General features: G+C 34.0%; 126 protein-coding genes (2 of these 126 cut by a window edge). 66 read left to right on the forward strand and 60 right to left on the reverse strand.

Going from position 1 to position 115,343, the window contains the following annotated elements:
• From pdhA to HM984_RS05135, 4 genes are all read left to right on the forward strand, one after another.
• Positions 1 to 96, forward strand: partial view of a pyruvate dehydrogenase (acetyl-transferring) E1 component subunit alpha gene (gene pdhA, locus HM984_RS05120; RefSeq protein ID WP_179348375.1) — the 3' portion only. 906 nt of this gene lie to the left of the window's left edge; the window shows 96 of its 1,002 coding nt (coding positions 907-1,002); its start codon lies beyond the left edge, outside the window; the stop codon is at positions 94 to 96.
• Positions 97 to 99: 3 nt separating this feature from the next.
• Positions 100 to 1,725, forward strand: coding sequence for a pyruvate dehydrogenase complex dihydrolipoamide acetyltransferase (locus HM984_RS05125; RefSeq protein WP_179348376.1), 1,626 nt, complete (start codon positions 100 to 102; stop codon positions 1,723 to 1,725).
• Positions 1,726 to 1,836: 111 nt separating this feature from the next.
• A complete protein-coding gene (locus HM984_RS05130; protein WP_179348377.1) occupies positions 1,837 to 2,814 on the forward strand; it encodes a M28 family metallopeptidase in 978 nt (325 codons plus the stop codon).
• Positions 2,807 to 3,490, forward strand: coding sequence for an SDR family NAD(P)-dependent oxidoreductase (locus HM984_RS05135; protein ID WP_179348378.1), 684 nt, complete (start codon positions 2,807 to 2,809; stop codon positions 3,488 to 3,490). The genes HM984_RS05130 and HM984_RS05135 overlap by 8 nt, the downstream gene beginning before the upstream one ends.
• A 6-nt stretch (positions 3,491 to 3,496) precedes the next feature.
• On the opposite strand, the gene HM984_RS05140 is transcribed toward HM984_RS05135, so the two are convergent.
• Together HM984_RS05140 and HM984_RS05145 are read right to left on the reverse strand one after the other, a co-directional pair.
• On the reverse strand, positions 3,497 to 3,793 hold the full coding sequence (locus tag HM984_RS05140; RefSeq protein WP_115811167.1) for a chaperone modulator CbpM: 297 nt from the start codon (positions 3,791 to 3,793) through the stop codon (positions 3,497 to 3,499).
• A 2-nt stretch (positions 3,794 to 3,795) separates the two neighbouring features.
• Positions 3,796 to 4,695 (reverse strand): DnaJ C-terminal domain-containing protein, encoded by a 900-nt coding sequence (locus tag HM984_RS05145; protein WP_179348379.1) that lies wholly within the window; start codon positions 4,693 to 4,695, stop codon positions 3,796 to 3,798.
• Between the two features lie 218 nt (positions 4,696 to 4,913).
• Between HM984_RS05145 and HM984_RS05150 the strand changes: the two genes are divergently transcribed.
• The 4 genes from HM984_RS05150 to HM984_RS05165 all read left to right on the forward strand — a co-directional run bounded on the left by HM984_RS05150 (position 4,914) and on the right by HM984_RS05165 (position 12,264).
• A complete protein-coding gene (locus HM984_RS05150) occupies positions 4,914 to 8,954 on the forward strand; it encodes an FG-GAP-like repeat-containing protein (protein ID WP_179348380.1) in 4,041 nt (1,346 codons plus the stop codon).
• A gap of 173 nt (positions 8,955 to 9,127) precedes the next feature.
• Entirely contained in the window at positions 9,128 to 9,682 is a 555-nt protein-coding gene (locus tag HM984_RS05155; protein WP_371312101.1) for a SprT-like domain-containing protein, read from the forward strand.
• Positions 9,679 to 10,761, forward strand: coding sequence for a mannose-1-phosphate guanylyltransferase (locus HM984_RS05160; protein ID WP_179348381.1), 1,083 nt, complete (start codon positions 9,679 to 9,681; stop codon positions 10,759 to 10,761). Before HM984_RS05155 ends, HM984_RS05160 begins: the two co-directional genes overlap by 4 nt.
• A 3-nt stretch (positions 10,762 to 10,764) precedes the next feature.
• Positions 10,765 to 12,264 carry a DUF389 domain-containing protein gene (locus HM984_RS05165; protein WP_115811160.1) on the forward strand — a complete coding sequence of 500 codons (1,500 nt, stop codon included), beginning with the start codon at positions 10,765 to 10,767 and terminating at the stop codon, positions 12,262 to 12,264.
• 3 nt (positions 12,265 to 12,267) lie between these two features.
• Here the strand turns inward: HM984_RS05165 and HM984_RS05170 are convergent, their stop codons facing one another.
• Together HM984_RS05170 and HM984_RS05175 are read right to left on the reverse strand one after the other, a co-directional pair.
• Entirely contained in the window at positions 12,268 to 13,035 is a 768-nt protein-coding gene (locus tag HM984_RS05170) for an ABC transporter ATP-binding protein (protein ID WP_115811158.1), read from the reverse strand.
• Positions 13,036 to 13,037: 2 nt separating this feature from the next.
• On the reverse strand, positions 13,038 to 13,775 hold the full coding sequence (locus HM984_RS05175) for an MlaE family ABC transporter permease (RefSeq protein WP_040756813.1): 738 nt from the start codon (positions 13,773 to 13,775) through the stop codon (positions 13,038 to 13,040).
• A 111-nt stretch (positions 13,776 to 13,886) separates the two neighbouring features.
• Here HM984_RS05175 and pafA point away from each other — a divergent pair, with 111 nt between their 5' ends.
• The gene (gene pafA, locus HM984_RS05180) at positions 13,887 to 15,554 is read left to right on the forward strand and encodes an alkaline phosphatase PafA (RefSeq protein WP_179348382.1); all 1,668 of its coding nucleotides are present in this window, start codon (positions 13,887 to 13,889) and stop codon (positions 15,552 to 15,554) included.
• A 9-nt stretch (positions 15,555 to 15,563) separates the two neighbouring features.
• A complete protein-coding gene (locus HM984_RS05185; protein WP_179348383.1) occupies positions 15,564 to 16,370 on the forward strand; it encodes a DNA/RNA non-specific endonuclease in 807 nt (268 codons plus the stop codon).
• A 66-nt stretch (positions 16,371 to 16,436) separates the two neighbouring features.
• On the opposite strand, the gene HM984_RS05190 is transcribed toward HM984_RS05185, so the two are convergent.
• The 4 genes from HM984_RS05190 to gcvP form a co-directional block, all read right to left on the reverse strand.
• Entirely contained in the window at positions 16,437 to 17,288 is an 852-nt protein-coding gene (locus HM984_RS05190) for a glycosyltransferase family 2 protein (protein WP_179348385.1), read from the reverse strand.
• A 23-nt stretch (positions 17,289 to 17,311) separates the two neighbouring features.
• Positions 17,312 to 17,833, reverse strand: a complete 522-nt coding sequence (locus tag HM984_RS05195; RefSeq protein WP_179348386.1) for a methyltransferase domain-containing protein — start codon at positions 17,831 to 17,833, stop codon at positions 17,312 to 17,314.
• Positions 17,834 to 17,860: 27 nt separating this feature from the next.
• Positions 17,861 to 18,919, reverse strand: a complete 1,059-nt coding sequence (locus tag HM984_RS05200; RefSeq protein ID WP_179348387.1) for a 3-oxoacyl-ACP synthase III family protein — start codon at positions 18,917 to 18,919, stop codon at positions 17,861 to 17,863.
• Between the two features lie 172 nt (positions 18,920 to 19,091).
• On the reverse strand, positions 19,092 to 21,941 hold the full coding sequence (gene gcvP / locus HM984_RS05205; RefSeq protein ID WP_179348389.1) for an aminomethyl-transferring glycine dehydrogenase: 2,850 nt from the start codon (positions 21,939 to 21,941) through the stop codon (positions 19,092 to 19,094).
• A gap of 120 nt (positions 21,942 to 22,061) precedes the next feature.
• Here gcvP and HM984_RS05210 point away from each other — a divergent pair, with 120 nt between their 5' ends.
• Positions 22,062 to 22,898, forward strand: a complete 837-nt coding sequence (locus HM984_RS05210) for a UbiA prenyltransferase family protein (protein ID WP_179348390.1) — start codon at positions 22,062 to 22,064, stop codon at positions 22,896 to 22,898.
• On the opposite strand, the gene HM984_RS05215 is transcribed toward HM984_RS05210, so the two are convergent.
• The 9 genes from HM984_RS05215 to HM984_RS05255 form a co-directional block, all read right to left on the reverse strand.
• The gene (locus HM984_RS05215; RefSeq protein ID WP_115811142.1) at positions 22,875 to 23,138 is read right to left on the reverse strand and encodes a hypothetical protein; all 264 of its coding nucleotides are present in this window, start codon (positions 23,136 to 23,138) and stop codon (positions 22,875 to 22,877) included. The genes HM984_RS05210 and HM984_RS05215 overlap by 24 nt on opposite strands.
• Before the next feature lie 25 nt (positions 23,139 to 23,163).
• Positions 23,164 to 23,721 (reverse strand): sigma-70 family RNA polymerase sigma factor, encoded by a 558-nt coding sequence (locus HM984_RS05220; protein WP_179348392.1) that lies wholly within the window; start codon positions 23,719 to 23,721, stop codon positions 23,164 to 23,166.
• 91 nt (positions 23,722 to 23,812) lie between these two features.
• The gene (locus HM984_RS05225; RefSeq protein ID WP_179348393.1) at positions 23,813 to 24,697 is read right to left on the reverse strand and encodes a methyltransferase domain-containing protein; all 885 of its coding nucleotides are present in this window, start codon (positions 24,695 to 24,697) and stop codon (positions 23,813 to 23,815) included.
• A 19-nt stretch (positions 24,698 to 24,716) separates the two neighbouring features.
• The gene (locus HM984_RS05230; RefSeq protein ID WP_179348394.1) at positions 24,717 to 25,610 is read right to left on the reverse strand and encodes a fatty acid desaturase; all 894 of its coding nucleotides are present in this window, start codon (positions 25,608 to 25,610) and stop codon (positions 24,717 to 24,719) included.
• 153 nt (positions 25,611 to 25,763) lie between these two features.
• Positions 25,764 to 26,267, reverse strand: coding sequence for a GbsR/MarR family transcriptional regulator (locus HM984_RS05235; protein WP_115811132.1), 504 nt, complete (start codon positions 26,265 to 26,267; stop codon positions 25,764 to 25,766).
• 47 nt (positions 26,268 to 26,314) lie between these two features.
• Positions 26,315 to 27,112: a hypothetical protein gene (locus HM984_RS05240; protein WP_257018450.1), complete on the reverse strand. Its 798-nt coding sequence runs from the start codon at positions 27,110 to 27,112 to the stop codon at positions 26,315 to 26,317.
• A 12-nt stretch (positions 27,113 to 27,124) separates the two neighbouring features.
• Positions 27,125 to 29,155 (reverse strand): M3 family metallopeptidase, encoded by a 2,031-nt coding sequence (locus HM984_RS05245; protein ID WP_179348395.1) that lies wholly within the window; start codon positions 29,153 to 29,155, stop codon positions 27,125 to 27,127.
• A 166-nt stretch (positions 29,156 to 29,321) separates the two neighbouring features.
• On the reverse strand, positions 29,322 to 29,801 hold the full coding sequence (purE, locus tag HM984_RS05250) for a 5-(carboxyamino)imidazole ribonucleotide mutase (protein ID WP_179348396.1): 480 nt from the start codon (positions 29,799 to 29,801) through the stop codon (positions 29,322 to 29,324).
• Positions 29,802 to 29,804: 3 nt separating this feature from the next.
• Positions 29,805 to 30,959, reverse strand: a complete 1,155-nt coding sequence (locus HM984_RS05255) for a 5-(carboxyamino)imidazole ribonucleotide synthase (protein WP_179348398.1) — start codon at positions 30,957 to 30,959, stop codon at positions 29,805 to 29,807.
• A 155-nt stretch (positions 30,960 to 31,114) separates the two neighbouring features.
• Between HM984_RS05255 and HM984_RS05260 the strand changes: the two genes are divergently transcribed.
• The 5 genes from HM984_RS05260 to HM984_RS05280 are packed head-to-tail and all read left to right on the forward strand — an operon-like array spanning position 31,115 to position 34,964.
• Complete coding sequence (locus HM984_RS05260) at positions 31,115 to 32,224, forward strand: adenylate kinase (RefSeq protein ID WP_115811122.1); 1,110 nt, start codon at positions 31,115 to 31,117, stop codon at positions 32,222 to 32,224.
• Between the two features lie 50 nt (positions 32,225 to 32,274).
• Positions 32,275 to 32,637 carry a four helix bundle protein gene (locus tag HM984_RS05265; RefSeq protein WP_179348399.1) on the forward strand — a complete coding sequence of 121 codons (363 nt, stop codon included), beginning with the start codon at positions 32,275 to 32,277 and terminating at the stop codon, positions 32,635 to 32,637.
• 25 nt (positions 32,638 to 32,662) lie between these two features.
• Positions 32,663 to 33,658: a GTPase ObgE gene (gene obgE, locus HM984_RS05270; RefSeq protein ID WP_115811118.1), complete on the forward strand. Its 996-nt coding sequence runs from the start codon at positions 32,663 to 32,665 to the stop codon at positions 33,656 to 33,658.
• Between the two features lie 15 nt (positions 33,659 to 33,673).
• Complete coding sequence (locus tag HM984_RS05275) at positions 33,674 to 34,402, forward strand: ion transporter (RefSeq protein WP_115811116.1); 729 nt, start codon at positions 33,674 to 33,676, stop codon at positions 34,400 to 34,402.
• Between the two features lie 40 nt (positions 34,403 to 34,442).
• Positions 34,443 to 34,964, forward strand: coding sequence for a DUF4136 domain-containing protein (locus tag HM984_RS05280; RefSeq protein WP_115811114.1), 522 nt, complete (start codon positions 34,443 to 34,445; stop codon positions 34,962 to 34,964).
• A gap of 2 nt (positions 34,965 to 34,966) precedes the next feature.
• On the opposite strand, the gene HM984_RS05285 is transcribed toward HM984_RS05280, so the two are convergent.
• Together HM984_RS05285 and HM984_RS05290 are read right to left on the reverse strand one after the other, a co-directional pair.
• Positions 34,967 to 36,352 (reverse strand): T9SS type A sorting domain-containing protein, encoded by a 1,386-nt coding sequence (locus HM984_RS05285; protein WP_179348400.1) that lies wholly within the window; start codon positions 36,350 to 36,352, stop codon positions 34,967 to 34,969.
• A 2-nt stretch (positions 36,353 to 36,354) separates the two neighbouring features.
• Complete coding sequence (locus HM984_RS05290) at positions 36,355 to 36,843, reverse strand: hypothetical protein (protein WP_179348402.1); 489 nt, start codon at positions 36,841 to 36,843, stop codon at positions 36,355 to 36,357.
• A 182-nt stretch (positions 36,844 to 37,025) separates the two neighbouring features.
• On the opposite strand from HM984_RS05290, the gene HM984_RS05295 reads away from it, so the two are divergent.
• From HM984_RS05295 to HM984_RS05310, 4 genes are all read left to right on the forward strand, one after another.
• The gene (locus HM984_RS05295) at positions 37,026 to 37,751 is read left to right on the forward strand and encodes an SDR family oxidoreductase (protein ID WP_179348403.1); all 726 of its coding nucleotides are present in this window, start codon (positions 37,026 to 37,028) and stop codon (positions 37,749 to 37,751) included.
• Between the two features lie 382 nt (positions 37,752 to 38,133).
• Positions 38,134 to 38,646: a hypothetical protein gene (locus HM984_RS05300; RefSeq protein WP_179348404.1), complete on the forward strand. Its 513-nt coding sequence runs from the start codon at positions 38,134 to 38,136 to the stop codon at positions 38,644 to 38,646.
• A 54-nt stretch (positions 38,647 to 38,700) separates the two neighbouring features.
• Positions 38,701 to 39,765: a sensor histidine kinase gene (locus HM984_RS05305; protein WP_179348405.1), complete on the forward strand. Its 1,065-nt coding sequence runs from the start codon at positions 38,701 to 38,703 to the stop codon at positions 39,763 to 39,765.
• On the forward strand, positions 39,762 to 40,493 hold the full coding sequence (locus HM984_RS05310) for a LytR/AlgR family response regulator transcription factor (protein ID WP_179348406.1): 732 nt from the start codon (positions 39,762 to 39,764) through the stop codon (positions 40,491 to 40,493). The genes HM984_RS05305 and HM984_RS05310 overlap by 4 nt, the downstream gene beginning before the upstream one ends.
• Here the strand turns inward: HM984_RS05310 and HM984_RS05315 are convergent.
• Entirely contained in the window at positions 40,490 to 46,591 is a 6,102-nt protein-coding gene (locus HM984_RS05315) for an alpha-2-macroglobulin family protein (RefSeq protein WP_179348407.1), read from the reverse strand. The two genes, HM984_RS05310 and HM984_RS05315, sit on opposite strands and share 4 nt — an antisense overlap.
• Positions 46,592 to 46,830: 239 nt before the next feature.
• Between HM984_RS05315 and HM984_RS05320 the strand changes: the two genes are divergently transcribed.
• Positions 46,831 to 47,775: a tetratricopeptide repeat protein gene (locus HM984_RS05320; RefSeq protein WP_179348408.1), complete on the forward strand. Its 945-nt coding sequence runs from the start codon at positions 46,831 to 46,833 to the stop codon at positions 47,773 to 47,775.
• A 227-nt stretch (positions 47,776 to 48,002) separates the two neighbouring features.
• Complete coding sequence (locus HM984_RS05325) at positions 48,003 to 49,361, forward strand: UDP-N-acetylmuramate--L-alanine ligase (RefSeq protein WP_179348410.1); 1,359 nt, start codon at positions 48,003 to 48,005, stop codon at positions 49,359 to 49,361.
• Positions 49,362 to 49,493: 132 nt separating this feature from the next.
• Here HM984_RS05325 and HM984_RS05330 read toward each other — a convergent pair whose 3' ends face one another.
• From HM984_RS05330 to HM984_RS05420, 19 genes are all read right to left on the reverse strand, one after another.
• Positions 49,494 to 50,249, reverse strand: a complete 756-nt coding sequence (locus HM984_RS05330; RefSeq protein WP_218845020.1) for a haloacid dehalogenase type II — start codon at positions 50,247 to 50,249, stop codon at positions 49,494 to 49,496.
• Positions 50,250 to 50,343: 94 nt separating this feature from the next.
• Positions 50,344 to 51,000, reverse strand: a complete 657-nt coding sequence (locus tag HM984_RS05335; RefSeq protein ID WP_179348413.1) for a DsbA family oxidoreductase — start codon at positions 50,998 to 51,000, stop codon at positions 50,344 to 50,346.
• Positions 51,001 to 51,050: 50 nt separating this feature from the next.
• The gene (locus HM984_RS05340; RefSeq protein WP_179348414.1) at positions 51,051 to 51,722 is read right to left on the reverse strand and encodes a hypothetical protein; all 672 of its coding nucleotides are present in this window, start codon (positions 51,720 to 51,722) and stop codon (positions 51,051 to 51,053) included.
• A 19-nt stretch (positions 51,723 to 51,741) separates the two neighbouring features.
• Positions 51,742 to 52,068, reverse strand: coding sequence for an EthD family reductase (locus HM984_RS05345; protein ID WP_179348415.1), 327 nt, complete (start codon positions 52,066 to 52,068; stop codon positions 51,742 to 51,744).
• Between the two features lie 86 nt (positions 52,069 to 52,154).
• The gene (locus HM984_RS05350) at positions 52,155 to 52,718 is read right to left on the reverse strand and encodes a carboxymuconolactone decarboxylase family protein (RefSeq protein WP_092469443.1); all 564 of its coding nucleotides are present in this window, start codon (positions 52,716 to 52,718) and stop codon (positions 52,155 to 52,157) included.
• Positions 52,719 to 52,794: 76 nt separating this feature from the next.
• Positions 52,795 to 53,358, reverse strand: a complete 564-nt coding sequence (locus HM984_RS05355) for a TetR/AcrR family transcriptional regulator (protein WP_179348416.1) — start codon at positions 53,356 to 53,358, stop codon at positions 52,795 to 52,797.
• A gap of 148 nt (positions 53,359 to 53,506) precedes the next feature.
• Complete coding sequence (locus tag HM984_RS05360) at positions 53,507 to 53,812, reverse strand: immunity 53 family protein (RefSeq protein ID WP_179348418.1); 306 nt, start codon at positions 53,810 to 53,812, stop codon at positions 53,507 to 53,509.
• 145 nt (positions 53,813 to 53,957) lie between these two features.
• Positions 53,958 to 55,802: a PLP-dependent aminotransferase family protein gene (locus tag HM984_RS05365; RefSeq protein ID WP_179348419.1), complete on the reverse strand. Its 1,845-nt coding sequence runs from the start codon at positions 55,800 to 55,802 to the stop codon at positions 53,958 to 53,960.
• A gap of 148 nt (positions 55,803 to 55,950) precedes the next feature.
• On the reverse strand, positions 55,951 to 56,400 hold the full coding sequence (locus HM984_RS05370; protein ID WP_179348420.1) for a hypothetical protein: 450 nt from the start codon (positions 56,398 to 56,400) through the stop codon (positions 55,951 to 55,953).
• Entirely contained in the window at positions 56,400 to 56,876 is a 477-nt protein-coding gene (locus HM984_RS05375) for a helix-turn-helix domain-containing protein (RefSeq protein WP_179348422.1), read from the reverse strand. The genes HM984_RS05370 and HM984_RS05375 overlap by 1 nt, the downstream gene beginning before the upstream one ends.
• A 19-nt stretch (positions 56,877 to 56,895) precedes the next feature.
• Positions 56,896 to 57,447, reverse strand: a complete 552-nt coding sequence (locus tag HM984_RS05380; RefSeq protein WP_179348423.1) for a hypothetical protein — start codon at positions 57,445 to 57,447, stop codon at positions 56,896 to 56,898.
• Between the two features lie 280 nt (positions 57,448 to 57,727).
• Positions 57,728 to 58,171, reverse strand: a complete 444-nt coding sequence (locus HM984_RS05385; RefSeq protein WP_179348425.1) for a hypothetical protein — start codon at positions 58,169 to 58,171, stop codon at positions 57,728 to 57,730.
• Entirely contained in the window at positions 58,168 to 58,728 is a 561-nt protein-coding gene (locus HM984_RS05390) for a hypothetical protein (protein WP_179348426.1), read from the reverse strand. Before HM984_RS05390 ends, HM984_RS05385 begins: the two co-directional genes overlap by 4 nt.
• Before the next feature lie 178 nt (positions 58,729 to 58,906).
• On the reverse strand, positions 58,907 to 59,503 hold the full coding sequence (locus HM984_RS05395; RefSeq protein WP_179348427.1) for a mobile mystery protein B: 597 nt from the start codon (positions 59,501 to 59,503) through the stop codon (positions 58,907 to 58,909).
• Complete coding sequence (locus HM984_RS05400) at positions 59,494 to 59,955, reverse strand: mobile mystery protein A (RefSeq protein ID WP_179348429.1); 462 nt, start codon at positions 59,953 to 59,955, stop codon at positions 59,494 to 59,496. The genes HM984_RS05395 and HM984_RS05400 overlap by 10 nt, the downstream gene beginning before the upstream one ends.
• A 183-nt stretch (positions 59,956 to 60,138) precedes the next feature.
• Positions 60,139 to 62,340: a B12-binding domain-containing radical SAM protein gene (locus HM984_RS05405; protein ID WP_179348430.1), complete on the reverse strand. Its 2,202-nt coding sequence runs from the start codon at positions 62,338 to 62,340 to the stop codon at positions 60,139 to 60,141.
• 268 nt (positions 62,341 to 62,608) lie between these two features.
• Entirely contained in the window at positions 62,609 to 63,553 is a 945-nt protein-coding gene (locus HM984_RS05410) for a tRNA dihydrouridine synthase (RefSeq protein ID WP_179348431.1), read from the reverse strand.
• An 86-nt stretch (positions 63,554 to 63,639) separates the two neighbouring features.
• Complete coding sequence (locus HM984_RS05415) at positions 63,640 to 64,527, reverse strand: dienelactone hydrolase family protein (protein ID WP_179348432.1); 888 nt, start codon at positions 64,525 to 64,527, stop codon at positions 63,640 to 63,642.
• Positions 64,528 to 64,603: 76 nt separating this feature from the next.
• Positions 64,604 to 64,918 carry a hypothetical protein gene (locus tag HM984_RS05420; RefSeq protein ID WP_179348434.1) on the reverse strand — a complete coding sequence of 105 codons (315 nt, stop codon included), beginning with the start codon at positions 64,916 to 64,918 and terminating at the stop codon, positions 64,604 to 64,606.
• On the opposite strand from HM984_RS05420, the gene HM984_RS05425 reads away from it, so the two are divergent.
• Positions 64,919 to 65,707: a hypothetical protein gene (locus HM984_RS05425; protein ID WP_179348436.1), complete on the forward strand. Its 789-nt coding sequence runs from the start codon at positions 64,919 to 64,921 to the stop codon at positions 65,705 to 65,707.
• 90 nt (positions 65,708 to 65,797) lie between these two features.
• Here HM984_RS05425 and HM984_RS05430 read toward each other — a convergent pair whose 3' ends face one another.
• Entirely contained in the window at positions 65,798 to 65,959 is a 162-nt protein-coding gene (locus tag HM984_RS05430) for a hypothetical protein (RefSeq protein WP_179348437.1), read from the reverse strand.
• A gap of 11 nt (positions 65,960 to 65,970) precedes the next feature.
• Complete coding sequence (locus tag HM984_RS05435) at positions 65,971 to 66,561, reverse strand: FMN-binding negative transcriptional regulator (RefSeq protein WP_179348439.1); 591 nt, start codon at positions 66,559 to 66,561, stop codon at positions 65,971 to 65,973.
• A gap of 92 nt (positions 66,562 to 66,653) precedes the next feature.
• On the opposite strand from HM984_RS05435, the gene radC reads away from it, so the two are divergent.
• The 4 genes from radC (at position 66,654) to HM984_RS05455 (ending at position 70,231) form a co-directional block, all read left to right on the forward strand.
• Positions 66,654 to 67,355, forward strand: coding sequence for a RadC family protein (gene radC / locus HM984_RS05440; protein WP_115811064.1), 702 nt, complete (start codon positions 66,654 to 66,656; stop codon positions 67,353 to 67,355).
• 91 nt (positions 67,356 to 67,446) lie between these two features.
• Complete coding sequence (locus HM984_RS05445; protein ID WP_115811062.1) at positions 67,447 to 68,742, forward strand: polysaccharide deacetylase family protein; 1,296 nt, start codon at positions 67,447 to 67,449, stop codon at positions 68,740 to 68,742.
• A complete protein-coding gene (locus tag HM984_RS05450) occupies positions 68,739 to 69,425 on the forward strand; it encodes a YjjG family noncanonical pyrimidine nucleotidase (RefSeq protein ID WP_179348440.1) in 687 nt (228 codons plus the stop codon). The genes HM984_RS05445 and HM984_RS05450 overlap by 4 nt, the downstream gene beginning before the upstream one ends.
• An 11-nt stretch (positions 69,426 to 69,436) precedes the next feature.
• Entirely contained in the window at positions 69,437 to 70,231 is a 795-nt protein-coding gene (locus HM984_RS05455; RefSeq protein ID WP_179348441.1) for a hypothetical protein, read from the forward strand.
• Between the two features lie 25 nt (positions 70,232 to 70,256).
• On the opposite strand, the gene HM984_RS05460 is transcribed toward HM984_RS05455, so the two are convergent.
• A complete protein-coding gene (locus HM984_RS05460; protein ID WP_179348442.1) occupies positions 70,257 to 71,534 on the reverse strand; it encodes a replication-associated recombination protein A in 1,278 nt (425 codons plus the stop codon).
• 150 nt (positions 71,535 to 71,684) lie between these two features.
• Here HM984_RS05460 and HM984_RS05465 point away from each other — a divergent pair, with 150 nt between their 5' ends.
• A complete protein-coding gene (locus HM984_RS05465; protein WP_179348444.1) occupies positions 71,685 to 72,446 on the forward strand; it encodes a rhomboid family intramembrane serine protease in 762 nt (253 codons plus the stop codon).
• A 79-nt stretch (positions 72,447 to 72,525) separates the two neighbouring features.
• Here the strand turns inward: HM984_RS05465 and rlmB are convergent, their stop codons facing one another.
• The 6 genes from rlmB to HM984_RS05495 form a co-directional block, all read right to left on the reverse strand.
• On the reverse strand, positions 72,526 to 73,260 hold the full coding sequence (gene rlmB / locus HM984_RS05470) for a 23S rRNA (guanosine(2251)-2'-O)-methyltransferase RlmB (RefSeq protein ID WP_179348445.1): 735 nt from the start codon (positions 73,258 to 73,260) through the stop codon (positions 72,526 to 72,528).
• 72 nt (positions 73,261 to 73,332) lie between these two features.
• Positions 73,333 to 73,833, reverse strand: a complete 501-nt coding sequence (locus HM984_RS05475) for a lipid-binding protein (protein ID WP_179348447.1) — start codon at positions 73,831 to 73,833, stop codon at positions 73,333 to 73,335.
• 16 nt (positions 73,834 to 73,849) lie between these two features.
• Complete coding sequence (locus HM984_RS05480) at positions 73,850 to 74,608, reverse strand: BT_2262 family domain-containing protein (RefSeq protein ID WP_179348448.1); 759 nt, start codon at positions 74,606 to 74,608, stop codon at positions 73,850 to 73,852.
• Positions 74,609 to 74,623: 15 nt separating this feature from the next.
• Positions 74,624 to 76,084: a SusD/RagB family nutrient-binding outer membrane lipoprotein gene (locus HM984_RS05485; RefSeq protein ID WP_179348450.1), complete on the reverse strand. Its 1,461-nt coding sequence runs from the start codon at positions 76,082 to 76,084 to the stop codon at positions 74,624 to 74,626.
• A 10-nt stretch (positions 76,085 to 76,094) separates the two neighbouring features.
• On the reverse strand, positions 76,095 to 79,325 hold the full coding sequence (locus tag HM984_RS05490; protein WP_179348451.1) for a SusC/RagA family TonB-linked outer membrane protein: 3,231 nt from the start codon (positions 79,323 to 79,325) through the stop codon (positions 76,095 to 76,097).
• A 568-nt stretch (positions 79,326 to 79,893) separates the two neighbouring features.
• Entirely contained in the window at positions 79,894 to 81,420 is a 1,527-nt protein-coding gene (locus tag HM984_RS05495) for a POTRA domain-containing protein (protein WP_257018451.1), read from the reverse strand.
• A gap of 340 nt (positions 81,421 to 81,760) precedes the next feature.
• Between HM984_RS05495 and rpsL the strand changes: the two genes are divergently transcribed.
• The 34 genes from rpsL (at position 81,761) to eno (ending at position 102,120) form a co-directional block, all read left to right on the forward strand.
• A complete protein-coding gene (gene rpsL, locus HM984_RS05500; protein ID WP_019386263.1) occupies positions 81,761 to 82,135 on the forward strand; it encodes a 30S ribosomal protein S12 in 375 nt (124 codons plus the stop codon).
• A gap of 22 nt (positions 82,136 to 82,157) precedes the next feature.
• Positions 82,158 to 82,634, forward strand: coding sequence for a 30S ribosomal protein S7 (gene rpsG, locus HM984_RS05505; protein WP_020897658.1), 477 nt, complete (start codon positions 82,158 to 82,160; stop codon positions 82,632 to 82,634).
• A 3-nt stretch (positions 82,635 to 82,637) separates the two neighbouring features.
• Positions 82,638 to 84,764, forward strand: coding sequence for an elongation factor G (gene fusA, locus HM984_RS05510; RefSeq protein WP_115811044.1), 2,127 nt, complete (start codon positions 82,638 to 82,640; stop codon positions 84,762 to 84,764).
• Between the two features lie 11 nt (positions 84,765 to 84,775).
• Positions 84,776 to 85,081, forward strand: a complete 306-nt coding sequence (gene rpsJ, locus HM984_RS05515) for a 30S ribosomal protein S10 (protein ID WP_007650482.1) — start codon at positions 84,776 to 84,778, stop codon at positions 85,079 to 85,081.
• Between the two features lie 175 nt (positions 85,082 to 85,256).
• Complete coding sequence (gene rplC, locus HM984_RS05520) at positions 85,257 to 85,874, forward strand: 50S ribosomal protein L3 (RefSeq protein WP_115811042.1); 618 nt, start codon at positions 85,257 to 85,259, stop codon at positions 85,872 to 85,874.
• Positions 85,874 to 86,503, forward strand: a complete 630-nt coding sequence (rplD, locus tag HM984_RS05525; RefSeq protein ID WP_020897655.1) for a 50S ribosomal protein L4 — start codon at positions 85,874 to 85,876, stop codon at positions 86,501 to 86,503. Before rplC ends, rplD begins: the two co-directional genes overlap by 1 nt.
• Positions 86,504 to 86,508: 5 nt before the next feature.
• The gene (gene rplW, locus HM984_RS05530; RefSeq protein ID WP_020897654.1) at positions 86,509 to 86,799 is read left to right on the forward strand and encodes a 50S ribosomal protein L23; all 291 of its coding nucleotides are present in this window, start codon (positions 86,509 to 86,511) and stop codon (positions 86,797 to 86,799) included.
• A gap of 12 nt (positions 86,800 to 86,811) precedes the next feature.
• Entirely contained in the window at positions 86,812 to 87,639 is an 828-nt protein-coding gene (gene rplB, locus HM984_RS05535) for a 50S ribosomal protein L2 (RefSeq protein WP_115811040.1), read from the forward strand.
• Between the two features lie 10 nt (positions 87,640 to 87,649).
• On the forward strand, positions 87,650 to 87,928 hold the full coding sequence (gene rpsS / locus HM984_RS05540; protein WP_020897652.1) for a 30S ribosomal protein S19: 279 nt from the start codon (positions 87,650 to 87,652) through the stop codon (positions 87,926 to 87,928).
• 5 nt (positions 87,929 to 87,933) lie between these two features.
• On the forward strand, positions 87,934 to 88,341 hold the full coding sequence (gene rplV / locus HM984_RS05545; RefSeq protein ID WP_092446804.1) for a 50S ribosomal protein L22: 408 nt from the start codon (positions 87,934 to 87,936) through the stop codon (positions 88,339 to 88,341).
• Between the two features lie 9 nt (positions 88,342 to 88,350).
• Positions 88,351 to 89,070, forward strand: a complete 720-nt coding sequence (rpsC, locus tag HM984_RS05550; protein ID WP_020897650.1) for a 30S ribosomal protein S3 — start codon at positions 88,351 to 88,353, stop codon at positions 89,068 to 89,070.
• Between the two features lie 20 nt (positions 89,071 to 89,090).
• A complete protein-coding gene (gene rplP / locus HM984_RS05555) occupies positions 89,091 to 89,510 on the forward strand; it encodes a 50S ribosomal protein L16 (RefSeq protein WP_020897649.1) in 420 nt (139 codons plus the stop codon).
• A 12-nt stretch (positions 89,511 to 89,522) separates the two neighbouring features.
• Complete coding sequence (rpmC, locus tag HM984_RS05560; RefSeq protein WP_020897648.1) at positions 89,523 to 89,714, forward strand: 50S ribosomal protein L29; 192 nt, start codon at positions 89,523 to 89,525, stop codon at positions 89,712 to 89,714.
• Between the two features lie 17 nt (positions 89,715 to 89,731).
• Positions 89,732 to 89,989 carry a 30S ribosomal protein S17 gene (gene rpsQ / locus HM984_RS05565; protein WP_040756784.1) on the forward strand — a complete coding sequence of 86 codons (258 nt, stop codon included), beginning with the start codon at positions 89,732 to 89,734 and terminating at the stop codon, positions 89,987 to 89,989.
• 2 nt (positions 89,990 to 89,991) lie between these two features.
• Positions 89,992 to 90,360: a 50S ribosomal protein L14 gene (gene rplN / locus HM984_RS05570; protein ID WP_092469503.1), complete on the forward strand. Its 369-nt coding sequence runs from the start codon at positions 89,992 to 89,994 to the stop codon at positions 90,358 to 90,360.
• Positions 90,361 to 90,372: 12 nt separating this feature from the next.
• The gene (rplX, locus tag HM984_RS05575) at positions 90,373 to 90,684 is read left to right on the forward strand and encodes a 50S ribosomal protein L24 (RefSeq protein ID WP_020897645.1); all 312 of its coding nucleotides are present in this window, start codon (positions 90,373 to 90,375) and stop codon (positions 90,682 to 90,684) included.
• Positions 90,685 to 90,686: 2 nt separating this feature from the next.
• Positions 90,687 to 91,238, forward strand: a complete 552-nt coding sequence (gene rplE, locus HM984_RS05580) for a 50S ribosomal protein L5 (protein WP_020897644.1) — start codon at positions 90,687 to 90,689, stop codon at positions 91,236 to 91,238.
• Positions 91,239 to 91,240: 2 nt separating this feature from the next.
• Positions 91,241 to 91,510, forward strand: coding sequence for a 30S ribosomal protein S14 (gene rpsN, locus HM984_RS05585; protein ID WP_020897643.1), 270 nt, complete (start codon positions 91,241 to 91,243; stop codon positions 91,508 to 91,510).
• Positions 91,511 to 91,575: 65 nt separating this feature from the next.
• Positions 91,576 to 91,974 carry a 30S ribosomal protein S8 gene (gene rpsH / locus HM984_RS05590; RefSeq protein ID WP_115811038.1) on the forward strand — a complete coding sequence of 133 codons (399 nt, stop codon included), beginning with the start codon at positions 91,576 to 91,578 and terminating at the stop codon, positions 91,972 to 91,974.
• 12 nt (positions 91,975 to 91,986) lie between these two features.
• Positions 91,987 to 92,529 (forward strand): 50S ribosomal protein L6, encoded by a 543-nt coding sequence (gene rplF, locus HM984_RS05595; protein ID WP_115811036.1) that lies wholly within the window; start codon positions 91,987 to 91,989, stop codon positions 92,527 to 92,529.
• Between the two features lie 10 nt (positions 92,530 to 92,539).
• Positions 92,540 to 92,896: a 50S ribosomal protein L18 gene (gene rplR / locus HM984_RS05600; RefSeq protein WP_115811035.1), complete on the forward strand. Its 357-nt coding sequence runs from the start codon at positions 92,540 to 92,542 to the stop codon at positions 92,894 to 92,896.
• Positions 92,897 to 92,902: 6 nt separating this feature from the next.
• A complete protein-coding gene (gene rpsE / locus HM984_RS05605) occupies positions 92,903 to 93,427 on the forward strand; it encodes a 30S ribosomal protein S5 (RefSeq protein ID WP_020897639.1) in 525 nt (174 codons plus the stop codon).
• A 13-nt stretch (positions 93,428 to 93,440) separates the two neighbouring features.
• Entirely contained in the window at positions 93,441 to 93,620 is a 180-nt protein-coding gene (rpmD, locus tag HM984_RS05610; RefSeq protein WP_020897638.1) for a 50S ribosomal protein L30, read from the forward strand.
• A 15-nt stretch (positions 93,621 to 93,635) separates the two neighbouring features.
• Positions 93,636 to 94,088, forward strand: coding sequence for a 50S ribosomal protein L15 (gene rplO, locus HM984_RS05615; RefSeq protein ID WP_115811033.1), 453 nt, complete (start codon positions 93,636 to 93,638; stop codon positions 94,086 to 94,088).
• 9 nt (positions 94,089 to 94,097) lie between these two features.
• Positions 94,098 to 95,462: a preprotein translocase subunit SecY gene (gene secY / locus HM984_RS05620; RefSeq protein ID WP_115811031.1), complete on the forward strand. Its 1,365-nt coding sequence runs from the start codon at positions 94,098 to 94,100 to the stop codon at positions 95,460 to 95,462.
• Between the two features lie 9 nt (positions 95,463 to 95,471).
• Complete coding sequence (infA, locus tag HM984_RS05625) at positions 95,472 to 95,687, forward strand: translation initiation factor IF-1 (protein ID WP_007094967.1); 216 nt, start codon at positions 95,472 to 95,474, stop codon at positions 95,685 to 95,687.
• 4 nt (positions 95,688 to 95,691) lie between these two features.
• Positions 95,692 to 95,808, forward strand: a complete 117-nt coding sequence (ykgO, locus tag HM984_RS05630) for a type B 50S ribosomal protein L36 (protein WP_008269159.1) — start codon at positions 95,692 to 95,694, stop codon at positions 95,806 to 95,808.
• A 2-nt stretch (positions 95,809 to 95,810) separates the two neighbouring features.
• A complete protein-coding gene (rpsM, locus tag HM984_RS05635) occupies positions 95,811 to 96,185 on the forward strand; it encodes a 30S ribosomal protein S13 (RefSeq protein ID WP_115811029.1) in 375 nt (124 codons plus the stop codon).
• A 101-nt stretch (positions 96,186 to 96,286) separates the two neighbouring features.
• Positions 96,287 to 96,670 (forward strand): 30S ribosomal protein S11, encoded by a 384-nt coding sequence (gene rpsK, locus HM984_RS05640; RefSeq protein ID WP_020897634.1) that lies wholly within the window; start codon positions 96,287 to 96,289, stop codon positions 96,668 to 96,670.
• Between the two features lie 216 nt (positions 96,671 to 96,886).
• Positions 96,887 to 97,492: a 30S ribosomal protein S4 gene (gene rpsD / locus HM984_RS05645; RefSeq protein ID WP_115811292.1), complete on the forward strand. Its 606-nt coding sequence runs from the start codon at positions 96,887 to 96,889 to the stop codon at positions 97,490 to 97,492.
• A 94-nt stretch (positions 97,493 to 97,586) separates the two neighbouring features.
• Positions 97,587 to 98,579, forward strand: a complete 993-nt coding sequence (locus tag HM984_RS05650) for a DNA-directed RNA polymerase subunit alpha (RefSeq protein ID WP_020897632.1) — start codon at positions 97,587 to 97,589, stop codon at positions 98,577 to 98,579.
• Between the two features lie 116 nt (positions 98,580 to 98,695).
• A complete protein-coding gene (gene rplQ, locus HM984_RS05655; RefSeq protein ID WP_179348453.1) occupies positions 98,696 to 99,175 on the forward strand; it encodes a 50S ribosomal protein L17 in 480 nt (159 codons plus the stop codon).
• A 360-nt stretch (positions 99,176 to 99,535) separates the two neighbouring features.
• Complete coding sequence (gene carA, locus HM984_RS05660; protein ID WP_179348455.1) at positions 99,536 to 100,639, forward strand: glutamine-hydrolyzing carbamoyl-phosphate synthase small subunit; 1,104 nt, start codon at positions 99,536 to 99,538, stop codon at positions 100,637 to 100,639.
• 185 nt (positions 100,640 to 100,824) lie between these two features.
• Positions 100,825 to 102,120: a phosphopyruvate hydratase gene (eno, locus tag HM984_RS05665; protein ID WP_115811023.1), complete on the forward strand. Its 1,296-nt coding sequence runs from the start codon at positions 100,825 to 100,827 to the stop codon at positions 102,118 to 102,120.
• A gap of 439 nt (positions 102,121 to 102,559) precedes the next feature.
• Here eno and HM984_RS05670 read toward each other — a convergent pair whose 3' ends face one another.
• On the reverse strand, positions 102,560 to 103,318 hold the full coding sequence (locus HM984_RS05670) for a DUF481 domain-containing protein (RefSeq protein ID WP_179348456.1): 759 nt from the start codon (positions 103,316 to 103,318) through the stop codon (positions 102,560 to 102,562).
• Positions 103,319 to 103,492: 174 nt separating this feature from the next.
• Between HM984_RS05670 and HM984_RS05675 the strand changes: the two genes are divergently transcribed.
• Together HM984_RS05675 and HM984_RS05680 are read left to right on the forward strand one after the other, a co-directional pair.
• Complete coding sequence (locus HM984_RS05675) at positions 103,493 to 104,779, forward strand: citrate synthase (protein ID WP_115811019.1); 1,287 nt, start codon at positions 103,493 to 103,495, stop codon at positions 104,777 to 104,779.
• A 155-nt stretch (positions 104,780 to 104,934) separates the two neighbouring features.
• Positions 104,935 to 105,846: a dimethylarginine dimethylaminohydrolase family protein gene (locus HM984_RS05680; RefSeq protein WP_115811017.1), complete on the forward strand. Its 912-nt coding sequence runs from the start codon at positions 104,935 to 104,937 to the stop codon at positions 105,844 to 105,846.
• Positions 105,847 to 106,078: 232 nt separating this feature from the next.
• Here HM984_RS05680 and HM984_RS05685 read toward each other — a convergent pair whose 3' ends face one another.
• The 6 genes from HM984_RS05685 to rsfS all read right to left on the reverse strand — a co-directional run bounded on the left by HM984_RS05685 (position 106,079) and on the right by rsfS (position 110,923).
• Positions 106,079 to 106,345: an acyl-CoA-binding protein gene (locus HM984_RS05685; protein WP_115811015.1), complete on the reverse strand. Its 267-nt coding sequence runs from the start codon at positions 106,343 to 106,345 to the stop codon at positions 106,079 to 106,081.
• Positions 106,346 to 106,999: a phosphatidylserine decarboxylase family protein gene (locus HM984_RS05690; protein ID WP_179348458.1), complete on the reverse strand. Its 654-nt coding sequence runs from the start codon at positions 106,997 to 106,999 to the stop codon at positions 106,346 to 106,348. It abuts the gene before it with no gap.
• A 12-nt stretch (positions 107,000 to 107,011) separates the two neighbouring features.
• Complete coding sequence (locus tag HM984_RS05695; RefSeq protein ID WP_115811011.1) at positions 107,012 to 107,827, reverse strand: phosphatidate cytidylyltransferase; 816 nt, start codon at positions 107,825 to 107,827, stop codon at positions 107,012 to 107,014.
• The gene (locus tag HM984_RS05700; protein WP_115811009.1) at positions 107,827 to 108,435 is read right to left on the reverse strand and encodes an LUD domain-containing protein; all 609 of its coding nucleotides are present in this window, start codon (positions 108,433 to 108,435) and stop codon (positions 107,827 to 107,829) included. Before HM984_RS05700 ends, HM984_RS05695 begins: the two co-directional genes overlap by 1 nt.
• A gap of 110 nt (positions 108,436 to 108,545) precedes the next feature.
• Positions 108,546 to 110,534, reverse strand: coding sequence for an ATP-dependent zinc metalloprotease FtsH (gene ftsH / locus HM984_RS05705; RefSeq protein ID WP_179348460.1), 1,989 nt, complete (start codon positions 110,532 to 110,534; stop codon positions 108,546 to 108,548).
• A 17-nt stretch (positions 110,535 to 110,551) separates the two neighbouring features.
• Positions 110,552 to 110,923 carry a ribosome silencing factor gene (rsfS, locus tag HM984_RS05710; RefSeq protein WP_115811005.1) on the reverse strand — a complete coding sequence of 124 codons (372 nt, stop codon included), beginning with the start codon at positions 110,921 to 110,923 and terminating at the stop codon, positions 110,552 to 110,554.
• 94 nt (positions 110,924 to 111,017) lie between these two features.
• On the opposite strand from rsfS, the gene HM984_RS05715 reads away from it, so the two are divergent.
• Positions 111,018 to 111,749, forward strand: coding sequence for a biotin--[acetyl-CoA-carboxylase] ligase (locus tag HM984_RS05715; protein WP_179348461.1), 732 nt, complete (start codon positions 111,018 to 111,020; stop codon positions 111,747 to 111,749).
• Positions 111,750 to 111,763: 14 nt separating this feature from the next.
• Here HM984_RS05715 and HM984_RS05720 read toward each other — a convergent pair whose 3' ends face one another.
• A complete protein-coding gene (locus HM984_RS05720; RefSeq protein WP_179348462.1) occupies positions 111,764 to 112,159 on the reverse strand; it encodes an SRPBCC family protein in 396 nt (131 codons plus the stop codon).
• An 85-nt stretch (positions 112,160 to 112,244) separates the two neighbouring features.
• A complete protein-coding gene (pyrE, locus tag HM984_RS05725) occupies positions 112,245 to 112,889 on the reverse strand; it encodes an orotate phosphoribosyltransferase (protein ID WP_179348463.1) in 645 nt (214 codons plus the stop codon).
• 120 nt (positions 112,890 to 113,009) lie between these two features.
• Between pyrE and HM984_RS05730 the strand changes: the two genes are divergently transcribed.
• Positions 113,010 to 113,591 (forward strand): NUDIX hydrolase, encoded by a 582-nt coding sequence (locus HM984_RS05730; protein ID WP_115810997.1) that lies wholly within the window; start codon positions 113,010 to 113,012, stop codon positions 113,589 to 113,591.
• A 28-nt stretch (positions 113,592 to 113,619) separates the two neighbouring features.
• Here HM984_RS05730 and HM984_RS05735 read toward each other — a convergent pair whose 3' ends face one another.
• From HM984_RS05735 to HM984_RS05745, 3 genes are all read right to left on the reverse strand, one after another.
• Positions 113,620 to 114,498: a bile acid:sodium symporter family protein gene (locus HM984_RS05735; protein ID WP_179348464.1), complete on the reverse strand. Its 879-nt coding sequence runs from the start codon at positions 114,496 to 114,498 to the stop codon at positions 113,620 to 113,622.
• Between the two features lie 59 nt (positions 114,499 to 114,557).
• On the reverse strand, positions 114,558 to 115,253 hold the full coding sequence (locus HM984_RS05740) for an N-formylglutamate amidohydrolase (RefSeq protein ID WP_179348465.1): 696 nt from the start codon (positions 115,251 to 115,253) through the stop codon (positions 114,558 to 114,560).
• A gap of 82 nt (positions 115,254 to 115,335) precedes the next feature.
• Positions 115,336 to 115,343: the end of a glutamate-cysteine ligase family protein gene (locus HM984_RS05745; protein WP_179348466.1), read on the reverse strand. The gene runs 1,219 nt beyond the window's last position; only the last 8 of its 1,227 coding nucleotides appear in the window; the start codon falls outside the window, past its right edge; it ends in the stop codon at positions 115,336 to 115,338.

Raw genomic sequence — 115,343 nt, forward strand, 5'->3', positions numbered from 1 at the left:
TTCGCAGATGAATCTCCATATCCTGAAAAGAATGTGATGTACGATGTTGTATATGAACAAGAAGATTACCCATTTATAGACCACAAAATTAAGTAAACTATGGCTGAAGTAATAAATATGCCGCGTTTGAGCGACACCATGGAAGAAGGAACTGTTGCCTCTTGGTTAAAAAAGGTAGGTGACAAAGTTGAGGAAGGCGATATTTTGGCTGAAATCGAAACTGATAAAGCAACTATGGAGTTCGAGTCTTTTAACGAAGGAACGTTATTGCATATTGGTATTCAAGAAGGTGAAACTGCTAAAGTTGATACCCTTTTAGCTATTATCGGTGAAGAAGGTGAAGATATTTCTGGTTATTTAAACGGAGATGCAACATCAAACGATTCTGAAGAAAAGGAAAGTTCTGAATCGGAGGAAAAAGAAACTGAAACTGAAAGTTCTGATTCTAGTGAAGAACAAGAATTACCAGAAGGAGTTATTGTTGTTACCATGCCGCGTTTAAGTGATACCATGGAAGAAGGGACTGTGGCGACTTGGTTAAAGAAAGTTGGCGATGAGGTAGAAGAAGGTGACATTCTTGCTGAAATTGAAACAGATAAGGCCACAATGGAATTTGAATCGTTCCAATCTGGGAATTTATTACATATTGGTTTAGAAGAAGGTGAGTCTGCTAAAGTAGATTCATTATTAGCTATAATAGGCCCTAAAGGAACTGATGTTTCTGGGATTGCTAAAAACTTTAAAACTGAAGGCGCAGATGCTAAGAAAGAAGCACCTAAGGCTGAAGTTAAAAAAGAAGCACCAAAAGCTGAAACTAAAAAAGTTGAAGAAAAGAAAGAAGCTCCAAAAGCTTCAACTTCGACGTCAACTTCAGGACGTATTTTTGTATCTCCATTAGCCAAAAAAATGGCTGAGGAAAAAGGTGTTGATTTAAACCAAGTTAAAGGTTCTGGTGAAAACGGTAGAATTGTAAAGAAAGATATTGAAAACTTTACACCTGCTGCACAAGGAGCTTCTGTTGGTAAATTTGTTGCCACTGGTCAAGAAGATTTCGATGAAATACCAAATTCAAACATGCGTAAAGCGATTGCTAAAAATTTAGCAAAATCTAAATTTACGGCACCACATTATTATTTAAATGTGGAGTATGATATGGAAAACGCCATTGCATTTAGAAAGCAATATAATTCTATCCCAGATACTAAGATTTCTTACAACGATATGATTGTAAAGGCATGTGCTTTAGCTTTAAAGCAGCATCCTCAAGTAAATTCACAGTGGTTTGATGATAGAATGCAATTAAATAACCATGTTCATATTGGTGTCGCAGTTGCAGTGCCAGACGGTTTATTAGTACCAGTTGTTAAATTTGCAAACGAGCAAAGTTTAACTCAAATTGGTGGAGCTGTTAAAGAATTAGCAGGTAAAGCTAGAAATAAAAAGTTAGGACTAGATGAAATGGAAGGTAGTACGTTTACAATTTCTAACTTAGGAATGTTTGGTATCGATAGTTTTACATCAATTATCAATCAGCCTAATTCAGCAATCTTATCTGTTGGAAATATTGTTGAAAAACCAGTAGTTAAAAACGGACAAATTGTAGTTGGTAATACCATGCAACTTTGTTTAGCTTGTGACCATAGAACGGTTGATGGAGCTACAGGTGCGCAATTCCTTCAAACTTTGAAAGGCTATATTGAAAACCCATTAACAATGGTTGTATAATTTTATTACAGCACTCTGAATTCAATTTAGAGTATCTATATAATATAATCCTGATTTGATAAATTTCGAATCAGGATTTTTTTATCTTTAAACACAAATAAAAATCTAATGATGAAAAAAATACTTTCAGTAATCTCAATCGCTTTACTTTGCTCATGTGCTTTTAATGTAAAGGCACCAGATGGCAGACCAGGAAAAGATGGTGAAAATGCTAAACCTATTATCTCACAAGAAGCGATTAAAGCCAGTATGGAATATTTAACTTCTGACGAGTTAGGAGGAAGGGAAACAGGAAGTGAAGGCCTTGAAAAAGCAGCTGTGTTTATTGAAGAGTATCTAAAATCTAATGGTATTAAACCTTATTTTAAAACCTATCGTGATTCATTTAAAGTAAAAGATCTAGATGGTTATAATATTGTGGGTGTAGTGGAAGGCAATGATCCTAAACTTAAAAATGAATATGTAATTCTAGGTGGCCATTACGATCATATAGGAATAGGGAAAGTTGTAGAAGGAGATTCAATTGCTAATGGTGCCAATGACGATGCTTCTGGTACTATTGCAGCGATGGAATTTGGTGCCTATTTTGCCAAAACAAAAACCAATAAACGTAGTATTTTAATAACCTTATATGATGCAGAGGAAAAAGGTTTAAAAGGTTCTGCGCATTTAGCAAAACGTTTAAAAAATGAAGGCATAAATGCTTACACAATGATTAATTTTGAAATGATTGGGGTGCCGAGAGCTTCAACCGAAGCATTGGCTTATATGAGCGGTTACGAGCGCTCTAATTTTGCTGAAACTTTAAATGGATATGCAGGGGAGGAAGTTGTTGGATTTTTTGAAGGAGCAAAAAAGATGAGTTTATTTATGAGATCAGATAACTTTCCGTTCTTTAAAGAATTAAATATGCCTGCGCATGCCATTTCAACGTTCGACTTTACAAATTTTGACTATTATCATCATGTGTATGACGAAGCCGATAAAATGGATTATGTACACATGGCGAATTTTATGAATAAAATGATTCCTGCTTTAGAAGGCATGATGAATGCACCAACAAAAGAAGTGGTTTTAAACGATGAGTAAAAATATAATAATTACAGGAACAAGCAGAGGAATAGGTTTTGAATTGGTTCATTTATTAGCGGAGCAAGGTCATAATGTTTTAGCTTTATCTCGAAATGCAAAACCAATCTCTAATCTTCATTTTGATAATATTTCATCATTTGCATTTGATTTATGTAATGAAGATGATTACCAAAAAGTCGTAGATTTCGTTAAAAGTGAATGGAAACACGTGGATGTTCTAATCAATAATGCTGGTGCGATATTGAATAAACCTTTTGCAGAAACAACATTTAAGGACTTTGAAAAAGTATACCAAACCAACGTATTTGGTGTTTCAGAATTAACGAGAACAGTTCTTCCTTTTATGAAAAGTGGAGGACATGTGGTTACGATTAGTTCTATGGGAGGGATTCAAGGGAGTATGAAATTTCCAGGCTTATCAGCCTATAGTTCTAGTAAAGCGGCTGTTATTACTATGACCGAATTATTAGCGGAAGAATATAAAGAAACAGGCCCACAATTTAACGTGTTGGCATTGGGCGCCGTACAAACCGAAATGTTGGAAGAAGCATTTCCAGGATACAAAGCACCAACGACAGCTATAGAAATGGCAAGATATATTCAAGATTTTGCTTTAACCGGAAATAAATATTATAACGGAAAAGTATTGCAGGTTTCTAATTCTACACCTTAATAAAGTTTAACCGTCTTCAAACCGTTTAAGTTTATTCTGAGCCGTAATTAATTCAGATTTTAAATAATCAATTTTTTCTAAAAGATTAAATACAGCATCAATACCTTCATAGTTAAGTTGAAGGTCTTGGTGTAATCGAATCATTTTTTCTACATCTGCAATCTTATCTTGATGGATGCAATAGGTCTTTTCTACCGAAATAAACTCAATCAGGCCATACGCATTCAATCCCGTAAAAAAGGACATTTCAATTTGGTAATGCGTACATAGACTTGGTATGGGTATTAAATGTGTGTTTTGCATAACTATTGTAATTTTGCCAATTCTTCAAAAAGTTCTTTTTCCTTGTCAGATAGTTTTTTTGGTAATTCGATATTATACGTAATGACCAAGTCACCAAATTGTCCTTCTTTTTTATAAATGGGAAAGCCTTTACCCTTCAATTTTACTTGAGTCCCATTTTGGGTTAGCGGTTTTATAGTCAACTTTACCTTACTATCAAATGTTTCGATGATAACATCTCCTCCCAAAACGGATTTATATACATCAAGATTTACGGTTTTATAAAGGTTTGAGCCATCGCGTTTAAAATCAGTAGTGTTACTGATATTAAATTCAATAAGTAAATCACCATTAGGCCCACCATTTCTGCCTTCACCACCTTTACCTTTAATTTTTATAATTTGACCATTAGTAATTCCGGCAGGTATAGTTAAACGTATATTTTTTCCATTAACGGTCAACACACGTTTCTCTGAAGTATAAACGTCTTTAAGGTCTAATTGCAATTGGGCATTAAAATCTTGTCCTCTAAATTTAGTGTTACCAGGCCGGTTTCCAAATCCTCCTCCAAACATGGATTCGAAAAAATCAGAGTACTCGCCATCTCCGAAATCCTGTGAGCCAGATGAACGTTGGTAATGTTGTTGGGACTGGTGTTGCTGTTCTTGTTGTTTTTGGGCCTGGTCGTAAGCTTCTCCATGTTGCCAATTTTCACCGTATTTATCGTATTTTTTTCGATTTTCGTCGTTGCTTAATACTTCGTTAGCTTCATTAACTTTCTTAAATTGTAATTCAGCCTCTTTGTCATTAGGGTTTAAATCGGGATGATGTTTTCTCGCCAATTTTCGGTAGGCTTTTTTGATGTCACTCTTGGTTGCACTTTTATCTACCCCAAGTATTTTATAATAGTCAATAAATGCCATGATTTTAAATTCTGAATATAATTTTGGGTCTTAAATAACCTCTAACTAAGTTACTGAATTTTTAGGCTAATGTCAAGATATTTACTGCTAATCTCAATGTAATAAATGTGTTGGGAATTCATTGGTAATATCGCTGTAAAGCTTTCTGTCAGATGTTATTGTTTTAAAAGTTAACAGAATGTTAATGCTTATTTTTATATTTAGGAAAAATATACAGCATGATTAAAAAACTACGCAACCAAAATCTATCGTTTTTCATAGTTTTATTAATAACTTTTATTGTCCAAAATGGGAATGCTCAAGTATTTAATCGTGTTGAGAACACTGTGGGTTTGGGTACGCTTCGAGAAAATAATGGAGTAGCAGTTGCCGATTACGATGGCGATGGTGATTTAGATGTGTTTGTTGTTGCTAAGGCAAAGGATGATCCAGATAGCCTAAAAACATTAAGTCGCTTATTTCAAAATAATAATGACGGCACATTTACAGATGTTACAGACATAGCAGGCTTTATTAATTTAGTGACGCAAGATGAAGGAGGTAGTGAGTATTTTGGTTTAGATGGCATTAAAAATGGGGCGTTTTGGGGAGATATAAATAATGATGGTTATCCTGATTTATTTTTAACGAATTCTCTAAAAGTACAATTATGGAAAAATTTAGGTGACGGTACTTTTTCAAATATTACTGACAGTGCGGGCTTTCAGCCGACGAACCTTTGCCGTTATACCGGAGCAACTTGGTTTGATTATAATAACGATGGTTTTTTAGATATCTATATAAATGATTGGAATGGCTGTGGAAGTAATCAGCTTTATAAAAATAATGGTGATGATACCTTTACTGATGTCACCGTTTTAACAGGAGTTTTTACGAGTCTTGGGAGAGAGAGTTATATGGCATTACCTTTTGATTTTAATAATGATGGTTTTATGGATTTATTGGTTTCAAATGACCTTACAGAACCTAATTATGTATATATCAATAATGGTGGAGTTTCCTTTGAGGATCAAGCTGAGGAATTTGGATTGAATACGGTAGGAAATGATATGGGCATTACCATAGGTGACTATAATAATGACGGTAGCTTTGATTTTTTTATAACCAGTATAAATCAAAATTTCTTACTTCAAAATAATGGTGGTAATTCATTTACAGACGTCGCAAGTGATTTTCACGTTGATAATACTGGCTGGTCTTGGGGTGTTAAATTTTCAGATTTTGATTTAGATGGTGATGTAGATTTATATATAGCTAATGGTTACAATTTTGGCAATAGAACAGCAGAACCGAATTTTTATTATAAAAGTAGTTTTGCTGAAGGTTTAAATAAATTTGAGGATGTATCAGCTCAATTAGGCTTAAATGAAATAACCACTAGTGTTGAAGCTATTGAATGGGATTACGATAATGATGGTGATATTGATTTATTTGTTACTAATAGCGATAGGTCTTCATTTTTATACGAAAACAAAACATTAAATTTTGATACCACTGATTCTGATTTGCATTTTTTTAAAATTCAATTAGAAGGTACAATATCAAACCGTGATGCTATAGGTACCGAACTCACATTAACAACTGCAAATGGAACTTTAAAACGGTACTACGCTGGGGTTGGTTTTTTAAGTCAAAGTTTACAAGCTGTGCATTTTGGTCTAGGTGATGCTACCGCTATTACCGCTTTAGAAATTAAATGGCCGTCTGGTTCAATTGAGACTTTTAATAATTTAGATGTAGATATTACCATAAAAGCAACAGAAGGGCAAGGTTATGAGGAGTTAACGGTTGTACCGAGTATAAAAGTTTATGGGTGTACTGATCCTTTATCTTGTAGCTACGATACTAATGCAACATTAGATGATGGCTCTTGTAGTTATATTACTCCAAATACCATTGTAGGTAATTTGGCATCATCGTTTTTAAAAACAGAGATTTACAGTTATAGTATTGGGGCGGAATCTATAGCCAACTGGCAAGTTGTTGGAGGTGAAATTTTAAGTGGTCAGAGTACTGACACCATATCCGTAAAATGGCATATAGTAGAATCGGGGTCCATTTCAGTAACAGAATCTAACGAGAATTGTTCTAGTTTGGGGACGTCTGTTGAAGTGAGCTTAAATGCTGATAATCTTCCTGAAGACGTATCTATTGCAAGACTATGGAATGAGGCTTTACTCGAGGCGATAAGAAGAGATTATGCTAGGCCTACCATACACGCCCGAAATTTATTTCATTCGAGTGTGGCAATGTATGATGTTTGGGCAATTTATGATGATATCGCTGATCCTTATTTAATAGGAAATACAGTACATGGATTTAGTAGTACCTTGGAAGAATTTACTCCATCCGAAAACAGAGAAGAGTCCGAGCGGAAAGCAATTAGTTTTGCTATGTATCGTTTATTAACGCATCGTTTTCAAAATTCTCCCAATGTGGATATTACTCAAGCCAGATTTGATTTGTTAATGGATAACTTAGGTTATAATACACTATTTACATCGTTATTATATGAAGATGGCAATGCAGCAGCTTTAGGAAATTTTGTTGGTCAGACTTTAATAGATTATGGTTTACAAGACGGATCCAGAGAAGCCACAGGTTATGATAATGCCTATTATCAACCCGTAAATGCCCCTTATGCCTTAGATGTCTCTTTCCATCCATTAATAAACGACCCTAACAGATGGGAGCCACTAAGTTTAGAAACATTTATTGATCAAAGTGGAAATCTAGTAGAGGGTGATGTACCTCCTTTTTTAAGTCCAGAATGGGGAAATGTATCCGCATTTGCATTAACAGATGAGGGGATGACAAGTTACCAAAGGGATGGGAATACGTATAATGTGTACCACGACCCATCGCATCCGCCATATATCAGTACAACAGAAAACACATCAGAAAGTGATGCTTATAAATGGGGCTTTTCAATGGTCTCAGTTTGGCAATCACATTTAGATCCTAGCGATAATGTTATGTGGGATATTTCACCAAGTTCTATTGGTAATGTGGATATTAGTACATTTCCTATGGCCTATGAGGACTATCCAAGTTTTTATGATTTTACAGAAGGAGGATCAAATAGTAACGGACATGCTATTAATCCGTTTACAGGTAACCCATATGAACCAAATATTGTACCTCGTGGTGATTATACCAGGGTGTTAGCTGAATTTTGGGCAGATGGTCCAGATTCCGAAACACCACCGGGTCATTGGTTTTCTCTCTTAAATTATGTTAGTGATCATCACGATTTTGAAAAACGATTCCAAGGTGAAGGAGAAATTCTAGAACCGTTAGAATGGGATGTTAAATCATATTTTATACTCGGTGGAGGTATGCATGATGCAGCAATTTCTGCATGGAGTATTAAAGGGTGGTACGATTATATAAGGCCAATATCTGCGATACGTTACATGGCTGGACAAGGGCAAAGTACCAACCCTTCGTTATCTAATTATAGTGTTACTGGTATAGAACTCATCGATGGATATATTGAAGTAGTTGAATTAGGGGATCCATTAGCTGGGCTTTTTGAGGAGCATATTGGTAAAATAAAATTGTATACATGGAAAGGACACGACGCCATAAATAATGCAGAAACAGACCAAGCAGGAGTCGGATGGATATTAGCTGAAGATTGGTACCCATACCAAAGACCAACTTTTGTAACGCCACCATTTGCCGGTTTTGTATCTGGCCATTCTACTTATTCTAGAGCCGCTGCAGAATTAATGACTATGATGACAGGTGATCCGTTTTTTCCTGGAGGAATGGCGGAATTTGTAGCAAAAAAGAACAAGTTTTTAGTTTTTGAAGAGGGACCATCACAAGATATAGTGCTGCAGTGGGCAACCTATAGAGATGCTTCAGATCAAACCAGTTTAAGTCGTATGTGGGGAGGTATACATCCACCTGCCGACGATATTCCTGGCAGATTTGTTGGTCAGGTTGTAGCGGAAGACACTTTTAGTTTTGCAGTACCATATTTTGAAGGTGAAGAATTACACGTTGAAGAGTCGGCTTTGATATTCGGAGTGTACCCTAATCCAACAACAAACCGAGAAGTAAATATCTCAAATACGACAGCTAACGCAGTTATTGAGGTGTTTGATATGAGAGGACGAAAAATTGAAATACAAAATAGAAGTTATGATGCGCTTACCAACACAACAACTATAAGGTTAGTGTCTGCAGAAACAGGGTTGTATTTGTTGAAGATTAATGCAGATTCTAAAATGATTGTCGTTCGTAATTAAGCTATGCGATGTTGTAGTTTCATTGTTATTGCCAGTCGTGTTTCGTAATTTGTAATTACAGTTCTATGGTATTCATTTTGATTGGAAAACACCTAAAAAGTAATAATTTAACGCTTATTTTTGCAGCAATGCAGACACAGCTTTTAAATTTTGTTCCTACTGCGGCGCAACCGATGATTACAGAGCTTTTAGCTATTGATTCCTTAATCGTAAAAGTGAAAAATGAACGTAAAACGCGGCACGGAGATTATAGAGAACTACCCAATGGGAAACATCAGATTACAGTAAATTCAAATCTGAATAGCTATCGGTTCTTAATAACGCTTGTTCATGAGGTTGCCCATTTTGAAGCGTATACTAAGTATGGTAGATCGATTAAACCACATGGGAAAGAGTGGAAGCAAACGTTTCAACATTTAATGTTACCATTTTTAAGGCCAGAAATTTTTCCTTTAGAGATATTGCCGTTATTGGCTAAGCACTTTAAAAACCCAAAAGCGTCTAGCGATACAGATACGCAGCTCGCCTATGCCCTAAAACAATATGACGAAAATAGCGATAAGACCTATGTGTTTGAAGTGCCATTAGGAAAGGAGTTTAAGTTGTATAATGGAAGAATTTTTAAACAAGGAAAACAACGAAGAAAACGGTTTGAATGTCTAGAAGTTAAAACAGGTAAGTTATATTTGTTTAACCCTAATGCAGAAGTTGAATTATTAGAAGAATGAAGAATAAAAATTATTACGCCATTTTAATGGCAGGTGGAGTTGGATCAAGATTTTGGCCTGTAAGTACACAAGATTTTCCTAAGCAGTTTCACGATATGCTTGGTACAGGTGATACCTTAATACAAAAAACATTTCACCGCTTAGCACAGTTAATTCCAGAAGAAAACATTTTCATATTAACTAACGAACGCTATAACGATCTCGTTTTTGAACAATTACCAAACGTTACAAAACGACAAGTGGTTTTAGAGCCAGCCATGCGTAATACGGCTCCTTGTATATTATATGCAGCCTTAAAAATTCAGAAAGAAAATGAGGATGCTGTAATGATTGTGGCTCCAAGTGATCATTGGATTGAAGATGAGCAAGCGTTTTCTAATAACGTAAAAACAGCTTTTGAGTATTGCGAATCTAACGATGCACTAATGACTTTAGGGATTACTCCTACATTTCCTAATACCGGTTATGGTTATATTGAATATGATAAATCGGCAACAACTGAAATTAAACAAGTGAGCCAATTTAGAGAAAAGCCAGATTATGAAACGGCAAAGTCTTTTATAAGTCAAGGAAACTTCTTATGGAATGCTGGGATTTTTATGTGGAGTGCAAAATCGGTTATTTCGGCTTTTAAAAACAATCAACCAGAGTTGTTTCAATTGTTTGAAAGTGGTTATAGCGTATATAACACTGAGCACGAAGATGACTTTATTAAAGAAAATTATCAAAAAGCAGAAAATATTTCTGTCGATTACGCATTAATGGAAAAGAGTAGCAATGTCTATGTGATTCCTGCAACTTTCGATTGGAATGATCTGGGAACCTGGGGTAGTTTATATGATAAATTAGATAAAGATGACAATGATAATGCAGTGGTTAATGCCAAAACGTTATTAGAAGATGCTAGTGGGAATATGATTCGTTCTAAGGCGAATAAAATTGTTGTTGTCGATGGACTAAAAGATTACATAATTGTAGATAAAGACGAAGTTTTACTTATCTTTCCTAAGGCAAAAGAACAAGATATTAAAAAAGTACTTCAGAATGTGAAAGCCAATTTTGGAGAAGAATACGGGTAAACTATGAGTGACGAAAATAAATTCAATTTTTCTGAGGATGAGAATTCTCAGGTGACCAATGAGATGAACAAGGAAGCTGCAGTTGAAGAAAAAAAAGCTGCTGTAAAAAAAGACGCTCAAGGTTTATTTGCTAGTATAAAAACATTTTTAAGCGAACTGCTCGATTTTAGAGATGATACGGATAGAGATGCTACGATTACAGCCATAAAAGCAGATATTCCATTTAAAGGAGCTACAGCTTGGATTTTGGTCTGTTCAATTTTTGTGGCATCTATTGGTCTTAATGCAAACTCTACAGCTGTGGTGATTGGTGCCATGTTAATTTCACCATTAATGGGGCCGATTTTGGGGGTTGGACTTTCAATCGCTATCAACGATATTGATACTTTAAGAAAATCGCTTATCAATTTAGCCATTATGATTGTGCTAAGTTTATTAACCGCATTTTTATTCTTTTGGTTGTTTCCATTAAGTGCAGATACATCAGAACTCTTAGGTAGAACACGTCCTGATATACGAGATGTACTTATTGCCTTTTTTGGAGGTTTAGCGTTAATAATTGCACGAACTAAAAAAGGAACTATCGCTTCGGTTATTTTTGGTGTTGCTATTGCAACAGCCTTAATGCCACCTTTATGTACGGCTGGTTATGGCTTAGCAATAGGGAACTGGGAGTATTTTGGAGGAGCCATGTATTTATTTACGATAAATACCATTTTTATCGCCTTAGCAACATTTTTAGTATTAAAGTTGTTGCGTTTTCCAATGTTAAAGTATGCCAATTCCGCAAAGCGAAAACGAACTTCTCGATTTGCAATGCTAGTTGCTGTGGTCGTTATGCTTCCTGCAATTTGGACGTTTTTAACTGTATTACAAGAAAGTAAATACAAAAGAGATTTTGATAATTTTGTTAAAAGCGATATTGAAAACAATGACAACCTTTGGCTACAGCGAAAGGATGATGATTTAGATTCTGATAATAAAATAATCCGCTTGCATTTTAATGGTGATGTAAGTGATGAAATGGTCTCAGCTTTACAAAACGATATACATAAATACGAGAGCATTAAAGATTTTGAATTAATCATAAATGCCAATAAAACCAGAAGTGCAGACCGTTTAATGGAATCATTAGATAGAGCTTATGCAGAATCAGATCGAAAAGATAATGTCATTGATGGGCTGCAAAATCAAATTGAAGAATTACAAGCTAATATCTCTAAATTGAATAAGGTTATAGAGTCTAAAAGCACTACTCAAAACGGAGTATCGTTTAGTTCGCTCTCTCGCGATGCTAAAATTAAGTTTAGTGATTTAGAGTATTTTGGTTACGCTAAGATGTTGGAGTCAAAAGACTTTATTAATATAGATACTATTACAGTAGTTAATGTAAGATGGAAGGTTCAACTTTCAGATAGCTTGGTTTACACAAAGGAACGCGATTTGCAAAAGTGGTTAAAAAATGAATTAAAAGTAGATACCGTATTTATTAAGCGTAACTAAAAGTTATTCGCTTTCTTCAAGGTACATTTTACGTACTTTTCTAAATAGTTCAGACGAATAAACGAAGTTGGTTACAGCTTCGTTGTCGGTTCTAAATATTGTTTCACTAGAGCCTTCCCATTCTAATAAACCATTTTTTAGAAAAACGATTTTTTCTCCTATTTCCATAACGGAGTTCATATCATGTGTGTTAACCACGGTTGTGATATTAAACTCATCTGTGATTTCCTGAATTAAGTTATCAATAACTATGGCTGTTTTAGGATCTAAACCAGAGTTAGGTTCATCACAAAACAGATATTTTGGTCGGTTAACTATCGCTCGGGCAATGGCAACACGTTTTTGCATACCACCAGAAGCTTCACTTGGCATTTTTTTGTGAGCGTCATCTAGATTCACGCGTTTTAAAACCTCATTGACTCTATCTTCCATTTCACTTTTGCTCTGTTTTGTAAACATACGCAAAGGAAACATTACATTTTCAGCAATAGTCATGGAATCAAAAAGCGCACTCCCTTGAAAAACCATGCCCATTTCTGAACGTAAATTGGTTTTTTCATCTCTTGATAATTTACTGAAGTTTTTTCCTTCATAAGAAATGGATCCACTTTCGTATTCAAATAATCCAAGCAAGCATTTTAAAAATACGGTTTTACCAGAACCACTTTGGCCAATAACTAAGTTGGTCTTTCCTTTTTCAAAAGAAGTTGTTATTCCTTTTAAAATTTGGGTATCACCAAAGGATTTTTTTAAGTCTTTAACTTCTATCATAATTAGCCGAGTAATAAACTGGTTAGTAAAAAGTTGACAAGTATAATCATAACACTAGTCCAAACAAAAGAGGTTGTACTAGCCTTACCAACTTCTAAAGCTCCACCTTTCATAAAATACCCATAATACGATGGTATAGTTGCTAGTAAAAAAGCAAACACAAAAGTTTTAATAAAGGCATAAAAGAAATGGAATGGAATAAAATCCATCTGAACACCTTCTACATAGTCTTCCATAGTGCCGTAACCTCCATATACACAGGCCATAAGTCCACCTAGAATTCCTAAAAACATCGCAATAGAAATTACAAATGGATAAAGTGTTAAAGCTATAAATTTTGGAAAGACGAGATAGTTAATGGCATTTATTCCCATAACTTCTAAAGCATCAATTTGCTCTGTAACACGCATTGTTCCTATACTCGAGGTAATAAAAGAACCCACTTTACCAGCCATAATAATGGAGATAAAAGTTGGTGCAAATTCGAGAATGATGGATTGTCGTGTAGCAAAACCTACTAGAGATTTTGGCATTAATGGACTCGTCATATTCAACGAAGTTTGGATAGCCACAACGCCTCCAACAAAAAATGAAATAAAGGCAACAATGCCTAAAGAACCAATTATAAGATCATCAATATCTTTTAGAATTAAAGGTTTCATCACTGACCACTTAGTAGGTCTGCGAAAAATATCTTTAATCATTATAAAATAGGTGCCTATGTTATGTAGGTAAGTCATGTTATATTTTATTAATGCTAAAGTATAAAAAAGGATTAGTTATTAATGTTAATTTAAACTAAGATAATTTAAAAATTGTATTTTTGAAACTCACAATAATGTCATATTCAAATGAAAAATATCGTCTCTTTAATTGTTGTTTTATTTATGTTTTCCTCTTGTGGTGCGCAAAATACAACTACTGATACAAAAATAGAAACTTCAGTTTTAGAATCTAACGATAGGCCAAAGTTAGTCGTTGGTATTGTTGTAGATCAAATGCGTTATGATTACTTAACACGTTTTGAATCTAAATTTGGAGATGGTGGTTTTAATCGTATGATAAATGAAGGGTTTAACTGTAAAAACAATCATTTCAACTATGTGCCAACGTATACTGGTCCTGGTCATGCTTCTGTTTATACAGGGACCACACCGAAAATTCATGGTATAATTGGTAACAATTGGTACGATAAAGAAACAAAGGGAATGGTGTATTGCGCAGGTGATGACGATGCACAATCTGTAGGAACCGAAGATAAGGCAGGCAAAATGTCACCACACAGAATGCAAACTACAACTTTTGCAGATGAGAATAGGTTATTTACACAAGGCCAAGGTAAAACAATTGGGATTTCTTTAAAAGATAGAGGAGCAATTTTGCCTGCAGGTCATACGGCAAATGCAGCGTATTGGTTTCATGGAAGGGATGAAGGGCGTTGGATTTCAAGTTCTCATTACATGACTGAGTTACCAGAATGGGTATTGAACTTTAATGCTTCAACACATGCAGAATCTTATTTGAAAGAATGGAATACATTATATGATATTTCAACATATACAGAAAGTGGAGTTGATGAGAATACGTTTGAAGGTGGTTTTAAAGGTAAAGAAAAAGCAACATTTCCTTATGATTTAAAAGCATTAAGTAAAGACAATAGAGGTTACGATATTTTAAAAGCCACACCTTATGGTAATAGCTTAACAGCAGATTTTGCAATGGCTGCAATTGAAGCGGAAGGTTTAGGTCAAGACCAAATTACGGATGTTTTAGCGGTAAGCTTTTCAGCGACCGATTACGTGGGGCATAACTTCGGAGTGAACTCAAAGGAAGTTCAAGACACCTATTTGCGTTTAGATAAAGATTTGGAGCGTTTATTTGAGTATTTAGATACCACAGTTGGAAAAGGAGAATACACTGTTTTTTTAACAGCAGATCATGGGGCAATAGACGTGCCTTCTTATTTAAGTTCATTAAAAGTGCCTGCAGGTTATGTAAATAATAAGGATAGAAAGGCAATATTTAATGCCTTTTTAGAAGCGACTTATGGGACTGATTCTATTGTAGAGAATATCAGTAACGACCAAATATTTTTAGATAGAAATAAGGTTAAGGAGTTAGGATTAAAACTTAGCGATGTACAAGATGCTATTGCTATGGAACAATTAAGTTACCTTAATGTTTCTAAAGTTTATACAGGAACAACAATGGGCTCAACAGGTTTTTACGGTGGAATAGAAGATTTGTTGCAAAACGGCTTTAATCAAAAACGTTCAGGTGATGTAATATTGGTAAATGATACCTCTTTTATTTCTTATGGTAAAACAGGATCTACGCACGGTAGTGGTTTAAATTATGACACACATGTGCCATTGTTATTTTTCGGAAAAGGCATTAAGCATGGTGAAACGTTTAATAAAACCGTAATTCCGGATATTGCACCTACAATTTCTGCATTATTAGGGATTAGTTTTCCTAATGGCGCTACAGGGCAGCCTTTAGGATTTGTGATAGATTAATACCATATTTTGAAAAGAAAACCCATTTTTACAATCATTGCAGTAATTATAGTGATTGGCATATACAGCTATGATTATTTTTTAGAGTCTAACGCGAAAACCGAGATTGTAAATGAAGGTGCGACTTTAAAAGAAAGCACTAACGTGTATTATTTGCCAACAAGTACCACCAATCAAATTATACATCATAAAAACTATTCCTTATCATATAGTGAGCCTCACGAACAAGCAGAATGGGTGGCTTATGAGTTGAAAGCATCGCATATAAGTTCAACAAACCATAAAAGACCTTATTTTGAAATTGATAATACCGTAAGAACTGGTGCAGCGCATTGGCGTAATTATAAAAAATCGGGTTACGACAAAGGGCATTTATGTCCTGCTGGAGATAGACGATTTACCCAAGAGGCACATGATGAAACTTTTTTAACGAGTAATATTAGTCCACAAGAACATAAATTTAATGCTGGAGTGTGGAATCGCTTAGAACAAAAAGTACGTTATTGGGCAAAAAAGAATGATGGTGTTTTTGTAGTCACTGGAGGTATTCTTGAAAATGGACTAAAAGTGATTGGTGATGAAGATGTAGCAGTACCAAATCAATTTTATAAAGTCATTTTAGACAATACCAATGGAAAAATAAAAGTACTTGCGTTTTTAATGAATCATGAAGATTCAGATTTACCATTGTATAAATTTGTGGTTTCAGTTGATAAAGTTGAAGCCTTAACAGGAATTGATTTCTTCCCACAATTAGATGATGCGATTGAAAATAAATTAGAAGCATCAAGCAGTTATAAAAGCTGGAGTTTTTAGCCAATTCCTGCGAAGGCAGGAATCTCTAATTCAAAAAGCAATAACTTATTGGTAAAATTGAGATCTTTATTTTAGAAATTTCTCCTTTATGCCATCCCAGCGTAAATTTCGAATAAATTGACCTTCTTCATTAGAAACTAAAAATTCTAATTTATTAGTTTTAGCTCTAAAATAACCGGACATATAATCTTTAAAAAGTTTGAAGCTTCCTTTTTTTGAAGCCAATTTTAATGCAGAAATTAAGGTGATCCATAAGCCATAACGCATTTTGTACATGGCTTCACCCTGTAAATATTTGGAGGCTTTATTGTACGATTGTCCTGTGGGTTTTAAATGTTTTACATGGAGTGTTTCGTCAGTAAGAATTTCCCAGCCATTGTATTTAGCTAATAATTCATCTACCGTATCCCATCCCATAGAAGGTTTAAGTTGTCCTATTTGTTTAAAGCAATCTTTTTTATACGCTTTTAAAGCACCTCTAATATGATCTTTATTCGTTAGGTTTTCGAGAATCCATTTGTTTTGCTTTTCAATATAACAGAACCCCGAAGCCATTCCTAAATTTTTATTCGAATTGAAATGATTGGCTAACTGTTCTAAATAATTTTCAGGGAAAATTAAATCCGCATCAAACTTACAGATAATGTCGTAATCATCGTTAAGTGAGGCTAAGCCCTTATTAAAAGCACTAATAATTTTAGAACCAGGTAAATGTTTGTCCGACGATTTTGAATTTAATAAAGAGATCCAAGGATGTTTTGAAGAATAATCTTCTACAATACTTTGAGTGTTATCTGAAGAATGATCATTCACAACAACAACTTTCTTCGGCAACAACGTTTGCTTAACTAAAGAGTCTAAAGTTTTACCAATGTAATCTTCTTCGTTGTGAGCCGGAATGATAATATAAAAGTTCAAAATTGAAAGCTGTTTTTTCAAAGTTAAACTCTTTCTGCATATACAATGTAGTAACGCGGCGTAAACCGTCTTAAAATAGGTCTAATGCCTATTTTATTTACCGGATTGGTCCATTGTTGTCTGTCTTTAATGGTCCATCCTGTTTTTTCTAATAGCCAATCGAGTTGCCAATCTTCAAATTCATGGTAATGTCTATCTCGCATATCAGTTTTACTTCTGTAAGCAGGAGCAAACCATAATTTTAAAGGCACACTAATAACTAATTTATTGGCTTTAATAGATTTTAAAATCTCATAAGGTGATAATAAATGTTCAAAAATCTCAAACGCCGTTATAACGTCAGCAGAAGACGTTTCTATTGCCGATTGATTTTCATCCAAATCTTCTCCGGTTGTATTTTCAACAGAAAACCCTTCAGAAATCATAATTTCAGAAAAGGGATTCTTAACCCCTAAATCTAAAATAGATTCTGATGTGTTAATGTGTTTTTGTAAAAACTGAAGGGTAAGTTTAAAGCGTTTATTTGGATATGTTTTTTCGTACATAAATGGATTTTAAAGCAATCTTTTAGATCAATATTTATATACAATAGCATTTATGTTCATACCAGCACCAACACTAGCAAACATAATAATATCCCCTTTGTTAATCTCTTGATTTTTTACTTGGCCTTTTAGAATCATATCGAATAAAGTCGGTACAGTTGCCACACTAGAATTTCCTAATCTGTTAATCGTCATCGGCATAATACCTTCGGGCATTTCCATTTGGTGTAATTTGTAAAAACGCTTAACGATAGCTTCATCCATTTTTTCATTCGCCTGATGAATCAATATTTTTTTGACATCAGTAATTGAAACTCCACTATTGTCAAGACATGTTTTTAACGCTTTAGGAACGTTAGACAATGCAAATTCATAAATCTTACGACCATACATTTTAATGTAACGTCGCTTGGCTGTAACTTCAGGGTTATTGGTTTCTCCGAAGTAAATAAAATGGGCTTCGTCTAAAGCGTAAGTAGCAGATTCGTGCGCCAAAATACCTCCTTCTTCATCTGTTTCTTCTATGATGACAGCGCCTGCACCATCGCTATAAATCATAGAGTCTCTATCATGTTGATCTATAACTCTAGACAAGGTTTCTGAGCCAATTACTAAACAACGTTTGGCAATACCAGCAGCGATAAACGCTTTAGCTTGTATAACGCCTTCTATCCAACCAGGACAACCAAAAAGTAAATCGTACCCAACACATTTAGGGTTTTTAATTTGTAATAAATGCTTCACTCTAGATGCCATACTAGGTACGGTATCACTTTGTTCTGCATTATGTTTAACATCACCGTAATTATGTGCTACAATGATATAATCGATACTTTCTTTATCTATTTTTGCATCATCTATAGCCTTTTGAGCAGCAAAAAAAGCAATATCAGAATTTAAGAGATCATCCTCAATATAACGGCGTTCTTGTATACCTGTAATAGCCTTAAATTTTTCTACAATAATTTCATTTGGGCTATTGATAGAAGAACCATCAGCATTTAAAAACTGATGATTATAAAAATCCTCGTTTTTTTCAATAGTATTAGGAATATAACTCCCTGTACCTGTTATTTTAATTGCCATTGTTAATTGTTTTCATAGTTACGAAACTAACTAATAATATATACATTTTGTTATTTACAGTTCTAAAGCAAGAATTTTTAAAGAATTCATAATTATAGTCGTCTATAATTTATAAAAAGCAAAAAAAAGTATTCAATTTGAATACTTTTTTTTTAATATTTATCGATTAAAACTAAGCATCCATATAAGCTTCAATTGGAGCACAACTACATATTAAGTTACGATCTCCATAGGCATCATCGACACGCCTCACACTTGGCCAAAATTTATTATCTCTAACAAAATCTAATGGAAATGCTGCAGCTTCTCTGCTATATGGTAATGACCATTCATCAGCGGTAAGCATACCTAAGGTGTGTGGTGCATTTTTTAGCATATTATTAGATTCGTCCTTAGATGATGCATCAATTTCTTTTCGAATTGAAATCATAGCATCACAAAAACGATCCATTTCAGCTTTACTTTCGCTTTCAGTAGGTTCAATCATCATGGTTCCTGCAACGGGGAATGACACTGTTGGTGCATGAAAACCATAATCCATTAAACGTTTTGCAATGTCTGTAACTTCAATACCGTTGGCTTTAAAATCACGACAATCAATAATCATTTCGTGAGCAGCTCTTCCCTTTTCTCCAGAGTATAAAGTTGGGTAAGATCCGTTTAAACGTTCTTTAATATAGTTGGCATTTAAAATGGCAACTTCGGTTGCTTTTTTCAAACCTCTATAGCCTAACATTTTTATATAACCATAAGAAATAAGACATACTAAAGCAGATCCAAAAGGTGCTCCTGAAATTGCTGTAATAGCTTGATGGCCTCCCGTTTTTATGATTGGGTTTCCTGGTAAAAAGGGTACTAATTGTTTGGCTACACAAATTGGTCCAACTCCTGGTCCACCACCTCCATGAGGAATCGCAAAGGTTTTATGTAAATTTAAGTGACAAACATCGGCTCCGATATTTCCTGGATTGGTTAATCCAACTTGCGCATTCATGTTGGCACCATCCATATAAACTTGGCCTCCGTTATCGTGAATAATCTGTGTAATTTCTTTTATGGAAGCTTCATAAACACCATGTGTAGATGGATATGTGACCATAATTGCCGAAAGATTATCTTTATGTAATTCTGCTTTTTCTCTTAAGTCTTCAACATCGATGTTTCCGTTTTCTGATGCTTTAGTGACAACCACTTTCATGCCAGCCATAACAGCACTCGCAGGATTTGTACCGTGTGCAGACGAAGGTATTAAACAAATGTTTCTATGATGATCTCCACGAGATTCGTGATACGCTTTAATAACCATCAATCCGGCAAACTCACCTTGTGCACCAGAATTTGGCTGAAGCGATGTCGCTGCAAAACCAGTAATTTCTGATAACTGATTTTCTAATTCTTTAAGCATTAATTTGTAACCCGTAGCTTGTTCCGTTGGTACAAATGGATGCATGCTACCCCAACTTGGCCAGCTTAATGGTAACATTTCTGAAGCCGCATTTAATTTCATGGTACAAGACCCTAATGAAATCATAGAGTGGTTTAATGCTAAATCTTTACGTTCTAAACGTTTGATGTAGCGCATTAATTCCGTTTCAGAATGATACGTGTTAAAAACATCAAAAGTTAAAAAATCGGATTGACGTTTTAGATGTGCAGGAATCGTTTCGTTAGTTGAAATAGATTCTATTTTGTCTGTAGTATTTCCTGTTACGTTTTCAAAAATTGTAATAATATCATTTAAGTCTGAAACATTAGTGGTTTCGTTTAAAGCGATATTAATGGTATTGGTATCTGGATAATGAAAATTCACTTCATTTTTCTCAGCTTCGTATTTTACTTTAACAGCATCTGCTTTTATCTGAATCGTATCAAAGTAATGTGAGTTGACTTGTTCTAATCCTAAACGCTCTAAAGCATTTGCTAAAGTTGAAGCTGAATCTTTAACTTTATCAGCAATAAAAGTTAAGCCTTTTGGGCCATGGTAAACAGCATACATACCTGCCATCACCGCTAAAAGTACTTGAGCCGTACAGATATTTGATGTTGCCTTGTCGCGTTTAATATGTTGTTCTCTAGTTTGTAGTGCCATTCGCAAAGCTCTATTACCAGTAATGTCTTTTGTGACTCCAATAATACGACCTGGAACATCACGTTTGTAAGCGTCTTTTGTCGCAAAATAAGCGGCATGTGGACCTCCGTAACCCATTGGTATTCCGAAACGTTGCGTCGTACCAATAACAACATCTGCACCAAATTTACCTGGCGCTTCAAGCTTCACTAAGCTTAAAAGATCAGCTGCCACAGCAACTTTAATATTTTTAGCGTTTGCTTGTTCTATAAATGATTTAATATCTGTAATCTGACCGTTTTTGGCTGGATACTGAACTAAGGCTCCAAAATACTCGTCTGAAAGATTATATTCAGTTTCGTTACCAATGACTAATTCAATGCCTATAGGATTGGCTCTAGTTTCAAGTAAATCGATAGTTTGTGGTAAAACTAAATCTGAAACAAAGAATTTATTGACATTGGCTTTCTTTTGACCACGATCTCTAATCGCAAATAATAATGCCATAGCTTCCGCTGCAGCCGTACTTTCATCCAAAAGAGAGGCGTTCGCAATTTCCATTCCTGTTAAATCAATAATCATGGTTTGGAAATTCAATAAGGCTTCTAATCGACCTTGAGCAATTTCAGCTTGATACGGTGTATAAGCGGTATACCAACCTGGGTTTTCTAATACATTACGCTGTATTACTGCAGGTAAATTAGTTGGGTAATACCCTAAACCAATGTATGTTTTGTAAATTTTATTACGTTGTGATAGTTCATTGATATGGCTAAGATACTCTTGCTCACTCAACGCAGCATCTAGATTTAGATCGTTTTCTAAGCGAATGTTATCCGGAATAGTTTCCGTTATTAATTGTTCAATATTTTTAACACCTATAGTGTCTAACATGGCTTGTTGGTCATCTGAATTTGGGCCAATATGTCTGAGTGCAAAAGAAGTTGTATCCATTAATAAAAATAATTTATTTAGTTCTGCAAAAGTACGGATTTAGCCTAATTTTATAGTTAAGGAATACTAAAGTTTTTAACCGATGTTAGAGGTTATTAACACAATCCTTACTTTTGCGTTATGCAAGTTTTAAAACGCATCTTTAACTTTTATTTGAATAGTAGTATTCATGTTGCATTAGCCGCTTGTTCTTTAGCTTGGGTAACATTAATTGAGCTGGACTTAGGTTATGATAAATACCTGCTATCTTTTGTGTTTTTTGCAACAATAACGGGGTATAATTTTGTAAAATACTTTGGAGTGGTAAAGTTTCACCATCGCAGTTTGGCAAGTTGGTTAAAGGCCATACAAGTATTTTCTTTTATAGCTTTTTTGGCTATGTGCTATTATGTTTTGAAGCTTGAAACAGAAACCTTAATGGTCATTATAATTCTTGGGGTGATTACATTTTTTTATGCCATTCCTATTATGGTTCCAAAGCGCTATTTATTTGATGATCATAAGAATTTACGGCAAGTCAGTGGCTTAAAAGTATACCTCATTGCACTGATTTGGATGTTTACAACAGTGATTTTACCAATAGTGAATCATGACGTTTCAATTAATACGGATGTGATTATTACAAGTGTTCAACGATTTAGTTATGTTCTTGTATTAATGTTGCCATTTGAGATTAGAGATCTAAATTATGACAATTTGAAATTGGCTACAATCCCTCAAAAAATAGGCGTCAAAAAAACTAAAATTATAGGTGTTGTACTTTTAGGTGCTTTTTTAATATTAGAGTTTTTTAAAGATCAATTATTGGAGAAATCAATAATTGCAATCGTAGTTATTACGGTGATTACACTATTGCTTCTGCTTTTTTCAAACAAAAATCAATCAAACTATTTTAGTGCGTTTTGGGTAGAAGGTTTACCTATTATTTGGCTATTAATCTTGTTGTTGCTTCGCTAATTCTTTATCAAATTGTGATTGAAGCTTATTGAGTTCGTCAGTTTTGAGACACTGAACTTTTGATTTTTCTATGGTTTGGGATAGTTTAGTGTTATTGCTAGAATACTTCTTTGAAATATTACAATACATAAGACGTAGTCTTAGTTTGAATTGTTCCCAAGTAGAAGCCTCATCATATTGTGCTTTATCACAAATATGTTTTGCTTCATCACAGCTTATAAATAAAAAACTTTTTTTCATCTTTAATGTCCTTGTAAACGGAATATTATTTATACCAATTATCTTGCATGCATTCTGCTAATGCAGTTCGGGCTCTGTGTATAATTACCCATAGGTTAGACGCAGTAATATCTAAATCATTACAAATGGTTTCTGTATCATAACCTAAAATGGTTTTCATCTTAAAAACGTCAGCTTGTTTTTCTGGCAATTTTCCTAAACAATTGTAGATAGCATCGCCTAATTCTGAATTTACCAAAGTGTCTTCAGCAGTTTTAACAGTAGAATCTGCCACGCGTTCTTCTAGCCAATCACCTTCAGTATCAGTATCACTGTTATAAGTCATTCTAACTTCGGCTTTACCTTTGTTAGAGTTTATTTTACGATAATGATCTATGATTTTTCGCTTTAAGATTGAAATGAGCCACGTTCGTTCGCTAGCTTCGCCCTTAAAGTTTTTCATGGATTTAAGACCGGCTAAAAAAGTTTCAGATATTAAATCTTGAGCGATTTCTCTATCATTTACACGAGTAATCGTATAATTGAAGAGGTAATCTGAATATAATTTCACCCAATTATTTGGGTCTATTGTATGCTTAGGCATCGTTCAGTTTCATTGCTGGTTCAAAAATAGGTTAAAAATTCGAGAAATAATTTAGTAATAAACGTTAAACCTTATTAGCGTAAGATTTATATTAGCCATCATGTTTTGTTGCACTAATTATATAATATCCAAAACTTTTGATGTGTAGTCCTGTTAATAATGCGAAGAATGAACCCTTCAAATTATGCAGACTTTCTCTTTTAATAGGTTTAAAACTCAGTAGTTTTTTTAGAATAAATCCTGTAATCGCAAATGGGACATGTAATACAGAAGGGGCGACTCTATGTGAGGTGTCTTCAATTTTAATGTTGTTGAAACCTAAGTCTTGTAACTTTTGTTTTATAAAAGTATGAGTTTCTAGTTTTTCGAGGCTCCAATGGTTACACAAACGATTGTATGCGTAATCGGCTCCTTTGCAAAGTTCTGATTGTTCTTTTTTTAAGAAGGCATCAGCGATGACTAATTTCCCACCAGGTTTTAAAATTCGATAAGCTTCTTTTAATGAGTTTTCTCCATGTCCGGAATGGCAAAAGCTTTCTATCGCTACAGCCGAATCAAAGGAATTAGATTGAAATGAGGTGTTGTTGTAATTTTCTTTTAGAATAATACCATTTTTTCCTTGTAATAAATCATTGCCATGTTTCACCTGAAAATCAGAAAGTGTGACTCCATAAGTGATTAAATTTTGATGTTGTTTTAAGGCATAGCGCATTGTGCCGCCCATACCACAACCTAAATCGATGAGTCTATGTTTTTTATTGTTAATTTGAAGTCGTTTTATAACCTGAGCGTTCATTTGGTTAAGCATGCTGTCGCGTTTAAAAGGATTAGTTTTAAAGGGGGCGTAATATCCGAAATGCATGTTAAAATCTTGACTCCAAAATTCGTAATCTTCTGAGGCTTCATTATAGAAATCTATCATTTCTATTTTGTTTTTTTCAGAATAGCTGTCAATAGGTAGTGCTTGTGTGTTCATGATAGTTGAGATTATGAAATTAAATTCTAGGTAGTTTCCAGTTTAAGGTTTTGTGAAGTATGGCAGTTGACTTCAGATTCCCTCTTTGACTTTTTACATCTGTTATTATTTTGGCTTTAGATAATAGCCATATAATTGACCAGCCAAAATCTATTTCATACCATTTCATCGAGAATTTCGCAGAAGTGGGATGAGAGTGATGATTATTGTGAAACCCTTCTCCAAAAGAAATTAATCCTAAGATCACATCATTAAACCCGCTTTCGTCGGCATTTTGAATTGTATATCTTGAATAGCCGTATTTGTGCGAAGCATAACCAATATACCAATGCCCTAAAATAATTATTGATGTTCTTAAACATGTTGCTATTAGCATACTATTTATTCCAATAAAAATGGAAAGTATTAGCATGAAGATTATGTAGTGCAAATACCATGTTTTATTTAACCACCTCATCATCGGATCATTTAAATCTTCTTTAGGAATATGATATCTGTTGATGTTGTTTGGTTCAAATGATAAATGAAGATTCCACCAGTAATCTGTAGATAATGAATGGTTGTACTGAAAGTATTTTGGACAATCTTTTCTGTTTTGCCAGTAGTCCCTGTAATAGTGTTGCTTTAGCCAACTTATGGGACTGCCGAGACCAGTTAGAACAAATAGGTAAAGACTTAAGTTTTTGAAAAATTTAGAAGTCTTATAAGATTTATGAATAATACCTCTGTGCAAGCCAACAGAATGACCTATTCCAACCGTTAGAAATAATAATATAATGTTAAGTCCAATATCTTCGATAGTTATTTTAGAGAAGTCTATAAAAAATGTTGGTAGTATCATTAAATATAACCAAATGCATTTTTTCCATGAAAAAGTAATCTTTCCGACGTTTGTTTTGAGTTTATGATTCATGATAATTTAATTTTATAAGTGATACAAAAATGTAATAGGGGAAATGGCATTGTAATGATTAGCGATTTGTTAATATCATAAAAATATTTCATGTTTCTTTTGTTTTTAAACTTTCAGAAAAAATTGAAAGTTTATATTAAAAAAATATACGTCCTACTTCATCAGTTTTAAAACCGACTTCGTTAACCAATTTTGCTTTTGATTCACCATCTTATTCATTAAGATATCTAAATCTTGCGTTAATTGATTTAAAGCCTTGGTTTGTTTAATGAGTTCTTTTGTTTTTTCGGTGCCGTCATCTTTTATTGTAGATACGTCTTCAAGAACTTTAATCACAGGTCTAATTTCTCTTCGGCTACGCTCTTTTGCTACGATGCGTGCTAATTCTTGTACATCTTTTTCCGTCGTAAAAAACTCTTTGCGTTCACCAGAAACTAATACTTTGGTTACAATGCCCCAATCCATTAGTTGTCTTAAATTCATGCTCGTATTACCGCGCGAAATTTTAAGATCCTCCATAATGTCTTCCATAGACAGGGGGTGAGTTGAAATAAAAAGCAATGCTTGTATTTGAGCCATCGCTTTATTGATGCCCCAAAGCGAACCTAAACTTCCCCAAGTACTTATGAATTTTTCTTTTGCCTCTTGATATTCCATAATACAAATATATGATAATTTTTAAACTTTCAATAATTATTGAAAGTTTATTTGATTTGATAATGAATATGGTCATCGTGTCTAACGGCTTGGCATCCGGTAAATCGAATTTTTGACTGATGACTTAGGTCTAATGATTGTTTCAGATGTGGTTCAATAAATATCTTATGGGTTGAAGGTATAGAAAGCAATTGTTTAATTATAAGTGTAGTCTTAGCCTTGTCTAGTTTTAAGTCATGAATCGTTCCAAGTGTGAGATACTTCGTGAAATCATATTGCCAATAACCTTTTTCTAAACAAGATTTAGAGGTGTAATTTTTATCGGTATTTGCGTAAACACCATAACCAGAGATTGAAGGTTTTTTAGATGTTGAAATGCCATTGTGATTTAAATACATTAATGATAAATCTATCTTTTTACCATCATTATGACTTAAATGCGGCAATAAAGGAAAGCCATCAATAAATGGGAAATTACCATCTAGATAGGTGATTGTAATTCCTGAAGAAGATAAATCATGAGCAGAACTTTCCAACACATCTTTTAATTCTGAATTCACATAATTCCTAAAAGCTAAAGGATAAAACCAATTTCGAGGTTTTAAATTGTTGTCAAACCACGGTAATTTTTCTCTTCCAAAGTGAGCAGCAATTGGTGGAATTATAACAAGGTTGAATAGCAGGTAAAGTAAAGGGAAAACAATACGTTTTCCCTTTTTGATTTTATAAGAAATAATAACAGCAAGAAGCCAGATGAGACCTCCAATTTGCGTGATTGCTGTTAAAACTACAATGATTGCGATATGTCCTATAAGTTTTAATAAGCTCATAAACAGTGAACGCATAACCTTTACGTTTTATTTTAATAATCCTGCGCGTCTTAATAAGGCGTCAGGTTTTGGTTCTTGTCCTCTAAACTTTTTATATAAAGTCATAGGGTTGTCTGTGCCACCTTGTGATAATACAAAGGTTTTAAATTTATCTGCTACTATTTTATTAAAGATGCCTTCTTCTTTAAAATATTCAAAGGCATCTGCATCTAAAACTTCGGCCCATTTGTAACTGTAATAGCCAGAAGAATAGCCTCCTTGAAAAATATGCGAAAACGACGTGCTCATACAATTCTCTGCGACATCAGGATATAAACTTGTATCTCTAAAAGCTTCAACTTCATGAGACTTCACATTTGCAATATTTGAAGGATCAATACCATGCCACGACATATCTAACAACCCAAAACTTAATTGACGTAAGGTTTGCATGCCTTCGTGAAACGTTGCTGAAGCTTTTATTTTTTCAACCAGTTCCATTGGGATGACTTCGCCTGTTTCGTAATGTGTTGCAAATAACTCTAAAGCTTCTTTTTCGTAACACCAGTTTTCTAATACCTGACTTGGTAATTCAACAAAATCCCAATACACACTGGTTCCAGATATGCTAGGATACGTGGTGTTGGCTAACATACCGTGTAAGGCGTGACCAAATTCATGAAACAACGTTGTCACTTCATTAAACGTTAATAATGATGGTTTGCTTTTTGTTGGTTTAGTGAAATTACAAACGTTAGAAATGTGTGGTCTTTCGTTTTTACCATCTTTAATCATTTGAGGTTTGTAAGACGTCATCCATGCACCGTTACGTTTTCCTGCTCTTGGGAAAAAGTCAGCATAGAAGATGGATACTAATTCACCGTCTGCATCAGTAACTTTGTAAGTTAAAACGTCGTCGTGATATTTATCGATAGTATTAATTTCTTCAAATTGTAGTCCGAATAATTTTTCGGCAACCGTAAAAGCGCCATTGATCACATTTTCTAATTTGAAATACGGTTTTAATTGCTCGTCGTCTAAGTCGAATAGTTTTTGTTTCAACTTTTCAGCATAATAACCAGAATCCCATTTTTGAAGTTGGTCAATACCATCTAATTCTTTTGCGAAATCTTCCAATTCTTTAAATTCGTCCTTAGCAGCTGGTTTCGCTTTTTCTAATAATTCATTTAAAAACGAGGTTACTTTTTCTGGTGTTTCTGCCATGCGCTCCTCCAACACAAAGTGTGCATGTGTTTTATAGCCTAAAAGTTGAGCACGCTCAAAACGCAATTGTGCTATTTTGAGAACAATATTTTGATTGTCTAGCTCATCATTTTGAAATCCTTTTCTACCAAAAGCTTTAGACAATTCTTCTCTTAATGTTCTGTTATCGGCATAAGTCATAAACGGAATATAACTTGGGTAATCTAAAGTGATTAACCAACCGTCTTTGTCTTTGCTTTCTGCTAATTGTTTAGCGGCTTCTTTGGCTCCTTCTGGTAAGCCTGAAAGATCAGACTCATCCGTAAGATGCATTTCAAATTTATTTGTTTCTGCTAAAATATACTCTCCGAATTTTAATTTTAATTGACTCAATTCTTTGTCAATTGCACGAAGTTTTTCTTTTTTGTCTTCTGGTAAATTAGCACCATTTCGAGAAAACCCTTTATATTTTTTATCGAGAAGCGTGTTTTGTTCTGTAGTTAAATCTAAACTAGATTTTGAATCGTAAACTGCTTTTACACGTTTAAACAGGTCTTCATTCAACGTAATGTCATTACTGAAATCTGAAAGTAAAGGTGAAACCTCTTGTGCAATTTTCTGAATTTCGTCATTAGTTTCAGCAGAATTCAAATTGAAGAAAATACTAGACAAGCGATCTAATTCTTCTCCTGAATAATCTAAGGCTTCAATCGTGTTTTCAAAAGTTGGGGCTTCAGTGTTTGCTGTTATGGCATCAATTTCAGCTTTAGATTTTTTAATGCCTTCTTTAAAAGCAGGTAAATAATCTTCTGTTTTTATTTTTGAAAAAGGTGCTGTGTTATATGGTGTGTTGAATGTTTTATTAAGAACTGTCATTTGTTTTTAATTTTAGTATTAAATAATTGACTGTTTGAGTTTTAACGTATTTTGTGATACGTAAATACGAGATGTTTTGTATCTTAACTATAGTGCTTTTACAGATTTAAAATGTAAAAGTTAAGTTGATTAATAGCTAGAAGCCTTAACGAGAGTTGAGGCTTTTTTATAGGTCTTTTGCAGAGTCAATAACCTTTGCTTTCAAGCCTTCCTTATAGATTATTATCTTATCTAAAACACATTGGTCTGAACAACCTAAAATCTGAGCTGCTAAAATTCCAGCATTTTTTGCTCCATTAAGAGCAACTGTAGCTACAGGTACACCACCAGGCATTTGTAAAATTGATAGAACAGAATCCCAACCATCTATAGAATTACTGCTTTTTACAGGCACTCCAATAACTGGTAACGGAGACATAGAGGCTACCATTCCTGGTAAATGTGCAGCTCCACCTGCACCTGCAATAATCACTTTGATGCCTCTGTTGTGTGCGTTTTTACTAAATTCATATAACTTTTCAGGTGTTCTATGTGCCGAAACGATATCAACTTCAATTTCAATATCAAAACCGTTTAATATATCTATAGCGTCTTGCATTACTGGCATGTCGCTTTTGCTTCCCATTATTATGGCTACTTTACTCATTTTTTATTCGCTAATTACTTCGATTGTTTGTTTTACTTGTTCCGCTATTTTACGAGCCACAGAGATATCTTTATTTACGATAGTTACATGTCCCATTTTTCTAAAAGGTCTGGTTTGTTTTTTGCCGTAAATGTGCGGTGTTACTCCATCCATTGCAAGGATGTTTTCAATATTTTTATAAACCACATTACCAGTGTGATTTTCTGCACCAACAAGATTCACCATCACTCCTGCAACTTTACTTTCAGTATTTCCTAGTGGTAAACCTAAAATACATCTAATCTGTTGTTCAAATTGTGAGGTATAACTGGCTTCGATACTATAATGACCAGAATTGTGTGGTCTCGGTGCAACTTCGTTTACTATAATGTCGTCAGTTTCAGTCTGAAACATTTCAACAGCTAATAAACCAACATGTTTAAATTCTGCGGCTACTTTTAACGCAACAGATTCTGCTTTCTTTGCAATAGCATCAGGTATTCTAGCCGGACAAATTACATATTCAACTTGGTTAGCTTCAGGATGAAATTCCATTTCAACAACAGGATAGGTCTTAACATCTCCTTGTGCATTTCTTGCAACAATAACGGCTAATTCATTTTTAAAGGGAATCAATTTTTCAGTAATACATTCCACATTTGGTAAATCCGCTAAGTCAGAAATAGTTCTAACCACTTTTACACCCGTACCATCGTATCCAAATCGAGCGCTTTTCCATACAAAAGGATAGCTTAGGCCTCCATTATCTACAGCTTCATCAATTTCAGAGGTGTACGCAAATCTTGAGAAATCTGCTGTCGGAATATCGTGATCGCGATAAAATAATTTTTGAGTCGCTTTATTTTGAATGGTTCGTAATGTTTTAGACGATGGAAAAACTTTTACGCCTTGCTTTTCAAGTGTTTCTAAAGCATCAACATTAACGTTTTCTATTTCAAAAGTTAACACGTCAACGTTTTTTCCGAAGTTAATTACGGTGTCGTAATCTAATAAATCACCTATGGTAAATTCATCGCAAGCCAGTCGTGATGGTGCATCAGCACTAGGGTCTAACACACAAGTATAAATATCAAACTTACGTGTGTCGTATAACATCATTTTGCCAAGTTGGCCACCACCAAGAATTCCGAGTTTAAAATTTGAAGAAAAATAGTTCATATTTATTTTCCACGAAAGTGGAAACCGGTTAAAAGATTCAACTTAATTTATAGCAAAAATACGGTAAATATCATACATCCCTCTAAATTCCTAAATCAAAAATCCCTTAAAAAGCAATCAAATATGTATCTTTGCAACTCTAAAATAAAAAGAAAGTGATTAAGCTTCACGATTTATACTTCAAACCTTTTATATCTGAACAAGAAATAGATACCGCTGTCCAAAAAATGGTAGATGGTATTGCTGACGATTTGGGTGATGAAGTACCCGTGTTTATTGGGATTTTGAATGGTTCGTTTATGTTAGTGAGCGATTTTGTAAAAAAATATCCGAAACCTTGTGAAGTTACTTTTATAAAGTTGGCATCATACGAAGGGGTAAAGTCTACAGAAGATATTCAGCGCTTAATTGGTTTAACCCAAGACTTAACAGGTCGAACGGTTGTTATTTTAGAAGACATTATAGATTCAGGGAATACTTTGGAAGAAGTGCACCGTATTTTTGAAAATGAAAATGTAAAACAATTAATTATTGCAACCTTGTTTTATAAACCTGAAGCTTATAACAAAGATTTTAAACTTCATTACGTAGGTATGGAAATTCCTAATAAGTTCATCGTTGGTTATGGACTTGATTATAACGGATTAGGAAGAGATTTACCAGATGTATATCAACTAAAAACCACACAACACATGACAAACATAGTACTATTTGGCCCTCCAGGAGCAGGTAAGGGGACACAAGCTAATTTTCTAAAGGAAAAATACGATTTAATACACATCTCTACAGGTGATGTTTTTAGATTTAACATTAAAAACGAAACCGCTTTAGGAATGTTAGCAAAGTCTTTTATGGACAAAGGAGAATTAGTGCCAGATCAGGTTACTATTGATATGTTGAATAAAGAGGTAGAGAAAAATGCTGGAGCAAATGGTTTTATCTTTGATGGTTTTCCAAGAACGAATGCGCAAGCACAAGCATTAGATGCGTTAATGGAAGATAAAGATTCGCAAATCGATGCTATGGTCGCTTTAGAGGTTGATGATGAGGTTTTGGTACAGCGTTTACTTAAACGAGGAGAAACTAGTGGAAGAACTGATGATGCGGACGAAAGTATCATAAGAAATAGAATAAAACAATACTATACAAAAACGGCTATTTTAAAAGATTACTATACCGATCAAAACAAATATTTTGGTGTTGATGGTGTTGGTAGTGTTGAAGATATTACAGTACGTTTAAGTTCTGTGATTGATAAGCTGTAGATAGAGTAAACTGTTTAATTGTTTATTCGTTTAATTGAAACTAAATTATTATGTATCAACATTCTTTTGAGAAATTAAACGTTTGGCAAGATTCAATTGATTTAGTTGAGTTAATTTATAATACAGTGAAAACATTTCCGGATGACGAGAAATTTGGTATGTCGAGTCAGATGAAAAGGTGTTCAGTTTCAATTTCTTCAAATTTAGCAGAAGGGACTTCTAGGACAAGTAATAAGGATAAAGCTCGTTTTTCGACAATAGCATTTAGTTCAACAATGGAATTGCTTTGTCAAATAATTTTATGCCAAAGACTAGGTTTTATAAATAATAACGAGTATTCAATATTGAGAGAGAAAGTTTTAAAAATTTCTAATCAGATTAATGCTCTTAAGAAATATCAATTAAACACATAAACAATTAAACTTTTAAATCTATCTAATGACTGAAGGAAATTTTGTTGACTACGTAAAAATGCACGTATCTTCTGGGAACGGAGGAAAAGGTTCTGCGCATTTACATCGCGAAAAATATATAATGAAAGGTGGGCCAGATGGAGGAGATGGTGGTCGTGGAGGTCATGTTATTTTGCGTGGAAACTCTAATCTTTGGACGCTTATTCACTTAAAATTTAAAAGACATTTTAAAGCTGGTCATGGTTCGCATGGTAGCTCAGGGAGAAGTACAGGAGCCGATGGTGAAGATATTTATGTGGATGTGCCATTAGGAACTGTTGTTCGCGATTCTGAAACCGATACTATTTTATTTGAAATTACCGAAGAAGGTGAAGAAATTATTGTAGTAAAAGGAGGCATGGGTGGTCGAGGAAACTGGCATTTTAAAAATTCAGTAAATCAAACTCCACGTTATGCACAACCTGGTATTCCACTTGAAGAACTAGATATTACTTTAGAACTTAAAGTATTAGCAGATGTTGGGTTAGTTGGATTCCCAAATGCAGGAAAATCAACGTTACTTTCTGTATTAACATCAGCAAAACCTAAAATTGCAGATTATGAGTTTACGACTTTAAAACCGAATTTAGGTATTGTAGAATATCGCGATTTTCAGTCGTTTGTAATGGCAGATATTCCTGGTATTATAGAAGGAGCTGCTGAAGGAAAAGGCTTAGGCTATTACTTTTTAAGACATATTGAACGTAACTCTATTCTATTGTTTTTAATTCCGGCAGATGCTAAGGATATCGTAAAACAATATGAAATCTTAGAAGATGAATTAAGACGTTATAACCCTGAAATGTTAGATAAGGAACGCTTTGTAGTGGTTTCTAAATCTGATATGTTAGATGACGAGTTAAAGTCGGAAATAGGAGCCATTCTAGATAAAGATTTAGATGCTAATTATATGTTTATCTCTTCTGTTGCTCAGCAAGGTTTAACAGAATTGAAAGATACGCTCTGGAAGATGTTGAATTAGTAAGTTGACTTTAGTATGAAAACGTACCTAAAAGATTTGGTAGAAATTAATAGTACCAAGAAAAGTAGGCGGTTTGCATACTTCATTCAGTTTTTAATTATTTTTTCTGTAATTACATTTTCAATTGAAACCTTACCGGATTTAAAGCCTCAAACACGAGTTGTTTTAAAAGCTATTGAGGCTTTTAGTGTTATCATTTTTACTTTTGAATATTTAGCACGCATTTATGTTGCTGATAGTAAACCCAAATTCGTTTTTAGTTTTTTCGGTATTGTAGACTTTTTGGCCATTTTGCCATTCTATCTTTCTTTCGGTATCGATTTACGCTCTTTGCGTTTACTACGTATGTTCCGATTATTTAGGCTGTTTAAGTTAGTTCGCTATAATAAAGCGATGCATCATTTTGCTAAAGCTATGAAGTTGGCAAAAGAGCAGATTATCTTATTTATGATAATTACATTAATGCTTATTTATTTCGCTGCAGTAGGTATTTATTATTTTGAAAATGAAGCACAGCCAGAGCATTTTTCTTCCATATTCTCTAGTCTTTGGTGGTCTATTGTTACCTTAACAACGGTTGGTTATGGGGATGTATACCCAATTACAGTTGGTGGTCGCATTTTCACTTTTTTTATTCTTATGATTGGTTTGGGAATTGTTGCGATTCCTACAGGTATTATCTCATCTTCTTTAACCAAGGCTGTTGAGCCACATGACGACGAAAAAGAAGACAAGTTAAAATAGGGACGGCATCTTAATTTTTTAATATCTTTAAATAAAAAAGATGAAAAATTTAAAATTCTTATTAATAGCACTTATCCTAACATCGTGCGGAACCAAAGTCAACTACGATTACGAAAAGGCAACCGATTTCAATAACTACAAAACCTACAATTATTTTGATGATATGAAAACGGGCTTGTCCGAATTAGACCTTAAACGTTTAATTAGAACAATGGATACGAAGCTTGAAACTATGGGATTAGTACGATCCGATAATCCCGATTTTTATATTGATATTCAGAGTCAAGAGATACAAAGTAGAAACAATAGTAATGTCGGTATTGGTCTCGGTGGAGGCGGAGGTAATGTTGGTGGTGGAGTTTCTGTAGGATTACCTATAGGTGGAAACAAAAACACTAGAGAATTGGTTATAGAGTTTGTAGACGATACTAAAACAGGAATGTTTTGGCAAGCCATAAGTGAAAGTAGTTATAGCCCAAATGCTACTCCCGAAAAGCGAGAAGAACAGTTTAAAATCGTAGTAGATAAGGTGTTTTCAAACTATCCTCCGAAATCCAAATAGTTTTAGTTTTTGATTAACTTTTTACTCGCAATTAAAACTGAATTGGTATAAAAATTAGTGATGTAAACACCATTGCTTAATGCACTAATATCTATTGCTGTAGTTTCATCATTTTTAACTAATGCTGATTTTATTCTTTTTCCGTCAAGGCTTAAGATTTCAATACGAACAGTTTCATTTTGCACATTATCTAGTTTTATATTTAAACTATTTTGTGAGGGATTAGGGTACATTGTTAAGCTATAATCATTAACGGTTACGTCTTGTACTCCTAAAGTGTTATCTATGGTCCAAGTCACGGTAGCAATATGAATGGTTTCATGGCTATCGACATTAATTAAAGTCGTGGCGTCGTTGACCGCAACGCTGAGGTTATTTGTTCCAGCGTTTAGATCGTTTTCTTCAAGAGTAACAGTATTTATATTAGAGGCAATAGCATTACTATTAAGAGACCAGTTTGACTCTAAAGTATTTACAGGGAGAGTTTCAATAGTATTAATTTCAAAATTCAAAGGAAAACTAGCGGCGCTAACTGCGGTTTCCGTTGGTGTATAAGAATCTATTGGTGAAATTAAATCGTGGATCTGTTCAATAATACCTTCTTTGCAAACGGCACAAAAATCATAACCCAAATAGCGCATTTTACAACTTTGATGTGGTCTGTTCCAAGTGGCCGCAGTCCCAGAAGTAGCATATGGAAATACACCAATATTACCTGTGCCTATCCAGTTTTTCCATTTTACTAATGTAGGATCTGTTTCTTGGGTCATATTTATGGCTTCGGCAGCAAGTAAATCTCCAGGATAGTATTCATCTTTTAAATTTACAAAGGAATGTCCTAACTCATGAATGGCAATTTCGCTGGCATCTTCACCTGTTGAAGAAATTGGAAACTGGCCTCCGCTGCCACCGTAATAGGGAGAGTTTACTAAAATAAGGGCTTGGTCGTAAAGTGGGAAGTTATTCGCCAATACTGTGCTAATTAAAGCACTGTTTTCTGTGAATAACAATCTATGAACATCATAACTATCAAATGCTGTACCAAAATAATTATCAACAGTAGCTACAGGTACAACAGTAGTAGGCTCATCTGAAGCTGTTCCTGGGTGTGTTGCGCCGCTTTCATTAGAAGGTACTTTTATAATATAAACATTGAAGTAGTTTTCATAACTCGCAAAAGGCTCTTGAGAAAACATATCATTCATAAAATTAGTCGCATCGATTTCAAACTGCGGTAATTCGCTAGCTAAATAACCATCACCCAAAATAACAAGGTTGATACGCTTGTTGTCGTCTCCAGAATTTTTGATAGCTTGAACATCAAAAGTTTGAGAAAAAACAAATTGAACAGTAAGGGAAATAAGAGCTATGAGTAATAGTTTTTTCATGTTTATTCTATTTTTGTAGTGTTCAGTTTTGTAATACCTTCTGAAGTGATTTCGTTGATTACAATGTATTCAGCTTTAGGCTTTAGTTGTAATTTTAATGAAAATTCCGAACGGTCTAAATCTAACATTTTTTTTTCAAAATTTCCTGAGTCGTTTACAAATTCTATAACTTTTTTTAAAGGATTTTTTATATAATGTTTTTCTAATTGGTTGAGATCTTTATCCAAAATCAAATATTCTAAGTCTCCAATGTCTCCTTTCGTGTCTTCGCTCGTATGTCCTTTTAATTTACCATCGGTTTTAATTTGATTGATTAACGAAACACTTTTTATATCGTTTAATTTTGTGATTTCAAAATTTAAGAAAAGTAGTTTAGGTTGTGTTATTATAGGTTCTTCTTCAGTTACGATGTGTTGTTTACTAGCGCAAGAAAGCAAAGCTATTAAAAGTGTTAATAGGTAAGTGATTCTTATGGTTTTTGAAATTTTCATTCGCAAAATTAAATGTTTTTTTAGAATGTTAAAGTTAGTTATAAAAAAGGTCGTGATAAAATAAATAATATAGGTGAGTAAAATTCGATCTGTTAATCTTTATTCGTGGTTTTATCATAATCCTAACATTCTAAAAGTTGAGTTTTTAGTCTTGTTTTGTAAATTTGGTAAAAACAACACATATGGAAAATTTAAAAGGAAAAGTCGCCTTAATTACAGGTGGAACAAAAGGAATAGGTTATGGTATTGCAGAAGCATTACTTAATACAGGAGTGAAAGTTGTGATAACGAGTAGAGCTAAAAGTGCAGCAGAAAGTGCAGCTAAAGAATTAGCATCAAAAACAAATGCCTTAGATGCTATAATCGGCGTCGAAGCAGATGTAAGAGATTTAAAAAGTCAGGAAGAAGCCGTACAAAAAGTGATAGCTACATTTGGTGCGTTAGATATTGTAATTGCAAATGCTGGATTAGGGCATTTTGCAAGTATCGAAGATTTAACAGAAGAACAATGGAAAGATACCATAGATACAAATCTTACAGGTGCTTTTAATTCTATAAAGGCGAGTGTAGCAGAATTAAAAAAATCGAAAGGCTATTATATCACTATTTCGAGTTTGGCTGGGGCTAATTTTTTTGCAGGTGGCTCGGCATATAATGCTAGTAAATTTGGAGTCACAGGTTTTACCCAAGCGGTGATGTTAGATTTAAGACAACATGGAGTAAAAGTGAGTACAATTATGCCGGGTTCTGTGTCTACACATTTTAATGGAAATGAACCAAGTGACGAACAAGCTTGGAAAATTCAGAGTGAAGATATAGGAGAATTGGTGATCGATTTATTAAAGATGAACCCAAGAACCTTACCAAGTAAAATAGAAGTGAGGCCTACAACTCCTCCGAGTAAATAAAACAAGTGCTTAGCATAAAGAGAGGTTTCATTTTTGAAACCTTTTTTTTTGTTTATGATTTTTCCGAATCGATAGGGAAGACAGTATTTAGATGTAGTCGTGCGTGATTTATTTTTGTCTAAAAGAATTTTCTTCAGGTTTTTATACTTCTATAATAGCTATGGGTTATTCAAATTTCCGTTTAGCATATTCTAATGACCACTCATCATATTTTCAGTTTTAAAGCTTTGATACTGTTATATATTTATACTATCAATTAGAAAGCGGATAGTAATCATCAATCAAAAAACAACAGTATTATGATCAATTTAGTAAAGGTAATTATCGAATTTATTATTGAAGTTGTATTTAGTTAATCAATCAAATCAAATCAAATCAAATTATGAAAAATTCAAACCAAGAAAAACAAGACACTTTTCAAAAGCAATTGAAAACATTTGAAAAATTATTAATAGGAGCAAAAATGGCCAAACTATCGTCGTTTATCTTAATTGGAGTATCCATAGGACTTGCCATTCGCTTTAGAGAGAACAACCTTTATGTTATGCTATTACTTATGGGTATTTTAGCCGTAGTGTTTTTTATAGATAAATTTTTATCCCTGAAAGATATTAAGCAAAAATCATATACACAAACCTCTTTAGTTTCAAGTATCTCTAAATTCAAAACCTATATGGTGAATCGCAAGAAATACGAAATGTATTTTATGGGCTTTTGGATGTTAACCTTAATTCCCTCAGCATCATTATATTTTGAGTCTAATGTTTCAGGTATTTTAAGTATGTTGGCTTATATAACTTTCGTAGGTGTTTTTGGATATTTATCGTATAAAAAAACAGAAAAAGAAATAGCGTCGTTAGAAAGCACAATGGCATATGAACTACAGTTGCAATAAACACGTATTATCTCATATCTTGCATTTAATTATATCTCGGCTAAAGAAGAATAAATGAAGCTTTTAACAAACTATAAATACTGGATTATTAATTTCTTTGGGTGGATTTTATTCGCGCTTTTTATGCTCACTATAGACAAGATATCCTATGGAGGTGGAGGTGAAGAATCAATTAATAGAGTTTATTACTTATTAACCGAAGGTGTCTTGTGTGGCTTATTAGGTTTTATATTATCGTTTATTATTCTATACTTTATCGAAAATTACTTTAATATCGGTGATTATTCTAAAAGTGATGTTTACAAACTTATAGCCGTAGTTGTAGTAACCCAAATTATTTATCATAGTGTACTTTGGCCTATGTTAACAATTCCTGCTAATTATTTTTTAAATGTCGATGTGGAATTAACCTTTCTTCAAAAGTTAACAAACGTGCCTCATTTTTTAGCCTATTTTGTGGTTTGGTTGTTTGTTGTTTTAACATTGAAGTTGGTGTATTATATTAACACCATTAAAGTAAAACAACTAGCGTTAGAAGCGAATTTAAAAGAAGCACAACTCAACACTTTAAAAGGGCAGATCAATCCTCATTTTATGTTTAATAGTTTGAATAACATTCGTGGGCTTATGCTTGAAGATGCCGATGTGGCTAGAAACATGTTAACCAATTTATCTGAGACCTTAAGGTATTCACTGACCAAAAGTGAATTGAATTCGATTTCTTTAGAAGATGAATTAGAGATGGTAGAAAACTATGTTGAAATTTCTAAAATTCAGTTTGAAGACCGTTTACAATTTGAAACCCATATTGATGAAGCGTCTTTAAACAAACAAATTCCCCCAATGATTATTCAAATGTTGGTTGAAAATTCTTTAAAGCATGGTATCTCAAATATAAAAAGTGGAGGTAAAGTCACCTTATCAACGCTGGTAACGGATCATCAATTACAAATTGAGGTTACCAATTCTGGTAAATTACAAAAAAGCGAAAATTCTACGCAGTTAGGTTTAAAGAATATAAAGAAACGTCTAGAACTACTTTATGGTCAAAATGCGACCTTTACCTTAAAAGAAATTGAAAATAAAGTGGTTGCCACTATAAAAATGCCAATCGTATGAAACCATTAAAAGCTGTTATTGTAGAAGATTCGCGTTTGGCTCGTAATGAGTTAAAAGAACTATTAAAAGCTCACCAAGACATAGAACTCATTGGTGAAGCCGAAAATGTAGATGAAGGTTTTGAGCTGATTACTAAGACAAATCCTGATTTGCTTTTCTTGGATATTAATATGCCAGAAAAAGATGGTTTTGAACTTCTCGAGATGTTAGATGACGTGCCAATAACTATTTTTACAACCGCTTTTGATGATTATGCCATTAAATCTTTTGAGTACAATGCATTCGATTATTTACTGAAGCCTATTAGTCAAAAACGATTTTCGAGTTCTATTACTAAGGTTCTTGAAAAAATTAATGCTACTTCATCTACCGCACCCGAAAAAGAAGAAGGACTGCGTTTAGATAAGCAGATATTTATTAAAGACGGAGAACAATGTTGGTTGGTTAAAATTCAAGATATTTCACTCTTTGAAATTGTAGGTAATTATACACGTGTCTTTTTTGATTCCAATACTCCTCTAATTTATAAATCACTTGCGCAAATTGAAGAAAAGTTACCTTCAGATGTGTTTTTTAGAGCTAACCGTCAGCAGATCATTAATATCAACCACGTTAAGAAAGTCGTCTCATGGTTTAACGGGAAACTAAAAATAGAAATGAATTCTGGAGAAGAAATTGAAATCTCCAGAAGACAATCCTATATATTTAAAGATCAATTAAGTTTTTAGTCAACCGTAATCCTAACACCTTCGCTATGACTAGAAAATTCTGGCGCATACATACTCTGAATAGTACTAATGCCGTTACTCATGTCACCGGCGTTATTCACTCTTAAATCATATTCAAATACATAAACACCTTTTGGTAAATAGTCCATAAAGAAATTGGTGGCCGCATCTTTTGTGCTTTCATAATAACCTAAACCATCTTGCCATTTGTATTGCGATAGTACGTTTACAGGTTCTAAACCAGCAGCACGCATATCTTTAAGATGTACAAATTCCATGGTGCGATCTGTTCTCAATTCAATTCTAACTCTAATTAAATCTCCTACTTTTAATTTACTTGTTGAGGTGATTTCGGTGATTTCTTCACCTTTATCGGTATTCGATTTTAAGAATAATTTCTTGCTCAATTTTAAAGGTGTTTCAGCTGAAGTAATTTTGTCTAAATCCTCAAAATATTGCCAGTATAAAGCGCCCCAAGCAATACCTTCTCCTTTTTTAGTAATGGTAACATCGGCTTGTTCTGGTTTAATTTCAGAACCATTCCAAGAGGTTTTATAATACCCTGTGCCAGCTTCTACTTTTACGTTTTCTAATGTTGAAGGTGAAATTGTTTCACCACCTACTTTAACGTCTACTTGTTCTGTAACGCTAAGCCAATCGCTGCCTTGTAGCAATAACGCATATACAGCTTCTGAGGTGGCTTTAGTCGTTTTCCAACTGTTGGTCTGCTTGTTTTTTAGTAACCATATTTTTAGATTGTCTACAACTTCGAGATTCTTTGCTTCACTTTGTATACTTGTACCAATTTCAGAAAACACCTCCACCATTAAGGCTTGTGTTTCAACTGGTGCTTGGTACCAGTGCCATGAGTTGGTATTGGTTTTCCAGTACATGCCTAATTCCTCTGAAGTAATACTGTTTTCTTTTAATGATTTTACAATTTTACCAGCCGTTTTTGCATCATCTGATCTATGTATGGTTAAGGCCATTAAGCCTTTCGCGTATAATGAACGCGATAACCAATATTTCTGAATCTGTCCTTGGTAATACTCCATAATATTCTGAACTTCTTTCGAAGGTGTCATTTCAGGGTGAAAACTTCGTGTATATAAATAATGCAATTGGGTATGTGACAAATGATCTTTGCTTAAATCAGCATCTTTGTTGTGTTTTCTAATGTCTTTATATTCTTTAACAAATTCGGCATCTAAATAGTCTATGGCGTTTTCGATCATAGAACCTTCGACTGCGCTCAGGCTGACATTTAGTTGTTTTAAATGTCCAAAACCAGCAATAATATGTTGGGTGATAAATCGATTATCACGCCCGCCGTTAAACCAAGGCCAAGCTCCAGAACCATGTTGATTGTTCTTTAATTTACGAACAGCAGATTGTAATTCGTTGTTCATTTTATTAAGGTCGAATAATAAGGCAATACGTTTTTTCTGTTCTGTTTCCGATTCTGTATCGCGTAACCAAGGTGTTTCTTCAATCAATAATGATTTTAATTCTTGGTTCTTTTCTAAGTTAGACAATAAAGCGTCAGTGGATTTCCATTGGTTAAAAACCGCTTCAATTCTTGGATTCGATTTTACAATATGTTGTGCTAAGGCATTCGCATAATATCTTGAAAATGTTTGCTCGTTACACTCATAAGGATATTCCATTAAATAAGGTAAGGCTTGCACAGCATACCACGCCGGATTCGATGTCATTTCTAAGGTCAACTTATGGTGACTAAGCGTACTGTTTTGGTCGCTGAGCGAAGTCGAAGCGAGCTTATCTAAAGTAAACGTTTTGGTCTGGTTAGAACGGATCCACATTGGCATCGTTTCTGTAACTAGCATTCTATTAGATAAAACAGGTAAGGCATTTTGTTCGCCATCGCTAAAATCACCAGCTTTTGCAATCACTTTATATTGTACCGCTTGGATGTTTTTTGGAATATTTAAACTCCAAGACACTTGTGTGTTGCCCTTCGCATCAACGACAAAAGGAGATGTGTTACTAGAATTTGAAAGTTCTGTATCAATCGATTTACCTGTCACAGCATCAGTTAAAATCAATTGAGCCATTCCAGATAATTCATTGTCCGTAAGATTTGCAATTTTTGTACTAATCGTAATTTGATCTCCTTCTCTTAAAAAACGAGGGGCATTCGGTATTATCATCAATTCTTTTTGCGTCACTGTTTCTAATTGTGTCACAGCACTTTCTAAAGTTTTGGTGTGTGCCAATAATTGTAACTTCCATTTGGTTAAGGCTTCTGGTGCCGTAAAATTGAAACTTACGTTGCCTTCCTTATCGGTTTGTAATTGTGGAAAGAAGAAGGCGGTTTCGTTTAGGTTTGTTCTTATTTGGATATTTTCTTCTGGTAATCCATGTATTTCCATGTATGTTGTTCCTACTAACGAAGTAGAGTCAGGAACCATCTTTATTTTGTTACTAGTGAATTGATATTCTAGATCAGCTTTTGTTCCATAACCAACAGCCACAACTTCTTCAAGTTCTGCAGAATCAGAAACCATTGCCACCGTTTCTGAAGAAGAAACTCGTTTGTTCTTTCTTAAGTACCTATAATTATTCCCAAAATAAAATCCAAACCAATTCAGTTCATCATAACCTTGATATGGATATTTCACATCTGTATAAAAATTATTGAATACTCTAAAATTAGTGTTTCCAAAACTTTGTCTAGAATTTTTACCTAGTCTTCCATGATAAACAGGGTTGTTAATAGGACTAAAATTCCAGTTATGAGATCTGAATTCATCTAAAGAGGCATCATACATACTTGCTAATAATTCTGCAGATACTTTATCTCCTTTAGGGCCTTTTATTTTAAAACTCCAAGTTTCATCTTGTCCTGGTTGCAATTTATCTCTAAACGTTGTGGTTTCAATATCTAAATCCGTTTTAGGGTAAGGGACACTAACATTAAAACTCTGAGATTTAAATTCGTTGAACGCTGCAAAAGACGTATGAATGGCAAAACCTCCTACATCACTTGCTAAAACAGGTATAAGAATTGTTTCTTTTGAATTATGAAGCTCCACTAATTGCGTCATTATAATTTTACCGTCTTTTTCAATTTCAACAGTAACGGTTATATGTTCTGCGGCAGAACCTAAAGTTAGTTTTGCCATAGAATTGATCTCGTAAGTGTCTTTATTCAATTGCGCTTCGTACAATTGGTGGTCTGCAACCGTTTTGTCTTTATCACTAAAAAGAGATGTAAACACTTGGTCTTTTACCGTTTGTCCAAATTTATCTTTGCTTTCTACAATAATCATATATTGACCAGAATCCCATTTATTTAATTTCTTTAAAGTGATGGTTTTCTCTTTTTCAGTATCGAAAGTTGTACTAAGAATGGCTTCACCTTTTGTCCAATTGGTTAATTGACCTTCATTATCATAATAGGCTTCATGAGGAAATAGTGTTTTAAATTCAGTTTCAGAAAGCGTTTGGTAATCTGGTGCTTGCCAAGGCCGTGTTCTTAAAACACGATCTGGTGCATTTAGTTTATATATTTTTAATTGTCCTTTTGCTGGTGCGAATTCACCATTAAGATTTTGCGACGCTAAAGTGAATTCAATTTCTTTTTGATCTTTATCAATTTTCTGAGGAGCAATAATATTGAGTGTCATAGCATGATAACCAACATTAACAATGGTAGACGTTGAACGTGTTTCGCCATTAATATCCGTCACATCTGCTGTGATTTCATAATTAAAAATAGGGAGATTTTCTTTAGAGACACTTTCATCCGGAAGCGCTTTAAACATAATTTCAAACTCTCCTTTAGCATTTGTTTTAGTCTCACCAAAAGTGATTTCTTGGGCTTCCACATTAAAATATGGACGTCTCCAATAATACCAGCTCGGAAATTTCACATTTCGTTTTACACGATACACCACTTTAGCATCTGTAATAGTACTCCCGGCAAAAGCGATTGCCGTTCCGTTTACCGTAATGCTGTCGTTTACCTTGTAAGTTTCTGTTATGGGTTGAAATTCTGGTTTAAACTTTGGTCGCTTGTATTCTTCCACAGAAATATTGGTATAACTATTAGTTCCACTAAACATATTAATCGTGTAATTACCCGTTAAACCATCGTTTGGTAGTAATAATTCTCCATGAACCGAACCGAACTCATTAGTTAATAAATTTATTTCCTTGACAACCTCTCCATTAACATTCGTTAATTTGACTATTACAGTTGCATCAGCCGAAACCGTTGTTTTTTCGGCTTTAGATTTGGTAGCAATACCTTTAAAATAAACTATTTGTCCTGGTCTGTAAATACTTCGATCTGTGAATAAAAAGTTACGGTACTGTGTATCGTTGTTTTTATTTTGGTTATAAGTTCTGTTAATGTAATAGTCGCCAAAATAAGCCGTATCGTCTTTAGAGTTGACTTCTATTTGAATGCTATTGTAATAGTTATTGTCTTTTGTGAATTGAAATTTCCCAAAACGGTCTGTTGTAAATACTTTCGTAAATTGTTTGCTGTTGTGAGTATTATAGGAGAGTTTCACCTTAATACTAGCTTGAGGTTTTCCATTATATCTATCAATAACTTGATAAATATGGCTGTCATTTTCTGAGCTCTCTATTAAGGCTAAATTTGTGGCTTGAATATGCGCAGTAGCAAAAACATTTGTGTAAGTGTCTGTATTGGTATCAGCTTTAATGATATATAAACCATTATTTAGATTTGGTAATACAATTTCAGTACTATGATTTTGGTAATCGCCTTCGGATTTTAATACACTCGAAAACGTTTCAACAGGATTCAGTTTTTTAAAGAAAGCCTCTTTATCATCTACGCTATAAATCTCATTAAAAGCCTCTAATTGCTTTTGTGAAACTTTATAAACATTAAAGTCTAAGCCTTCTAAATTCTTATAAGTCACTAACAATTTAGAAGGAGAATTAATGCCAATAAATTCTTCGGCTTGAAGCTCTAAGTTGGGCTTACCAATTTGCGCTATTAAAAACTCACATTTTTCAGCGCCAATGCTAGTTGGGAATTTAGACATTGCCGCATTACAAATTGCGATCGCTTCTTTTAATTTCCATTGGTTTTTGCTGTTGATTTCATTTTCTTCTAGTGTATGATTGAATAAATTACCTTGTTTTTCATACAGCTTAGCAATTTCATAATCGTACAACGTCGATAATTCTGAAGCTTTTAATTTTTTTGATGTCGATTGTAATGTATTAAGAAGCTGGTCTTCTAAGTTTGAAAACGTACCATGCTGCGCTACAAAATTTAAGCGTTCAATATCCACATCTACAAAGGCTTTTGAAGTTTTGTCTTTACGATGAAACTTCAATAAATCTTGATAAATTTTTAACGCATTGCGTTGAAGCGATAAGCTGTCTTTAGAGGTTAAATCTATACTTGTGAAAATTTCACTATCAGCAATAAAGTGATTGTTATCAATACTAAATTTGTAAGCAGGTTGTGTGATGCTGTTTTCGTCAGTTTTATAGAATTTGAGTGCATTATGGCTTAATAAATCAAATAGTGTTGGGCGATAGTCTTTAGAATTTTTGGATTCATTTAAAAGTACAGCATAATCGTTTAATGATTGGTGTTGTAATAAGTCTGCATTTTCAAGTGAACGTTGATAATACACATGAATTTCATTAAAAATAGTCTCTAAATCCCAAGTTCTAAAGTCATCACTTATCTTTTCTGACGTTTTAGTTCTGTTATAAAATTGGTAACGACTTTGTTGAAAATATTGCCAGTACATGGTAGCTAACATATTCTCTAAAAGATGCTTTGTGACGGGGTCTTTGCTTGTGTCAATTTCGGTTTTAAACCGATTCACAATGTTGAGTTGTGCATCTTCTTCTAATATGAGCATATACTTACTGATATGTAATAATGCTTTGATGCGTTGTTGGGTATTGTCAGCTTTAACGGCGTTTTTATAAATAGTTTCAACCAAATCGGCAGCACTTTTAGTAAGGCCGTCATATTCGAATTTGTCCACGTCTTTCCATTGATTTTCAAAATCATTTTGAGCATTAGAAAAGGAAGCAAAGCAAAGTATCATGAGTATTGATATATAGTTTTTCATAGTAGTTGTCGCAAAAGCGGTGATTTTTTGGCGAATCTGTTTATGTTAATTTAGATATAAACACATTCTATTAATTTCTACAAAATACATTCAAAATGTATTCCAAAAAAAGTAATAAGTAGTGAACGTCTTATTTGAATGAGTGAAGTTAAACAATTTGTAAGTGAAAGGAAACGTTATTAAATTAAGATTTTACGACTAAGTCTTAAATTGTATTTTTGTTTTATAACTATAGTTCTATGTATCGTTTCTTCTGGATTTTATTATTGACTTCAATGTGTTTTTCTCAGACTTCAAAGGAAAAGGCTGAGGCTTTTATTGCAAATAAAGCGTATGAAAAGGCGCAAAGCGAGATGCTTTTGTTTTTAAAAACCAATTCTGGTGATAACGATGCTATTGAGCTTTTGGGTGATGCTTATGGGTATCAAAAAAAATGGGATGACGCTATTGAGCAATATAAAACCTTAACTCAAAGGCAACCGAGTAATGCAAATTACCACTATAAATTTGGTGGTGCGTTAGGCATGAAAGCGCTAAGCATAAGTAAGCTAAAAGCATTAGGTATTATTGGTGATGTTAAAGAGGCATTTTTAAAGGCTGCGGAACTCGATCCGAATCATATTGAAACCCGTTGGGCCTTGGTAGAGTTGTATGTGTCGTTACCGGGCATTGTAGGCGGTAGTTTTTCTAAAGCTTTAAGTTATGCCGAACAGTTAGAACAATTATCTAAAGTTGATGGTTACTTGGCTAAAGGTTATGTTTACGAATATGATGACGAACCAGAATTGGCCGAAAAATACTATAGACTAGCTATAAAAGTTGGTGGCTCTGTAACCTGTTATGAAAAATTGACCAATTTCTACGAAGGTCAAAAGCAACCAGAAAAAGCCATCGGAAATCTAGAAGAAGCTAAAGATAAACACCAACGTAATGCAATGCATTATCAGATTGGGAAAGTCTGTGCCGATTATAATATTCAGTTAGATAAAGGTGAAGACATGCTCAAAGTTTATCTTTCAAATCATTCAGCTAAAGATGGAGTGCCAAAAGAATGGGCCTACTATCGTTTGGCGCAAATTTACAAGCATAAAAACAATAGGGCAGAAGCTTTGATTTGGATCAATAAAGCAATTTCTGGTTTGCCTGATATTGATGTATTTCAAGAGTTTAAGGAGGCGATTTAATTTTATTTTCCGATCTCGATAAATGTATTCCTTCTTTGTTGCACTTCGAATGACTAAACACTTGAACTGACGTATCGTGTGAGTTTAGTGGTTTGTTTTTTTTATTTAGTCCTTTTGTCTGTTCGAGTGATTTTTGAGGTACGAGAAAATCGTATCGAGAACCTTGTTTGATAAATTCTCATTTCAAAAAACTTATAGTATTTTTACGGTATACATTTAAGGATACTATGAACGTACATTTTATCGCTATTGGTGGTGCAGCAATGCACAATTTGGCCTTAGCACTTCACAATAAAGGTTATAAAGTTACAGGAAGCGACGATACTATTTTCGAGCCTTCAAAATCGAGATTAGATGCTAAAGGTTTATTGCCAGATGCTTTTGGTTGGTATCCTGAAAAGATTACTTCAAACTTAGAGGCGATAGTTTTAGGAATGCATGCTAAAGCTGATAATCCGGAATTGCTAAAAGCTCAAGAACTCGGTTTAAGAATCTACAGTTATCCTGAATTTCTATTCGAACAAGCCAAAAATAAAACACGTGTGGTTATTGGAGGAAGTCATGGAAAAACAACGATTACTTCCATGATTTTACATGTAATGCATTATCACGATCGTGATGTGGATTATATGGTTGGCGCACAACTAGACGGTTTTGATGTGATGGTAAAACTTACAGAAGACAATGATTTTATCGTTTTAGAAGGTGATGAATATTTAAGTTCACCAATTGATTTACGACCAAAATTTCATTTGTATAAGCCTAATATTGCCTTGTTGAGTGGTATTGCTTGGGATCATATTAATGTGTTTCCAACGTATGAGAATTATGTAGAGCAGTTCAGTATTTTTGTAGATTCTATTGTAACAGGTGGAAGTATTAATTATAACGAAGAAGATCCTGAAGTAAAGCGTGTCGTGGAAGCTTCCGAAAATCAAGTTCGAAAAATAGCCTACAAAACACCAGAATACACCGTTGAAGATGGAGAAACCTTATTAGAAACTCCAGAAGGGCCAATGCCAATTGAAGTGTTTGGTGCACACAACTTAAATAACTTAGCTGGTGCCAAATGGATTTGCCAACATATGGGCATTGATGAAGATGATTTCTATGAAGCCATTTCTACGTTTAAAGGTGCGAGCAAACGTTTAGAGAAAATTGCAGAATCTAAGACAAGCGTAGCGTATAAAGATTTTGCACACTCACCAAGTAAAGTAGAAGCGACGACCAAAGCTGTAAAAGAACAATACAGCAACCGAACTTTAGTCGCCTGTTTAGAATTACATACCTATAGTAGCCTTAATGCTGAATTCTTAAAAGAATACAAAGGAGCTTTAGATGCAGCAGATGTAGCGGTCGTTTTCTATTCTCCACATGCTGTTGAAATAAAGAAATTAGAAGAAGTTACAGAAGCACAAATTGCAAATGCTTTTGAGCGCGATGATTTAATCATCTACACCAATCCAGAAGATTTTAAAAATTTCTTGTTCTCTCAGAACTTTGATAACAAGTCATTGTTGTTAATGAGTTCTGGTAATTATGGTGGTTTGAATTTTGATGAGGTAAAAGAACTCCTACGAAATTAGGAGTCTTAGATTTAAAAAATCCGCTTTTTATAGTTAAGAATGTTTGTTCTTAATATAATACCAATAATAAAAAAGGAGCTCTTTTTCGAAACTCCTTTTTTTATTCAATATTCAATATTTTATATTGTCACTTTATTTATAAGTCACCAAAACATCGGCTACCTTTTGTAAATCCGATTCTACAATTTCAGTTTTTGGTGCTAATGGAAATAATTGTTGGCCAGGTCTGCTGATAAATGCAGCTCTCCAACCAGCCCAAACGGCTCCGGCAACATCCCAACCATGCGCTGCAATAAGCATACATTCTTCAGGTTTTACACCCATTTTACGTGCTGCCCAAGTGTAGGCATCTGTAAATGGTTTAAATTTACCAATATCTTCCACACTTAAACGCTCATCAAAATAGTCGGTTAATCCAGCACTTTCAAATTGTTTTTTTACACCTTCATTAGATGAGTTGGTAAACGATACCAATTTATAACCGTCTTTTTTTAGTTGAGCCAATGCGGCTTTTACATCAGGATGCGCAGGTAAGCCTCTCAAAGAATTTACAATGACGTTTCTGGCTTCTTTTTCAGAAATTGTAATATCATTATTTGCTGCAACCATTTGTAAAGCTGCCGCGCCAATATTACCAAAGTGTTCGTATTGGCCACTTGCGGTTGTTACTAATGAATATTGTAGCATGGTAGTAAACCAAAGCGATAATAAATCTTCTCTACCATTGAGCGCTTCACCAACTTGCTTTTTCATTTGGGTAAGATCTAAAAGCGTTTCATTAACATCAAAAAATAATACTTTAGGTCGTGTTGTGTTTGTCATAATGTTTTTATTTTCTTGTGTGTTTCCTAAAACTATGTTTGGCATTAACATTCCTGTTGTACCCATAATTCCTAAGTTTTTAATAAAATTCCTCCTGTTGTTTTTCATTATTATGCTTTCGGTTTTTATATAAATAATTTGAATATACCCAACTGCTGCGTTAGATGGATTTCTGTTCAGCAATTAATTCAGATAACACTTGTTTAAATGTATCTACAGGTTGCGCTCCGGTAACGGCACTTTTTCTGTTAAACACAATTGTTGGTACAGAGTTGACCCCTAATTCTTTCCAATAACCTTGTTTTTCTCTTACTTCTAGTCGTGCGTCTTCACTATCCAATTTAGCTAAGGCGTCATCTGCGTTTAAACCAACACTTAAAAGTGTCTCTTTTAAGACGTCTTTTTTAGACACATCTTTTCTGTCGCTAAAAAACGCTTTAGTGAATGCCATTTTTAATTCGGTTTGTTTCCCGAAGTCTTTAGCATATTCTAATAAAATATGAGCATCAAAGGTGTTCACCATACGCATCTCATCAAAATAATCGAATTTAAAACCTAATTCTTCACCAGCATCTGCCATATGTTGTTGCGACGCTCTTTGCTGATCTAAAGTCGAGCCGTATTTTTCAGTAATGTGTTCTATCACATTCTGACCTTCGGCTGGCATATTAGGATTCAACTCAAACGGTTGCCATTCTATGTCTATTTGGTCTTCAATTCCTAATTCTGAAATCGCTTTTTCTAAACGTTTGTAACCAATGGTACACCAAGGACAAACTACATCTGAAACGATATCTATTTTTAATTTATTTGCCATGTTTTTATTTTTAATTAAATTTTATATGTATATCCGTTATACTAATTTTATTATTTGCTAATTAGATTAGTATTTAGAAAGCTATTTTCCCTTTGTTCATCTTCTGTAACTTGATCTCTTGACACTACATTTAAAACCATAGAGTTAACTATTCTGTTTTTATTTAAATCTTTATTTATAATTAAAGCTTTATGAAAAACACCTAACGTATCGACATCACGTTTCGGACTGCTATTATTAATTATAAGAATAGAATAATTATCCATATTAACTAACTTTAATTTTGAAATAAAAGGTAATAATACGTTCTCATTATCTTTAAAAACAGGTGAAAAATTATTGAAATAATCTTCCGGTGCTTCCAAGGCTTCATTAGCGTAAGTATAATAATCCGCTATGTGCAATTCACTTTTAATAGCGCTAGGTTCGTAACCCAGCATTAATATAGATTGATCTGCAGCATTATCTACATGAAAAGGTGTAGTCACCTGCTGATCAAATCGAACTAGCCAATGATAACTTAGTTTTTTATTGAATTTTGAAACACTAAGTTTTGATAATTCTTTTTTTAGGTCTATCATAATAGACCTGAATTGATAAGGTGTTATTTCTTTTTTGCTGAAAACGAGGTGGATAAAGCCAGGCGTTTCCATAGTAGTTCTAAAAACTGCTTGGAAGCTCGTATTGGCTATTTGTTTTATCGTTTCTCCTTCAATTTTCATTTAAACACCTTTATAATCTCTAGTCTTTAGTTTTAAAGATAACCAATTTACTAATTTGAAGCTCTGCCTGTACATTACTATAATTTTTTACATCAGCAGCAAAGGTCGCTGCATGAGGGCCAAAAGCCTCTTGAAAAGACGCTACATCATCAAATAATAAATGTGCAATAGCAACATAAGGAGCCGGTTCTTCAGGAACTCTACTTGCGATACCCAAATCTAACTCTAATCCTTTTAAGGCGTTACCAACACGTTTTGTAACCATTGGTAAATGCTTATTTTGGTAATAGTCCGTATCAAATTGTACGTCTTTACTATTAGGGTACATTACAGAAACTTTTATCATAATATTAATTTTTAAAGATTAATAAACCTTCCGAATCAACGGAAGGTTTAAAGCTATTAATCAACCTGTGGCCTGGTTTATAGGGATTATTTAGCCACATTCTCTTTAGACCATGTAAATGCTTTAAATCCGGCATCTACAGGTGTATTTGCAATATGATTTACATAGTTACTTATTGTTTTTTGAGATAAGCCTAAGATGATTTCTAAGACTTGTGCTTCACCATAACCAGCAGCATAAAATGCATCTAAATCATCTTGCGTTACGTAACCACGATTTCTAACAATAGTCAGTGTTAAGGTCCGTAAAGCTTCTAATTTTGAACTCTCAAGTGGTGTTTCGTTACGTAATGCTTCTGTGATAGCATCATCTACTTTCATCATTTTTGCGATACCTGTATGCGCAGGAACACAATAATGACAAGCGTGTTCTACGTTGATAGTTTGCCACACCACTGTTAATTCCTCTTCGTTAAATGAAGAGTCAACAAATAATTGGTGTAAAGCTTGGTAAGCCTCTAATATTTTTGGTGCTCCAGCTAAAACGCCATGTAAACCAGGAATCATTCCGTAAGCTTTTTGAGAGTTCTCTAATAATGCTTTACTTTCTTCTGGTGCACTTTCAATATTGTGAATTTTTAAAGTTGTCATAATTTTTCTTTTTTTATTATTCTTAAATGTTAAATTTATCTAAACGTTCGTTTAGTTATTTGCCAAAAAAAAAGGATTATAAATTTTTGAATGTCATTTCAATATAATCTTCAATTTCTTGTGCTGTGTTCACTCTTGCTGCAGCTGCTAAGCCGTGTTTTGCTAAGAGTAAGTAATTTGCTTGTTTTATAACGGTGTCTTCATCTTTTGAAGCATCCATCTGTAATTTTTCTATAATAAGAGCTTTTAAATTCCCCATAAAAGATGTCATTTCGTCTTTTATAAGTTGGTCTTCGTTCTCAGAAAATTCATTGTACGTATTAGTCACCAAACAACCTTTTTGATTACCAACTTTAAAATTGGAATTTATAGAGTCGTGAAAAAACTGTTTAATGTCTTCAACTCCATTTGTGCCATTTTTAAATTTTAATAACGTCGCACTGACTTTCGTTTTATAGTGTTTTAAACTTTCGAGAAACAAACCGTGTTTATTACCAAAACTAGAATATATCGAAAACTTATTAATGCCCATTTCTTTTTCGAGCATTTGCATTGATGTCGCTTCATAACCATTTTTCCAAAAAAGGTTCATGGCTTTTTCTACGACGTCGTCTTCGTTATATTGTTTTTTTCTTGCCATTATTTCTAACTACGGTACAAAACTAAACAATCGGTTAGATATAAAATAATATTTAACGTTTATTTAGTTTTTTAAATGATTCTTTTACGTTCTAGGCTATTAAAAAGGCTGTGTTTTATAGGAATGGCTACGTTTAGTCAAGAAAGTGCTAATCTTCGTTTTCAATTTTTTCAATCATCTCTCTAAAAAGATTCAATAGAAAAGTCAGTTTGCTAGCATCACCAGCTGCTCTAAACCGTTGGTTCTGAATTTTAACTCCATACCAATCTTGCTTGCCGTTTTCGTTAAGAATCCATTTGATCTCAAGATTTGCTATAGATGTTTTTGAAATATCAATTTCAACATCCCAACCTAATGGACTGTCTAAAGTGGTAATTTGAACGGCATCGCCTTTTTCCCATTCACCATCAGCATTCTCTTTAAGCCAATTTTGTATCCAGTCTAAAATTTCCATTTGTGTTATCGTATTATATGATGTCATTCTGAGAGCAGCGAAGAATCTCAATGAGAAGAATCTGAGTTATCTAAAGTATTTAGAAGACATATAGATTCTTCGGTCATGCTTCCCTCAGAATGACAACTGGTAAATTATTAAAATTTTAAATCTTAGAAACAAACTCCAAAAACACCGCTTTATGCTTTTCCAAATCTAAATCTGGCGATAAGGACACACGTGCAATATAATCTTTGTCACCTTCTTTTGTGGTACCTTGTGTTGAGGTTGCAGGAATCGTCCAATAACAGCCTTTTAACTGTCCGTAACTCACGCAATATTTGCTTTCGTTCGGGATTTCGGTAATCATTAAATTGATTAATCTGTGATTTAAAGCACGTTTGTAAGCTTCTTTTTCTTCAGGAGTATTTCCTTTTGTAGGAAGGTCTAATGAAAACACCGAAGGAGTAAACCCTTGTGCGGCCAATTCTTCTGAAACAAAATTGATTTTCGCTTCTGGTAAAGTGTCATGAATAAAATTCACAAACTCACGTGTATTTTTATAAGCATCTTCAATACGTTGATTCATGGATGGTAATTGCTTTGCTAAAATCTCGTATTGAAGCGCAGTCGCCTCATTATCGCAAAGCGTCAAATGCAATGCTATTTTATCCATTAAAGCATCTGCTTTTGCATTTCCTACAATATAACCCGCTGTACATTTTCCACCACTCGGGAATTTAGAACCACTCGCATACGAAATCGTGCGCACTGTAGATAATATTTCACCTTCACCTAAAAAGTGCACATTAGGACAAAAGGTTTGATCTAATATAAACACAGGATCAATCGCGATGTCTCCAGAAGCCGTTTTACGTTTTTCACTCAAGACTTCTTTTAATTTTTGTAAATCCGGAACTTCAACACGTGGGTTGGTTGGGATTTCTGCAATGATATAAGGAATGGCATCGTCGTGGGCAATTTTATCTAAAACGGTATGGATACTTTGCACCATATCATTATCACCATCTACTGGTAAATCGACTACTTCCACATTATCTAAACAGGCCGCAACACGCCTGGCTTGGTCATTGGTTCCGCCATAACAATTTGGTGGCACCACAAATTTAATCGCTTTGCCTTTATGGTGTTCTAAGGAATAGTCCACCAATCCCATCATAATGGCATACTGAACCGATAATCCACTAGAACCGACTAAAGGCTGAGACGTTGTTCCATTAATCTCCTTAATAGAGTTTAAAACACTGGCTTTATTCGCTTTAAGATTACTGTCTTCATTGGTAATCGGAGTGTGTTCTGTTAACGCTTTTAAAGCCACCAAACAATTAGCAGGAGTCATAGCAATCGTTTCGCGACGTCTCACATGCTGAATGTCTGAAATATAACCATGGTTTTGCTCTCCATTTACTAATAATACACTTCCTAAATGGGCATGATTATTAATATAAAAGTCAATATTTGGGTTGAGCTCAGTTATAGAGAATTCATGTTGTTCTGAAATGAAAACGGTAGTGCCTTTAAACTCTAAAATAGCATCAGTACTATCAATTTTTATGACATCAAAATTATAACCATAAACCTGCTTGATGATATCAGCATCGAAAAATTCTGGAAGTTCGCCTGTATATACAATTTGGGTCTTTTTGTCTTCTAATAAGTTAGTTCTCAAAATGGACAATACAGGAACCGTTTGTGACGAAAAACTTATCACCTGTTCTGGTTGTAATCCATGTAAATTGGCGATGGCCCATTCTAGAATACAAGATAAGGGATGCCCTAAACGAATATAATCGTAAGCGGTTGGTAATTCGTTTAATGCCGATGGCTCAGTGCTATTGGCATTAAATAACAACTCAAACTCATCTAAAAACTGTGTTTTAGCTAATTTCTCGTTGTAAATATCTAAACGATGCGTAGTTAGACCTAACCAGTCTGTTGGCATGTTTTTTAATATGGCTTTTATGTAATCTAGGGTTTTATTGTCTTGCATAATTCTCAATTTTCAATATGCAAAAATATGGATTAATTAGACGTATGAAGAAGGTTTAACAAGACGTTTTGATATGAGGTTTTAAAAGCAGTTTTTTCTGAGTTTTAGAAATTAGAAAGTTCCGTTTTTAGAGAGTTAAAGTTGTTTCTTATTTAGTTTTATCAGCTTTAAAAACTACATCTTTTTTAACTAATTCATTGACATTTAATGTAGGAAGTAAGAACTTATTAAATGGTGTGTTTTCTGTTTTGCTATGCAGAACTCCTCTAGTTGTTCCAATAGTTAACATTACTAAATGACTAATAAAACCTTTTGGTACTATTAATTCAGTTTTTGATTCATTATAGAAACTGTTCCAAGCTTCGATGTTTATATTGAAATGACAGCCAACTGCAATGAGTAAAAAAGGTGACTTTTCTTGAATTAGACTTGTTGAAAAAACAACTGAAATAATATGGTTATCAAAATTAATCCCAAACTTTAATCCAGCTTTTAATTCTACAATTTCACTTTCTTTATAAGAGGATTCAATAATAGCAAACTGTTCAGTTGTGATTTTTTTTAATGCAAAGCCAACTTTATTTTTTTCTTCTGCCATTATGCAACTAATTTTAGATAACAATCTGGTTCATTCTCATAAGAATATGCTCCGAACAATTCTTCATAATTTGAAAGACTTGATTCTACGTTTACTGATTCATCAGATTTATTGTATTCTTTATATTGCTCAACTTGAACATGAACCGTTGTTTGAAATTCGGGGACCTCAATTAAGTTAATATTTAAAATTTGTTGAATTTTAGTGATAGTTTCTAATTGTAAGTTTTCTGTTCCTTTCAAAACTTTGTTAACGTACTGTGGTGAACAACCTAATGCTTGTGCCAACTCTTTTTGAGTTTTTGGAAAAGTATTAGAAGTTTTATTTGTTTTAATTGCAGACATAACCTTTACAGCTATTGCAAAAGAAATATCAAGCCAAGCTTTCTTTTCTTTTCTGTACTTTGCTCTTTCAGCCCAAGTATTGTCTTGTTTTGAAGATTCTAGAAGTCTGTTTTTTATGTTTTTAATACTCATTAGTATTTGTTTGGTTGATTTAATTCAATTCAACGAAATCTAAATTTTCGTCTTCTCCATTTTGTAGATAATTTCGAGTGAATTCTAACTTTTCTAATTCTAATAGTAAATGGGGTTTTTCATTCATTGTTGCTGTAAGTTTTATTGCTCCACCACAAATAACAAATAAGTTAGCTTCAATTCTTATGGCATATATACGTAGCCAACTTCGTCTTTTTACCCCTTTAGCTTTGTCTTTTTCAAAGTTTTCTTCAATAATCCCTTTTGATAAGGGTTCAAATAATGTAGATAATGTTTCAAGTCTTTCAGTTTTTCCAGTTTCAGCTATATAAAGTAATTCTTCTTCAAAAAGACTAGCATCTTCTCGGGTTTTAATAATTGCTTCCTCAATAGTTATGCCATTCCAAAATTCATTGTCTAAGTCTTCTTTGTTTTTTTCGAAAAACTCTCTTAAGTAGATAGGGTCGTTCCATAATTCAAAACATTTAGCAAATTCATGTAAGTCTTCAGTTTCATATTGAACTGAAAGTAAACTATCTTTTACTATTGCAAATGTATTAATTATTTTCATTAAATCAACTTGTGAGTTTATTTTTTTGACAAATTTAACACGATTTCCTGATTATAAGCTAATTGTTTAATTAAAAAGTGTAACAAGATATTAACAATTTTATATTTTTTCCTCTCAAGTTATAATTGAAAATCAGCTTATTATTGGTGTTAATTGTTATATAAGTTATGATTTTGCAATTCATTTTTGAACATAAATACTTTATGACTATTAAAATTTACAAAATCAAAAGCAGAAAATCTATCGATAATAGGTTTAAAACACCAAACCAATCAAAACCCTATTCCCCAGAGCCAAAAACCTTCACCCAAACCAAAACAACCTTACGTCTAATTTTAGCAGAATTCGATACCACAAAAGCAAAACCCATAGTGGTCACTAAAGCAATAAACGCAAGCGCGCCAAGTGCACCTCCATAACCATCAAAGACGTGGCTTTTCGTAATGTAAATCCCAGTGAATAGTGCTCCTGCTATGGCAAGCAAGGTGTAACTTTTCAAGGTTTTAGCAGAGACCATCCCAATAAACGAGGTGCCAACAAATACAATAGGTAGGTGTTCGGTTAAATAGCCATTGAGTACGTTAGGAAAGGCATAAAAAAATAACCCAACAATGAGCGATAATAACGCAGAGGCTTTTACAGCGCCAAAGCGTAAGTATTCGCTAACAAAGTGGGTGAGTGTGGCGCCTAAAATTCCGGTGATGATGAGGATAAATGTATTCATGCCGTTAACGAATAAATTAGAGTCGCTGTGATGACACCAGCAAATGCCATGGTGCCTAATTTTCCGCCAACACCGAGAAATAAGTTTTTAGACATCATAAAAAACAAACCTGCTAAGGTTCCTGCTGCAAGAACAAAACCTATAGATGGAGTGGTTGCTACACTAGACATGCCAACAAAAGCACCACAATAGATACTTGCTGGTAGTTGTTGTAAATAGTTCGATTTTTTATTTAGCGATGGTATAAATGCCGCTAATGTTCCAACAATTCCCATGGCTAAAATACTTCCTAAACCTCCATGGATATTTAAGAGGTAACATAATACGGCTCCAATAGGCACCCAAATAACGACGGATATTTTTTCGTAAGCGTAATCTTCGTGGTGTAAATCCAAGTAGCGATACCCAAACACAATGGTGACTAAAATAATAAGAGCTGCTATAATTATGGCAGCGTTGGTTTCGTAATGCGCGTTTACAATCATGGTTAAGAACGTAACCTGTGTAAATAAAACAGTAGCGACCATTAAAAATCGAATGGCTTTATGTTTCCTCATTAAGAAATTTTAGATGTTTTGTTTTAGGGCTAATTTGGCTAACGCTGTATTAGAAGATGCAAAGGTCTAAGAAAATTTTTAAGAGGCAAATTGTAGGGTGGAAATTTAGAGTTTAAAATCAAAAAATGATACTCCAATGTGAGGAATACTTAAGAATATTCAGGGCTGTATTTGTTTTTTAACTTTGAGCAAATTCAATTAGAGGATGAATATTTCCGCCATCAGCCTGCTTTAAAGCCAAAATGTAACCTTTCCTGACGTCATCTGCTTTTACCATATTTGAGGTATGCCAAGAGAATATATCTTTTTTGAAAATAGATTCCATAATAATATCTGCCATTAGTCTAGAGTGTCTGCCGTTTCCGTTTGGAAAACAATGAATGGCTACAAGTCTATGTTTAAATCTAATTGCGATTTCTTTTGGTGGATAAGTATTGTGGTCTACCCAATAATTGGCATCATCTAATAAGGTTTTTAATTGGGTACTAATTGCTGTCCACTTTATACCAATATTTTTGTCAGAGGTTCTAAAGTTTCCAGCCCATTTCCAGATGTCACCGTACATTTTTTTGTGTAAGGCTTTTATGAATTTTTCTGATAAGATACGGTCTGGCTTTAATTTGGTTCTAATGCTCCATTCTACAGCCTTTTCAATATTTAGTTGCTCAAATTCGTCTAATTCTTTTTGGGTAGTTATGGATTTTATTTTGAGACCTTCTTTTTCGTCTTCATCTAATGGAGTCTGTCCATCTTTATAGTGCAAATTTAATCCCATAATGACTTTCGCATTTCGCGTTTAATTTCGTTTGCTAAATCTGTTATGGATGTATTGATTTTTTCATCACTAATACCTTGGTCTTCTAATGTCATGGTTTGATGAGTTCTCAAGACAATTTTACGAGCTAATTTTTCGGCTTTTATATTTATTAGGTTTTCAATGGTTTTATCTTCGGGAACAAAACCGTAGACTAATTTCATATTTAATGCTTTTCCTACTTTCTGTAATTTATGAATCGTTATTTGACCTGTAGCTTCACGTTCTTCAATTTTTTGAACTGCACCTTTTGTTTTATTCAGTTTTGTACCCAATTGATCCATTGTCATATTCAAAGCAGTTCTTATGGTATGAATCCATCCTTTTTCTGGAATCGTTACCGTTGCAGCACCTCTAAATTCAGCTAATTTAGAATCTAATTGCTCTATGAGTAGTTTATGTTTATTTCTCATAAGTCTAATTTTGTATACATATAAGTATGTTTTATTTTATAAAAGTATACAAATATGTATACAAAACAAAATAAAAGTATACGAATATGTATACTTTTGACTGTAAAGTCAACATATTGTTTTACAAAAAAACAGAAAAAGTCAAGTTGTAAGTTTTCTTTTTAGATGGTTTTAAACCAAACCCTACAAAACTAAAAGTCCAGAATCACGCAAAACGTTTACAGGTTTAGCATACCAAAACAATTCAAAATCTTCAAATTGGGTTTCAAAACTCGTTTTTAATTGCTTATACGATTGTGGTTTGTGTTGAGGTGTGATATCTTCTAAGATATCTAAAAGCCAAAGACCTTTATCTTTTTCTAGCGTAATCTGAAAGCTATCTGCCGTATCGTGAAAAGTGAATTCTAAGAAGTCTTTAGTGGTTCCTTTTTTAGTTTTTGAAAATTCAGACACTAAAGGCATGCTGCCTAACCACACAATTTTTGCGGTTGGTTTAATGTTGAAAACCGGTTCTTGTGCTAATGAATTATAAATAAAATCAGGATCGATATCGGTTTCAGGAATGTCAAAGTCGAACCAATCTTGTAAAGGAATATCAAACCCAATACCATGCATAAAATTAAAGAGTGATTTCTTCAACCCGAAGCTAAACTGCGTATGATCGATACCTGTAGAATCGGTGAAATCGACATCGTTATTCGCAAAACTGATGTTTTTGTAATTTGGAGTAATGCCATACTCTTCGGGATGTAAACCCACAGGACTATGCGCTGTTAAAGCAAATTGATGCCAAAAACCTGATTGTAACACACCAACTTCAAACAACTGACGTACCATTTCTAAACTATCTACCGTTTCTTGAACCGTTTGCGTTGGGTAGCCATACATTAAGTACGAATGCACCATAATGTTGGCTTCGGTAAAATTGCGAGTTACTTGCGCCACTTGCTCAACGGTGACTCCTTTGTCAATAAGTTTTAATAACCGATCTGACGCAACTTCCAATCCACCAGAAACAGCAATACAACCAGAGGCTTTCAATAAAATACAAAGATCTTGCGTAAAGTTTTTTTCGAATCTAATGTTGGTCCACCAGGTGACGCTGAGGTTGCGTTTTATGATTTCGAGCGCTAAAGCCTTCATCAAAGATGGAGGAGCCGCTTCATCTACATAGTGAAATCCGGTTTCGCCAGTTTGTGCAATGAGCGTTTCCATACGGTCTACTAAAAGCGAGGCCGCAACAGGTTCGTAAATTTTTATATAGTCTAAAGAGATATCGCAAAAGGTACATTTTCCCCAATAACAACCGTGTGCCATGGTGAGTTTGTTCCATCTGCCATCGCTCCATAAACTGTGCATTGGATTGGCAATTTCTATAACAGAGATATAACGGTCTAACGGTAAGTCGGAATAATCAGGAGTGCCAACATCTGCTTGTTTGTAATCTGGTGAGGTGCTGTTATTTTTATAAACGATGGTTCCGTTTTCGAGAACAAAGGTGCGTTTGAATTCCATTTCTGAGATTCTTCGCTTTGGCTCAGAATGACAAACGTTTTCATAGAGTAATTCAATTGGTAATTCACCATCATCTAAGGTGATAAAATCGAAAAATTCAAATACGCGAATGTCTGTTACAGACCGTAATTCTGTATTTGGAAATCCGCCTCCCATCGCAATTTTTATCTCAGGATAATTCGCTTTTATAAATTGTGCAGAGCGAAAGGCACTGTATAAATTCCCAGGAAACGGCACCGAAAAACAAATGAGTTTGGGCTGTGTGTCTTTAATCCGAGCGTCTAATAATTCTAATGTGATTTGATCGATATACGTTTCATCATCGTGCAGTTGTGCATAAAGCGCATCAAAGGCATTGGCACTTTGGCCTAAACGTTCAGCATAACGACTGAATCCAAAATCGGGATCAATACATTCCACAATAAAATCGGATAAATCTTCAATATAAAGCGTAGCTAAATGTTTGGCTTTGTCTTGCATGCCCATCGCACCAAACGCATAATCCATATCGTCTAGCTGTGCAAAACGCGAGGCTTGAGGTAAAAAGTTAGTGGTGCATATTTGACGAGCAAACGTTTGATTTTTACCTTGTAGAAATAAGATGATATCATCTAAAGACTTTAAATAATGGTCTTTTAAAGCATAAATGCGTTCGCAATTTTCAGATTGAATACGATCATTTTCAAACGCAAGCTGAAAAATTTCTTCAAAAGTTTCTTTTTTGAATAACTCTAAAATCACCTCAATACCCAAATCTATTTGAAACGCGCCAATCCCTTTGGTATTCAGAAAGCCTTTGAGATAGGCGGTTCCTGGATACGGAGTGTTTAATTGGGTAAATGGGGGTGTTATGAGTAAGAGGTCTTTCACGTGTTGAAATTGAAGTTGAAACTGAAAATGAAAACGAATTTGAATTTGAAGCTGAACTAGAAATTAAATTTGAATTAATTGATAACAAAGGTAGAGTTAATAATGAAATTAAAATCGAAAACTAAAAAGTTGAATGCTAAGATTGTCCCCTTGAGGGGACTTTAGGGGTGTTTTGAAAATTGAAATTGAAATCAAATGATTACAAAGATAGTTTGAAAATAGTTCTCTTTATGAGATTCTTCGCGTTGCTCAGAATGACAAAAGATAGTTACCCTTTCTTCAAAATCTCACTAACAGCTTGCTGATACGCTCTCGGATTATTCGCTTTTTTAATTTTCTTAAATGCTTTCTGCGGATTAGAAAATGATTGGGCAAAGAATTCCCAGAAGCCTTGCATTTTCATTTTAATTGGTGTGGGACCAGAAAGTGCCGCATCATATTGCTGATATATGGTGTCATGAAATTCTCTAAAAATATCCCATCGGTTTTCTGGATATTCGGTAGTATCATTTTTAATCATGCTTGGTAAAAACGGATCAGCAATGAGTCCTCTACCAATCATAAAATGATCGATACTTGGAAAACGCGTTTGCATTTCTTTCAGCTTTGTTACAGAGGTAATGTCACCATTGTAATACAATTTATGTTTGGTGCTTTCTATACATTTTTCAAAAGCTTCGAGATTGACTCCTCCTTTATAAAGTTGTTTACCGATACGTGCATGAATAGCAATGTTTTTTAGCGGATAAGCGTCTAGAATAGGGAAGGTGTCTAAAATTTCTTCCGGATGTTCGTAACCCATTCGCATTTTCATAGAAACGGTAATATCCGTTTCTTTATGTACGCGTTCTAAAATATGATTGATTTTTTCTGGGTCGCAAATGAGTCCAGAACCCATACCGCGATTTGTTACCATTGGATAGGGGCAACCTAAATTCCAGTTCAACTCTTTATATCCTAATTCCTGAATATAGTCGACCACGAATAAAAACTCATCAGCACTATTGGTCATAATTTGTGGAATGACTTCGAGTTCTGTATTGTTTTCGAGCTGTAAATCGAGTTTATAAGAGTTTTTAATAATCAACTTATTATTAAACCGAATGTAAGGAGCATAAAACGTGTCAATGCCTCCAAAATAGTGGTTAAAGGCATTCCGAAATCGGAAATCTGTAAACCCTTGTAATGGTGATGATAAAAGCGTAATGGACATTTCGTTTTATGTTTTTAAGTTGATTTTTTTACGACCGCTAAATAACAAAAAACTAATGTATTATTCTGATGAACGTACGTGGTTTATTATTTTAAATGGGTCTTAAAAAAAGTAATAGTACGTTCCCAAGATAAAGTTGCCGCTGGTTTATCATATCTTGGTGTGGTGTTATTGTGAAAACCATGATTCACTTCAGGATAGATATAAGCTGTATATTCAATATTATTGGCTTTTAAAATTTCTTCAAAAGCCGGCCAACCAGCATTGACTCTAGTGTCTAATTCCCCATATTGGAGTAGAAGTGGAGCTTTTATTTTGGCAGCATCTTCAGCTTCTGGTTGTCGGCCATAATACGGCACTGCAGCTCCCAAATCTGGTAAGCGCACGGCCATCATATTAGAAATCCATCCACCAAAACAGAACCCAACAACTCCGACGTTGCCATCACAATTGTCGTGATTTTTAAGGTAATGATAGGCAGCAATAAAATCTTCAAGCATTTCCTGTTGGTTACGCTCTTTTTGCATTGTTCTACCGTCATCATCATTACCGGGATAACCACCAAGTGGACTTAGTGCATCTGGAGCTAAAGAAATAAAACCTTCTTTTGCGGTGCGTCTGCCTACATCTTCAATATATGGATTTAAACCTCTATTTTCATGTACTACAATAACACCCGGTAATTTGGTTTTCTTATCTTTTGGTTGGGATAATAAGCCTTTTATAGTGCCACCTCCTTTTGGAGATTCATAAGTGATAAAATCAGAATCTAAAGTAGGATCAGTAGGTGCTACTAATAAATTATCGATGTAATTAGGAGATACAAAACTCAATAATGAAGAAACGGTTAAGCCACCTACAGCGTATAATGATAGCTTTTCAACAAATTGTCTTCGGTTGAGTTTGTTGTGGGCATAGTCATCGTATAAATCGAAAACTTCTTGTGTAATATCTTCTTTTTTTAAGTCTTTCATAAGTCGCTGTTTTAATTAATGGTAAACCAATGTATTAAATTACAAATTTTGAAAACTATAAACTCTTATTTTGTAATTATTTAACACGATTAAGGGTAATAGAATTATCTCCAAACGCAGTAGGTCTTTCATTATTAAAACTCAGGTCAAAAATGAAAGTATCTACATCTGTAAACTCTGCGATACCAAGAATTTTATTAGATTCTCCAGATTGTATTTTTGTAATTGTGAAATCAACTTCAATAGGGTTGGTGTCGTAATTAATGGTGTAAGTCATTTTTCCTTTTTGACCTTTGATGTAAAACTCTTTGCCACCCATAACTTCGCCATTGATTTCAAAAGCTGCATAACCGTTGTTGTCAAATGTTGTAGGTAATACCCAAAAAACCAAGTGAATAAAATAAAAAACAGTCCTCTTTACTTTTTAGAATACCAACCGAATGTAACTTATGCGGACGGAAATCCTGTAGAACATAAAAATTTAGAAAATCGCTCTGTTTTATCAAATGAACTTGTTGTTATGGTTCAAGATTACAATGGAGAAAAAGTAACTTTCACAAGTAGAACAGTAAATTATCAAGACAAGATATTTATTGCACCACTTCCAAATCCAGTACATATTCTACTCAATAGCGGAATTGAAAACTATAACCAATCTGTTACGAAATTAGGACTTTTAAGAAACGATTGTCAATTAGATAATAACGCAAATGGAATTCATATTTTGAACATTGGAATTGATAATACAAATAACAATTTTAATGATTTAGTGAAATTTAAAATGATGTCAGTAATTTCATTAGTAACATCGTTGGAGGCTTTTCTTAATCAAATCATTTCAAATGACTTTATGTATGAACAAACAAGAAATGGAAAGACAAAAAAGTTAAACAAGAAAAAAATTGAAAGTCCACAAGTTACTTTTAAAGAAAAACTAACTCTTGTGATAAATCAATTATTAGACAATCCTGATTTTTCAAAAGAAAACGAAGGAATTATTGAACGAATTACGGAACTTTATGATTTAAGAAGAGAAGTAATTCACTTAAAAACGTATTCGGAAAATGAAATGGGACTTTATTTTAAAAGCATAGGTAAACTTTTAGATATTGAACTTGAGAATATTATAATTTCAATCAGAAAATATATGAATTTAATTAAACCTAAATTTGTGGAATAAAGTACTACCTACAACAACGTATAAAATTAATTGCTTGGTACGAGCCTGCTTACGAAAATCCTCTCGGATTTTCTATTCGGTTTGTATTTGCTAAATTCGTTGCTTAACCACGCAACTAATCTTATACAAAACCGTTATATACCCAATTTGGTTTTGGTCTTCACCAGCCCATTTGCCTATGAAATCTTCTTTTTTAGTTGTGGTATTGAGTAGTAACAGTGGAATAATAAAAAATGTAAATAGATACTTCATGGTCTTTGGGTTTAAAATACTTTATTTAAAAATTGAATAACATTTTCTTGATTAGCTCTAACTAATTCTTCACGAGCAGCTATGATATCGTTTGGCTTTTTGTCTTGTGATAGTTTAAATTTTCCTTCCCAATGGGTAATTTTAATTTCAAACATTAAAATATAATCGAGATATTTATCTAATCGCGAATTATCGGTACTTAAAATGTACTTATGGTCGGGTGCTTCCAAAAATTCAGTCATGCTAATTAAAGACTGTTTTAGCGCCGTTTTATCCGGGTTTTCTTGGACTTTTCCTTTAAGATGTACCTTAATATAATTCCATGTTGGGAGTTGCGTACTCGAAAAAATACTTGGAGAAATATAACACTCTGGTCCACTAAAAATAAGCGTCACCTCAGTGTTGTTTTGCAACAATTGTGCGTGTGGATTGTTAATGTCAATATGACCAATCAATTTTCCATTACTATAAATTAATGGTAAATGCGTAATTAGCGGCTCATTATTATCAACTGAAATAACAGTTGCTAAAGGATACGTTTTTATCACTTCAATCATATGATTGATGTCGTTATCTTGATGATGTTGCGGAGGATAATTCATGTTTTATCTGCCTAAATGGGGTTTAAATCCTTGTTTTAAAATTTATACTAATTTAATGACATTCGAAATTTACAATTTTTTATCTTTAATGCATGTCAGAAAAACCAGCTTCATTTTCAATTAAAAATTGGTCTCAAGACGATCAGCCTAGAGAAAAACTCAGAGACAAAGGTAAAACAACCCTTAGTGATGCTGAGTTAATCGCTATTTTAATAGGTTCAGGAAACAGAGAGGAAAGTGCTGTGGCCTTGTGCAAGCGTATTTTTGCAAGTGTTGATAATAACTTAAATGCCTTGGGTAAACTCACTATTGCGCAACTTATGGAGTTTAAAGGTATTGGAGAAGCTAAAGCCATATCAATTGTTGCTGCATTAGAATTAGGACGTCGCCGTCGTTTGGAAGACGCTATGCAATTGGATAAGATTTCATCGAGCCGTTCGGTTTTTGATGTGATGCAACCTATACTTGGAGATTTACCACATGAAGAATTTTGGATTTTATACCTTAACAATTCTAATAAAGTGATTCGCAAAAACCAATTAAGTAAAGGAGGAATAACAGGGACTTTGGTAGATGTGCGATTGGTGCTTAAAAATGCGCTAGAAGTTGGGGCAGTAGCTTTAATATTGTGTCACAATCACCCATCGGGCACTTTAAAACCAAGTCAGGCGGATAAAGACATTACAAAAAAATTAAAAACAGCTGCTCAAAGCTTAGATATTTCGGTTTTAGATCATCTCATTATTACGGAGAATGCCTATTATAGTTTTGCTGATGAGAATCAAATGGGGTAAACTTTAAAAATAGATCCACAGACAACCGTTATAATTAGAGCGTTTACGGTTGGAATTTGTTATTTTTAACCTTTGGAATTCACAATACTTTATGCTACTCGTTTATACACATAAAATCACACCACGCGTTACCTATACGTTTAAGCATATATGCAAGCGTATTTTAGGTGTTGAGGTGCTTTTTACGTCTAAGGTTGAAGATTTTATTGCTCACGATAGTCTTAAGATGTCTTATACAAAACAGCCCTTAAGTAACGAGTTATTTATTAGAAGTAACGAGTTATTATTTGAAACAGGTCTATCGGATATCGATATTAATGTACTGCAATGGGAAAACACAAAAGGATTTTTTGCTACCGGGGAACGAAGTGATTTGCCTTTCGATATTTTTGCAGCATCTTTTTATTTATTAAGTCGGTATGAAGAATATTTACCTCATGTAAAGGATGATTACGGACGATTTTTAGCCTCTGAAAGTCTAGCGTTTGAAAATAGATTTCTACACCAACCTGTTGTAGATATTTGGGCATATAAACTTAAGGATGTTTTAAAATTACGCTTTCCAGATTATGAGTTTCCTACGCGGAACTATAAAGTACAACCTGTAATTGATGTGCCAATGGCATATTACTTTAAATACAAAGGCTTTTTAAGAACCATCGGAGGCACGTTAAATGATCTTCGGCGTTTACGAATAAAACAGTTGTATTATAGATACTCAGTGCTTTTTGGTTTAAAACGCGATCCTTACGATACGTTTAAATGGATTATTAGGAAACAAAAACAACATCCTTTTAAATTTATGGTATTGTTTCTTATAGGTGACTATTCAACCTATGATAAAAATATAAACACCAACAAAAAAGAGTTTGTTTCCCTGATTAAGTCCGTTGCCGACTATTGTGATGTAGGCTTAAAAGCGTCCTATTTTTCTTTAAATGATATTTCGATTCTAAAGAAGGAAAAAAATAAAATGGAATCCACAATACATACGGATTTAAAAGCTGTGCGTCATTCGTTTTCAAAGTTGAATTTACCAACATCGTATCGTAATTTAGTCGAATTAGAAATTCATCAAGATTTTACGATGGGTTACATTAATACATTAGGTTTTAGAGCCGGTACTTGTACGCCTTTTCAATTTTACGATTTAGACTACGAAGTGCAAACACCATTGCAAATTAATCCATACCATTGTTTAGATTTTGCATTATTGAAGTACAATTCGCAATTGGACAAAACAGAGCATTTACAAAAAATAATTAATGAAGTAAAAGCGGTAAATGGTACTTTTACACCTGTATTTCATAATTATACGTTTAGTGATTTAGAACGCTGGAAAGGCTTTAGATCATTATTTAATTTAATATTAGAATCAGCAGAATGAAAACCCAAATTAAACATGTTTTTTTCGACTTAGATCATACGCTTTGGGATTTTGATAAAAACTCAGGTTTAACCTTTGAAAAGATTTTTAATCTGAATAAGATTAATGTAAACCTTATTGATTTTTTATCGGTTTACGAACCTATCAATTTTAAGTATTGGAAGCTTTATAGAGAAGAGAAAGTCACAAAAGGAGCATTGCGCTATGGAAGATTAAAAGAGGCTTTTGATGGAGTAGGAGTTGTGGTTGAAGATGATATGATTCACCTTTTGTCTGACGCTTATATAGAACAATTATCCTCATTTAACCACCTGTTTGATGGTACTTTTGAAATTCTGGATTATTTAAAAAGTAAATATGAATTGCATATTATTACCAATGGTTTTGAAGAGGCACAAGAGAAAAAGATGACAACCTCTAATATCAGATCGTATTTTCAAACTGTTACCAATTCGGAAATGGTTGGGGTTAAAAAACCAAATCCTAAAATTTTTAATTTTGCTTTAAATTTAGCTAAGGCAAATGCCAATGAAAGTGTTATGATTGGAGACAATATTGAAGCCGATATTGAAGGTGCGCATAAAATAGGCATGCAAACCATTCATTTTGATTATAATAATTCGTATAATAATCATAGTTATAATCGCATCACGAATTTAAAAATGCTTATTAATCACCTTTAAAATTTAAATCCATGTTTAAGAAAATAATATTTACCATTTCATTTGTTATCATAAGTTGTTTAGGATATGCACAAAAAAATATGAATGATTATAAATATATAATTATTCCGAAAGCGTATGAATTCTCTAAAAGTGATGATCAGTACCAACTAAATTCTTTAACTAAATTTTTATTCAATAAGTATGGATATGACGCTTATTTTGTTGAAGAGTTACCCGAAGATTTAAAGTCAGATCGTTGTTTAGGATTAATTGCTGAGGTGTCTAATGATGAAGGTAGTTTGTTTAAAACTAAATTAGAAATTATACTGAAAGATTGTTATGATGTGGTCATTATGAAATCTCAAATAGGTGAATCAAGAGTAAAGGACTATAAAAAGGCATATAACGAAGCTTTAAGAGAAGCGTTTGAAACCTTCCAAAACTTTAAATATGAGTATGCTTCTAAAGAAAATGTTGAAGCTAAACCGAAAGAAGAAAAGCAGTCTTTAACATATGTTGAAGTTAAAGAAACTAGTAAAATAGTGGAAACTAAAATTAAACCTAAGCACGTAACTACGAAAACTGCAGCCATATCATCTAACGAAGTAAAGCAAGAGCTGTATTATGCACAAGCCATAACAAATGGATTTCAGTTAGTAAACTCAGAACCAAAGGTTGTTATGATTTTGTTGAATTCTTCAGCGAAAGATGTCTTTATCGTTAAAGATAAAAATGCCATTGTTTTTAATAAAGAAGGGCAGTGGATGTATTCTGAAAATAATGGAGCTTCAACAATAGAGAAAAAATTGAATATTAAATTCTGATTTTTCAACAACCAACAATCAACAACTAATACCCATACTTCTCTTTCCAGAGCATCTTTAAGTGATTACGCTGCGCTTGCTCTCGAGCGTTATTTCCTGGGTTGTATAATTTAGTGTTGGCTATTTCTTCTGGAAGGAATTCTTGAGCAGCAAAGTTGTTCTCGTAGCTGTGCGAATATTTGTAGGTGTCACCATAACCGAGCTCTTTCATCAGCTTCGTTGGTGCATTTCTCATAGCAATCGGAACTGATAAATCACCAGTATCCCTCACCAATTGTTGTGCCTTACCAATAGCTTCATATGCTGCATTACTTTTTGGAGAACTGGCTAAATAGGTGGCGCACTGACTTAATATAATTCGAGACTCAGGATTGCCAATAACGGATACGGCTTGAAACGTATTATTTGCAATCACTAAAGCGGTAGGATTCGCGTTCCCAATATCTTCACTAGATAAAATTAATAATCGTCTGGCAATAAACTTTACATCTTCTCCACCTTCAATCATTCTAGCTAAATAATAAACTGCAGCATTTGGATCGCTACCACGAATAGATTTTATAAATGCCGAAATAATATCGTAATGTTGTTCTCCAGCTTTGTCGTAACGAGCGGCTTTGCTTTGTACTTGTTTTGTCACTAAATCATTCGTGATAATAATTTGATCACCTTCAAACGACGCGACTAATAATTCAAAAATATTAAGTAATTTTCTAGCGTCACCTCCAGATAAGCGGAGTAAAGCTTCGGTTTCTTTTAATTCAATATTTAATTTAGAAAGAGTGGTGTCTTTTTTTATGGCACGTTGTAATAAGGCTTCTAAATCTGCTTTACTAAAAGCATTTAAAGTATAAACTTGGCAACGCGATAATAATGCAGAAATAACTTCAAAACTTGGGTTTTCTGTGGTTGCACCAATTAGCGTTACCCACCCTTTCTCAACAGCTTCTAAAAGTGAATCTTGTTGCGATTTGCTGAAACGATGAATTTCATCAATAAACAATATCGGGTTTTTTGTAGTGAACATACCACCACTTTTCTTAGCTTTATCTATAACTTCTCTAATGTCTTTAACACCAGAATTTATAGCACTTAACTTAAAGAATGGACGGTCAGATTCATTAGCAATTACATTAGCCAGTGTTGTTTTTCCAATGCCAGGAGGTCCCCAAAGTATAAGAGAAGGAATCACACCATTTTTAATTTGCTGATAGAGCATACCATTTTTACCAACTAAATGTTGCTGACTTAAATAATCATCTAATGTATTTGGTCTTAAACGTTCTGCTAATGGAATATTCATAATTCAAAATTACGAAATGCTTTTGTGATGGATTAATGAAATCTATGAAATTGATGTTAAAACTGGAGGGAATAAATTTTATGTTTCTGCCATTATTTCAGACAATTCAATTTTGGCTATAAATTTGAAAGACTTTAGTTAAATTTGAATATGAGCAAAACGCAACATTTTAAATACTCTAATACTATTATTATCTATCCTTTGATAATTTTATTTGCTATTTGGTTGGTGTTTTGGTATCAGGTTAGGATCGATAGTGGTATCAAAGCCTTCGGTATTAGACCGCAAAAGTTAGAAGGACTTTCAGGAATAATTACAAGTCCGTTTTTACACGGAGATATTAATCATATTTACAATAATTCGATTCCGCTTTTTGTGCTGACAGTCGCCTTATTTTATTTCTATAATAAGATCGCATGGAAGGTTATGAGCTTTGGTATTTTGCTTTCTGGCTTTATGACTTGGCTTATCGCTAGTTCAGGTAATCATATAGGTGCAAGTGGATTGGTTTATGTCTTAGTCAGCTTTATATTTTTTAAAGGCATATTCGCCAAACATTACCGACTTATAGCGCTATCGTTAGTTGTTATCTTTCTTTATGGAAGTATGATTTGGTATGTCTTTCCTATAAAAAGCGGAATGTCTTGGGAAGGTCACTTAAGCGGTTTAGTTACAGGTTTGGTGTTCGCTTTAATTTTTAGAAAACAAGTTGCAAAACCCGACCGTTATATATGGGAACAACCCGATTATAACGAAGATGATGATCCGTTTATGAAACACTTTGATGAAAACGGGAATTTTATTGAGTTTGAGCCCGAAGTTGAAATTGAAAATGAAGATGAACTCGAAATTGAACCTAAAATAAATCAAGCTCAAAGAATCAATTACATCTTTAAGAAAAAGGAAGACTAAATTTTATCAGCGAAAGAACAGCTAATGTGATTCAAGGTAAAAAATGATTTAAGTTCAATTTTACAATTATAGCTAAAGGCTAACTACGTTGCCTAACAGCTTCATATAAAAACGCACCACAAGCAACAGAAACATTCAAAGATTCAATCTCTCCTAATATTGGAAGTTTGGCTTGGTCATCAACTACTTTTAATACAGACGGATTAATACCTCTACCTTCAGAACCCATTATTATAGCGCACGGTTCTTTAAATGATACATCGTATAAAAAGTGCTCTGCTTTTTCTGTTGCGGCAATAACTTTTATACCTGAAGATTGCATATGAAATACAGCATCTTTTATGTGATCTACTTTGCAAATAGGCATTTTAAAGATAGCGCCAGCACTTGTTTTAATAGTATCTCCATTAATAGGAGCTCCACCTTTTTTCTGAATAATGATACCATTAACACCTGTACATTCTGCTGTACGCACAATAGCACCAAAATTTCTAACATCACTTAACTGATCTAATAAAAGAAATAATGGGGTTTTTCCAGATTCGATAACGCTCATTACTAAGTCATCGATATCATGAAACTCAATTGGTGAAATTTGAGCCACAGCTCCTTGATGATTTCCACGAGTTAAACGATTTAGTTTTTCGATAGGTACGTAAGATGAATTAATACCTGCAGAACGAATAGCTTGCTCTAGTTCTTTAAACAATTCACCTTGCAATCCTTTTTGCATAAAAACCTTATCGATGGTTTCGTTAGATTTAATGGCTTCTATAATTGCTCTAATTCCAAAAATGGTGGTTTCGTTTTTCATTTGGCGAAGGTACAAAAAAACCATCCGCATTTGCAGATGGTTTTTTTCAATTGTTAAATATAATTTGATGTTTTATGGTAGATCATCAACTTGGGCTGTACTTTTATATCCTGAGTATACCCATATTTCTCCTGGGATATCAGAAAATTCTGCCTCAAAATAGATACTATCAACTACGTCTCCTGTAGGAGTAGTAGCACCATTTTTTATAATTTGACCTCCAGTGATGGTTACAGTTACGCCATAATAGAGTTCATCTAAATCATTCCCAGAAAAAGATAATGCGTTAAAATCTACGTTAACTTTAGTCTTTAATCCCCAGCTGTGTTCTAAATCATCTATCCACATGGCATCCGTGCCATTATCAGAGGAGTTATAGGTACTTATGGTGTTAGTGCCTTGAGGAGAACCATCCCAAGTCATGTCAACAACCCATTTGCCTCTCATTTCTTCAAGTGCAATATTACTTTCATCCGCTAATGTATCATTATCGCAAGATGTAAAGGATGCCATAAAGACTATTGCTACAAATAGACAGCGAATTTTTTTGACGAGTTTATTATTATATTTCATTTTTGTTATTTTTTAATTAATAGTAAATATCAGTTTGAGTAAAGACTGTTTCAAATGCATAAGGACCAGCGTCCCAGTTAACTCTAAGTGTTAGAGTTCCTGCAACAGGATCGACTATTAAACTAGAAAAAGTATTTGTTCCTCCAAAAGTATTGGTAGTAACCGGACCTTCACTTGTAAAATTATTTGAAGGAATGTCATTGGCAACGAGTATCATACCTAATGTTGCATAAGAAACACCAAGTGCTCTTCCATATTCATACCATCCACCTTGCGCATCAGATATTGCGTATCTATTATTACCTAGGTCTTTAATTATAAATGGTCCATTATCTTGATAGCCATCAGGTGAAACTCCGTCCCTGGACACAGAGGCAGTATACATCCCAGCTATACTAGTTACTAAATCACCATTACATTCAGGGTATAAAACTTCCCTAAATGCAGTAGCTGGAATTTCGTCTTCATTAAATGCACTATATGAGACTAAATACACATCGGGTCCATCTTCTACTGATGTTCCACCAAAGTATTTTGATCTAACATTTGTATTTAAATTTATTTCTTCACCTGCGACTGATGCTACAGCACCAGGGTCTGAATAAGAGGTTGCTTCACAATCAAGAACGACATTACCACCCTCAAGGGTAATTAAAGGTAAAAAAGTTACTTGTGATTTATCATCTGCGCCAGGTGAATCAACACTAGGATCACAACTAGTCGATATCAATCCTAAGATTGAAAATATGTAAATTAAATATTTAGATTTTTTCATTTTCATTTTTTTAAATTAATTATCCCAAAAGATATTATCTGTTATACTTCGCTGTGAAGGTGCATTAGGGTTTAAGCTTCTTTCAGTTTGTGGATAAAGCCATGCAGAAGGAAATTCTCCAGCAGGTAGTACAGATAATGGCGGTGTTTGCCAAATCCCCTCAGTAAATAGTCTGCTTGTAGGTCTATCAAAGCGACGTGCTTCAATCCAACCCTCATCTTCTTGTGTTCCATTTAAGGATATCCATTTCTGAACTCCTATCAAATCCAGTCTATCATCTAAAGAAGCAGAACTTGAATATCCTAGAGAACTAATGTATGAAGCGGCATCTAATCCCATATAAGTAAAGTTCAGATCAATTGCAGTTGCAAAAGCATTAGTTTCATCATCACCTGTACCATATCTAGCATCAGCTTCAGATCTAAGGAACCAAACTTCCCACGGGCTCATTAAAATAACTGGATTGTTAGAACCGTAAGCATAATCACTTGCCAAACTATAATCCGTGTCTGTAGCCGTAAAAGGTTCATCGTCAATGGTCCCTTGGTCAATACCACGTATAGCTCCAACAGAGGTTCCGGATGTTGCTACATTATAAAACACCTGGTCCCTTGGATCATTTAATGACTCAAGCTCATTTAGGGTACCGTTACTAGCGAAATAAAACATTCCGACGCCGAATTCAGCTCTGGCGAACATAGGATTTTGATCTCCTGACGCTCCAGAATAATTCATTGACGGCATATCGTCAACAGTTTCTATAAATGTACCATTGCTAATTAAATTCTGTACGGCAGCCGACGGTGAAGATACTTCAGAAGTTCTCATTAGTACTCTTAACTTTAAAGAGTTGGCAAATTTAATCCATTTGGAAAGATCTCCGTTATATATAAAATCATCCGTTCCAATATCCCCATCTACTGCAGCATCCAATTCACTAAGTGCATCATCCAACATAGTAACAAGAGCAGGGTAAATAGTGGATTGTGCTGAATCATAACTTGGAGCTAAATTAGATCCATCTGCTATGGCACCAGATAGAGCTTCTGTGAATGGAATATCTCCAAAATGATCTACTAAACCTTGAAATATATAAGCTTTTAAAACTTTTGAAACACCTCGATAAGCTGCTGAACTACTATTCTTATCGATATAATCTAAATCCGCGAGTGAATTGGCATAAGCACGTTGCCAATATCCATCATTATCCCCAGCTTGTTGAACGTAGCGTTCTGAATTTCCTATGGCAACACCTATACCCCAAGTGTAGTATTGGCTCCATACAAATGAGTCGCTGTAATTCAAATCAGTATCAATGATATAACCCAAAAAACCTAAAGAAGAACTCAAAATTTGGGCATCATCTGCAGTTGGGAATGTGTTAGGGTCTATATTAATCTCATCTAAACTTTCTTCGCAAGAAAAGTAAAAGACCGTTAGACAGCATATTATAATTGTTTTTATTGTGTTTTTCATGTTCTTTTTTTTAAAATGACAATTGTACATTAAGACCAATACTTCTTGAAGAAGGCGTTTGAGAGGTTTCTATCCCTTGTGCATTACCCGTTAAGGCAGGCCCATTGACTTCAGGGTCGGCGTATTTATTTTCATCAGGCAACCAATACCAGAGATTCTTACCATAAATAGATAATTTGACATTATTGATAAAGGCATCCTCTAAAAATTTTTGAGGCAGATTATAACTCAATTCTACTTCTCTTAACTTTACATAGCTAGCATCTATTAATTGAGTTGAGACAGGAGCATCATAGTTGGTATAATAATCCTGTTCCGTAATAGCAACGGTATTTTCAGAGAAAGTACCATCTCCATTATCGACTACAGAATTGGGAAATATAAAAGACTCCCTATTATAAATTGTGGTATTTACTCCAGTTCCATTAAATTCACCATTGTATTTAGATTGGGAAGCAAATAGACCTCCTTTTTTCATGTCGAACAAGACACGCATTCCAAATCCTTTATAATTAACATTGGTGCCAAAACTCAATAAATAGTCAGGTTGAAAATTTCCTAAAATCAAATCTTCATCAGGATAGACTGGAAAACCTGTATTGCCATCAACTATAACTTGCCCTTGATCGTTATATTTAAAATCATTACCTTTAAATGCACCGTATGGTAAACCTTCTTTAGCAACTAAAGTTACCGTTGTACCAGCGGCAAAGCCAAATGTCCCAAGTGTTAACTCATCTAAGTCGTCTGTAATTTTAACGACCTCGTTATCATTTTTTGCATAGGACCCAAACAGTTCAAAATCCAGTCCGTCAACAACTCCATTAAGCGGTTTTAAGCTTAAAGTTAGCTCATGACCTTTATTTTCCATTCTTCCAATGTTTACAGCAGTTTGAGTATATCCTGTAGATCTTGGAAGATCTATTGTTACAATTTGGTCATCATGGATGGAGTGATAATAGGTGTAGGCTATGTTAATTTTATTTTTAAAGAAACTCAAATCAGCACCAACTTCATAAGTCGTTGTTAATTCAGGTTTAAGGTTAGGATTTCCTATTACATCACCTAGAGTAAACCCAGGGGTGTTACCAATTGGAAAGAAGAGTGAAAAATCACCTAGATTTGCAATATTAGGATTTCCATCAAAATAAGAATCTAAGAGGTATATACCTGCATCTTTACCAGAAGTACCATAACTTCCTCGAAGCTTACCGTAAGTTAGAACATCGTTTTTAATATTAAAAAGATCTGTAAATATTATGGATCCACCAACAGCACCATATAAAAAAGAGTTGTTTTCAGCCGGTAATGTAGAAGACCAGTCATTTCGTGCGGACACTTCTAAAAATGCAGCATTTTTATAGCCTAAAGTAGCATTAGCTAAAGCGCCATATATCCTATATTTACTCCTAAACATGGCTGATGTTGGGGTTTGTACACTGTTAGATAAATTGTAAACTCCGTCAACGACCAAACCACCAATAGTGCTTCCGGTTAAACTCTTATATTCTCTTTGAAAGAAATTGTAACCAGCGGTAACGTCTAATTTAATGTTTTCACTTAAGTCATTCGTGTAATTTGCCAAAATTGAAGCGTCTAAATTTATACTTCTACTGTTAAAATTAGTGTAGTCCCCTAGGGAGGTATGTCTGCCTCCACGAGTTGTTTGTTCAAAATTATCGATCCATACAATTTGTTCTGCAGGGGAATAACTAGGTGTCCAAATATCAGTTTGCGTAGACACGATATTTCCTCCAAAACGTCCAGTAAGTGATAAATTTTTGTAAAGGTCATAGGTTACGGATACATTGGCAAGAAGGTTATCAATTGCTGCCTCATTACCATATTCGTTTAATATATAGTAAGGGTTTACCGAAGAATACGATCCCCAATAGCCATCTGTATCATGAAACGGACTCGTATAGTCCCTTAATTCCGACAAGGGTATATTAATAGGAGATTGTAAGGCCATTGCATAAGCATTATTTCCTTCAAAAGCACGGGATCCTTCTTGTGCCGTATTTTGTCTTACGTTGGCATAACTAACTTTAAAAGCAGACTGTAATTTATCACTTAATTTTGCCGAAGAGTTGAACGTAAAGTTATTCCTCTTGTAATAGGTATTATCCAAAGTACCCGTTTGATCCGTGTTTCCAAAAGAAGTAAAATAATTATATCCATCCTTAGATCCAGAAACGCTAACGTTATGACTAGTAGTGTAACCTGTATTGAAAAAGTCTTTTAGTTGATTTCTTACGGCGCTATAAGGTCTGGTTAGGGATTCCAATGCTCCATCACCATCGGAATCAATTGGACTGGTCCATGGACGTACAACACCATCAAATGCTGGTCCCCAAGACCAGTTCTCACCTGAATCTAAACTAGCGGTATCAAACCCTTGTCCGAATTCATTTTGGCGTTGTAAAACAATTATAGCGTTGTCCATTGATGTTGAGCCATTGTAGTTCACTTTCATCTTGCTACCTTTTCCACTTTTAGTAGTTACCAATACGACTCCTGATGCACCACGTGATCCATAAAGCGACGTTGCTGATGGACCTTTAAGTATCGTTACCGACTCAATATCGTCAGGGTTAATGTCATTGAATCTATTACCATAATCCGCATATCCCGTAGTGGATGCACCAGCACCACCTCGAGTTGTAGAGTTGTCAATGGCAATTCCGTCAACAATAATTAGCGCATTGTTATTACCAGTAAGGGAACCTTCACCTCTCAGTACAATTCTTGTAGAAGCTCCTACAGACCCTGAGCCGGTTGATAATTTTACACCAGCTGCCTTACCTCTTAATGCTTCTAAAGCGTTTTTATTTGGAGTAGATAGTAAGTCTTCTGATTTTAATGTTTGGTTGGCGTAAACAACCTGTCTAGCATTTCGATCACCGGTGCCTATCGCAGTAATTACAACTTCATCAAGAGCTGATGTATCTTCGAGAAGCTGCACATTGATAATATTCGAGGCACTTACGACCATTTCTTGGGGTACATATCCGACATAGCTAAATACTAAAGTGCTACCAGTATTTGCACTAATTGAATACTTACCATCAAAATCCGTAGATACACCATTGGAAGTACCTTTAACTAAAACAGTTGCTCCAGGTAAGGGCAGGCTAGAGTCATCTGTAACTGTACCTGAAATTATTTTCTCTTGCGCAAACGAGATCTGAGCAAGAAGCACTAATATAAGTGCTAACATTCCTTTGAAGTTTGTTTTCATATTTATTATAGATTAGATGTGATTGTTATCAAATATGGTAAAATTTTGTTAAAAATCCTATAATTACATAATAAATATTATTGCGAGGAATTGTTTTGAGGTTTTTTTGCTATCAATGTGGGCTTGCCATCTCTTTAAAGTACTGTGGATAGGGTGAATTTGTTTTGTTAGGTGTAAGTGACTTTATTGTAGGTTATTACTAATTGTATCACTATAACTAAGGATTGTTTAAAGACTATTTTTAATTGGAAGAGGAAGGATTTCTGAATTTGTCAGAACAAGCTTAGATTAAGGCTGGGGTTATTTATTAAAAACTATCGAATCTACCTTTGTTTTAGATCAGTTTTTTACTTTTACCAGTATTGGGTAAATAAATTTTAAATAGGCTATACTAGTTTGTTTTAATGAATATAATATAGTTGCCTCTGTTTTCTTGACTAATTGTGTAATGGGAATATTCGTTTAAATTTTAGAAACTCAATCCTAATCATCTATTTGTAGGATTAGCTTATGATTTGGTAAGCGTTAATAATCATAAATTTTTACCGTTCGTTTATATTTAAAACCACTAGAAAGTAGCCGTTAAACTAAGGTGTACTTTTGAATCCGATAATTTAAACTGTCTATTTTCTGTCTTTCCGCTAGAGTAATTTAAACGAAAAAGTCCGGCATTGGTCAGTAGGCCTAAACCAAATCCAAAACCAAAGAGTTTTTCTTTAGTGTCTGTAAGTTTGTTTTCAAAATATGCAGCATCTAAAACGGAATGTACATATAAACTAGTGCTGAGGCGATAGCGGTACTCTGTACTTAGAACGCCGTACAGATTGGCTACTAAGCTGTTTTCTTCAAAGCCACGTATAGAATTGATACCACCAAAACGAAACAATTCATTATCTAAATAATTGTCAGAAGCTAATGTGGCACTGTTTATTCTGGTGTAAAAGCTATTTTTATTATTAAGATTGAAAATTTTATAGGTGTCTAATGTGAATACTGTTTGGTTTTCTTTTCCTAAATTATTGGTTCTACTTCCAAGTCCAGATGAAAAATCGAACCAGAAATTTATCGGAAATAAAGGGTCGTAGGACTGCGATTTTGTGTAATTATAATGAAGTGTGTAGTAATTGGATTTGTAATCGTTTAATATATCAGTATCATTTTCTAATAAATTAGTGGATGTAGTGGTGTTGATTCCAACTCCTACTTTGTGCTGAGCATTAATGAGGTAGTTAATTTTAGCATATTGTTTAGCATTTAGAAACGTTGAATCTTTTCTAAAAATATTAAGACCAACTTGAAGTCCAATAGGGGAGCTAAATAAATAAGGTAAATCGGCATCAACCATAAAGGTTTGTTGGTCTATTTCGTCACTTTTATATTGTAGATTTAGTGTTTCACCAAAATTCAGATTATTAATGAGTCTTAAATCTAAATACCCATCAAATTCAATTTTATTGGTGTTTTCGTTGGTGCCAAAACCTAAGAAGCCATCAAAGCTATTCGTTTTTGTTTTCTCTACATATATATATAGTGTAGTAGAATCTTGAGTGAAAAGTACTTCGGGATCTTTTATTTTGGAAGCAAAGCGTAATTCATTTAATAACTCTACCTTTTCTTTTATCGCATTTAGGTTGAAGGATTTTCCAGTCTTCAATTTCATAAAATGTTTGAGATAAGATTTCGGGAACTTTTCGTAGCCTTTAATAATGATCTTGTCAATACGTCGTTTTTCGTTGGAAACAATTTTTAAATCTGCAAATAATAATTCGGGAGTCAACTTGGTAATATTTATAAGTTGTAACGTCGAAAACGGGTCACCTTGTTCGGCTATTCTAGAATTTAAGCTTTTTAGATAGGTTTCGAGTTCTGTTATTTTAAGTTCGAAGAAATGTTTGTCATTTGAATTGCTGTTTGATTTTAAAAGAGCAACGTTGAAACTCGAATCGTAATACACTCGGATTTTCTGTACTCGTTTCCCTAGTCTGAATTGCGCATTAAATAGTGTATCATTCTGTTTGCTTACGGTTTCAATAGTGGTATTTATATAACCTTGCTTCGTTAGCTTTTCTTTTAATAGATTGATTTCTGATTGCAAGCCATTGTAGTTATTGAATTTTTTTAAATAACTTATAGAGTCAATAATTTTAGTTGAAGCTTCATTTTCGCCACTAATATTTAAATTAAGCGATTGAGCTATGCATTGATTTGAGAAAATCAGAAGTGAAGCAAAAAAAATAATTCGGCTAAAAAACTGCATTGGCATTAAATGGAATAACTCATTATAGTAACGTAAAAATAGGGTATAATATATAGGACTTTAAAAAAAGTTTATATTTAATTTAAAAATTAGTTCACAACTGTTTGAATTATAGATATTAATTTATACCTTTGCAGCCCTCAAAAGTGAGGGTTAATAAAATTTTATATAGAAATATATGCCAACAATTTCACAATTAGTACGAAAAGGAAGAGCCAAAATAACCAAGAAGAGTAAATCGGCTGCTTTAGATTCGTGTCCTCAAAGACGTGGTGTATGTACTCGTGTTTATACAACGACACCTAAAAAACCTAACTCAGCAATGCGTAAGGTGGCAAGGGTTCGTTTAACAAACGGAAACGAAGTAAATGCATACATTGGTGGAGAAGGTCACAATTTACAAGAGCACTCGATAGTATTGGTTAGAGGTGGAAGGGTAAAAGATTTGCCAGGAGTTAGATATCACATCGTTCGTGGTGCTTTAGATACAGCAGGTGTATCAGGAAGGACACAACGTAGATCTAAGTATGGTGCAAAACGCCCTAAGAAGTAATTTAAAACTTTAAGAAGAAGACATGAGAAAAAGAGCAGCAAAAAAGAGACCGCTTTTACCAGATCCAAGATTTAACGATCAGTTAGTAACACGTTTTGTTAACATGATGATGTGGGATGGTAAGAAGTCTATCGCTTTTAAAGTATTCTATGATGCAATTGATATTGTTGAAGAGAAAAAGAATGATGACGAAAAAACAGCTTTAGAGATTTGGAAAGAAGCTTTATCTAACGTAATGCCTCACGTAGAAGTACGTAGTCGTCGTGTTGGTGGTGCTACATTTCAGATTCCAATGCAGATTCGTCCAGACCGTAAGGTTTCAACTGCGATGAAATGGTTAATTAGCTTTTCACGTAAAAGAAACGAAAAATCTATGGCGCAACGTTTAGCAGCAGAAGTATTAGCTGCAGCTAAAGAAGAAGGAGCAGCTGTTAAGAAAAGAACAGATACTCATAAGATGGCAGAAGCAAATAAAGCATTCTCACACTTTAGATTTTAAGAAATGGCAAGAGATTTAAAACTTACAAGAAATATAGGGATTGCTGCTCACATTGATGCTGGTAAAACAACAACAACAGAGCGTATTCTTTTTTATACGGGAGTTTCACACAAAATTGGAGAAGTACATGATGGAGCTTCTACAATGGACTGGATGGAGCAAGAAGCAGAAAGAGGTATTACAATTACGTCTGCAGCAACAACTTGTGACTGGACATTTCCAAAAGAAAATGGTGAGCCAACAGCAGAAGCTCAAGATTACCATTTTAATATTATTGATACTCCAGGTCACGTAGATTTTACGGTAGAAGTTAACCGTTCATTACGTGTGCTAGATGGTTTAGTGTTTTTGTTTAGTGCAGTTGATGGTGTTGAACCACAATCTGAAACAAACTGGAGACTAGCCGATAACTATAAAGTGCCAAGAATTGGTTTCGTTAATAAAATGGACCGTCAAGGCTCTGACTTTTTAGGAGTTTGTCAACAAGTAAAAGACATGTTGAAGTCTAACGCAGTGCCAATCGTTTTAAACATTGGTGATGAGGATGATTTCAAAGGTATCGTAGATTTAGTTAAGAATAGAGCTATTGTATGGCATGATGATAATTTCGGAGCTACATTCGATGTTGTTGCTATTCCTGATTCAATGAAAGATGAAGTACGTAAATACCGTGCTATGTTAATTGAAGAAGTAGCTAGTTATGATGAAAATCTTCTAGAAAAATTCATGGAGGATGAAGATTCTATTACAGAAGAAGAAGTGCATGCTGCACTTAGAGCTGCTGTAATGGATATGGCTATTATACCAATGGTATGTGGTTCTTCATTCAAAAATAAAGGTGTTCAGTTTTTATTAGATGCTGTTTGTCGTTACTTACCTTCTCCAATGGATAAAGAAGGTGTTGTTGGAATGAATCCTGATACAGAAAAAGAAGAAATTCGTAAGCCAAGTGTAAACGAACCTTTTGCTGCTTTAGCATTTAAAATAGCAACAGATCCTTTCGTTGGTCGTTTAGCATTTTTCCGTGCTTATTCTGGTCGTTTAGATGCAGGTTCTTATGTGTTGAATAACCGTTCTGGTAAGAAAGAGCGTATTTCACGTATTTACCAAATGCACGCTAACAAGCAAAATGCAATTGACTTTATTGAGGCTGGAGATATTGGAGCTGCTGTTGGATTTAAATCTATCAAAACAGGAGATACACTTACAGATGAAAAACATCCAATTGTTTTAGAATCTATGGACTTCCCTGATCCAGTAATTGGTATCGCGGTTGAGCCTAAGACGAAGGCAGATGTTGATAAGTTAGGTATGGGATTAGCTAAGTTAGCTGAAGAAGATCCTACATTTACAGTGCGTTCAGATGAAGCTTCAGGTCAGACTATTATTTCTGGAATGGGAGAACTTCACTTAGATATTATTGTAGATCGTTTAAGAAGAGAATTTAAAGTTGAGGTTAACCAAGGTCAACCACAAGTTGAATATAAAGAGGCTATTACACAATCTGCTGATCATAGAGAAGTTTATAAGAAACAATCTGGTGGTCGTGGTAAATTTGCTGATATCGTATTTACGATTGAACCAGCAGACGAAGGTGTTGTAGGTCTTCAATTTGAATCTGTAATTAAAGGTGGTAACGTTCCTAAGGAATTTATACCTTCAATTGAAAAAGGATTTAAAATGGCAATGCAAAATGGACCATTAGCTGGTTTTGAAGTAGACGCTATGAAAGTGACATTGAGAGATGGATCTTATCACGATGTCGATTCTGATCAGTTATCATTCGAATTAGCAGCGAAATTAGGATTTAAAAATTCTGCAAGAGCGGCTAAAGCGGTTATAATGGAGCCAATCATGAAACTTGAGGTGATTACACCAGAAGAAAACATGGGTGATATTGTAGGTGATTTAAACAGAAGAAGAGGACAGATGAGTAGTATGGGCGATAGAGCTGGTGCAAAAACTGTAAAAGCTACTGTACCATTATCAGAAATGTTTGGTTATGTAACTACATTGAGAACATTGTCTTCAGGTAGAGCAACATCAACAATGGAATTTTCACATTATGCTGAAACTCCTTCTAATGTATCAGAAGAAGTAATTAAAGCAGCTAAAGGACTTGAATCGTAAATCTTAATAAAATGAGTCAAAAAATCAGAATAAAATTAAAATCTTACGATCACAATTTAGTAGACAAGTCTGCTGATAAGATTGTAAAAACAGTAAAAAGTACAGGTGCAGTAGTAACAGGACCAATTCCATTACCAACACACAAGAAAATTTTCACTGTATTACGTTCACCACACGTAAATAAGAAATCTAGAGAACAATTTCAATTAAGCTCTTACAAGCGTTTATTAGATATTTACTCTTCATCTTCTAAAACAATTGATGCTTTAATGAAACTTGAATTGCCAAGTGGAGTAGAAGTTGAGATCAAAGTGTAATTACACATTAACATGTCCTAAGCTGCGAGCGAAGGAAAAACGGTAAAAATACAATTCAAGGCTGAAACGTATTTTCGGCCTTGTATTTTATATACGCATGGACAATTTGCGAGTTGTCCCAAAAAACAAACAAAAAATGGCAAGTCGCAAATTGTCATAATAAAAACTAAAAATTATGTCTGGGTTAATTGGAAAAAAAATCGGTATGACCAGCATTTTCGATGAAAATGGGAAGAACATTCCTTGTACAGTAATCGAAGCTGGACCATGTATCGTTACCCAAGTCAGAACTGAAGAAGTGGATGGTTATTCAGCCCTTCAATTAGGTTTCGATGACGCGACAGAAAAAAGCGCTACTAAAGCTGACTTAGGTCATGCTAAAAAAGCGGGTACTTCTGTAAAACGCAAAGTTGTTGAATTCAAAGGTTTTGATTCGGAGTACAAATTAGGTGATGCAATCACTGTTGAGCAATTTATTGAAGGAGAATTTGTGGATGTCGCAGGAACTTCTAAAGGTAAAGGTTTTCAGGGTGTTGTAAAACGTCACGGTTTTGGTGGTGTAGGTCAAGCAACGCATGGTCAACATAACCGTTTAAGAGCTCCAGGTTCTATTGGTGCAGCTTCTTATCCTGCGAGAGTATTCAAAGGAATGAAGATGGCAGGTAGAATGGGTGGTGACACAGTTAAAGTTCAAAATTTAAGAGTTTACAAAGTAGTTCCTGAAAAGAACTTACTAGTGGTAAAAGGATGTGTTCCTGGTCACAAGAATTCTTATGTAATCATTGAGAAATAATGAAGATAGCAGTTTTAGATATAAACGGAAAAGATACGGGTAGACAAGCTGAGCTTTCTAAAGACGTATTCGCTATAGAGCCTAATAATCACGCTGTCTATTTAGATGTTAAGCAATTCTTAGCAAATCAAAGACAAGGGACGCATAAGGCAAAAGAAAGAGCAGAGATCTCTGGAAGTACACGTAAGATAAAGAAACAGAAAGGTACTGGTACTGCGAGAGCAGGTAGTATTAAGTCTGGTGTATTTAGAGGTGGTGGTCGTATGTTTGGTCCTAGACCAAGAAATTATGGTTTTAAGTTAAACAAAAACCTTAAGCGATTAGCACGTAGATCTGCATTAAGTATTAAAGCAAATGATAAGTCAATTTTAGTCTTGGAAGATTTCAGTTTTGAAGCACCAAAGACTAAAAATTTCCTGAATGTTTTAAAGGCTTTAGAGGTTGAAAACAAAAAATCTCTTATTGTGTTGGGTGGTACAAATAATAATGTATATTTGTCCTCACGCAATTTTAAAGGCTCTGAAGTTATAACAGCTTCAGAATTAAGTACTTATAAAATTATGAATGCTAATAAAGTAATTCTAATTGAAAGTGCTTTAGAAGGAATTGAATCGAATTTAAGTAAATAGAACAGATGAGTATCTTAAGAAAACCTATAATCACAGAAAAGGCAACGAAACAAAGTGAGTTGTTTAATGCATATGCATTTGAAGTGAACACTAAGGCGAACAAGGTAGAAATCAAAAAAGCAGTGGAAGCTGCTTATGGAGTTTCTGTTGAAAAAGTTCGTACAATAAATGTCCGTCCAGATCGTAAGACCAAGTTTACAAAAACTGGTGTTCAGCATGGTAAAACAAATGCTATTAAAAAAGCAATTGTACAACTGGCGGAAGGTGAAACAATAGATTTATACACTAACATGTAATTTTAGACATTAATGTCAGTAAGAAAATTAAAACCGATCACATCAGGTCAGCGATTTAGAGTAGTAAATGGATTTGACGCCATTACTACTGATAAGCCGGAGAAAAGCTTGCTTGCTCCGAAAAAGAGATCTGGTGGTAGAAACAGTCAAGGAAAAATGACAATTCGCCAAGTAGGTGGAGGTCATAAGAAAAGGTATCGTATTATCGATTTCAAACGTAACAAAGCTGGGGTTCCTGGTGAAGTTAAGTCTATTGAATACGATCCAAACAGAACAGCATTTATTGCGCTATTAAACTACCAAGATGGTGAGAAACGTTACGTTATCGCTCAAAATGGTTTACAAGTAGGGCAAAATATAGTGTCTGGTGAAACAGGTGTAGCTCCAGAAATTGGAAATGCAATGCCTTTAAGTGAAATACCATTAGGAACAATTATTTCTTGTATTGAGTTACGTCCTGGACAAGGTGCTGTAATGGCTCGTAGTGCTGGTGCATTTGCTCAGTTAATGGCAAGAGGTGATAAATTTGCTACAGTAAAGTTACCGTCTGGTGAAACTAGAATGATTCTAGTAACATGTATGGCTACTATTGGTGCGATTTCAAATTCAGATCATCAATTACTAGTATCTGGTAAAGCAGGTAGAAGTAGATGGTTAGGAAGACGTCCAAGAGTAAGACCAGTAGTGATGAACCCAGTCGATCACCCAATGGGTGGTGGTGAAGGTAAATCTTCAGGTGGTCATCCAAGGTCTAGAAACGGTATTCCTGCTAAAGGATTTAGAACACGTTCTAAGACAAAGGCGAGTAATAAGTATATTGTAGAACGTAGAAAGAAATAATTAAGATAGTATGGCACGTTCATTAAAAAAAGGACCTTATATCCACTATAAATTAGATAAGAAAGTTGCAGAAAATGTAGCTTCAAACAAAAAGACGGTAATCAAAACTTGGTCTAGGGCTTCAATGATTTCTCCGGATTTCGTTGGACAAACTATAGCAGTTCACAATGGTCGTCAATTTGTTCCAGTATTTGTTACTGAAAATATGGTAGGTCATAAATTAGGAGAATTTTCACCAACAAGATCTTTTAGAGGTCATGCAGGTGCTAAGAATAAAGGTAAAAAATAAGAATCATGGGAAGTCGTAAAAAACAAATGGCGGAAGCTATTAAAGCCGAGAAAAAGCAGGTTGCTTTTGCAAAGCTAAATAACTGTCCTACATCTCCAAGAAAAATGCGTTTAGTTGCGGATTTAGTAAGAGGAGAAAAGGCAGAGAAAGCTCTTCAGATTCTTAGATTTAGTCAAAAAGAAGCATCACGTCGTTTAGAGAAACTTGTAATGTCTGCTATTGCAAACTGGCAAGCTAAAAACGAAGATGCTGATGTTGAAGAAGCTAAATTGTTTATCAAAGAAATTAGAGTAGATGGTGGTTCTATGTTAAAGAGATTGCGTCCAGCACCTCAAGGTAGAGCACACAGAATTAGAAAGAGATCTAATCACGTAACAGTGGTTGTAGATGCAATAAATAAAACACAAAGCTAAGATAGAGATATGGGACAAAAGACAAATCCAATCGGAAATCGCTTAGGAATTATCAGAGGATGGGAGTCTAACTGGTACGGAGGAAACGATTATGGTGATAAACTTGCCGAAGACGATAAGATTAGAAAATACGTTCACGCGCGTTTATCTAAAGCTAGTGTAAGTAGAGTAATTATTGAGCGTACGCTTAAACTTGTAACCGTTACTATCACTACTGCTAGACCTGGTATTATTATCGGTAAAGGTGGCCAAGAGGTAGATAAGTTAAAAGAAGAGCTTAAGAAAATTACTGGCAAAGAAGTTCAATTGAACATCTTTGAAATTAAAAGACCTGAACTAGATGCATTTTTAGTAGCAGCAAGTGTTGCTCGTCAAATTGAAAGTCGAATTTCATACAGACGTGCAATAAAGATGGCTATCGCCGCTGCCATACGTATGAATGCTGAAGGAATTAAAATTCAGATTAGTGGTCGTTTGAATGGTGCTGAAATGGCGCGTTCTGAACACTATAAAGAAGGACGTATTCCTTTGTCTACTTTTAGAGCTGATATTGATTATGCTTTAGTAGAAGCACATACTACTTATGGTAGATTGGGCATCAAAGTTTGGATAATGAAAGGCGAAGTATATGGGAAAAGAGAACTTTCTCCATTAGTCGGTTTATCTAAACAACAAAAAGGTAAAGGTGGACGTGGTGGAAACAAGAACCAATCTCGTCGTAGAAAGTAATTTTTTAAAGAAAAGACAAAATGTTACAGCCTAAAAGAACAAAATTTCGTAAGCAGCAAAAAGGACGTATGAAAGGAAATGCGGGAAGAGGTCATTTGTTATCAAATGGAACTTTCGGTATTAAATCATTAGAATCAACTTTTATTACTGCACGTCAAATAGAAGCAGCGCGTATTGCAGCTACTCGTTACATGAAAAGAGAAGGGTCATTATGGATTAAAATTTTTCCAGACAAGCCTATCACAAAGAAACCTCTTGAAGTACGTATGGGTAAAGGTAAAGGTGCCGTTGAATATTGGGCAGCAGTTGTAAGACCAGGACGTATGTTATTTGAAATAAGCGGTGTGCCATTAGAAACAGCTCAAGAAGCGCTTCGATTGGCAGCACAGAAACTTCCTGTAAAAACTAAGTTTATCATAGCTAGAGATTACGAAGCTTAATAGAAAGATATTATGAAGCAATCAGAAATTAAACAGCTTTCAATAGCTGAGTTACAAGAGAAACTTAGTGAATCTAAGAAGAGTTATACGGACCTGAAAATGGCTCATACAATTTCTCCTTTAGATAACCCAATTCAGTTACGAGTTGCTCGTCGCACAGTAGCTAGAGTAGCAACAGAATTAACTAATAGAGACGTACAATAATTGTATTCTGCTGAAAGATGGAAAAAAGAAACTTAAGAAAAGAACGTATAGGGATCGTAACTAGTAACAAAATGGAGAAATCTATTGTTGTTTCAGAAGTTAAGAAGGTAAAACACCCTATGTATGGAAAATTCGTGTTAAAGACTAAGAAATATGTCGCACACGATGAGACAAACGACTGCAACGAAGGAGATACAGTAAAGATCATGGAAACACGACCTTTAAGTAAATCTAAATGTTGGAGATTAGTAGAAATAATTGAAAGAGCGAAGTAATTATGTTACAACAAGAATCAAGATTAAAAGTAGCTGATAACACTGGTGCAAAGGAAGTTTTAACTATCCGTGTACTAGGTGGAACCAAAAGAAGGTATGCTTCTGTAGGGGATAAAATCGTAGTATCTGTAAAAGATGCTACACCAAACGGTAGCATTAAGAAAGGTGCTGTTTCTACAGCGGTTGTTGTACGTACGGCTAAGGAAGTAAGACGTCCTGATGGATCTTACATTAGATTTGATGACAATGCATGTGTGCTTTTAAATCCTCAAGGGGAGATGAGAGGAACTCGTGTTTTTGGTCCTGTAGCAAGAGAACTTCGTGATAAACAATTCATGAAAATAGTATCATTAGCACCAGAAGTGCTTTAATTGATAAATAAAATGACAAAGCTTAAAATAAAATCAGGAGATACAGTAAAAGTAATAGCTGGCGATCATAAAGGGTCAGAAGGTAAAGTACTTAAAGTATTAATAGATAAGAACAAAGCCATCGTGGAAGGTGTAAACATGGTTAAGAAACATACTAAACCAAGTGCACAAAGTCCTCAAGGTGGTATTGTAGAGAAAGAAGCATCTATGCATATTTCTAACTTATCGTTGTTAACTTCAAAAGGAGAAACAACTAGAGTTGGTTATAAAATGGATGGCGATAATAAAGTGAGATTTTCTAAAAAATCTAATGAAGTAATTTAACTATGGCTTACGTTGCAAGATTAAAACAAGAGTACAAGGACAAAATTGTTCCTGCTCTTACGGAAGAATTTGGATATAAAAATGTAATGCAAGTACCTAAGCTTACTAAGATAGTAATATCTAAAGGTGTTGGTGCTGCTGTTGCGGATAAGAAATTAATCGATCACGCAGTAGAAGAACTTACAAAAATATCAGGACAGAAAGCTATACATACAATGTCTAAGAAAGATGTTGCTTCTTTTAAGTTACGTAAAGGGATGCCAATTGGTGCCAAAGTAACTTTAAGAGGAGAGCAAATGTATGAGTTCTTAGATCGTTTAGTAACTTCAGCTTTACCACGAGTAAGAGATTTTAACGGAATCAAAGCTACAGGTTTTGATGGACGTGGAAACTATAACTTAGGTATTGTAGAGCAAATTATTTTTCCAGAAATAGATATTGATAAAGTCAATAAAATTTCAGGAATGGATATCACATTTGTGACTTCTGCTGAAACCGATAAGGAAGCAAAGTCTTTATTAACAGAACTAGGATTACCATTTAAAAAGAATTAATTATGGCTAAAGAATCAATGAAAGCCCGTGAGGTTAAGCGTTCTAAAACGGTAGCTAAATATGCAGAGAAACGCAAAGCTTTAAAAGAAGCTGGCGATTACGAAGCATTACAAAAGTTACCTAAAAATGCATCACCTATACGTCAGCACAACCGTTGCAAACTTACAGGAAGACCTAAAGGTTACATGAGACAATTTGGAATTTCTCGTGTAATGTTTAGAGAAATGGCTAACCAAGGATTAATTCCTGGTGTTAGAAAAGCAAGTTGGTAAAAAGATTATAAATTGGTTTCAGGTTTGGTAATAGTACCGAAAACCGCTACCGCAAATTAATACATATGAACACAGATCCAATAGCGGATTATTTAACGCGAGTTAGAAACGCAGTAAAGGCAAATCACAGAGTGGTTGAGATTCCTGCATCTAACTTAAAAAAAGAAATAACTAAGATTTTATTCGATCAAGGATTTATCTTAAGTTATAAGTTTGACGATTCTTCAGTACAAGGTACTATCAAAATTGCTTTGAAGTACAGTAAAGACACTAAAGAGTCAGTTATCAAAAAAATTCAAAGAATCAGTAAACCAGGTTTACGTAAATATGCTTCTTCTAACGAAATGCCAAGAATCCTTAACGGTTTAGGTATTGCAATTGTTTCTACATCTCACGGAGTGATGACAGGAAAACAAGCGCAGAGAGAAAATGTTGGTGGTGAAGTTATTTGTTACGTATACTAAAAACAGGAAATTATGTCAAGAATAGGTAAAAACCCAATAACAGTTCCTGAAGGTGTAACAGTTGAGATTAAAGACAACATGATTACCGCTAAAGGTAAACTAGGAGAATTAACTCAAGAGTATTCGGAGATTGAAATTACATTAGAAGACGGAACTATTACTTTAGAGCGTTCTTCTGATAAGAAAGATTTAAGAGCAAAACATGGTCTTTATAGAGCATTAATTGCTAATATGATAGAAGGTGTATCAAAAGGCTGGACCAAAGAACTAGAATTAGTTGGTGTAGGTTATAGAGCATCGAATCAAGGACAAAAATTAGATTTAGCCGTAGGATTTTCTCATAATATTGTTTTGGACATCGCTTCAGAAGTAACAGTAGAGACAATCTCAGAAAAAGGTAAAAATCCAAGAGTTAAATTAACGTCTTTTGACAAACAATTAGTTGGCCAAGTTGCTGCAAAGATTCGCGGTTTTAGAAGGCCAGAACCTTACAAAGGAAAAGGTATCAAGTTTGTTGGTGAAGAAATTAGAAGAAAAGCAGGTAAATCAGCTTAATAATTAAGTTATGGCATTGACAAAGAACGAAAGAAGATTAAGAATAAAGAGCAGAATCCGTAAGGTAGTATCTGGTACTGAGACAAGACCAAGATTGGCTGTTTTTAGAAGTAATAAAGAAATTTATGCTCAAGTTGTAGATGATGTTACTGGTAAAACTTTAGCTGCTGCATCTTCAAGAGATAAGGACATTGTAAAGTCTAAAGGAAACAAAACAGAGGTAGCTGCGTTAGTTGGTAAAACTGTTGGTGAAAAAGCTAAGAAGGCTGGTGTTGATACTATTTCTTTTGATAGAGGTGGTTACTTATATCACGGAAGAGTAAAATCATTAGCAGAAGGTGCTAGAGAAGCAGGACTTAAATTTTAAGACATTATGTATCAAAAATATAAAAACGCAGAGCTTGTTAAACCAAGCGGATTAGAATTAAAAGATCGCTTAGTTGGCGTTCAGCGTGTAACTAAAGTAACAAAAGGTGGTAGAGCATTTGGTTTTTCTGCAATTGTTGTTGTAGGTGACGAAACAAATGTTGTAGGACAAGGTTTAGGTAAGTCTAAAGATGTTGCTACTGCAATTGCTAAAGCTGTTGAAGATGCTAAGAAAAACTTAGTGAGAATTCCTATTCTTAAAGGAACTATTCCACATGAGCAAAAAGGTAAATACGGTGGAGCAAGAGTTAACATAATTCCAGCTGCACCTGGTACAGGAGTTATTGCAGGTGGTGCGGTAAGAGTTGTTCTTGAGGCAGTAGGTATACATGATGTATTATCTAAGTCGCAAGGATCTTCTAACCCTCACAATGTAGTAAAAGCAACTTTTGATGCTTTATTACAATTGAGAGATGCTAAATCTGTAGCTAAAGAGCGTGGTATTTCACTTGAAAAAGTATTTAACGGATAATCGATAGGATAAGATGGCAAAGATTAAAGTAAAGAAAGTAAAAAGCGCAATCAATCGTACTAAAAGACAAAAGCTTACATTAGCAGCTTTAGGTCTAAAGAAGATTGGTCAAGTTGTAGAGCACGACGCCACACCAAACATCCTTGGTATGGTTAAGAAAGTTGAACACTTAGTTTCTGTAGAGGAAGCTTAATAATATAACTTAAAAATGGATTTAAGTAATTTAAAACCTGCAGAAGGTTCAGTAAAAAATCAAGGAAAACGTATTGGACGTGGACAAGGATCTGGTAAAGGTGGTACTGCAACTCGTGGTCACAAAGGTGCAAAGTCTCGTTCAGGTTATTCTAAGAAATTAGGATTTGAAGGTGGTCAAATGCCATTACAAAGACGTGTTCCTAAATTTGGATTTACAAATATTAACAGAATAGAATATCAAGGTATAAACTTAGATACTTTACAAAAGTTAATAGATGAAAAAGTAATCGAGGATAGTGTTAGTTTTGAATCTTTTGTAACTTTGGGATTAGCTGGTAAAAATGAGCTAGTTAAAATCTTAGGTAGAGGAGAGTTAAAATCAAAATTAACAGTAACTGCTCATAAATTTACTGCTACGGCAAAAGCTGCTATTGAAGCTGCTGGTGGTGAAGCTGTAACTTTATAAGATTATAGGATGAAAATAATAGAAACATTAAAAAACGTTTGGAAAATCACAGAACTTAAGGATAGAATTATTCTAACCTTAGGTCTGTTATTAGTGTATCGTTTTGGTGCTCAGGTAGTATTACCAGGTATTAATATTGATTCATTAGGTGGTTTACAAGCTGGTATGGATGGTGGTATATTAGGATTGTTAAATGCATTTACAGGTGGAGCATTCGCTAACGCCTCAGTATTTGCTTTAGGTATTATGCCTTACATTTCTGCTTCCATTGTTGTTCAATTAATGGGTATTGCGATTCCTTATTTACAAAAACTTCAGAAAGAAGGAGCTAGTGGTCAGAAGAAAATCACACAAATTACACGTTGGTTAACCATCGGTATTTGTATGGTGCAAGCTCCAGGCTATTTAGCTAGTATTCCAGGATTATCAGGTTCCTCTTCAATGAGTGCTATGTTAGTACCTGGCTTTAGTGAAAATATATTCTACTTTTCTTCGGTAATTATTTTAGTAACAGGTTGTGTATTCGCAATGTGGTTAGGTGAAAAAATTACAGATAAAGGAATAGGGAATGGTATTTCATTACTAATTATGGTTGGAATCATTGCAACATTACCACAATCATTTATTCAAAATGCCGCGTCTCGTTTAGAAGGTGGTAACGGTGGATTTATGATGATCTTAATAGAAATGGTAATATGGTTCTTAATTATATTAGCATCAGTATTCTTAGTAATGGCAGTTAGAAAAATAGCTGTTCAATACGCAAGAAGGACTGCTTCTGGAGGTTATGAAAAGAATGTTTTCGGATCGCGTCAGTTTTTACCATTAAAATTAAACGCTTCTGGTGTAATGCCAATTATATTTGCTCAAGCTATTATGTTTGTTCCAAGTTTAATAGGTGGTTCTTCTTGGTTGAAGGATACAAGCACGGGAGTTTGGATGCAAACTAATTTTCAAGATATGTTTGGGTTTTGGTACAATCTAATATTTGCTTTATTAATTATAGTATTTACCTATTTTTATACGGCAATTACAGTACCGACAAACAAAATGGCAGATGATTTAAAACGTAGTGGTGGATTTATTCCAGGCATACGTCCGGGATCAGAAACCTCTGAGTATCTAGATAAAATTATGTCACAGATAACCTTACCAGGTTCTATATTTTTAGCTTTAGTTGCTGTTTTTCCAGCATTTGTTATGAAATTAATGAGCGTGCAACCGGGCTGGGCATTATTCTTTGGAGGAACATCACTATTAATTATGGTAGGTGTAGCTATTGATACTATGCAACAAATTAATTCTTATTTATTAAATAAGCATTATGATGGTTTGATGAAAACAGGTAAGAACAGAAAAGCGGTTGCGCAATAAGATTTAATTATGGCAAAACAAGCGGCAATAGAACAAGACGGTACAATTATAGAGGCATTATCTAATGCTATGTTTCGTGTTGAATTAGAAAATGGTCATATAGTGACTGCACATATCTCTGGTAAAATGCGTATGCATTATATTAAATTACTACCAGGAGATAAAGTGAAATTAGAAATGAGTCCTTACGATTTAACGAAGGCTCGCATAACATATAGATACTAATACGATGAAAGTTAGAGCATCAGTAAAGAAAAGAAGCGCAGACTGTAAGTTGGTGCGCAGAAAAGGTAGACTTTACGTCATTAACAAAAAGAATCCTAGATTCAAACAAAGACAAGGGTAATTATGGCAAGAATTGCAGGTGTAGACATACCAAAACAGAAAAGAGGAGTTATCTCTTTAACTTATATCTACGGAGTAGGTAGAAGTAGATCTAAAGAAATTTTAGCAGCAGCTAAAGTAGACGAAAACACTAAAGTTCAAGATTGGACTGACGATGAAATTGGAGCAATCCGTGAAACTGTTGGTACTTTTAAGATTGAAGGTGAATTACGTTCTGAAACACAAATGAACATTAAGCGATTAATGGATATTGGATGTTACAGAGGTATACGTCATAGAGTTGGGCTTCCGTTAAGAGGACAACGTACTAAGAATAACTCACGTACAAGAAAAGGAAGACGTAAAACAGTTGCTAACAAGAAGAAAGTAACTAAATAATAAATAGTCTTTAGTCTATTAGACGTTGGAAAGAATCTGTTTGAAATTTAACGGTTTAGGATTCTAGCGACTATAAACTAATACTAAAAGCTAAACATATAATGGCAAAAGCAAGTACTAAAAAACGTAAAGTTATAGTTGATGCAATAGGAGAAGCTCATATTACAGCATCTTTCAACAACATCATTATTTCTTTAACAAACAAAAAAGGTGACGTTATTTCTTGGTCATCAGCTGGTAAAATGGGCTTTAGAGGCTCTAAAAAGAATACACCTTACGCTGCGCAGTTAGCTGCAGAAGATGCGTCGGCAGTAGCTAAAGAAGCTGGTTTAAAGAAAGTAAAAGTATACGTTAAAGGACCTGGTAACGGTAGAGAATCTGCAATAAGATCTATACACAATGCTGGTATTGAAGTTTCAGAAATCATTGATGTAACTCCATTACCACATAACGGTTGTCGTCCACCAAAAAGACGTAGAGTTTAATCTGAATTCTATTCAGTTTTCTAATTATAACAGTTAGAAATACTTACTCAAATTTATTAATAAACTAATATCTCACATTTATGTGCTGATATTAGTTTATTTTGTATAAATTTGCAAACTGAAAAATATTAACAAGTATCAACAAGAGATCAACGATTTTTGAAGGATAAGATTAAGACCTTAATTCAATTATCACTCTTAAAAAAACAATTTAAAATGGCAAGATATACTGGTCCTAAAACTAAAATAGCTCGTAAATTTGGACAAGCTATCTTCGGAGACGACAAAGCCTTCGAAAAAAGAAATTATCCTCCAGGACAACACGGAAACGCTAGACGTCGTGGGAAAAAATCTGAATACTCAGTTCAGTTAATGGAAAAGCAAAAAGCTAAATATACTTATGGTATTTTAGAAAAGCAATTCAGAAACATGTTCAAAAGAGCAACGTCTGCAAAAGGAATTACAGGTGAAGTTTTACTTCAATTATGTGAGTCTCGTTTAGACAACGTTGTTTACAGAATGGGAATCTCTCCTTCTAGAAGTGGTGCAAGACAATTAGTATCTCACAGACATATCACAGTAAACGGTGAAAAGGTAAACATTCCTTCTTACCAATTAAAAGCTGGTGATGTTGTAGGTGTTAGAGAAAAGTCTAAATCATTAGAAGCAATACAAAATTCATTGTCTAATTCTAGCAATGTTTTTGAATGGATTACTTGGAATACAAGCACAATGGAAGGTACTTATGTTGCTGTTCCTGCAAGAATCCAGATTCCAGAACAAATCAACGAACAATTGATCGTTGAACTTTACTCTAAATAATAACTAATCATATTGGTATTTAGCCAAAGGATTTATTTGTCTTCTTCATACTTATAAATCGCGCAACTAAATAACAATTAAAACGAAGAATAGTATGGCAATATTAAATTTTCAGAAACCAGATAAAGTAATCATGATTGATTCTACTGATTTCGAAGGTAAATTTGAATTTAGACCTTTAGAACCAGGATACGGATTAACTGTTGGTAATGCTTTAAGAAGAGTATTATTATCTTCTTTAGAAGGTTTTGCAATTACTTCTGTGAGAATAGAAGGTGTAGATCATGAGTTTTCTACAATTGCAGGTGTAGTAGAAGATGTTACTGAAATGATTTTGAACTTAAAGCAAGTTAACTTTAAGCGTCAAATTGATGAAGTTGATAACGAAACTGTTACAATTTCTATCTCAGGACAAAATCAAATTACAGCTGGTGATTTTCAGAAGTTTATTTCTGGGTTCCAAGTATTAAATACAGATTTAGTTATCTGTAACTTAGATCCTAAAGTAAACATCAATATGGAATTAACTATTGAAAAAGGAAGAGGTTACGTTCCTGCAGAAGAAAATAAGAAAGCTTCAGCAGCAATTGGAACCATCTTTACGGATTCAATTTTTACACCAATTCAGAATGTAAAATATGCTATCGAAAACTTCCGTGTTGAGCAAAAAACGGATTACGAAAAATTAGTTTTTGAAATTAGAACTGATGGCTCTATCAATCCTAAAGATGCTTTAACAGAAGCTGCTAAAATATTAATTCACCACTTCATGTTATTCTCTGATGAGCGTATCACTTTAGAAGCTGATGAAATTGCACAGACTGAAACTTATGATGAAGAATCACTTCACATGAGACAACTATTGAAAACTAAATTAGTTGATATGGATCTTTCTGTACGTGCTCTTAATTGTTTAAAAGCAGCAGAAGTAGATACTTTAGGAGACTTAGTATCATTCAATAAAAACGATTTAATGAAATTCAGAAACTTCGGTAAGAAGTCTTTAACTGAGCTAGAAGAACTAGTGAATGTAAAAGGTTTAAACTTCGGAATGGACTTAAGCAAATATAAATTAGATAAAGACTAAATATAGTTTGCCATTTCTGTTTTTATGGAAATGGCATTCATATTTTAAATAATTATTAATAATCATATTTTGCTCCTCAATAAAGAGTTTAGTAGCAAGATGAGAAAACAAAAGTCATGAGACACGGAAAAAAATTCAACCACTTAGGAAGACAAACAGCACACAGAAAGTCAATGTTAGCAAATATGGCGTGTTCTTTAATAGAGCACAAGCGTATTAACACTACCGTTGCAAAAGCGAAAGCTTTAAAGCAGTTTGTAGAGCCTATGATTACAAAATCTAAAACAGATACGACGCACAACAGACGTATTGTTATGGCTAAGCTAAGACAAACAGAAGTAGTTGCAGAATTGTTTAGAGATGTAGCGCCAAAGATTGGTGACCGTCCAGGTGGTTACACACGTATCATCAAATTAGGAAACAGATTAGGTGATAACGCTGATATGGCAATGATAGAGTTAGTTGATTACAACGAAATCTACAACGCTGATAAAGCACCTAAGAAAACAACACGTAGAAGTAGAAGAGGTGGTAGTAAAGCTGCTGCAGCTCCAGCTACTGAATCTAAAGCTTCAAACGAAGAAGAAGAAGAATAGTAAATATGCTAACGAAGGTTCAAGAAGATTTTCAATTCAATGTGAATAAAAAATTTACACTGGCTTTCGTATTATACAAATCTCGATTATCGAGTGTTAATAAGCATTAATAAATAAAAAGGATAGACTGTTTCAGTTTATCCTTTTTTTTTGGATTTTTGTAAAGTAAAAAAGAACAATTTGGGCGTTACCGAATAAGTTTTTAAGAAAACATATTCGGTCGCGCTTTCACTACTCGCTCTCTGCGAGGAGCTCAAACAAACCGTTCAATCACTAACGCAAACCACAGGTCTAAATAACCTACAATAAAACGAGTATAAACATCGATTTAATAGCAATAAACGACTCAACGCAACAACAATGAAATACAAACAAAGAAAAAAAGCCCTTATTCTTTTAGCAGACGGAACAATTTTTCATGGTAAGTCCATAGGAAAAGAAGGTTCTGCTTTTGGTGAAGTTTGTTTTAATACTGGTACAACCGGTTATCAAGAAATATTTACGGATCCTTCTTATTACGGTCAACTTATGGTAACCACCAATGCACACATTGGTAATTACGGTACAAAAGCCGAAGAAGTTGAGTCTGATGATGTTAAAATAGCAGGATTAATTTGTAAGAATTTTAGTTTTAATTATTCAAGACCAGCAGCAGATGCGTCCTTAGAAGAATTTTTTGAAAAGCATAATACCTTAGCCATTGCAGATGTAGATACAAGAGCATTAGTAAGCTACATTAGAGATAATGGTGCCATGAATGCTGTAATTACTACTGAGGTCGATAATATAGAAGCTCTTAAAAAGCAATTAGCAGAATTCCCTTCAATGAAAGGTTTAGAATTGGCATCAAAGGTGTCAACTAAAGAACCTTACTTCGTTGGTGATGAAAACGCAACATATAAGATTGCAGCTTTAGATATCGGTATTAAAAAGAATATTCTTAGAAACCTGGCTAAGCGAGATGCTTACATAAAAGTGTTTCCATATAATGCAAAATTTGAAGACTTAGAAGCTTTTAATCCAGATGGCTATTTCTTATCTAACGGACCTGGTGATCCAGAACCGTTATCTGATGCTATCAATTTGGCTAAAGAGATTATTGCAAATAACAAACCCTTATTCGGAATTTGCCTAGGACATCAAGTCATTGCTTTGGCCAATGGCATTTCAACTTATAAAATGCACAATGGTCACAGAGGTATCAATCACCCTGTAAAAAATTTAGTCACAGGTAAAGGTGAAATCACCTCTCAAAATCACGGATTTGCTATCAATAGAGAAGAAACTGAAGCTAATGCTAATGTTGAAATCACACATGTGCATTTGAATGATCATACGGTTGCGGGTATCAAACTAAAAGACAAAAACTGTTTTTCAGTTCAGTATCATCCTGAAGCAAGTCCTGGACCAAATGACTCCTTGTATTTGTTTGACCAGTTTATAGAGAATATTAAAAATAAATAATAAAGAAAACGCAATAAAACACCCTTTTTATTGCGTTTTTTTAGTTACGAAATCATTATCGTTAGTATTAATCATAAATATGATTTTTGTTCTGTTTTAAGCTGTAGATTTTCGTAAATTTGGGTAACCTAAAGGGCTCACATGCAACTTTAAGGTTTAAAATTGTTAACTAAAAAAAATATATAATGAGCATTATAATTAATGTACACGCAAGACAAATTTTAGATTCCAGAGGAAATCCTACAGTAGAAGTTGATGTTACTACAGAAAATGGTATCATGGGAAGAGCAGCTGTACCATCTGGTGCATCTACTGGTGAGCATGAAGCTGTTGAGTTAAGAGATGGTGGAGACACTTATATGGGTAAGGGAGTTTTAAAAGCCGTTGAAAATGTAAATTCTACAATTGCTCAAGAATTATTAGGAGTTTCTGTTTTCGAACAAAATGCTATCGATCAAATGATGATTGAATTAGATGGTACTCCAAACAAATCAAAATTAGGTGCTAATGCAATTTTAGGAGTGTCTCTAGCGGTTGCTAAAGCGGCTGCTAACGAATTGGGTATGCCATTATACAGATATGTTGGTGGAGTTTCTGCAAATACATTACCATTACCAATGATGAATATCATTAATGGTGGTTCTCATAGTGATGCACCTATTGCATTTCAAGAATTTATGGTAATGCCTGTAAAAGCTAAAAACTTTACACATGCCATGCAAATGGGAACTGAGATTTTCCATAATCTTAAAAAAGTATTACACGATAGAGGTTTAAGTACGGCAGTTGGTGATGAAGGTGGTTTTGCACCTAACTTAGCTGGTGGAACTGAAGATGCTTTAGACACTATTAAATTAGCGGTTGAAAAAGCAGGTTATACCTTCGGAGAAGACATCATGTTGGCTTTAGATTGTGCTGCTGCTGAATTTTTTGTAGATGGAAAATACGATTATAAGAAATTTGAAGGTGATTCTGGAGTGATTAGAACAAGTAAAGAACAGGCTGATTATTTAGCTGAACTTTCTGAAAAATATCCTATCATTTCAATTGAGGATGGTATGGATGAAAACGATTGGGATGGATGGAAATACCTTACTGAAAGAATTGGAGATAAAGTACAATTAGTGGGTGACGATTTATACGTAACTAACGTAGAGCGTTTATCTCGCGGTATAGAAAATGGTATTGCTAACTCTATTTTAATTAAAGTCAACCAAATTGGTACGTTAACTGAAACTATTGCAGCTGTAAACATGGCACATAATGCAGGTTATACCTCTGTAATGTCTCACAGATCTGGTGAAACAGAAGATAATACTATTGCAGATTTAGCCGTAGCATTAAACTGTGGACAAATTAAAACAGGTTCTGCGTCTCGTAGTGATCGTATGGCAAAATACAATCAATTATTACGTATTGAAGAAGAATTAGGAAGTGTTGCTTATTTTCCTGGAGCGAATGCTTTTAAAGTGAAAGCTTAGTTAAAATAGTTTTTTGTATAAGATTGTCACATTGAGCGCAGTCGAAATGCAATAGATTCGGTATTACTATTTTATCTATTGTACTCAAAGAAACTAACAGTTACATATACTATAAATGCAAAACCATCTAAAAGATTAAATTTTAGATGGTTTTTTTATGCCCCAGATTTAATAAAATTACAATAAGTTTTGTGCACTAATAAAGCGAGATAAGTAGAATAACCATTTTAAACCATTAAACCATTAAACCATTAAACCATTAAACCATTAAACCATTAAACCATTAAACCATTAAACCATTAAACCATTAAACCTTTATTATTATTATTATTATTAGGTAAAATGTATTAGTTTTCTACTATGTCCAATTAGTTCATTAGTTAATTACAATGGAGTCTATGTTCTTGTTTCTAAAAGCGTAGCGCTCTTATATCTTATTTCAATCAAACGTATAAACAATCCCATTAGTCAACTCATACTGCGTTTTAGGAATACCAAGAATAGGACTAGCATCAAAATTATAGGTGAACGCCGTTTTAAATAATAGATTTTTTAAGACTTTAATACCGAGAGACGTTTGATTCGAAATCCTAAAATCTGAGAACTGTTTCAATAGTGGCTGGTAATATGTAGTGCTCACTATAGATATATTTTCTAAAGGATATAAGCTACTAGAAAAATAGATACTACCTCTAAAATCTCTTAGAATCTCAATACTTTGATCCGAGGATTCTTCGTGTTCAAACATTAATAGTGTTCCTAAATAAAACCTGTAATTGTCATTTTTAGAGAGTTTAAATCGTGGTCCAACACCTAATAATCCTCTAAACTTTATATCGGAAATAGCATCGTACTGACTTTGCGCAAAGATTTCAAGCTTTAAACGTTCTGTAATTTTCCTATTATATCTGATATGCTGAATGCCTTTGTTCACAAAAGAATTGTCTTCAATTTGCTCAAGCTTTAAATCATTAATAAAAAGATAAAGGCTTCTTCCTGTATTGTATTGAAGCCTCAAATTGTTGGTGACTTTAAAAATAGACTGTGTGTTCTTAATAAGTCCAATATCTAAACTTGCAGCACCAGACCATTTCGAAGTATCAGAAACACGTCTTAAGGATTCTACATTCACAATTTGCGAATACATAGAATTAACACTAAATAATAAGAAAAAAAGAGGAAGGATAAAATGTTTCATATTCAAAATAAAGGTCAAAAATAATACCATTTTGTGCATTTCAATTCGCTATAATTATAGTAATTTAATAGAACAGCTTGAAATTGTTAAAACCATTATAAATCTGCTTTAGAAATCGTTTGATATTTTGTAAATTTACAATCCTTATAATTTATTAAAATCCGAAAAGAAAATATGTCAGATAAAGCTACATTAGAAATTAATGGCGAAAAGTATGAGTTCCCTATTATAACTGGAACAGAGAAAGAAGTCGCTATTGATATAAAAAGTTTAAGAGGTTCAACAGGTGGTGTTATTACCTTAGATCCAGGCTATAAAAATACAGGAAGTTGTGAAAGTGCTATTACATTTCTAGATGGTGAAAAAGGAATTTTAAGATATAGAGGGTATTCTATTGAAGAATTAGCTGAAGAAGCTAGTTTTTTAGAAGTCGTTTTTCTTCTTATTTTCGGTGAATTACCAACCAAAGAAGAATTAACAAAATTTGATACTGATATTAAAGCACATTCAGTTGTTGATGATGATATCAAAAAGATTTTAGATGCATTTCCAAAATCAGCACACCCAATGGGAGTGTTATCTTCATTAACTAGTGCGCTTACTGCATTCTATCCATCTACAGTAGATGTTAGTTCTGAAGAAGAAATGTATAAAGCTATTGTTAGAATTTTAGCTAAATTCCCTGTTTTAGTGGCTTGGACATTGCGTAAAAAGAATGGTCTTCCATTAGATTACGGAGATAATAAATTAGGTTACGTAGAGAATTTATTAAAAATGATGTTTAAGAGCCCAAGTGGCGATTACGAACAAAATCCAATTTTAGTAAATGCTTTAGATAAACTCTTAATTTTACATGCAGATCACGAACAGAATTGTTCTACATCAACAGTAAGAATAGCAGGTTCTTCTCATGCAGGTTTATTTGTATCACTTGCCTCTGGTATTTCTGCGCTTTGGGGACCACTTCATGGTGGTGCTAACCAAGCGGTTTTAGAAATGCTTGAAGCTATTAGAGCTGATGGTGGAGATACTAAAAAGTATATGGCTAAAGCTAAGGACAAAAATGATCCTTTCCGTTTAATGGGCTTTGGTCACAGAGTCTATAAAAACTTTGATCCTAGAGCACTTATTATTAAGCAAGCAGCGGATGAAGTTTTAGCAGATTTAGGAATTGATGATCCTATCTTAGATATCGCAAAAGGCTTAGCAAAAGAAGCCTTAGAAGATCCGTACTTTGTGGATAGAAAACTATATCCAAATGTAGATTTCTACTCTGGTATTATTTATAGAGCTATGGGAATTCCGGTAGAAATGTTTACTGTAATGTTTGCTATGGGGCGTTTACCAGGTTGGATTGCACAATGGAAAGAAATGCGTATGCGTAATGAGCCTATTGGTCGTCCGAGACAATTATACATAGGAGAAACTCATAGAGACTTTAAGTCTATTGATAAAAGATAATTCTTTGAATTAATAAATAAAAGCTTCATAGATATTTATGGAGCTTTTTCTGTTTTTAGTCATTTGGAATAGTCATAAAAAAGCAGTCGAGTTATACTAATAATGTTATAATCAGACTGTAATAAATGACCATTGAAAAGCATAAAAAGTAACATATGAAACTTAATATACAAAACGAAACTTCACGCCTTAGATCTGTTATTTTAGGTACAGCCGAAAGTATTGGTTCTATTCCATCTATTGAAGAAGCTTACGACCCCAAATCTATTCTGCACATTAAGGCAGGCACGTATCCTAAAGAAAGTGATATGCATAAAGAAATGGATGCGGTTGCTAAAGTGTTTGAAAAATATGATATTAAAGTTTATAGACCTGAGGTCATCAAGGACTACAACCAAATCTTTTCTAGAGATATAGCTTTCGTAATCGAAGATAAATTGATAAAAGCTAATATATTACCAGATAGAGAGAGAGAGTACGAAGCAATCCATCATGTAATTGAAGAAATAGGGGAAGAGAACATTATCATTCTTCCAGAAGAGTGCCATGTTGAAGGAGGTGATGTGATGCCTTGGAATGATTTTGTGTTTATCGGAACCTATTCAGGTGAAGACTATTCAGACTATATTACTGCGAGGACTAATATGGATGCTGTAATTGCTATACAGGAATTGTTTCCGCATAAAACAGTGAAAGCATTTGAACTTCGTAAGTCAAATACAGATCCTAAAGAAAATGCGCTTCATTTAGATTGTTGTTTTCAACCCATAGGAAAAGATAAAGCGATACTTCATAAAAATGGATTCTTAATTGAAAGGGAATATGAATGGTTGCTGAATTTCTTCGGGAAAGAGAATGTCTTCGAAATCACAAAAGAGGAAATGTATAGTATGAATAGTAATATATTTTCAATTTCTGAAGATGTTATTATTTCGGAAAAAAACTTTACCAGACTAAATACTTGGTTACGAGAAAATGGTTTTACCGTAGAAGAAGTTCCTTATACAGAGATTGCGAAACAAGAAGGTTTACTAAGGTGTTCTACACTGCCGTTGGTGAGGGATTGATTTTGTTGTGTTTTTTGAATCAAGAATCAAGAATCAAGAGTTAAGAAGAAAGAACAAAGACGTAAGACAGTAAAAGACGTAATACGTATTACTATTTATAGTTTTGAGTTGCTAACTTTAATTGAGTAAAATTGAGTGGTTTTACGCTTGGGCGCTGTTTTTATTAAAATAAAAACTCAAATCATAAAACGCTCATGTCTAACAGTAAAGCGGTTTAAGTCTTTTATATTCGTTACTTACGATATAAAAAATAGTTGGTAACAAGATTGATATACTCTTGTTTCGCTTCATCTTTAGAAATATCTTTTATTTGAAATAAAGCATTTGCCTTAAACGCATTAATTATGGGTTTACGACTGCTTGGTCGATCATAATTATTGGTTGCTTTTTTAAAATAAGCGTAGAGGCGAAGTAAAAAATCCGCGGGAAACGGTTCTGTATGGTCGTTTACACGATCTACAGCATCTTTAAATTCTATGTCTAATTCTTTGGAAGTCATTTATTTCATTTCTGCAATGATACTTTCACCACCGCGAACTTTTTGATTAAGTTCTACTTTAATATCAGCATCTAAAGGTAAGAATAAATCAACACGCGAGCCAAATTTTATAAATCCAGAATCAGTTCCTTGTTCTATTTTAGTATCAACCTTAGCATAGTTAACAATACGTTTCGCTAATGCACCGGCAATTTGTCTGTATAAAACTTTACCAAAATGGTTATTTTCAACGACTACAGTAGTACGCTCATTCTCTTCACTTGCTTTTGGATGCCAAGCCACTAAGAACTTCCCTGGATGATACTTGCTAAAAGTCACATTTCCAGAAATTGGGTAACGTGTAACATGTACATTGATAGGAGACATAAATACAGAAACTTGAATACGCTTATCTTTAAAAACCTCATTTTCTTCAACTTCTTCGATAACCACCACTTTACCATCAACAGGAGATAAAGCTTGTTTTTCGTTAGAATGCGTGTTGCGCTTAGGGTTTCTAAAGAACTGTAAAATGAGAATAAAGAATACTAAAATGGCTAGCATCAATCCTTTTCTTAACCATTCATTAATAATGAATTCATCAATTAAAAAAAATGAACCGACAACTATTACTAATGTAATAAATATAATTTTATGGCCTTCTTTGTGAAACATAGTTTTAATTGCTTAAAAGTGTATAATTCTTAAAAATAAATATATAAATGGTGCCGCAAAGATAATACTATCTAGTCGATCTAAAAGCCCTCCATGTCCTGGCATTATTACTCCGCTATCTTTAACACCAGCTTGCCGTTTAAATTTAGATTCTATTAAATCACCAAATGTACCAAAAACACTAACGATAATGGCTAATATTAACCATGGTGTAAACGTAAGCGTTTCTGAGTAAGAAGCAATAAAATAACTAGAAATACAGGCAAAAAATAAACCACCTAAGAAACCTTCAACCGTTTTTTTCGGTGATATACTCGGGAATAATTTCTGTTTACCAAAATTCTTTCCAACAATGTATGCTGCACTATCATTAACCCATATGAGTATAAATCCGCCTAGTAATAAAAGTGGTGTAAATTCATTGTGGTAGTTGGCAATGAGTAACATAAACACAAAACCACTAGCCAAATAAAATGCAGCTACAATATAACGCTTAGATTCAAAAAGAGGAATCCGTTTTGAGGCAAATAAATCCTTGATTAAAATAAGGTTGACAAATATGGTAATTACTAATAGAATTTGAATGGCTTCATCGCTCATTAAATTTGTTGACTTATTGACACTTAAATACCAAAAGCCTCCATATAAAATAAGAAATACGAGATATTGCATAAAAGATTTAAGCTTTATAAGGCGGCTTAATTCTGTTAAACAGATGATACCAAACACTCCAATTAAAATAACAGAAGCTATTTGTGAGTAAAGTGAACCTATTAGAAGTAAAACATAGATAGCACCAGAAATGGCTCTTATGGCTAGTTCTTTCATTATAAGTCTTCTAATAAAAGTAGGTATAGGTTTTTTGAACTACTTCCGTAAGTTAGAAAGTCTTTATCGTCAGCTGTTTTAAAATGCTTTATTGTAGTGATGTTTGTTGGTATTTTGGTTTTACTTTTAGCCTTAATACCTTTTAAACCTTCTCCAATTGTTTCTACAAACTGACTAGTTGTAGCATAGATTATAAAATGATCTGGTAATTCTATTAATTTTTTTTCAGCAATTTGATTTGAAGAAATCAATAATGAGCCATCGTCAGAAATTAAATACTCACAAGTAGATAAAAAATAAGCACTTTCTGAGAGTTTTGTACTACTATTAAGGTTAAAATCTTTAAATAATTCTGTTAGACGTTGATCTATTAGAAAAACTTTATCATTATGCCAATTATTCTCCTCTAAGATAGAATTAAAACTTTCCTTTACTTCTTCAAGATTTTCACAATATAAAAACTTACCACCATTGCGTTTGAAGTTAATTGTAAAACGTTCATCTACAGGTAACTTTACTTCTGGCATATATTTGCCACGTTCATGATTTGGTATGTTTTCTTCAGTTTGATCAGATTTTTTTCCGAAGAATTTACGAAATAAGCTCATTCAATAATTGCGATTAATCCTTATATAGGTGTAATTCTCAAATATAAAAAAACTTAAATTAACAAGGGGTTAATTTAAGTTTTTTATATGATTGTAAGATGTGGAGGTTTTTATTCTTCCTCTTTCTTAATTTCTTCTTTAACATCATCAATTGCTTCTTTCATTTCCTCCTCTATGGTAGCAGGATTTTCGAAAGCACGTTTTCCAAAGATTTTTTCAAGGTTATCCTTAAAAATAACTTCTTTGTCTAATAAGACTTCTGCCAACTCTGTTAGCTTATCCTTATTGTTTTCTAATAATTTTATAGCGCGTTGATATTGCTCTTCAATAATATCAGAAATCTCCTGATCTATAAGTTCTGCTGTTTTTTCACTGTATGGCTTTGTAAAACCGTACTCTGATTGTCCAGAAGAATCATAATAAGTTAGGTTACCTACTTTGTCACTAAGTCCGTAAACAGTTACCATAGCTCTGGCTTGTTTCGTTACTTTTTCTAAGTCACTTAAAGCACCTGTAGAAATTTTATCAAAGATTACTTTTTCAGCAGCTCTACCACCTAATGCAGCACACATTTCATCTAACATTTGTTCTGGGTGTACAATTAAGCGCTCTTCTGGTAAATACCAAGCCGCACCTAAAGAACGTCCTCTAGGAACAATAGTTACTTTTACTAATGGAGCAGCATGCTCTAACATCCAACTTACAGTAGCGTGACCAGCTTCATGAAAAGCAACAGCTCTCTTTTCTGCAGGGGTTATAATTTTGTTTTTCTTCTCTAACCCACCAATAATTCTATCGACAGCATCTAAGAAATCTTGTTTGTTTACTGCTTTCTTTCCTTTTCTTGCTGCAATTAATGCTGCTTCGTTACAAACGTTAGCGATATCTGCACCAGAGAAACCAGGTGTTTGTTTGGCTAAGAAATCAATATCTAAAGTTTCTTCTTTTTTAAGTGGACGTAAATGCACTTCAAAAATTTCTTTACGCTCTCTAACATCTGGAAGATCTACATAAATCTGGCGGTCAAAACGACCAGCTCTCATTAATGCACTATCTAAAACATCTGCACGGTTTGTTGCAGCTAATACAATAACGTTTGTATTAGTACCAAAACCATCCATTTCTGTTAAAAGTTGATTTAAGGTGTTTTCACGTTCGTCGTTAGAACCAGACATGTTATTTTTTCCTCTAGCTCTACCAATAGCGTCAATCTCATCAATAAAGATAATTGAAGGTGATTTTTCTTTAGCTTGCTTAAATAAATCTCTTACTCTAGACGCACCAACTCCAACAAACATTTCTACGAAATCTGATCCAGATAAAGAAAAGAAAGGCACTTTTGCCTCTCCGGCAACAGCTTTTGCTAATAATGTTTTACCAGTTCCTGGAGGTCCTACAAGTAATGCCCCTTTTGGAATTTTACCACCTAAAGCGGTATATTTTTCAGGGAATTTTAAGAAATCTACAATTTCTTGTACTTCTTCTTTTGCACCTTCTAAACCTGCAACATCTTTAAATGATGTTTTTGTATCTATTTTTTCATCAAAGAGTTTCGCTTTAGATTTTCCGATATTGAAAATCTGTCCACCAGCTCCTCCGCCTCCGCCACCAGACATACGACGCATTATAAAAATCCACACTCCAATGATCACAACAAACGGTAATAAGGTTAATAGGAAATCGCCCCAAACATTATGTTCCGTTTCATAAACTAACTCTGTGTTGAGATTATTGTCTTTAATAACTTCATTAACTTCTTTTTCAAAATTCTGAAGATCACCAAATTCAAACTTATAATTTGGAACAGGAGTTACAGATGGAAATATAGAATTAGAATTTGTTTTTTTATGCGGAGATTGCTCTTTGGCTTCTTTTGTTAAGAAAACTCTAGCTTCTCTTTTGTTTACAATTTCAATTTTATCAACTTCACCTTGACTTAAATAAGTTAAGAATTGTGCCGGAGTTGTTTGTGTACCTGTAGATTCCCCAAATCCGCCAGAAAAAATCTGAATAGATAAGAATACAGCAATGATAATTCCGTAAATCCAATACGGATTCAATTTAGGTTTTTTGTTTAAGTTTTTATTGTCTTTAGCCATTCGTAGCGTTTCTCGTTTTAGTAACTAGTTTCTATTTGGGTTATTTTTGCATCTCCCCAAAGCTCTTCAATATCGTAGTATTCTCTTATATGTTTTTGAAATACATGTACCACAACATTAACATAATCCATTAGTACCCATTCTGCGTTTTCTGTGCCTTCAATGTGCCATGGTTTGTCTTTAAGTGTTTTGCTAACTTGCTTTTGTATGGAACCGACGATTGCGTTTACTTGTGTGTTTGAAGTACCTTCGCAGATAATAAAATAATCACAAACCGTATTTTCTATGTCTCGTAAATCTAATAGTGTTATCTCTTTTCCTTTAACATCTTCAATACCTCCAATAATTGATGTAATAAGTTGGTCTGTAGGGATTTTATCTTTCTTCATTAAATTGTATTAATTTTGTGCAAAGTTATTATTTTTTTAGTTCTTGTATGCGCTTAATGTCATAAGAAAACTATAAAATAAAATTGCCTATTAAATGTACATAATCAAACTTAATGCCATTGACTCTACAAACACATATCTAAAAGATTTGTCTACTGTGGCTTTACCTATAGATTATACCGTTGTGGTTGCAGAATTACAGACAAAAGGTAGAGGCCAAATGGGTGCAAAATGGAAAGCAGAAAGTGGTAAGAACCTTACAGCGAGTGTGTTTAAAAGACTGCCGTATTTTAGTATTACAGAACAGTTTTATATAAGTATGGCTGTTTCTTTAGCGCTTATTAAAGCTTTAAGAACCTTTAAAATACCGCAATTACGTATTAAATGGCCTAACGACATTTTGTCAGCAGACACTAAATTATGTGGCATTTTAATTGAAAATGTCATAAAAAATAATAATCTGCAAGGCTCCATAATTGGATTTGGGCTCAATGTAAATCAGAAATTCTTCAATAATTTACCTCAAGCCTCTTCGATGAGTCTAGTTTCGGGAGTGATTTATAATAAAGACGAAGTGCTTTCTGAAGTATTAAAGCAATTAAAAATCCATTTTGATTTACTTGAATCTAAACAATTTCTTGAAATTAAGACGGAATATGAAAGTCTCCTTTTTAGAAAAAATAAGCCATCAACTTTTAGAACGTCTAAAAATGATAGCTTTTCTGGTATTATACAGGGTGTAACTGAAAACGGCCAATTACAAGTTTGGACAGAAGATGGTGTTATAAAAACCTTCGATCTTAAAGAGATTAAGTTAATGTATTAATTTCTTTGTTGCAATTACACTGCGGTCTTCATATTGGTTACTAAAGTCTCAATAAATTTACTGATAGGGCCTTTTATCATCATTCCCATCATAGCGTTAAATTCTCCTTCGAAATTTAATTTAACTTCAGTTTTGTTTGGCTCAACTTCTGTGATATTGGCAACTAAAGCGAAGTCTAATTTTCCGCCTGCAGCACCTAGAACTATTTTACTGTGAGGAATAACTTCTTTTTTCTTTAATATAATCTCTGGCATTCCTTTCAATGCGAATAGAAATTTGTCATTTTCTAAAACTTCAAACTTGCTAATGTTTTCAGGCATTAAGTTTTCAAAATTTTTAACGTCAGATAGAAAATTAAAAGTTTCTTCTGCAGATTTATCTAAGGTTACTTTTGGGGATTCTAATTTCATTGGTAGTGTATTATGTTATTTTTTGCTTGTTGTTAGGTTTTAGGTTTTTTTGCTAAATGACTCAACAATTTCACTATATGCTATATCAATTAGCGTTCCATTCACTAGGATTGGCATTCCATTGTGCTAAAATGTCTTGTTGGTCTTTGGTGATATAGAAGGTTTCAACAGCTTGTTCTAATAAGTTTTCGTAGTTACCGAGCGTGTGCAGTTCAACATTAGCATCTTCAAAATTCTTTTTAGCGACATCAAATCCATAAGAGAAAATAGCGACCATGCCTTTTACATTCACTTCGGCTTCTTTTAAAGCTTGTACAGCATTAAGACTGCTCATTCCTGTGCTAATTAAATCTTCAACCACAACAACGGTTTGCCCTTTTTCTAAAAAGCCCTCAACTTGGTTTTGGCGACCATGTTTTTTTGCTTCTGGTCTTACGTAAACAAAAGGTAGGTTTAAGTATTCTGCGACTAAAGCACCAATACCAATCGCTCCTGTTGCAACTCCAGCAATTACATCTGGTTTGCCATAAAGCTCTTCTATGTTTTTAGCTATTGTCGCTCTAATATAGTTTCTAATAGGCGGAAACGATAGCACAATTCTGTTATCGCAATAAATAGGAGATTTCCAGCCAGAAGCCCAAGTAAAAGGATCGTTGGGTTGTAATTTTATAGCATTAATTTGCAGTAAAACTTCTGCTGTTTTTTTGGCAGTATCTTTGTTAAAAATCATGTTACAAAAATAATGATTTTTCGAGGTTAGAAAATTTTAAACGAAAATAAATTTCATTTCAAATGGTTTCTCATAAAAAATAATAAATTTACAAAAGGAAAGTTGAAACAAACGCAAGCGATGTACACTATTTATGTAGGTGATAAACCTATAATTTTAACTACTGAAGTAACAAAAGAAACTGATTTTAAATCCTTTCTTTTAAAGTCTGTAAATATTGGTAAGGTAATAAAAACCTTGAATAATACGGATTTGAAAGCGGTACACTTAATTCATAAAAATGAAGATAAGTTACTCAAAAAGTTCTTGAAGCTGTTACCCAATGTAGTTGCAGGTGGTGGAAAGGCTTATAACTCTAAAAATGAAATTCTTTTTATTTTTAGAAATGATAAATGGGATTTGCCAAAAGGAAAAGCGGAACGTAACGAATCGATTGAAGAAACTGCCATTCGCGAAGTAGAAGAGGAGACCGGTGTTGAAGGTTTGAAAATTACCAAACCGCTACCAACAACCTATCATATTTTTAAACGAAACGGTAAACACAAAATTAAAGTGACGTATTGGTTTGAAATGACAACCGATTTTGAAGGAGAGTTATTTCCACAAGAAAATGAAGGCATCACTAAAGTTGAATGGTTAGATGATAAAGCTTCTCAAAGAGCTTTGGAGAATAGCTATGCTAATATTCGGATTTTGGTTTAAATATGTCTAACCGTTTTATAAATCTTTTTTATTCCGAAGTAGCTTCGGGCCTTTTTCCAAGTTGCCACATTAAAATGCCGCCAGTAATAAACATCCAAATGGCATAAGCACCAGTAGGAATACCCATTTCTACATTATGCAATATTGAAGTTGCAATTACAAACGCTAATGTTCCGTTTTGTATGCCACTCTCAACTGTAATTGAAATGACATCCTTTAATTTCAATTTAAACAATCTAGCGGTTAAATAGCCTAATCCCATTGTTGTAATATTTAATAGTAATGTAACTAGGCCAACTTCTCTCATTGCAGTACTTAAGATATCGAAATTTGCTAGAATTACAGCTATAAAGACTAAAGTGAAAATTACGGTAGACGCCATACGCATAGGTTTTTCCATTCGTAAAGCAAATTTAATCTTGAACTTTCGAATAAGCATACCTATAGAAATAGGAATAACAGTTATGCCCATTATTTGAAGAATGGTATCAAAAATGGGTAATTTAATTGTAGTGGCTTCGTCTGTTCCAAAATAGTCTAAAGCAAAGGATAAAATAAAAGGAATGGTTATAATACTTATAAAGCTAGTAATGGCAGTTAAAGTAACGGATAACGCAATATTGCCTTTGCAGACTTGTGTGATTAGATTACTTGTTGGGCCACCAGGACAGGTTGCCAATATTATTAATCCAACGGCCATTATTGGACTTAAATTAAACGCAGTCGCTAATGAAAAACCAATAAGAGGCAGTAGCACGAGTTGATTAGTAAGACCAATTAAAACGGCTTTGGGATATTTAGCAAGCCTGGTAAAATCTATTGGCGTTAAAGTCATTCCCATTCCTAGCATAATAATAGCTAAAGATAATGGTAAGAATACATTGCTAATAAGCTCGGCGATAGACATAATTTATTATTATCAAGTTTAAGACGAATTTAAACTTTTAATTTTAAAAGCTCAAGTGTCTAAAAAATGCTCTGTGTTGATTTTAAATTATTTATGGTGTTAAAAAGGGTTTGCTTCAACTTTAAACTCATGGTGTTTTTCTTAACAAACTTCTGATTGACCTCAATCTCAATGCCTAAATAATTAGTTGGAAATTGCTTTCTTAAAAATGTAGTGAAACCATCTGCTTTTCCGAGATATGGATAATTAAATCTAACGTTTAAATTTGAGGCTTGTTTTAGAAGTTCACTTTTAAACTCTTTACAAAATTCTTGTTCCTTTTTACGACGTGAATCATAAAGTAATCCAATGTCGCCTTTACGTTCCTCTCCATTTAGATTTGGGGTGAAGCTATGGATAGAGAGATGTAGAACGTGCTGTTTGTTTTTTACGTATTCTGCTATTTTATATTCAATTTCCGTTCTATAAGGAAAATAATATGTTTCAAGAATTTCTGACTTCTCATTTTTAGATAAGCCATTACTAAATTCTGAAAAAAGTTGTTTACTAAATAATGACCGATTCAACTCTACCAACAAACGACTCGTAGTACTAAAATAAGATGCGTCAGACAGCGGTTTTAAATGTTGAAACAGATCTAATGCTCCCAAATCATAGCCACGATGAGTTTTTAAAACTGCTTTATTGTTGAAGTGTTTTTTGTACGTATCAGGAATTTCATGTCCTGCATGTTCGCATGTCAAAATCAGTTTCATATGTTTATTCGTGTCGGTTTTAGGTCACGTGGTTCATGCTTTTAATTATACTCTTGTGTGTCAAAGCCTAGTTATGGATGTTTCACGGCT

Source organism: Winogradskyella pacifica, from assembly GCF_013403915.1.
Lineage (GTDB): Bacteria > Bacteroidota > Bacteroidia > Flavobacteriales > Flavobacteriaceae > Winogradskyella > Winogradskyella pacifica.

Coding starts and splice junctions, on each gene's coding strand:
- HM984_RS05125 (WP_179348376.1), top strand. CDS start 100: ATGGCTGAAGTAATAAATATGCCGCGTTTGAGCGACACCATGGAAGAA.
- HM984_RS05130 (WP_179348377.1), top strand. CDS start 1,837: ATGAAAAAAATACTTTCAGTAATCTCAATCGCTTTACTTTGCTCATGT.
- HM984_RS05135 (WP_179348378.1), top strand. CDS start 2,807: ATGAGTAAAAATATAATAATTACAGGAACAAGCAGAGGAATAGGTTTT.
- HM984_RS05140 (WP_115811167.1), bottom strand. CDS start 3,793: ATGCAAAACACACATTTAATACCCATACCAAGTCTATGTACGCATTAC.
- HM984_RS05145 (WP_179348379.1), bottom strand. CDS start 4,695: ATGGCATTTATTGACTATTATAAAATACTTGGGGTAGATAAAAGTGCA.
- HM984_RS05150 (WP_179348380.1), top strand. CDS start 4,914: ATGATTAAAAAACTACGCAACCAAAATCTATCGTTTTTCATAGTTTTA.
- HM984_RS05155 (WP_371312101.1), top strand. CDS start 9,128: ATGATTACAGAGCTTTTAGCTATTGATTCCTTAATCGTAAAAGTGAAA.
- HM984_RS05160 (WP_179348381.1), top strand. CDS start 9,679: ATGAAGAATAAAAATTATTACGCCATTTTAATGGCAGGTGGAGTTGGA.
- HM984_RS05165 (WP_115811160.1), top strand. CDS start 10,765: ATGAGTGACGAAAATAAATTCAATTTTTCTGAGGATGAGAATTCTCAG.
- HM984_RS05170 (WP_115811158.1), bottom strand. CDS start 13,035: ATGATAGAAGTTAAAGACTTAAAAAAATCCTTTGGTGATACCCAAATT.
- HM984_RS05175 (WP_040756813.1), bottom strand. CDS start 13,775: ATGACTTACCTACATAACATAGGCACCTATTTTATAATGATTAAAGAT.
- pafA (WP_179348382.1), top strand. CDS start 13,887: ATGAAAAATATCGTCTCTTTAATTGTTGTTTTATTTATGTTTTCCTCT.
- HM984_RS05195 (WP_179348386.1), bottom strand. CDS start 17,833: ATGTACGAAAAAACATATCCAAATAAACGCTTTAAACTTACCCTTCAG.
- HM984_RS05200 (WP_179348387.1), bottom strand. CDS start 18,919: ATGGCAATTAAAATAACAGGTACAGGGAGTTATATTCCTAATACTATT.
- gcvP (WP_179348389.1), bottom strand. CDS start 21,941: ATGGATACAACTTCTTTTGCACTCAGACATATTGGCCCAAATTCAGAT.
- HM984_RS05210 (WP_179348390.1), top strand. CDS start 22,062: ATGCAAGTTTTAAAACGCATCTTTAACTTTTATTTGAATAGTAGTATT.
- HM984_RS05215 (WP_115811142.1), bottom strand. CDS start 23,138: ATGAAAAAAAGTTTTTTATTTATAAGCTGTGATGAAGCAAAACATATT.
- HM984_RS05220 (WP_179348392.1), bottom strand. CDS start 23,721: ATGCCTAAGCATACAATAGACCCAAATAATTGGGTGAAATTATATTCA.
- HM984_RS05225 (WP_179348393.1), bottom strand. CDS start 24,697: ATGAACACACAAGCACTACCTATTGACAGCTATTCTGAAAAAAACAAA.
- HM984_RS05230 (WP_179348394.1), bottom strand. CDS start 25,610: ATGAATCATAAACTCAAAACAAACGTCGGAAAGATTACTTTTTCATGG.
- HM984_RS05235 (WP_115811132.1), bottom strand. CDS start 26,267: ATGGAATATCAAGAGGCAAAAGAAAAATTCATAAGTACTTGGGGAAGT.
- HM984_RS05240 (WP_257018450.1), bottom strand. CDS start 27,112: ATGCGTTCACTGTTTATGAGCTTATTAAAACTTATAGGACATATCGCA.
- HM984_RS05245 (WP_179348395.1), bottom strand. CDS start 29,155: ATGACAGTTCTTAATAAAACATTCAACACACCATATAACACAGCACCT.
- purE (WP_179348396.1), bottom strand. CDS start 29,801: ATGAGTAAAGTAGCCATAATAATGGGAAGCAAAAGCGACATGCCAGTA.
- HM984_RS05255 (WP_179348398.1), bottom strand. CDS start 30,959: ATGAACTATTTTTCTTCAAATTTTAAACTCGGAATTCTTGGTGGTGGC.
- HM984_RS05265 (WP_179348399.1), top strand. CDS start 32,275: ATGTATCAACATTCTTTTGAGAAATTAAACGTTTGGCAAGATTCAATT.
- obgE (WP_115811118.1), top strand. CDS start 32,663: ATGACTGAAGGAAATTTTGTTGACTACGTAAAAATGCACGTATCTTCT.
- HM984_RS05275 (WP_115811116.1), top strand. CDS start 33,674: ATGAAAACGTACCTAAAAGATTTGGTAGAAATTAATAGTACCAAGAAA.
- HM984_RS05280 (WP_115811114.1), top strand. CDS start 34,443: ATGAAAAATTTAAAATTCTTATTAATAGCACTTATCCTAACATCGTGC.
- HM984_RS05285 (WP_179348400.1), bottom strand. CDS start 36,352: ATGAAAAAACTATTACTCATAGCTCTTATTTCCCTTACTGTTCAATTT.
- HM984_RS05290 (WP_179348402.1), bottom strand. CDS start 36,843: ATGAAAATTTCAAAAACCATAAGAATCACTTACCTATTAACACTTTTA.
- HM984_RS05295 (WP_179348403.1), top strand. CDS start 37,026: ATGGAAAATTTAAAAGGAAAAGTCGCCTTAATTACAGGTGGAACAAAA.
- HM984_RS05300 (WP_179348404.1), top strand. CDS start 38,134: ATGAAAAATTCAAACCAAGAAAAACAAGACACTTTTCAAAAGCAATTG.
- HM984_RS05305 (WP_179348405.1), top strand. CDS start 38,701: ATGAAGCTTTTAACAAACTATAAATACTGGATTATTAATTTCTTTGGG.
- HM984_RS05310 (WP_179348406.1), top strand. CDS start 39,762: ATGAAACCATTAAAAGCTGTTATTGTAGAAGATTCGCGTTTGGCTCGT.
- HM984_RS05315 (WP_179348407.1), bottom strand. CDS start 46,591: ATGAAAAACTATATATCAATACTCATGATACTTTGCTTTGCTTCCTTT.
- HM984_RS05320 (WP_179348408.1), top strand. CDS start 46,831: ATGTATCGTTTCTTCTGGATTTTATTATTGACTTCAATGTGTTTTTCT.
- HM984_RS05325 (WP_179348410.1), top strand. CDS start 48,003: ATGAACGTACATTTTATCGCTATTGGTGGTGCAGCAATGCACAATTTG.
- HM984_RS05330 (WP_218845020.1), bottom strand. CDS start 50,249: ATGGGTACAACAGGAATGTTAATGCCAAACATAGTTTTAGGAAACACA.
- HM984_RS05335 (WP_179348413.1), bottom strand. CDS start 51,000: ATGGCAAATAAATTAAAAATAGATATCGTTTCAGATGTAGTTTGTCCT.
- HM984_RS05340 (WP_179348414.1), bottom strand. CDS start 51,722: ATGAAAATTGAAGGAGAAACGATAAAACAAATAGCCAATACGAGCTTC.
- HM984_RS05345 (WP_179348415.1), bottom strand. CDS start 52,068: ATGATAAAAGTTTCTGTAATGTACCCTAATAGTAAAGACGTACAATTT.
- HM984_RS05350 (WP_092469443.1), bottom strand. CDS start 52,718: ATGACAACTTTAAAAATTCACAATATTGAAAGTGCACCAGAAGAAAGT.
- HM984_RS05355 (WP_179348416.1), bottom strand. CDS start 53,358: ATGGCAAGAAAAAAACAATATAACGAAGACGACGTCGTAGAAAAAGCC.
- HM984_RS05360 (WP_179348418.1), bottom strand. CDS start 53,812: ATGGAAATTTTAGACTGGATACAAAATTGGCTTAAAGAGAATGCTGAT.
- HM984_RS05365 (WP_179348419.1), bottom strand. CDS start 55,802: ATGCAAGACAATAAAACCCTAGATTACATAAAAGCCATATTAAAAAAC.
- HM984_RS05370 (WP_179348420.1), bottom strand. CDS start 56,400: ATGGCAGAAGAAAAAAATAAAGTTGGCTTTGCATTAAAAAAAATCACA.
- HM984_RS05375 (WP_179348422.1), bottom strand. CDS start 56,876: ATGAGTATTAAAAACATAAAAAACAGACTTCTAGAATCTTCAAAACAA.
- HM984_RS05380 (WP_179348423.1), bottom strand. CDS start 57,447: ATGAAAATAATTAATACATTTGCAATAGTAAAAGATAGTTTACTTTCA.
- HM984_RS05385 (WP_179348425.1), bottom strand. CDS start 58,171: ATGAATACATTTATCCTCATCATCACCGGAATTTTAGGCGCCACACTC.
- HM984_RS05390 (WP_179348426.1), bottom strand. CDS start 58,728: ATGAGGAAACATAAAGCCATTCGATTTTTAATGGTCGCTACTGTTTTA.
- HM984_RS05395 (WP_179348427.1), bottom strand. CDS start 59,503: ATGGGATTAAATTTGCACTATAAAGATGGACAGACTCCATTAGATGAA.
- HM984_RS05400 (WP_179348429.1), bottom strand. CDS start 59,955: ATGAGAAATAAACATAAACTACTCATAGAGCAATTAGATTCTAAATTA.
- HM984_RS05410 (WP_179348431.1), bottom strand. CDS start 63,553: ATGTCCATTACGCTTTTATCATCACCATTACAAGGGTTTACAGATTTC.
- HM984_RS05415 (WP_179348432.1), bottom strand. CDS start 64,527: ATGAAAGACTTAAAAAAAGAAGATATTACACAAGAAGTTTTCGATTTA.
- HM984_RS05430 (WP_179348437.1), bottom strand. CDS start 65,959: ATGAAGTATCTATTTACATTTTTTATTATTCCACTGTTACTACTCAAT.
- HM984_RS05435 (WP_179348439.1), bottom strand. CDS start 66,561: ATGAATTATCCTCCGCAACATCATCAAGATAACGACATCAATCATATG.
- radC (WP_115811064.1), top strand. CDS start 66,654: ATGTCAGAAAAACCAGCTTCATTTTCAATTAAAAATTGGTCTCAAGAC.
- HM984_RS05445 (WP_115811062.1), top strand. CDS start 67,447: ATGCTACTCGTTTATACACATAAAATCACACCACGCGTTACCTATACG.
- HM984_RS05450 (WP_179348440.1), top strand. CDS start 68,739: ATGAAAACCCAAATTAAACATGTTTTTTTCGACTTAGATCATACGCTT.
- HM984_RS05455 (WP_179348441.1), top strand. CDS start 69,437: ATGTTTAAGAAAATAATATTTACCATTTCATTTGTTATCATAAGTTGT.
- HM984_RS05460 (WP_179348442.1), bottom strand. CDS start 71,534: ATGAATATTCCATTAGCAGAACGTTTAAGACCAAATACATTAGATGAT.
- HM984_RS05465 (WP_179348444.1), top strand. CDS start 71,685: ATGAGCAAAACGCAACATTTTAAATACTCTAATACTATTATTATCTAT.
- rlmB (WP_179348445.1), bottom strand. CDS start 73,260: ATGAAAAACGAAACCACCATTTTTGGAATTAGAGCAATTATAGAAGCC.
- HM984_RS05475 (WP_179348447.1), bottom strand. CDS start 73,833: ATGAAATATAATAATAAACTCGTCAAAAAAATTCGCTGTCTATTTGTA.
- HM984_RS05480 (WP_179348448.1), bottom strand. CDS start 74,608: ATGAAAAAATCTAAATATTTAATTTACATATTTTCAATCTTAGGATTG.
- HM984_RS05485 (WP_179348450.1), bottom strand. CDS start 76,084: ATGAAAAACACAATAAAAACAATTATAATATGCTGTCTAACGGTCTTT.
- HM984_RS05490 (WP_179348451.1), bottom strand. CDS start 79,325: ATGAAAACAAACTTCAAAGGAATGTTAGCACTTATATTAGTGCTTCTT.
- rpsL (WP_019386263.1), top strand. CDS start 81,761: ATGCCAACAATTTCACAATTAGTACGAAAAGGAAGAGCCAAAATAACC.
- rpsG (WP_020897658.1), top strand. CDS start 82,158: ATGAGAAAAAGAGCAGCAAAAAAGAGACCGCTTTTACCAGATCCAAGA.
- fusA (WP_115811044.1), top strand. CDS start 82,638: ATGGCAAGAGATTTAAAACTTACAAGAAATATAGGGATTGCTGCTCAC.
- rpsJ (WP_007650482.1), top strand. CDS start 84,776: ATGAGTCAAAAAATCAGAATAAAATTAAAATCTTACGATCACAATTTA.
- rplC (WP_115811042.1), top strand. CDS start 85,257: ATGTCTGGGTTAATTGGAAAAAAAATCGGTATGACCAGCATTTTCGAT.
- rplD (WP_020897655.1), top strand. CDS start 85,874: ATGAAGATAGCAGTTTTAGATATAAACGGAAAAGATACGGGTAGACAA.
- rplW (WP_020897654.1), top strand. CDS start 86,509: ATGAGTATCTTAAGAAAACCTATAATCACAGAAAAGGCAACGAAACAA.
- rplB (WP_115811040.1), top strand. CDS start 86,812: ATGTCAGTAAGAAAATTAAAACCGATCACATCAGGTCAGCGATTTAGA.
- rpsS (WP_020897652.1), top strand. CDS start 87,650: ATGGCACGTTCATTAAAAAAAGGACCTTATATCCACTATAAATTAGAT.
- rplV (WP_092446804.1), top strand. CDS start 87,934: ATGGGAAGTCGTAAAAAACAAATGGCGGAAGCTATTAAAGCCGAGAAA.
- rpsC (WP_020897650.1), top strand. CDS start 88,351: ATGGGACAAAAGACAAATCCAATCGGAAATCGCTTAGGAATTATCAGA.
- rplP (WP_020897649.1), top strand. CDS start 89,091: ATGTTACAGCCTAAAAGAACAAAATTTCGTAAGCAGCAAAAAGGACGT.
- rpmC (WP_020897648.1), top strand. CDS start 89,523: ATGAAGCAATCAGAAATTAAACAGCTTTCAATAGCTGAGTTACAAGAG.
- rpsQ (WP_040756784.1), top strand. CDS start 89,732: ATGGAAAAAAGAAACTTAAGAAAAGAACGTATAGGGATCGTAACTAGT.
- rplN (WP_092469503.1), top strand. CDS start 89,992: ATGTTACAACAAGAATCAAGATTAAAAGTAGCTGATAACACTGGTGCA.
- rplX (WP_020897645.1), top strand. CDS start 90,373: ATGACAAAGCTTAAAATAAAATCAGGAGATACAGTAAAAGTAATAGCT.
- rplE (WP_020897644.1), top strand. CDS start 90,687: ATGGCTTACGTTGCAAGATTAAAACAAGAGTACAAGGACAAAATTGTT.
- rpsN (WP_020897643.1), top strand. CDS start 91,241: ATGGCTAAAGAATCAATGAAAGCCCGTGAGGTTAAGCGTTCTAAAACG.
- rpsH (WP_115811038.1), top strand. CDS start 91,576: ATGAACACAGATCCAATAGCGGATTATTTAACGCGAGTTAGAAACGCA.
- rplF (WP_115811036.1), top strand. CDS start 91,987: ATGTCAAGAATAGGTAAAAACCCAATAACAGTTCCTGAAGGTGTAACA.
- rplR (WP_115811035.1), top strand. CDS start 92,540: ATGGCATTGACAAAGAACGAAAGAAGATTAAGAATAAAGAGCAGAATC.
- rpsE (WP_020897639.1), top strand. CDS start 92,903: ATGTATCAAAAATATAAAAACGCAGAGCTTGTTAAACCAAGCGGATTA.
- rpmD (WP_020897638.1), top strand. CDS start 93,441: ATGGCAAAGATTAAAGTAAAGAAAGTAAAAAGCGCAATCAATCGTACT.
- rplO (WP_115811033.1), top strand. CDS start 93,636: ATGGATTTAAGTAATTTAAAACCTGCAGAAGGTTCAGTAAAAAATCAA.
- secY (WP_115811031.1), top strand. CDS start 94,098: ATGAAAATAATAGAAACATTAAAAAACGTTTGGAAAATCACAGAACTT.
- infA (WP_007094967.1), top strand. CDS start 95,472: ATGGCAAAACAAGCGGCAATAGAACAAGACGGTACAATTATAGAGGCA.
- ykgO (WP_008269159.1), top strand. CDS start 95,692: ATGAAAGTTAGAGCATCAGTAAAGAAAAGAAGCGCAGACTGTAAGTTG.
- rpsM (WP_115811029.1), top strand. CDS start 95,811: ATGGCAAGAATTGCAGGTGTAGACATACCAAAACAGAAAAGAGGAGTT.
- rpsK (WP_020897634.1), top strand. CDS start 96,287: ATGGCAAAAGCAAGTACTAAAAAACGTAAAGTTATAGTTGATGCAATA.
- rpsD (WP_115811292.1), top strand. CDS start 96,887: ATGGCAAGATATACTGGTCCTAAAACTAAAATAGCTCGTAAATTTGGA.
- HM984_RS05650 (WP_020897632.1), top strand. CDS start 97,587: ATGGCAATATTAAATTTTCAGAAACCAGATAAAGTAATCATGATTGAT.
- rplQ (WP_179348453.1), top strand. CDS start 98,696: ATGAGACACGGAAAAAAATTCAACCACTTAGGAAGACAAACAGCACAC.
- carA (WP_179348455.1), top strand. CDS start 99,536: ATGAAATACAAACAAAGAAAAAAAGCCCTTATTCTTTTAGCAGACGGA.
- eno (WP_115811023.1), top strand. CDS start 100,825: ATGAGCATTATAATTAATGTACACGCAAGACAAATTTTAGATTCCAGA.
- HM984_RS05670 (WP_179348456.1), bottom strand. CDS start 103,318: ATGAAACATTTTATCCTTCCTCTTTTTTTCTTATTATTTAGTGTTAAT.
- HM984_RS05675 (WP_115811019.1), top strand. CDS start 103,493: ATGTCAGATAAAGCTACATTAGAAATTAATGGCGAAAAGTATGAGTTC.
- HM984_RS05680 (WP_115811017.1), top strand. CDS start 104,935: ATGAAACTTAATATACAAAACGAAACTTCACGCCTTAGATCTGTTATT.
- HM984_RS05685 (WP_115811015.1), bottom strand. CDS start 106,345: ATGACTTCCAAAGAATTAGACATAGAATTTAAAGATGCTGTAGATCGT.
- HM984_RS05690 (WP_179348458.1), bottom strand. CDS start 106,999: ATGTTTCACAAAGAAGGCCATAAAATTATATTTATTACATTAGTAATA.
- HM984_RS05695 (WP_115811011.1), bottom strand. CDS start 107,827: ATGAAAGAACTAGCCATAAGAGCCATTTCTGGTGCTATCTATGTTTTA.
- HM984_RS05700 (WP_115811009.1), bottom strand. CDS start 108,435: ATGAGCTTATTTCGTAAATTCTTCGGAAAAAAATCTGATCAAACTGAA.
- ftsH (WP_179348460.1), bottom strand. CDS start 110,534: ATGGCTAAAGACAATAAAAACTTAAACAAAAAACCTAAATTGAATCCG.
- rsfS (WP_115811005.1), bottom strand. CDS start 110,923: ATGAAGAAAGATAAAATCCCTACAGACCAACTTATTACATCAATTATT.
- HM984_RS05715 (WP_179348461.1), top strand. CDS start 111,018: ATGTACATAATCAAACTTAATGCCATTGACTCTACAAACACATATCTA.
- HM984_RS05720 (WP_179348462.1), bottom strand. CDS start 112,159: ATGAAATTAGAATCCCCAAAAGTAACCTTAGATAAATCTGCAGAAGAA.
- pyrE (WP_179348463.1), bottom strand. CDS start 112,889: ATGATTTTTAACAAAGATACTGCCAAAAAAACAGCAGAAGTTTTACTG.
- HM984_RS05730 (WP_115810997.1), top strand. CDS start 113,010: ATGTACACTATTTATGTAGGTGATAAACCTATAATTTTAACTACTGAA.
- HM984_RS05735 (WP_179348464.1), bottom strand. CDS start 114,498: ATGTCTATCGCCGAGCTTATTAGCAATGTATTCTTACCATTATCTTTA.
- HM984_RS05740 (WP_179348465.1), bottom strand. CDS start 115,253: ATGAAACTGATTTTGACATGCGAACATGCAGGACATGAAATTCCTGAT.